Genomic DNA, 111,707 nt, shown 5'->3' on the forward strand with positions numbered 1-111,707 from the left:
CGCTGCGCCCGGCCGACGTCACGACGCTTGACGGGCCGGCGCTCTTCAAGGTCTGACGCTCCGACCACCAAGGACCCCCGCCGTCAGCGCAGACGGCGGGGGTCCTTGGCGTACGCGGAACAGGTCTACTGTCTCGGCTGAACCCTCAACCACCTCTCCGCCGCGAGGCGGTGCCCCCGGAGGTAACCCCCGTGAACCTGGTGCTCGGGATCATCCAGATCCTGCTCGCTGTCGTCTTCCTCGGCGCCGGCCTGGCCAAGCTGACCCAGCCCAAAGAGAAGCTGCGCGACCGGATGGGCTGGGTGGACCCGGTGCCGCCGACCCAGGTGAAGGCGCTGGGCGCGGTCGAGGTGCTGGCGGCCCTCGGGCTGGTGCTGCCCCCGCTCACCGGCATCGCCACCGTGCTCACCCCGCTGGCCGCCGTCGGGCTGGTCATCGTCATGGCCGGCGGCATCCTGGTGCACCTGCGCGACCGGAAGACGTACGACACGGCGGCCGAGCGTCGCAGGGAGGTTCAGGGCGCGATCGTGTGCGCCGTGCTGCTCATCCTCGCCGCGGTGGTCGCCTGGGGACGGTTCGGCCCGTACTCCCTCTGAACCGCAGCGCCGGCGACCGTCGTACTCCGGCGGTCGCCGGCGGCGTGCTCAGCGCTCGTCGCCCCCGCGGTCGCGGCGCACCGTGGCCTTGCGGCCCTTGATCGTGCTCTGCCGCAGCCCGGAGATCACCTCGTCGGCCACCCCCTGCGGCACCTCCACCAACGAGAACCGGTCGGCGATCTCGATCGAGCCGATGTCCCGGCCACGGATCCCGGTCTCCCCGGTGATTGCGCCCACCAGATCCTGCGGGCGCACCCCGGCCCGCCGGCCCAGGCCGACGAAGACCTGGACGGTGTTGCCGCCGCCCGAGCGCGGCCGGCCCCCGCCCCGCCGGTCGCCGCCCCGGCCGCCGCTCTCCGGTCGACCCTCGCGCGGACCGCGCACCGGCACCTGCGGGATCTCCACCTCGTCGTCGGAGCCCGGCGACGTCACCTCGTGGGCCAGCTTCACGGCGGCGAGGGCGACCTCCATCAGGTCGAACTCGTCGGTGAGCGTCTCCACGATCACCCGGTACCCGTCGAGGTCGTCCTCCAGCAGACTCTCCCGCAGCGCCGCCTGGGTCATCTCCAACCGCCGGGTCCGCATGTCGGCCACGGTGGGGATCTTGTCGATGGTGATCCGCTGACCGGTCACCCGCTCGATGGTCTTGAGCATCCGGTGCTCACGCGGCTCGGCGAGAGTGATCGCCACGCCCTCGCGGCCGGCCCGGCCCACCCGACCGATCCGGTGCACGTACGACTCGGGGGCGGACGGCACGTCGTAGTTGACCACGTGGGTGAGCTGCTCGACGTCCAGCCCACGGGCCGCCACGTCGGTGGCCACCAGCAGGTCGGCGGTGCCCGCCCGCAGGCGGCCCATCACCCGGTCGCGCTGCTCCTGGCTCATCCCGCCGTGCAGCGCCTCGGAGCGGTAACCCCGACCGTTCATCGTCTCGGTCAGCCGGTCGACCTCCTCGCGGCTGCGGCAGAACACGATCGCCGCGGTGGGGGACTCCACGTCCAGCACCCGGCCCAGCGCGGCCGGCTTGTGTGCCCGCGTCACGATGTAGGCGCTCTGTCGCACCCGGGGCGCCTCACCGGCGACCGTCTGCTCCCGGCCGATCTCGATCCGGACCGGCTCGCGCAGGTGCTGGCGGGCCATCCCGTCGATGCGCGACGGCATGGTGGCCGAGAAGAGCACCGTCTGACGCTGCGCCGGAGCGTGCTCCAGGATCGCCTCGATGTCCTCGGCGAAGCCCATGTCGAGCATCTCGTCGGCCTCGTCGAGCACCACCGTGGCGAGCCCGCCCAGGCGCAGGGTGCCCCGGGCGATGTGGTCGAGGGCCCGACCCGGGGTGGCCACGACCACGTCGACGCCGCTGTCCAGGGCCCGCAACTGCCGCCCGATCGGCTGCCCACCGTAGATCGGCAGCACCCGCGCACCCAGGTCCTTGCCGTATCGGTGGAACGCCTCGGAGACCTGCACCGCCAGCTCCCGGGTCGGCACCAGCACCAGCGCCACCGGGTCGCCGTCGCGGCGGTGGGGCGTCATGAGGTTCAGCAGCGGCAGCGCGAACGCCGCCGTCTTGCCGGTGCCGGTGGCCGCCTGACCCAGCAGGTCCCGGCCTTCCAGCAGTGGCGGGATCGCCTCCCGCTGGATGGGGGTCGGCTCCTCGTACCCGAGGGCGGCGAGCGCGCCCAGCAGTTCGGCGCGTAGCCCGAGGTCGGTGAAGGCGCTCACCTCGTCGGTGCCGTCGGGGGTGGCGTCAATCGGTGCGTCGATCGGTGCGTCGTGCTGTGCAGGTGCGGAACTCATGGGCCAAGCCTTTCATTACGCCGTCCAGGCCGCTGCGCCGACCGCCACAAGAGCGCGATCGGCGACCAGCGGCACCCCCACAGGGTCGCCCCCGTCAGACGGCGCCGGTCAGGATTGCCACGATCATGATGCCTCCCAGCGTGACGTCGAGCACGCCGCACCACTCGGCGTACCCGCGTGGCACCACCCGGCCGGTGCGGTGGTGGACCAGGTCCCACCCGGCGTGCACCAGCCAGCCCAACGCCACCAGCCACGCGGCCACCTGATCCCCGACGGTGACCGCGGTCAGCGTCAGCCCCACCCAGACGACCAGGCCGACCAGTTGGGTGGCGAGCACGCCCGGCCCGTGCAGGGTGCGTCGGACCAGGCCGATCAGCAGGTACCCGCCGGGCAGCACCAGCATCGTCCACGGGCTGAGCATCCTCGGGTCGACCCACAGTTCCACGGTCAGCAACAGCGCCAGACCGGCCGGCCAGCGGTGGGCCAGCGCCGTCACGGCCGGATGCCGGCGTACCGCCACCGGCGTCTCGTGTCGATGACGCACCGCCACCAGCACCATCGCCGGCACCATCAGCAGGTGACCGCCGAGCATCAGGGCGTCGCCATCCAGCCGGCCGGTCCAGAACGGTACGAGCACCAACAGGAACGGCACGTACATCGCCGCGGCCATCTCGACGACCCCACGCCAGTGGTGCGCCCGGTAGCGCATCCACACCGTCATCCCGACCGTCATGTTCGTGGCCATCACCAGCGCGGCGACGTCTGGCCGGCCCAGCGTCCCGGTCAGCCCGAGCAGGATGCCGGCAGCGTCCCACAGGGGCCCGAGCAGCAGCATCCCGCCGACCATCGCCAGCGCCATCTCGACCAGATGCCACCACAGCCGCCGCGTGCCGGCGCCGGGCGCTGCCGGCGTCGGCGCGGGAGACGGTACGACCATGCTGTCCGCGTACACCCGTGTGTTTTCCATGCCGTTGACCCTGCCGGTGTCCCGGCGCGGTCGGCAGGCTCGTTGAGCACGGAAATCCCGTGCGGTTCGCACGGTTCAACCGTGACGTCTCGCATGGGTGGACCGGGTGCCGGGCGGTCCTAGGATCGGTGCGTGGCGAGCGAGGCGGTGACCCCCCGGGCGGACCGACGGCTGCACCGGGCTCGGCAGGCGACGCTGCTGTCGCTGGCCACCGGCGTGTGGGCGGCCGTCCTGCTGCCCGCGGTCGGCCTGACCCGGGAGCCGTCCGCCGTCCGCGTCGTGCTCGGCGCGGTCGGGATCCTCGTCTTCGCGGCCACCCAGACCGCTGTGCTGTACGCGGCGGTCACCCCCTGGCTCGCGCACCGGTGGCGACGTCGCGCCCAGTTCGGGCTGGTCGTCGTGGCGGCGCTGACCGTGCCGTCGGTGGCCCCGGTCGCGGCCGGGGCCTGGCCGACCTGGGCGTGGATCGGGGCCTCCCTGGTGGGGATAGCCCCGCTGCTGGTCCGCCTCCCGGGCGCGCTGGCGGTCATCGCCGGCACCCTGCTCGTGTCGGCGGCGGTGGCCTGGTGGACCGGCGGGTCCCTGGGGCGGTCCGTGGCCGTGACCGGCGGCGTCGGGGTGGGCGTGGCCGCGGTCAACTGGTTCCAGGTCTGGTTCTGGGGTCTGCTGGTGGAGGCTCGGCAGGGTCAGACCGCCCAGGCCCGGCTGGCCGCCGCCGAGGAGCGGCTGCGCTTCGCCCGGGACGTGCACGACCTGCTGGGGCACAGTCTCACCGTGATCGCGCTGAAGGCCGAACTCGCCGCGCGGCTCGCACCCGTCGACGCGGAGCGGGCTGGGCGGGAGGCCGCCGAGGTGCAACGGCTTGCCGCCTCCGCGCTCACCGAGGTCCGCGAGAGCGTGCACGGCTACCGGGCCGTCGACCTCGGCGAGCAACTGGCCGCCGTGGCGGACGTGCTGCGCTCCTGCGGGGTGCGCTGCACGGTGCCGCCAGACGTCGACCTACCGCAGCCGGCCGCCACCGAACTGGCGGCGGTGCTGCGCGAGGCGGGCACCAACGTGCTCCGGCACAGCCGGGCCGAGTGGTGCCGGATCCACATCGACCGGGACGAGAACGGGGCCAGGATGACAATCGCCAACGACGGTGCCGACGACAACGGTCCGGACGAGCACAGCCACGGCCTGCGCGGCCTGGCCGACCGGCTGGCCGCGGCCGGGGGAGAGCTGCGGGTCCGCCGGGAGGACCGGGTGTTCACCCTTGAGGCGACCGTGCCGGTGCCGTCGTGATCCGGGTCCTGCTCGCCGACGACGAGGACCTGATCCGGGTCGCGGTCGCCGCGCTGCTCGGCCTCGAACCGGACATCGACGTGGTGGCCCAGGCCGCCGACGGAGCCGCTGCGGTGACCGCGACGCTCGCGCACCGCCCGGACGTGGCGGTGGTGGACCTGGAGATGCCCGGCCTGGACGGCATCGCGGTGGCCGCCGAGCTGACCCGGGTCCGCCCGGAGTGCGCGGTGGTCGTGCTGACCGGGCACGGTCGTCCCGGGCACCTGCGGCAGGCGCTGACCGCCGGGGCGCGCGGTTTCGTGCCCAAGGGCTCGCCGGGCGGCGCGCTCGCCGACGTGATCCGCCGGGTGCACGCCGGCGGCCGGTACGTCGACCCGTCGCTGGCCGCCGACGCGTTGACCCTGCCCGCGTGCCCGCTGACGCCCCGGGAACTGGAGACGTTGCGGCTGGCCGAGTTCGGCGCCCCGGTCGCGGTGATCGCCCGCCGGGTGCACCTGTCCATCGGCACCGTCCGCAACCACCTGTCCGCCGCGGTGCAGAAGCTCGGCGCGGCCGACCGGGCCGAGGCGGTCCGCGCCGCCCGGGACAACGGCTGGCTCTGACCGCTTGCGTGGCGACCCGCCACCGCCGTGTCCTGGTGCGGGCGTGCCGCGGTGACGACCACGCCGTCAACCAACACCCCGCCGAGCGTTGCGACGTCATCACGCTGCGTCGCACTATGGTCAGTGGGTGTTCGGGATATCCCGGGAGGACAGAGGATGAATCACGCCGTCGTGGAAGCCATGACCCAACGTGGTGAGACCGCCGACTCTCTCGCCGCTCAGACCGGTGTCGATCCGAAGACGGCGGCCCGTTGGGCAAACCCGGGACGGATTCCGCAGACACGACACCGTGCCCAGGTCGCGGCGATCCTCGGCCGGGAGGTGATCGACCTGTGGCCGGACGTCCTGAAGCGGCGCGATCCGATCTGGCTGCGGGCGTGGGTCGACTGGGAACGGGAAGCGGTGGCGCTGCGGTGGTTCGAGCTGGCCTGGGTGCCTGGTCTCCTGCAGACCGAGGCGTACGCGCGGGCGACGCTGGCGGGGGAGTCGCTGTCCGGTGAGGACGTCGATCGTCTCGTGCAGGCACGCATCGGCCGGCAGGCCGTCCTCCACCGTGACCAGCCCCCGCTCCTGATCGCCGTGCTGGACGAGGCCGTGGTGCGGCGTTCGGCGTACGGCGATCGCGATCTCATGCGCGACCAGTGCGAGCATCTCGTCGCGTGTGCGCAACTGCCGTCGGTGCAGGTCTACGTCGTGCCGACCGCAGTCGGCATGTACCCGGGCCTGGGTGGGCCGTTCATCGTCGCCGAGTTGGAGGGCGGCGGGCGCGTCGCCCACATCGATGGCCAGGCGCAGGCGCAGATAACCGAGCAGCAGGCAGAAATTGCTACCCTGGACCGACGATGGGAACGCATTCGCGGGGAAACCCTCTCTCGCGGACAGTCCCTAGACCTGCTCAGGGAAGCGGCATCCTCATGGACGTGACCGGTGCGCGCTGGCGCAAGAGCACCAAGAGCGGCAACAACGGGGGCTCGTGCGTGGAGGTCGCCGACAACCTTCCGGGCGTCGTCCTGGTTCGGGACACGAAGGACCGTGACGGCGCGGCGTTGGCCTTCGCGCCGGAGGCGTGGCGAGGCTTCGTCGCTTTCACGCGAGCCCAGCGCTAGGTGTGCGTCGTGGCGTGGGATCGCGCCACCCCTGGCCCTGATCACTGGCGGCCTTCGCCCCGTCGGGCGTCGTCCGATGGCGTGCCGGTTTAGGGGTGGCCGGTGACCGGGCAATCAGGAGCGACATCCGAGGTGTCCTGGGAGTCCTGAATCGGAGGCCGAGATGCGCTGGCTGCTCCTCCTTCTCATTGTCCTGCTGGTTGTCGGCGGGCTCTGGCTGCCCCGCCGCGCGAGGCGGGCGGGCAGGTCCCTGCGGCGACAACTGGACGACTGACGAGACGGCGAGGGGCGCGCGGTGAACGCCGCGGACTGGCGGCGGCAGTTCGGCGGGCCCCGGATCGTCCATGGTGATCTGCCCCTGCGGATCGAGGGAGTGGTCAAGCCGTGGTCGATGGACGTCGGTCACAGCAAGCTGCACCTGCGGGGCATCATCGGCGACCAGGAGGGCGACGACGACCTCCGGGTGCTGGACCTGGTGTTCCACGACGTCTCGCGGATCTGCGTTCCGGACGTGTGCCGCCGGTTCGAGCTCCGGGTTGCGTCCGCCGAGCAGAAGGCCGCCGAAGAGGAACGGGTCGGGATGCGCTGGCCCTACGGGACGATGTTCCTCCTCGACCGCGACCGGGCCACGGACTATGTCGTGGCCGGCCGGGTCTACTGGGCCGAGGTCGGTATCTCGCCGGCTGACCCGTCCCCGCTGCTGGGGGAGCGTGCAGACGCCGTGGGTCCCGACGAGATCTTCTTTGCCTGAGCGAACAATCCGGCGGCGCTCACGAACCGGGACGCCGATCCGTCCGGATGACGGGGACGGTCGGGCTAGCGTGGGCGCGTGCGTACGGTGGAACTGGTCTGCTCGCCTGGCCTGGAGGTCGCGGTCCGGGCAGTCTGGCAGCGGTTGGCGGCCGCCGGGTTGCCCAGCCTGGCGCGCAACATCCATCCGACCAACCGGCCGCACCTGACCCTCGCCGCCGTCGACGAGTTTCCGCCCGGGGTCGAGTACCACCTGGCCGAGGTGTTCGACGCCGCGCTGCCGGTGCCGGTCGCGCTCGACCGCGTCGTCGTCCTCGACGGCAGCGCCCCGCTGGTCTGGCTCGTCCGGCCGACGCCGGCGCTGACCCGGCTGCACGCCGCCGTGTGGGACGTCCTCGCCGAGGCCGACGGGCACCGCCCGTGGCACGCCCCCGGGGCGTGGGTGCCGCACCTGAGCCTGGCCCTGCGGTTCCGCGACGCGGACCTGCGGGTGGCCCGGGGCGTCGCGGGCGGGCAGCGCCCGACGGGGGACTTCGACGTCGCCCGCAGCTACGACGGGTCGGACCGGACGGTGACGCCGCTGACCCGGCTGGGCTAGGGTCAGCGCCCAGTCGTCGGAGCGGGGGTTCCGGGTGCGGGATATCGGTTCCCACGACGTTCAGGTGCGCGACGCGGGTGTCCCTGAGCAGTGCTGCTTCTGCGGCCGGCTGTCGCTGGGCCTGGCGGGTCAGGACTTCTACCTGGCGCCGTACTTCCTCGGTCCGGATCGGTCCGGCACCGACGACCGGTACGGCCAGTGCCACCTCAGGTGCCTGCGGGAGTCGGGTCTGGCTTGCCGCTGGGCGAGTGGTGTCGGTGACTACTTCTGCCGGCGGTGGCCGGACTGGACGGGTGTGCGCGGCGACGCGTGGCGGGTGCACGTCAGCCCGCCCGCCAGGACGCTCATCCTCTGGTCGGCGCACGGGTGGTTCGCCATGCTTCCGTTCCACGCCCTGCGGGCCGGCGAGGTGCCACCGGCGGTCGGTCCGCCGGCCGAGGGTCGGGTGCTGCTGGGCGTCTCGTCCACGGTGGGGTACGAGGGCGGCCCGTACGAGAGGATCTTCGCGGGGCTCGGCGGCGCTCCACCGGACCGGATCGACCTGCCGACGCTCCTTGCCGACCTGGACAGCGCGGACCGGGTGCTCACGCCGCACGTGCTCCGGGGCGGCTGGGTCGAGCGGGTCGCGTCCGAGGACCGCAAGGTGTCGCTGCCGGCCGAGTACCAGGCTCGGCACGCCGTCGAACTCGACGCGGATCTGGTCGACGCCTGCCGGCTGGCCGTACGCGCCTCGGTGGGCTGGCGGCAGCGGCGACGACGGGGGTGACCGGTCGCCACGTACCGTGGGTCGGTGATTGTCGATTGGGGTTCGTTGCGCGCGGCATCGGGCTGGGCAACGACGTTGCCCGCTGCCATCAGCCGGCTTGACCTCGACGCGGGCAGCTCCGCCGGCGCGGACGCCTTCCGCCACCTCGCCTGCGAGGTGGCACCACAAGGAATCCTCTACGAGGCGGCGCCCTGGGTCGCCGCTGAGATCGTCCGCGCCCTGCCCGGCTGGAGCGCCGCCGGCCAGGTGTGCGGCCTCCGGGTGCTCGCGGAGATCTGCGCGGCAGGTGCGCCGTCGGAATCCACGGTCCGCTACCAGGGTGAGACCGTGACGTTGGAAAGCGCGAGCCATCGGGCTGTGCAGGACGCGGTGCCGGTCTTCGCCGCGCTGCTCAACGCGGCGGAACCCGAGGTCCGTCGTGCCGCGAGAGACCTCCTGAGCCTGTTCTCCATCCGGGCGGCAGCGGCGGAGGCCGCCCTCGCACAGGCAGCGGAACGGGCCGCCGACCCGCAAGAACGCGAAGGGCTGCGAGCGGCGATCACGGACCTGGGCGAGTGGAACGAGGCGGAGGAGCCCGCCTGGGTCGATCCGGCCCTGCTGGAACTCGCCGCTCGGCGGAAACTGACCTGGAATGACCTGCCCGACCAGACCCGCCTCCGCAAGCCGAGCCTCGTGCAGCGGGTCCGCGCCCGACTCGTTGCCCGCCTGATCCGCCACCTGCGCCGGCACTACCCGCGGATCGCACTTCCGGAGCCCGACGACAGCAGGGATCATGGTCGCCATGAACGTTCCGGACACTGAGTGGGTCACCGTCGCGGCCTATCCGAACACCCGGGGTTGCCCGCAGCCGATGGCCGCCGTCCGCGCTTGACTACGTGATCGGGGCATCGACTGGATGCCCCTCGAGGCCGACGCGATCCGCGTCGACCTGGCCTGTGGCGTTGGCGCTGACGGTCGCTGGCACGGCTGGGTCGGCATCCGTGTCCAGGCTGCCGCGCTGCGCGGACTCGGCCTGCACCCGGACCAGCCGACCGCTACGGCCACCAACCCCAGCCCACCCGCCTGGTGGCACGCGGACGCGGAGCGCCGCGCCCACTAGGCCCGCGGCGCGGACCGTCCCGGGTGCGTCGGCGCAGGCCCTTGGGGCGAGCGGGCTCGGCGGATGGCCGGGGTCAGTTGCTGCCCCCGCCGTCGCCGCCCCCGCCGCTCCCGCCGTCGAAGTCACCGCCACCCACGCCGCCGGAACCGCCGGCGTAGCCGTGGCGGCCGTCGAGGAAGGGCAGATCGCCGCGGATGCCGCGTGGCTTGGGTCGCTTGCCGAGCCCGCCGAGGTGTTGCAGGCAGACCCGTTCGGCAACCGGGAAGCATTCACCTCGGCCTCCGCAGTCGGCCAGGTAGCGACTGCCGCCCGGGATCCGAAGCTCGTGGTCGACCCGGAACAGCAGGGGAAGGCTGGCCGGGTCACCTCCCTCGTCGCGGCGTGCGTGGTTCAGCGTGGCGAGCAGCAGGGTGCGGTGACCGGCGTCGGTCGGGTCACCGCTCGCCGCGAACCTCGGCTCGTGCTTCAGAGGTCGCCCGAACGCCGCCTCGCAGAAGGTGGCGTAGTCCTGCGTGTGCAGCGTCAACGCCTGCCACAGCTCGCCCGCGGCCACCGATGGCATCGCCAGCTGCGCACCGCTCTGGCGGACGGCGAGCCGGAACCACTGCCGGGTCGCGGATTCGACGACGGCGATGTCGTCGTCGCTGAGATGGGGGTACCGGTTCCGGAGATGCTCGCGCGCGCTGGCCGGAAAACGCAGGTCGGCCACGGCGCGGAGTCGGCGAGGGGTGCGGGCGCTTCTGAACGTCGTCCAGTTCATGCGGCTGCTTCCATCCGCCCGGGCTGCGGGCGCTAGGGCCCCGACTTGCCGAAGTGGCGTCGTGGCTCCTTCAGAGTAGGGCGGCAGGCAAGCGCGTCGGTTCGTCCGACCACCCCGGGCGGACCGCGTCGGACCCGGGTGGTCGGTGCGGCGCTCGTCGGGGCGATGATGGCGGCATGAGTGGTGGCACCGAGGGCCGCGGCATGGCCGAGTTGGCGGCCCTGCTGGCCGACGGCACCCGGGCCGGCATCTGTGTGGCGTTGCTCGACGGTCGGGCCTGGACGGCCGGCGAGCTGGCCCGGCGAGCCGGTGTCGCGCCGTCGACAGCCAGCGACCACCTCACCCGGCTGGTTCACGGCGGCCTGCTGGTCGAGGAGCGGCAGGGCCGGCATCGCTACCTGCGGCTGGCCGGGCCGTCGGTGGCCCAGCTGATCGAGGATCTGGCCGGGCACGCTCCGGCACCACCGGCGCCCGCCGGGTCGTTGCGCGCGGCCACCACCAGCGCCGCCCTGGCGTACGCCCGGACCTGCTACGACCACCTGGCCGGACGGGTGGGCGTGCTGATGTACGACGCGTTGGTGGCCGACGGACGACTGGACCGCTCCAGCGGCCTGACGGTGACCGCCGAGGGCTGGGCGTGGGCGGCCGGGTTGGGCGTACCGGTGGATGTCCTGCGCACCGCTCGACGCCCGGTGGTCCGCGACTGTCTGGACTGGACCGAGCGTCGCCCGCACCTGGCCGGAGCGCTCGGCGCGGCGCTGCGCGGCCGTTTCAGCGACCTGGGCTGGATCACCGCGGGCGCCGGTCGCGCGGTCCGACTCACCCCGACCGGCCGCACCGCGCTCGCCGAGACCCTTGCCGTCCCAGCGTCGACCCTCGTGCCCACCCCGCCCCCGGCGCCCGGCAGCGGCCGCGCCTGACCCGCCCGCCCTGGTACGCGGGCCGGGCGGGATCGTTCGGCGAGGGCCGAAGGGTTCGGGTTCTACCGTCGGACGGTGACCGACACCTGGCCCGACATCGCACCCGCCGCCGGAACGCCGGCGTGCGGCCCGCCCTCGTTCGCGCCGGAGCGCGGCTGGTGGGTGACGCGGCACGCCGACGTACGGGCGGCGCTGACCGACCCGGCCTTCCGGGTTCCGGCGGTCGAGAGTGGCCCGCCCGGCACGCTCGCCTGGCTGCGTGCCTCGGTGAGCAGGTTCAGCTCACCGCGACGGCACGCCGAGCGCCGCTCGATCGTGGTCACCGCGCTGGACGCGCTCGACCCGGACGAGCTGCGGCAGGAGGCGGCCCGGCTGACCGGCGCCGTCCTGGACCGCGCCGGTGACCGCCTCGACGTCATGCGCGAACTGGCCCGGGCGGTGCCGTTGCGGGTGCTGGCCGCGCGCCTCGGTCTCGCCGATCCGGCAGCCGCCGGGACGGCGGTCGCGGTCGTCGCTGCGGCGTACCACCCGGGGGTTGACGTGGCACTGGCCCGGCGGGCCGACCGGGCGGTGGCGACGCTGCTGGCGGAGGTGCCGCCGGCGGCGCCGGAGGTACGCGCGAACGTGATCGGCCTGCTGGTCCAGGCGTGCGACGCGACCGCCGGTCTGATCGGCGCCGCCGCCCACCACCTGCTGCCTCTGCCGGGCGGCGACGGTGCGGGCGCGGTGCGGACGGCGGAGTTGCTGGCCGAGGTGCTGCGGCTCGACCCGCCGGTACGGGCCACGCGACGGGTCACCGCGAGCGCGGTGCGACTGGGCGGGCGGGAACTGCCGGCGGACAGCCCGGTGCTGCTCCGCTTCGACGCGGCGAACCGGGACCCGGCGGTGTTCGCCGAGCCGGCGGCGTTCCGACCGGGCCGGCCCGGCGCCGGTCTGCTGACCTTCGGGGCGGGGGAGCGCGGCTGCCCCGGCGACCGGCACGCCCTGGCCCTCGCCACCGGGGTGCTCGACGTGCTGCGCGAACGCTGCCAGCGCACCCGGGTCCCGCTGTGCCACGAGCCGCACCCGACCCTGGCGGTGGCGACGACCCTGGAGGTGAGCGTCCGATGACCGATCGGCGTGCGGAGTTCCGCGCCCTGCATCACGGCGGCCGGCCCCTGCTGCTGCCGAACGCCTGGGACCACGCGTCGGCGGCGGCCCTCGCGGCGCGCGGGCACCTGGCGATCGGCACCACCAGCCTCGGGGTCGCCGCGGCCGCCGGGCGACCCGACGGCGCCGCGGCCACCGCGGGGGAGACCCTGGCCCTGGCCCGCCGGCTGGCCCGCCTGCCGGTGCTGCTCAGCGTCGACGTCGAGGCCGGGTTCGACGACGACCCGGCGGCGGTCGCCGGGTACGTGGCGGAGCTGGCCGGGCTGGGCGTGGTCGGGATCAACCTGGAGGACGGGTGCGCCGACGGCACCCTTGCCGATCCGGCGGGCGTCGCCGAGAAGGTCGCGGCCGTGAAGGCGGCGGTGCCGGACCTGTTCGTCAACGCCCGCGTCGACACGTGGTGGCTCGGGGTGCCGGACCCGTTGCCGCGGACCCTGGCCCGCGCCCGTGCCTACCGGGCCGCCGGGGCGGACGGGATCTTCGTGCCCGGCACCGTCGACCTGGGGACGCTGCGTGTGCTCGGCGAGCGGATCGACGCTCCGCTGAACGCGCTGTACCAGCCGGGCGGGCCGTCCCTGGACGAGCTGGGCGGGGCCGGCGTCGCCCGGGTCAGCACCGGCTCCCTGCTGTTTCGGGCCGCGCTCGCCGCGGCCGTCGCCGCCGCCGACGCGGCCCGCGCGGGCGCGCCGGTCAACCTGTCGGGGCTGCCGTCGTACGCCGAGGTGCAGGGCCTGGCACCCGGTCGGCCGGACCGGGGCTAGGCCGGTGCGGGACGCCACAGGCCGACCTCGAAGGCCTCGCACAGCCCTCGGTCGCGGCCGGCCACCTGTGCCCACCACCGACTCTTGACCCGCAGGTACTCCTCGGTCATGTAGTCCCGATCGAGGATCTGCCGGTACGCGGCGAGCGCCTTCATCTTGGCGCACCAGACGTTCGTGACGTCCACGAAGAAAGTCGGGCGGAAGTCGGTCGTGGCGAAGGTCGGGTGGCCGAGCAGGAGCATCGTCGGGTGACGGCTGCGGCTGACGGTGATCCGCACGGCGTGGCAGATCGCGTTGTGGTCCTGGTTCTGCCCGGCGCCCGGACCGTGGGTGATCACCACGTCCGGGCGGCGGGCATCGATCAACGCGTCCGTGATGGTGACCAGGTCCCCGCCGGTACGCAGGTCGTTGGAGGCCAGGTCGCCCACCTCGCCGGTTGCCCCGAGGATCTCGCAGCAGGCGTCGAACGCCTTGTCCCGGCCCTGACTCCCGCGCGACAGGGAGGCGACGTGGACGTCCATCCCGGCCTGGGTCATCCGGGCGATGGTGCCGCCGCACAGCAGTGCCTCGTCGTCCGGGTGCGCGACGATCACCAGAGCGGTCCGCAGTGCGGTCGTCGCGAAGGGATTCACCTCGCCAACCGGGTCGTTCGCCGTCATCGAGGTGGAAGCCTCCCCCGCCCATCGTGCCGGTGCGATGTCGTCAGCCATTGACGAAGTATGGCGGCATTCCGTCAACGTCTGATCACTCGCTGGTATGCCAGGTGCCGCCGTTCGGCGTAGCGGCCAGCGCGAGGTCCAGCTCCGTTAGGGGTGAATCGGAGGATTGTTCGATCCATCCCGGTCCGGCTGATTACGGTGGTTTCAGGGCGATCCACCCAGTGCCGCGAGCGGAGAAGGGACCCCCGTCATGCGAGTGCCCAGCCGTAGTCCGGGACAGCAACCTGGTTCGCCCGTCTCACCCACCGCGCCGCCCCGCCGCCGGCCCTCCGGCATCACCCCGCGCCGCCGGTCCGCCGCCGAGCCCGACCTGGCCGCCTACCGGGCCGCCGTCGCCGAGCTGCTGATCGAGGTGGGCGCCCTGGCCGACGCGGCGAGCACCCGGGCCCGCCAGGTGCTCGTCGACGAACGGTTGCGGGAGCCGGCGCTCGCCGCCGTCCTCGACGCCACCCCCCAGGGGCTGCTCGGGGCGCGCGAGACGCTGCTGCTGGAGATGGCCCGCTACCAGCCCAACGAGCGCACCTCGGCGCGCGACCTCAGCGCGCTGGTGCGGATCTACCTGCTCTCCCGCATCGACGTGCTGTGGTGGCAGGACGCCCCGACGTTCGTCACCGACGACCAGGTCAACGGCAGCGCGGAGCTGGTCGACCTGGAGTGGCTGCGCCGCCGCGACCTGCTGCGGTTCCGCTACCAGGAGCAACCCGCGACCCTGCTGGGCCGCGCCGCCCGCGGGCTGCGACGTCGACTGCGCCCGGACGCCGCCCCGCAGACCGCCGGGCTGCTGTTCCGGCGCGCCCGCCGGGAGGTGGTGGCGCTGCTCAACGACCTCGCGCGGGAGTTCGCCGCCGCCGCACCGCCGAACACCCCGCCGCTGTGGGTGACCAGCCTGGTCCGCAGCGCCGAACACCAGTACCGGCTGCGCCGGCTGGGTTACGCCGCCATGCTGCCCAGCGGGCACTGCCTCGGCTACTCCGTCGACGTCGAGCTGAGCTGGTTCGAACGGTTCGGCGCGCGCCAGGCGCTGGCGGACCTGCTGCTGGCCCGGCAGGAGGCCGGTGAGCTCAACGTGATCGACGAGGGGCAGGCGTGGCACCTGTGCCTCGCGCCCGCCGCCCGGCGTCGCCTCCGCCGCGCGTACGAGGCCGAGATGGGGGTCTGAGCCGGTGTGCGGCATCGCCCTGAGCATCGGCCCCGAGGCCGACCCGGCCACCTTCCGGCGGATGCTCGCCGTCCTCGCCCCGCGCGGCGAGGTCACCGAAACCCGCTCCGAGCGCGGGCTGCTCGCCGGCACCCGCCGCCTGCGCGTCGTCGACCGGGACCGGGCGGTGCAACCGTGGACCTCGACCGACGAGCGCTGGCTGCTCTGCTTCAACGGCGAGATCTTCAACTACCGGGAGCTGCGCGCGCAACTGACCCGCCTGGGTCAGGCGTTCCGCACCGAGGGTGACACCGAGGTGCTGCTCGCCGCGTTCCAGCAGTGGGGCGAGGCGGCGGTGACCCGACTGCGCGGCGAGTACGCGTTCGCGGCCGTGGAGCGCAGCACCGGCCGGGCCTACCTGGCCCGCGACCCACTCGGGGTCAAACCGCTGTACTGGTCCCGTCGGCCCGGCTGCCTGCACCTCGCCTCCGAGGTCAAGGCGCTCGTCGGACACGGCGCGCCGATCGTCGAGGTGCCGCCCGGGCACCACGGGTGGGTGGAGGCGGACGGGCACGTCCGCCTCAGCCCGTACGTCGACCTGCTCACCATCGGCGCGGGCCTGCCGGTCATCGACGACCCGGAGGAGGCCGCCCTGCTCGTCCGTGCCGCGCTCAGCGACGCCATCCGGATGCGGGTGGAGACCGACCTGACCGTCGGGGTGGTGCTCTCCGGTGGGCTGGACAGCTCGCTGATGCTGCGGCAGGTGCGCGACATCCACCCGGACTGCGTCGCGGTGACGGTCGGCGTCGCGGACAGCCCCGACGTCGCGTACGCCCGGCGGCTCGCCGCCGACCTCGACGTGCCGCACGTCGTGGTCGAGCTGCGCCCGCGCGACATCCGGCTCGCCGACGTGCGCGAGGCGATCCGGATCTCCGAGTTGACCGAGTACGGCGACATCATCAACGCCGTCGTGTCGGTCCCCATCTTCCGGCGCCTGCGGGACCTCGGCATCAAGGTGGTGCTGACCGGCGACGGCTCCGACGAGTTGTTCGGTGGGTACCCGATGTACCACCAGGTCGGCCCGGCCGCGGCGCGCCGGCTGTTCCTGCACCGGATCCGCAACCTGTGCCGCACCGAGTTGCAGCGGGTCGACCGGGCCGCCATGGCGTACGGGGTGGAGGCCCGGGTGCCCTTCCTCGACCTGAGCGTGGTGGAGCTGGCCATGCGGCTGCCGCTGCACCTGAAACTGCGCGACGGGCAGGAGAAGTGGATCGTCCGGCGGGCGTTCGCCGACGTGCTGCCCGACTACATCCTGCGGCGGCCGAAGAACCCGATGTCGTACTCGTCGGGGTTGCACGAGCGGGTCCGGCTCTACAAGCCGCTCTTCGCCCGGCTGCACCGCTCCTTCGGCTACGACCTTCAGGAGCCGGTGCGCCGCGACTTCGACACCGTGCTGAGCCGGTGTGGCAACGACCTCGACCGGGCCATCGCCGACGGGCTGGACCGGCCCGACTACACGGTCCTGGAGCACGCCCGTGACCTGGTCGGCGCCGCCACGTGGAACGCCGCGCCGATGGTGCGCCGGTTGGTCGGCCCGCGCCCGGCCCGGCGCTCGTCGGTCGGTTGACCCCCCGCTTGACTCTGACACCGTGTCAGGGACGAGCGTGAGGGGACCATGTTCACCATCGGAGACTTCGCCCGACTGGGCCGGGTGTCGGTGCGGATGCTGCGCCACTACGACAGCATCGGGCTGCTGCGTCCGGCCGCCGTCGACGCCCACACCGGATACCGGTTCTACCGCGCGGACCAGCTGCGCCGGCTCAACCGTGTGATCGCCCTGAAGGAGCTGGGCCTCACCCTCGAGCAGGTGCGGGTCATCGTCGACGACGCCGTCGACGTGGTGGAGCTGCGCGGCATGCTGCGGCTGCGGCGTACCCAGTTGGAAGAGCAACTGGCCGCGGACGCCGCCCGGCTGGCGGCGGTCGAGGCGAGGCTCCGGATGATCGAGTCGGAGGGCACCATGAGTACGCAGGACGTCGTCCTGAAGGAGGTCGCACCGGTGCGTGTCGCGGAGCTGACCGCGCTCGCGCCGAGTTACCAGAGCCAGGACATCGGCCCGGTGATCGGGCCGCTCTACCCGGAGTTGTTCCGCCGACTGGCCGACGCCGGGATCACGCCGACCGGACCGACGATCGCCTGGTACGAGCCGGCCGCGCCCGGCGACGGCGACGCCGTGCTGGTGCACGCCGGGGTGACCGTCGCCATCGGCGCGTCGAGTGTTCCCGACGTCGAGGTACGTGACCTTCCCGCGCTGGGCGCCGCCGCGACGATCGTCCATCATGGCGCGATGGACGACGTCGAGCAGAGCATGCAGGTGCTCGCCCGCTGGATCGACGACAACGGCTACCGCGCCGACGGCTTCGCCCGCGAGGTGTACCTGGACTACTGCCCGGAGCAGCCGGAGAAAGGCGTCACCGAGCTTCAGCTCGCGGTGCGCCGGGACTGATGGCGGCCCTGCCGTCGCGTCCGCCGCAAAAGGACGCCTCGGCAGTCGGAATTCGGACAGCCTTCGCCCATGGCTGGACACTTTCCCCGCCCGAAAATGGCCTGACCTGGGAAAACTGGTAGGAGTGGATAGAGATCCGTCACTCAACACGTGAAAGCCATTCCGTGCGTGACGGTCGAATTTCCGCCAGTCGCCCTGCGGCCGGGGGGATCAGGCGCGTGGCCGCCACGCACGATCAGCCGGTCGCCTGTCTCCTCCCCCCGCCCGCGGTGGCCCTCATCCCCGGGAGAGGGAGAAAACATCCATGTCCCCAGTGCTCCGTGCCCGTCCACGGGCCGTCACGGCCTGCGCCGCAATCCTGGCGCTGCTCGTCAGCCTGCTCGTCGCACCCACGGCGGCCTCGGCCCGCGCCCCGAGTCGCACCCCCACACCCGTGTCCGCGCCGGTGGCGGCGCCGGCCGTCACCATGGAGCGAATCGCCGAGCTGGCCGCCCCGGCGCAGCCACCGGCCGCCCCGGCCCGGCCCACCGCGTCCTGGCGTGCCGGGACGGCCACGGTGAACTGGAAGGCGCCGGCTGACCGCGGCTCGGCCCTCACCGGCTACCTGGTCACCGCGTACCGCAACGGCAAGAAGGCGAAGACCGTCACCTTCGACGCGTCGACGACCACCCAGAAGATCGAGGGTCTGACCGCCAAGGCCACCTACACCTTCACTGTCGCCGCGAAGAACGCCGAGGGCGTCGGCCCGGCCAGCAAGCGCTCCGCCGGTGCCAAGATCATGGCGTTGCCCGGCGCGCCGACCATCATCGCGGTCACCGCCGACACCGCCACGGCCCTGCTGAGCTGGACGCCTGGCCCGAACGGCGGCTCACCCATCACTGGCTACATCGTCACCCCCTGGGTCAACGGCGTGCGCCAGCCCGCCCAGACCTTCGGGGCGGCCACCACCAACACGGTCACCGGTCTGTTCCCCACCACCGCCTACCGGTTCACGGTGGCGGCCCGCACCTCCCAGGGCACCGGCCCCGAGTCCGCCCCGTCGGACGAGGTGATCGCCAACGTCTCGCCGACGCTGCTGTTCAACCACCCGAACGACGCGACTGTCGGCATCGCGTACACCGCCACCCTGAACATCACGCACGGGGTCCCGCCCTACACCTGGAGCGTCGACTCGGGCACCCTGCCGCCCGGCATCTCACTGAATCCCGTCACCAACGGCATCTCGGGCGTCCCGACCGTCGCGGGGTCCTACCCGGTGGTGATCCGGGTCATCGACGCGGACGGCGAGACCGGCACCCGGCTGATCACCCTGGTGGTCAACAAGGCGCCCCTCCTGAACTTCCCGGCGCCGCCGCTGGGTGAGGTCGACGCCCCCTACTCCGAGCAGCTCAACGTGATCGGCGGCACCGGGCCGTTCACCTGGTCGCTGCCGGCCGGTTCGCTTCCGCCCGGCCTCACCCTCGACCCGACGACCGGCCTGCTGTCCGGCCGGCCGACAACTGTCGGCGCGTTCCCGTCGACGGTCCGGGTGACCGACGCCAACGGCTTCGCCGCCAACCGGCCGATCCGGATCCTGATCCAGCCCAAGAGCGTGGCCACGCTGAGCGTGTCCACAAATGCCATCAACTTCGGCAGCTCGGTGCAGTTCCAGGTCATCGTCGGTCCCGGCGTCGCCGAGGGCAGCGTGACACTCATCGACGAGTTGCCCAACGGGGTGGAGACCCCACTGGGCACCTTCCCGCTGTCGCTCAACGTGGCGACCTTCCAGGTCTACGTGCCGGCGTTCGGGCACAACCAGTTCCGGGCGCAGTACGACGGGACCGGCCCGCTCGGCGAGGCGGTGTCCAACGAGGTCGCCATCGAGGTCTCGGCGGCACCCCGCCAGGTGGTCATCGACCAGTTCGCGCAGTCCGGCATCAGCGGCCTCGCCGACCAGTTCGTCTCCATCGTCAACGGCACGGCGATCAACCTGCCGATCGCCGGGTTCAAGGTGGAGGCCCCCGGCGGACTGTCCATCACCATCCCGGGCAGCGCGCGGCCGCTGCCGCCCAAGCGGGGCTATCTGATCGCGGCCACCAACTACTCCCTGTTCAACATCCAACCCGACCTCGTCGTCCCCAGCCTCGGCCAGGGCGGCTTCCGGCTCGTCGCACCGGACGCGGCGCACACGGTCACCGACCGGGCTGGATCGACGGCGGGCTTCTCCGAGGGCCCGCCCCTGCCCGCCTTCAACTCGCCGCCGTTCGTCCCCTACGCCTGGAACCGACTCCGCATCGGGGGCAACCTGAAGGACACCGCCAACAACGTGGCCGACTTCCGGCTGGTCGCCACCGTGATCGGGCCGATCAACGGGGTGCCGTCCACACTCGGCAGCCCCTCACCACAGAACACGCTGGGCACCTACCAGCAGAACGCCGCCGTGCAGTCGACGCTGTTCGACCCGAACGTGGCGGCGTCGGCCGCGCCGAACCGGGTCCGCACGCCGAACAGCCTGGTGATCCGGCGGACGCTCACCAACCGGTCGTCCGCGCCGATCACCCAGGCGCGGATCCGGATCACGTCGCTGAGCGCGGAGAACGGCGCACCGTATCCCGGTGGGTCGTCGCCGCAGGTGCACTCCAACCTGCGGTTGGTCAACCCGGCCAACGCGACCACGTCGATCACCATCAGTGACGGGCGGACGCTGTTCGTGCGCAACCTGTCCATGGACACGCCGGCCACCAGCCCGCCGGGTGGCGGGTTGGGCACCACCCTGACGATCCCCATCGACCTGGGTGGGCTCGCACCGGGCGCGTCGATCCACGTCGCGTTGAGCTTCGCGGTGGACACCCCCGGATCGTTCTGGGTGGCGTACGACGTGGACGCGCTCGGCGGGGGCGTCGTCCCCACGATCGCGACGTCGGCGAAGGGCGCCAAGGCGACAAAGCAGCGCGCGGCGGACGCCAAGCGGCTGAAGGAGTCGCAGAAGGTGAGCGTCGACAGGGGCACCCTGCGCTGACACTCACCGCATCGGGGTGCGGGTGGCGCGTCTCCACGAGCGCCACCCGCATCGCGTCGCCGTCCAGGACCGTTGAGCAGACGATGAGCGGGGAGATCATGCCGACACCCGGCCGCGGTGTCTACGGGCTGCTGGTGCACGGCCTGGACGGGGTGTCCGAGCTGCCCCCGGCCGAGGGCGCCGCCCTCGACTGGCCCACCGTCCGGGTCGGTCAAGTGCACGAACCGCCACCACCATCGGTGCCCCTGGACGACCGGCGGGGCACGCGGATCCTCGCCGACGGGCGAACCCTCGCCGTCGACCGGGTGCGCGGCACCGCCACCTTCTACGGGCCGCCGCTCGCCCCGGACGTGCTGGCCCACCCGTACCTCGCCCCGGTGGCGACCACAGTCAACAGGTGGGCCGGTCGGGAGACGTTCCACAGTGGCGCGTTCGTGCTCGGCGGCCGGTCCTGGGCGGTGCTCGGCCCGCGTACCGCCGGCAAGAGCAGCTTGCTCGCGGCCCTCGCCGCCGGGGGTGTGCCGATCCTGACCGACGACATCCTCGTCGTCGACGGCGGCGACGCCTTCGCCGGCCCGCGCTGTGTCGACCTGCGGCAGCCGGTGCCCGGGGTGGGCCTGCCCACCCGGCCGGTCCGGGCCGGCACCCTGCTGCGGGTGGGGTTGCCGCCGATCGCGCCCCGCGTACCGCTGGGCGGTTGGTTGTTCCTGCGCTGGGGGGCCACGGTCACCCTGACCCGGCTGCCCGGCGCCACCCTGCTGGCCCGGCTCGCCGGCCGGCGGTCGTTCGGGCAGTTGCCCTCCGACCCGGCCGCGCTGCTGGCGCTCGCCGCCCTGCCGGCGTGGGAGCTGACCCGGCCGCGCGACTGGGCCGCCCTCGCCGACACCCACCGGCTGCTGGCCGACGCCGTCACCGCCACCTCGGCCGTGGGAGCGACCCGGTGAGCGCCCGGCCGGAGGCGGTCCGCTGCCTGAGCCTCGACCGGGCCGCGGTCGGCGTCACCGCCGCACTCGCCGACCGGGGGGTGGAGGCCGTCCTGCTCAAGGGGGCCGGGCTGGCGCGCCGGCTGGGCCAGGAGGGGCACCGGGTCTACACCGACATCGACCTGCTGGTCGCCCCCGCCTCGTTCGACGCCGCGCAGCGGGCGCTCGCCGACCTCGGCTGTTCCAGCGCGCTCCCCGAGGGGCGGCCCGACCACCGGACGCACTGGTACGAGCGCCCCTGGCGGATGCCCGGCCCGCTGGCGCTCACCGTCGACCTGCACCGCGGTTTCCACGGGGTCGCCGACGCGGAGGCGTTGTGGACCGGGCTGTGGGGCTCGGCGGAACGGATCAGATTGGCCGGCGGCCTGGTTACCGTGCCGGACGAGGCGGGCACTGCCCTGCTGGTCGCCCTGCACGCCGCCGCACCGGGTCGCTCCGACCGGCCGCGTGCCGACCTGCTGCGGGCGCTTGCGGTCTTTCCCGTCGACACCTGGCGAGCGGCGGCCGACCTCGCCGCGCGGACCGGCGCGCTGCCGTCGTTCGCGCTCGGCCTGCGCCTGACGCCGGCCGGCGCGACCCTGGCCGGCACACTGGCCCTGCCCCGGCAGGGCACGCCGGCGCTGTGGCTGCGCGCCCACCGCGCCTCACCCGCTGCCCTGACGCTCGCGCAACTCGCCGAACTGCCCACTGTGGTCGACCGCCTGCGGCACCTCGGCCCGCGGTTGTTCCCGACACCGGCGTCGATGCGGCACGCCAGCCCGCTGGCCCGACGTGGCCCGGTCGGGCTGCTGCTGGCGCACCTGGGCCGGCTGGCCCGCAACGCCGGACGACTTCCGGCCGCGCTGGGCGAGGTCCGCGCGGCCCGGCGCGGCCATCGCGGCTGACCCCTGGCGGGTGCGCCGTCAACCCGCCCGGCGTCGCCTGTCGTCCCCGTCCGGCCGACGGCGTCGGTCAGGGACGCTCGACCAGCAGCCCGTGCCCGCGCAGGTCCGCCAGGAACGCGGCCACGTCGGCGCGGGCCCGCTCCCGGTCCACCGGGGCGGTCTCCACGAGTGCCGTGACCAGCTCGGCACTTGTGGCGCCGGTCGCCAGTCGTCGCCACAGCAACGCGCCGGTGGCGTCCAGCCCGAAGTAGACCGAGTTGCGGGTGTCCAGCACGACCACCTCGTCACCGGCGACCCGCCAGGCCACCCGGTCCGGGTCGACCCGGTGCACGATCTCCTGCTCTGTCACGGTGTGACCTCCACGTCGATGTCGGAACGCTCCGGCCGGCGGGCGGAGTCGGGCGGGTTGGCGGCCAGCCAGAGCTGTTGGACCAGGCTGGCGGTGCCGCCGGGGATCGGCCAGCGCGACCAGAGCGCCCGGAGCGCCTCCGTGTCCACCAACTCCTCGTCGGCGCCGGCGCCGTCCCAGGAGCTGACGAACTCCCGGGTCGGCGTCCGGAAGAACACCTCGAGGAAGCGGGCCTTGCGGCGCGGCGCGGTGACCTCGGCCGGTAGGGCGCCCTGGACGATCTCCGTCAGCAGCCGGTCCCGGCCGATGTTCCGGTGGCCGCCGTACCGCATCGTCAGCGCGGCCAGAAATCCCTCGTCGAGCAGCGGCTGGATCGCGGTCGCCCGGTGCTCGGCGACCAGCGCGGCCAGGGCCGAGCAGGTCGTTCGGAGGTCCCGCCGCCGGGTGTGCCAGGCGATCCGCTGTCCCAGGCGACGCGGTTCGGCACGCTGCTCCGCGCGCTGTGCGCGGTGCGCCTCCCGGGCGACGGTCGCCCGCAGCCACGGAAACGTCTCCGCCGGCCCCTGCCGGGTACGCGCGGCGTGCCGCAGCCACCACAGCCGGCCGCGCAGCGAGGTCGCCGGTGGGCGACGCCACCCGGCCAGGATCTGGTCGCCGCCCGCACCGGTGAGCAGCGAGCCGCCGGTGGCCAACTCGGCGATGGGCAGGTGCAGGTGCAGGTTGACCGGATGGACCACCCCGTGGCGGTGCAGCAGCCGGCGGGCCACCGGCCCGACCAGGTCCAGGTCGTCGTCGGCCCGCAGGATCTGCCAGGACCTCCCGATCCCCAGCGCCCCGATCACCCGCTGCTGCCAGTCCGACTCGTCCGCCCGGGGAGCCCCGCCGAATCGCCAGGTCACCGGGACCGGGTCCGGCAGCCCCTCCCGGCGGGCCGCCCGGACGGCCACCGCCAGGATCAGCGACGAGTCCAGCCCACCGGAGAAGCTCACCACACACGGTGGGCGGGTCAGACCGGCCAGCACGGCGGCGTCGAGCGCACCCAACGGGTCCGGTACGCCCACCGGCACGGGCCGACGCGGCCGTGGCGGGCCGACACCGAGCAGCGTTCCGGTGGCGAGGTCGAACGGTGTGGGACGGAGCATGTCGTACCTCAATCGCGTTTCAGGGCGCCGCGGCCGGCGGCGACCCGCAGCGCCCCCGCGAAGGCCCAGCTCGACAGCGGCAGCAGGAGCGCGGTGGCACCGAGCAGCGCGCCTGCCGACCAGGCCCAGTCGCCGCCGGCCAGCGCGGAGCGCAGGCCGTCCAGGGCGATCCGGCTGGGCAGCACCACGGCGAGCTCCGGCAGTGGGCCGGGAAGTTCGGAGACCGGGAAGTACGTGCCGGACACGAAGGTGAGCCCGACGACGAACAGCCGGGCGGCGGCGTCGCCGTGCCCGACGGCGACGGTGAACGCCGCGAGCGCGATGCCGATGCCGAGCACCGACGCGGTACCGGCGATCAGCAGCACCGCGACTCCCCACCAGTCGGCCCGGTCGGTGTGCAGGCCGAGCACGGTGCCGAGGATGGCCAGGTAGACGCAGGAGCGCAGCAGGGCGAACAGGAACGGGTAGCCGGCCGTCCCGATGGCCAGCGCGGTGACCGGCACGGGTTGGGCGGCCAGCACCTCCAGCGTCCCGCTGCGCTGTTCCCGGATGACCCGGCCGGTCAGCTGCGTGGTGGCGGCCTGGAGGACGAGCAGGAAGGTGATGCCGACCGCCACGAAGTCGAAGTAGCTGGGCGAGCGGGCGAGGTCGGTGCCCGCCGACGGGGTGAGCACCCGGGAGATGAACAGGAAGACGACCAGGTTCACCACCCCGAAGGCGAGGTCCAGCAGCAGCGGCAGCCGGAACTGCCGGGGGTCGCCGAGATCACGGCGGACCAGCGCGAGGACCATCGCGACCGGACCGGGGCCGGCGGCCCGGCGGCCGACCGGTCGGCTGGTGGTCGCGGCCGAGACGGCCGGCGTGGTCGGCGTCGTCATCGGAGGGCCGGGAGGGTCAGGGCGGACTGGCACCGGTCGCGGTCGTCGGCGAGGTGCGACGCGATCACGCAGGTCAGCTCGGGCCGCCGGTCGAGCGCCTGCCACAACAGCAGCCGTGACGTCTCGTCGAGGGAGCGGCCCGGCTCGTCGAGCAGCAGCAGCGCGGGCTCGGCGACGAGAGCCCGCGCGATGCTGACCCGGGCCCGCATCCCCGCCGAGCACCGTTGCACGGGCACGGTCGCGTAGCCGGCCACGTCCAGTTCGGCTTCGACCCGGGCGACGGCCGCGCGGACGGCTCGCCGGGGCAGCCGGAGTCGGGCCACGAGGGTCACGTTCTCCCGTGCCGACAGTTGCTCGTAGAGGCCCTGTTCCGGGGCGAGGCAGACAGCGGTCAGGCGCCGGGCAGGCAGTGACCCGACCTGGTGGCCGCCGACGGTGGCCTGTCCGGCGCTGAGGGTCAGCGTGCCGGACAGGCACCGCAGCAGCGTGGTCTTGCCGGAGCCGTTGTTGCCGCCCAGGAACAGCCGGGCACCGACCGGGACGTCGAGGTCCAGGTCGGTGAAGATCACCCGACGACCGAACCGGCGCTGTGCCCGGCGGATCGTGAGCAGCGGCGGTCCTCCCACGATGGCGGGCGGTGACGGGTCAGAGCGAACCGTCGCCGCCGCCGCCCAGGCCGTCGTCCGGGCCGACGGTGCCGCCCTTGGTCAACTCGGCGAGGGTGCCCAGGCGCTGGATCGTCGGCGGGCGGTAGTCCGAAGGGGTCGTCTGGGCTGTGTCCAGTTCGTGCTGCGCTGTCATCGGTTCTCCTACTCGGATCGGTGTCGAACCAGCATAAACGGTCATCTCGCGCTTCCGGTCGATAACACGTCTCGGTGGGTCAAACACCGCAACAGAGTGAGAACCATTCAATAGTGGCTCAACTAGCCAGCAGGAGCGCGCCGACCGCCGCGACCGTGCCGGTCACCGCGAGCAGCGCGCTGGTCAGCACGAACCGCCGCATCGGCACCGTCACCCCGGCCGCCCGGCACCGCTCGAACCACAGCAGGGTGGCCAGCGACGCCCAGGGGACGGCCAGCGGGCCGACGTTGGTGCCGATCAGCAGCGCCAGTAGGCGGGTGTGCTCGCCGGGCGGCAGCACCGACTCGCCGGCCAGGTAGGCCGGCAGGTTGTTGACCAGGTTGGCCAGCAACGCGCCCGTACCGCCGGCGCGCAGTTCGCCGAGCGTTCCACCGTGGCTGCCGAGCAGGTCGTCGACCAGGTCGTCCAACCCGTGCTGCCCGAGGGTCTGCACCACCAGGAACAGACCGACGACGAAGAGCAGCAGCCGCACCGGCACCAGCTTCGGGCGCAGCGTGGCGGGGGAGCGGACGACGAATCCGACGAGCACCAGCGCGAGCGCGACCGTGGAGGCCAGACCGATCTCCACCCCGGCGAGGATGCCGGCGACGAAGAGCAGACAGCCGGCGAGCGCGACGCGGTGCAGCACCGGATCCGGCGGCACGTGCCGGGCCGGCGGTACGAAACGCCCGCCGACCGGTTGGTCCCGCCACCACCACGCGTACCACAGCAGCGCCATGGTGACCGCCACGGCGGCGAGTTGCGGCAGCGCCATCCGCTCGGCGTAGGCCAACGGGGACAACCCGACCCGGTCGGCGGCCAGCAGGTTTGTCAGGTTCGACACCGGCAGCAGCAAACTCGCGGTGTTCGCCAGCCAGACCGTGGTCACCGCGAGCGGGCCGGCCGGGACGCCCAGGTTGCGGGCCAACGCGAGCAGCACCGGGGTGAGCAGCACGGCGGTGGTGTCGAGGTTGAGCACGAGGGTGGTCAGCGTGGCCAGGCCACCACAGAGCAGGAACAGCGCCGCCCACCTGCCCCGGGAGGCGATGGCCAGCCGGCTGGCCAGCACGTCGAAGACGCCGGCCACGGCGGTCAACTCGGCGAGCATGATCACGGTGCCGAGGAAGAGCAGCAGCGGCAGGATCCGGTGCAGGGTGGCGGTGGTCTCCGCCCGTGGCAGCAGCCCGCTCAGCGCGCAGGTGAGGCCGAGGACGGCGAGGACGACCGCCACCGCGTCCAGCGGGTGGGGCCGCCAGCGCGTGGTCGGCTCGGGCGGGGCTGCGGTCGTCACGTCTGACCACGTTCGCACAGCGTCCGGCCGGCGGCGTCGCCGCCCCCACTGGGGTGACGAGCCGCACCGTTGGCGGCCCGTCGCCCTGCTGATTCGCCCGTTGAAGCAGAGCAAAGGTGAACTCGGGGGCGGCCGGGGTGGGCGATGCGCCGGGGTGAAACAGCGCGGTGGACAACCGTCTACCGCTGCCATAGCGTCCAACGGGTATGCGGAGGACCCTGCCGGCCGTTGCGACGGCCCTGTTGCTCGCCCTGACGTCCTGTGCCACATCCGGGCCGGCGGGCCCGTCGCGCGTCGGGTCGCCGGCCGCCGCCCCGGCCGCTTCCCGCCAGGACGCCGCCCAGGCCGAGCAGACTATGGCCAGCCTGCGCCGGGTCGACGACCTGCCGCTGTACGAGATGACGTACGTCGGGGCATACGACCCGACGGTGGGGACCGACGCGGCCCCGCCCAGTCCGTTCGGCTGCTCGCTGTTCGTCGCCGCCGGTGACCCGGCGCGGCCGTTGTTCGCCCGCAACTTCGACTGGGACGCCAACCCGGCGCTGGTGCTGCGGACCGACCCGCCGGACGGCTACGCGGCCGTGTCGCTCGTCGACATCTCCTACCTCGGGGTCGGCGCGGACCCGGCCGGTGACCGTCGGCTGCTCGACGCGCCGCTGCTGCCCTTCGACGGCATGAACGAGCGGGGCCTCGCCGTGGGGTTGGCGGCGGACGACGCGGCGACCGCCCGCCCGGTCGCGGGCAGACCCACTGTCGGTTCGGTGCGGATCCTGCGGTTGGTGCTGGACCGGGCCGCGACGGTCGACGAGGCCGTTGCCGTGTTCACCCGGCACAACCTCGACTTCGACGGAGGGCCGCCGCTGCACTACCTGCTGGGCGACGCGTCCGGCGCATCCGCCGTGGTCGAGTTCGTGGACGGGGAGATGCGGGTGGAGCGGGGCACGGGCGGCTGGCAGGCGCTCACGAACGTGCCGGTCGCAGGGGTGCCCGAGCAGCGCCGCCGGGAGGACCGCCGGTACGGGCAGATCGCCGCCGTGCTCACCGACGCGGGCGCGGTGGTGGACGCCGACGCGGCGCACCGCATCCTCGCCGCCGTTCGGCAGGGGCATACCCGTTGGTCGGTGACGTACGGCCTGCGCAGCGGTGAGGTTCGACTGATCACCGCGGGCGGTGGCGAGCGCCGTTACCAGTTGGCCGTGCGCTGACGCGCGTACCCCCTGGGAACGTGGACGGGCCCGGCCCTGCGGATTCGAGGGCCGGGCCCGGTGTCGTGCTTGGTGCCTACCAGCCGAGGAAGCTGGGCTGGGTCTGCACGTTGAGCTCGTTGTAACGGGTCAGCTTGGCCGTCCAGGTCCGCCAGTCGTTCAGCTCCAGGACGTCCAGGCCCTTCACCATGTCGTTGGAGTAGATGTGGCCGTTGTAGTAGTACGCCGACCAGGTGCCACCACCGACGGGCAGGGTTGCCGAGAGCGGGCCACGCTCCCAGAAGGCGATCTCCTTCGGGTTGGCCGAGTCGGTGAAGTCCCAGACCGAGATGCCGCCCTGGTACCACGCCTGGACCATGATGTCGCGACCGAGCACCGGCACCAACGAGCCGTTGTGTGCCACGCAGTTCTCGGTGGCCGCGTTGACCCGCGGGATCTTGTAGTAGCTGCGGAAGGTCATCGTCCGGGCGTCGCCGCGGCCGGCGATGTCGTAGATGGCGTCCGCGCCCCGGTTCGGTCCGATGGCCTCGTTGCAGGTCGCCGCCCCGCCGCCACCCAGCTCGTCGGTGAAGATCACCTTGGTGCCGGAGTTGTTGAACGTGGCGGAGTGCCAGAACGCGAAGTTGACGGTGTCCCGGACCCGGTTGATGACCCGGGGCGCCTCCCGGTTCTTGATGTCGAGCAGGATGCCGTCACCCATGCAGGCGCCGGCGGCCAGGTCCTTCGACGGGTAGGCGGTGATGTCGTGGCAACCGGTCGTCGCCGAGCCGGTCCCGCTGCCGGGGAAGCCGCCGTCCGGGAAGAGGTTCGGCGTCGCCACCACGGCGGCGTCGGTGGGCTTCTTCAGCGGCACCTTGATGATCGAGATGGAGTCGTGCGGCGGTTGGCAGTCCGGGAACTCGGCCCGCGGGCTGTACGACGAGACGTACAGGTAGATGGCCTTGCGGTCCTTGCCCGGCACCAGGGTGTGGGTGTGCGAGCCGCAGGCCGTCTCGACGGACTTGATGTAGCGGGGGTTGGCCTTGTCCCTGATGTCGAAGACCTTGATGCCCTCCCAGGACCCCTTCACGTCCGCCCCCTGCGTGGTGCTGTTGCAGGAGTCGTCGCTGCGCGACGAGTCGGTGGAGAGGAAGAGCAGGTCACCGTGCACGGAGATGTCGTTCTGCGACCCCGGGCAGAGCACCCGGGCCGTGACCGTCGGGGCGCTGGGCCGCGAGATGTCGTAGATGACGAAGCCGTTGTAGTTGCCGGCGAACGCGTACTTGCCCTGGAAGGCGATGTCGCTGTTCGTCGCGTCCAGTGGGGCGACCTTGGGCACGTTGGCGATCTGCCGCAGGTTGGGGCTGCTGACGATCTCGTCGACGCCGGGGATCGCGTTGGTGGTGGGGGCCGACGGCGGTGCCACCTGGGCGTTGCCGGGCGGGGCGACGAGCGCGCTGGCGACGAGGAGCCCGGTTGTGGCGAGCGCCACGATGCGCAGGTGTCGTGGCCGTGGCATGTGGAGTCTGATCATCGGCGAGGCCCTTCGCAAGGGGGAGATGATTGTCGACACCTTACCGTCCGACGAAGAACGTCGATGTGATGCGGGTCACATCAAAGTGCCTGCGTCAATGGATAGCATCGCGATGACCTCGACTCCAGGGAGTGGCCCATGACCGATCGGCGCGCACGAACCCTGGCGATCGTCACACTGGCGTTCCTGCTCGCGCTTGTGACAGTCGTCGTGAGCCGCGCCGGCGGCGACGCCCCGACCGGCGCTGCCCAGTCCGCATCCGCGCCCGCCACCTCCGCCTCGCCGACGGTCAGCCCGGTCCCCACCGACCTGACCGTCATCGCGCCCGGCCGCCCGGGTGAGGCCGCGGCCACCCGCGCGGCCCACGAGGTCCGCGACGCGGGTCCCGCACCGCACAACTCGCTGGACGTGTTGTTCGTCCGGATGATGATCCCGCACCACGCGCAGGCCCTCGCGATGGCGGAACTCGCCCCGGACCGCGCGGCCGACCCCGACATCCGCGCCCTCGCCGAGCGCATCAGGGCCAGCCAGGGACCGGAGATGGGCATGATGCGGGGCTGGTTGCAGACCCGCGGCCTCCCGGCGGAGGTCGAGGGGCACGACCACGGCGCCATGCGCGGCATGCAGTCACCCGAGGCGATGCGGCAGCTCACCGCCAGCCGTGGCCCCGACTTCGACCGGCTCTTCGTCCAGATGATGACCGCGCACCACGAGGGTGCCATCGAGATGGCCACCAACCTGCTGACCGTCGGTTCCGACCTCACGCTCAACGAGTTCGCCACCTCGGTCGCCACCGAGCAGACCGTCGAGATCGACCGCATGCGCGAGGTCCTCGGCCGCTGACCCGCGCCGGACCGCGCGCGAACCGGTCCGGCCAAGGCGCGAGGACCCGTCGACCGGCACGTACGCTGGGTGACCGTGGAACGCACGATGTTCGGTCGCCCGCTGCGCGGCGTCGCCTTCGACGTGTCCGTTTCCGTCGTGGTGGCCCTCATCGGCCTGGCCGGCGCGGCGAACCTGGCGGGCGGTTGGGCGGCCGCGCTGGTCTGTCTGGGGATGGCCGTGGCGCTGCTGTTCCGCCGCGCGCACCCGGGCGCGGTGACCGTGGTGATCGCCGCGCTCGGCCTGGTGCAGGTGATCGCCCGGTGGGGTCCGCTGCCGTTCGACGTCGCCGTCCTGATCGCGCTCTACAGCGTGGTGAAGTACGGCGAGCGGCTGCGAGCGGCGGTGCTCGCCGGTGCGGTCGCCGCCGTGGGAGTGGTGCTCGCCGCCGTGCAGACGCCGGGCGTGATCAGCTGGTGGGTGACCGCGCTGTGGTACGCGCTGGTCACCGGCGCGGTGTGGCTGGTCGCGCTGAACGTGCGGACCCGCCGGCTCTACGTGCTCAGCCTGGAGGAACGAGCCACCACCCTGGAACGCGAACGGGAGGCCGAGTCCCGGGCGGCGGTCGCCGAGGAGCGCACCCGGATCGCTCGTGAGCTGCACGACGTCGTCGCCCACAGCCTGGCGGTGATGATCGTCCAGGCCGACGGCGCCCGGTTCATGCTCGACCGTGACCCCGCGCAGGCCCGCACCGCCGTGAAGGTGGTCGCGGACACCGGGCGGTCGGCGCTGGAGGAGATGCGCCGGTTGGTCGGCGTCCTGCGCGACGCTGGCCCGTCCGGCGGCGACGGGCTCGTGGCGGCCGCCGACCCGGAGCACCGGCGCCTGGCGCTGGCCGAGCTGCCCGACCTGCTGGCCCGCTTCGGTGACGCCGGGCTGCACATCCGCAGCACCGTCACCGGCGAACAGCCGGCCCTGCCTCAGGGGTTGGAGCTGACCGTCTACCGGGTGGTGCAGGAGGCGCTGACGAACGCGCTCAAGCACGCCGGCGTCGGCGCCGTCGTCGAGGTCGCCCTGACCCACACCGCCGAGGCCGTCGTGGTCCGGGTGCGCGACGACGGTCGGGGTCGCCCGTTGGTCAGCCCGGCGCCGTCCGGCGGTCACGGTCTGCTCGGCATGCGGGAGCGGGTGACGGTGTACGACGGCAGCCTCACCGCCGGCCCCCGGCCGGCCGGGGGCTGGCAGCTCGAGGTCCGGCTACCGCTACCGTCGGAGCCGGCAACGGAGGTGATCGCGGCATGACGGTCCGGGTGGTGATCGTGGACGACCAGGCGCTGGTGCGCGCCGGGTTCCGGATGGTGCTGGGCTCCCAGCCCGACCTGGAGGTGGTCGGGGAGGCGATCGACGGCGCGGACGCCCTGCGGGTGCTCGCCCGCACCGAGGCCGACGTGGTCGTGATGGACATCCGGATGCCCACCATGGACGGCGTGGAGGCGACCCGGCAGCTCTGCGCCGGCCGGCCCGCGGGCCCGCCCCGGGTGTTGGTGCTGACCACCTTCGACACCGAGGCGGACGCGTTCGCCGCCCTCCAGGCCGGGGCGAGCGGGTTCCTGCTCAAGAACGTCCCGCCGGAGGAGCTGCTGGCCGCGATCCGGGTGGTGGCCCAGGGCGACTCGGTGGTGGCCCCGTCGATCACCCGGCGGTTGCTGGACCGGTTCGCCGGGCAGCTCGGCGCCGCCCCGAGCGCGGACCCGCGCCTCACGCAGCTCACCGAGCGGGAGCGGGAGGTGCTGCTGCTTGTCGCACAGGGCCTGTCCAACGCGGAGATCGCCGCCCGGGTGCACGTGGCCGAGGCGACGGTGAAGACCCACGTCGGTCGGATCCTGGCGAAGCTCCAGCTGCGCGACCGGGTCCAGGCGGTGGTCCTGGCGTACGAGAGCGGGCTGGTGACACCCGGCGGATGACGCCGCGTACGACCTGGGGCGTAGGGGGCGGTGGGCGCACCGCGACCCGGGACGCACGCAGGTCGAGAGTGCAGGTGGAGATCCACCGACCGGCGGCGACCATAGCGTCGGAGGGGTCCGATCCGCCACCTGCACCGGGAGCCCCGCATGATCCGCCTGACCCTGCGCTCGTTGCGTGCCGAGGCGCTGCGCATGCTGCTCTCCGCGCTGGCCGTCGTGCTCGGTGTCGCGTTCGTCGCCGGCACGATGATCTTCGTAGACGGGATGCGGACCGGGGCGTACGAGCGGGCCGGCACCTTCGACCGGCACACCGACCTGGGGGTCTACGCGACAGGCGCGGAGTTGCTGCCGCCGGCCCTCGTCGATGAGGTGCGGGCGGTCGACGGGGTGGCCGCCGCGGCCGGTGAGCTGACCAACACCGCCGGGATCGTCGGCTCCGACGGCCGTCCGGTGCTCGGCTTCACCATGCTCGTGGCCATCCCCACCGAGCAGGCTCTGCGCTCGTACGACGTGGTCGCCGGCCGGCTGCCCGACCGGGCCGGGGAGGTGGTGCTCGACGCGCCGACGGCGACCGAGGAGGGCTTCGCCCTCGGCGACGAGGTTCGCGTCGGCGGCAGTGGCGGCGCGGCCCGCCCGTACACCCTGGTGGGCACCGTCGACGTGGCCGGCACCGTGCGCGATGTGGGAGGCCCGTTCGTCGGCCTGGTCGGGCCGGACGCGTTGGCCCTCACCGGCCAGCGGGGGTACGGCCGCATCATGGTGGCGGCCCGACCGGGCGCCTCCGTCGCGGCGGTGACCGAGCGGGTCCGTGCCGTGGCCGGCGGCGACACCACCGTGAAGAGTCGCCAGCGGATCCTCGACGAGGCCGTCGAGGAGTCGGTCCGCAATGTGGACCAGTTCCGGATGCTGCTGTTGATCTTTGTGGGGGTCGCGGTGGTGGTGGCCGGCTTCGTGATCGCCAACACCTTCGCGATCGTGCTGGCACAGCGCACCCGGCGCACCGCCCTGTTGCGCCTGATCGGCGCCACCCGGGGGCAGGTGTTCCGGGCCGCCCTGCTGGAGTCGGCGGTGCTCGGGCTGGCCGCCTCCGCACTCGGGGTGCTGCTCGGGGTGGCCCTCGCCGCCGGACTGCGGCTGCTGATGTCCCATCTGGACGTGCCGGGCACCGGTGGTCTGACCGTGACCGGTTCGACGGTGCTGACCGGCCTGCTGTTGGGCACCGCGCTCACCGTGTGCGCCGCCCTGTTCCCGGCCTGGCGGGGCACCCGGATCGCGCCGGTGGCCGCGCTCACCGACGCCGCGGTGCAGCCGAGCCGGGGCGCCGGCCGGGTTCGGTTGGCCTTCGGCGCGGTGCTGCTGGCCGTCGGTGTCGCCGCGCTGGCCGGTGCCGCCAGCGCCGGCCAGTTGGTGCTGGTGGCGGCCGGCGGGGTGCTGACCTTCTTCGGGATCGTGCTGTTCGGGCCGGTGCTCGTCCCGGCGCTGGCCCGGGTGTTCGGCTGGCCGGCCCGTCGCGTCCTGGGGGCGACCGGCGCGCTGGCGGTGGCCAACACGGTCCGCAATCCGCGGCGGGTCGCCGCGACCGCCACCGCCCTGGTGATCGGGATCGGACTGGTGTCGGCCTTCGTGGTCGGCGCGCGTAGCACCAAGGACGGCATCGAGCGCAGCGTGGACGCCCAGATCGGGACGGACTTCGTGGTCAGCGGAATCGGCCAGGAACTCCCGGCCGCGCTCACCGGCGAGCTTGCCGCCCGACCCGAGTTGGGGGTGGTGCACGAGCAGCGCCACACCGTCGTCGCCGGCGTCGAGATCCGGGCGGCCCACCCGGCGCTGGTCAGCCGGACGCTGGGCGGGGTGCTGACCGGCGACGCCACCCGGGTGGGTCCCGGGCAGGTGCTTGTCCACCGGGAGTTGGCGCAGGCACGCGGCCTGGAGGTCGGCTCCCCGGTGACCGTCGCGGACCGGTCGTTCCGGGTGGCGGCGGTGGTCACCGACGACACACCCGCCGACGGCGCGCCCGCGGGTCACGTCATCGACATGGCCGACGCGGACTTCGCCGCGCTCTTCCCCGGTCAGCGCGGCTTCCTGGCCGAGATCGACCCCGCCGCCGGGGTGAGCGCCGAGCGGGCCCGGGACGTGGTCGAGGCGGTGCTGGCCAGCTACCCGACGGTGAACCTGATGGACCAGGGCGCGTACAAGAAGATGCTCACCGGCACGGTGGACATGGTGCTCGGCTTCGTCACCGCGCTGCTCGGCCTGGCCGTGGTGATCGCCCTGGTCGGCGTGGCGAACACGCTGAGCCTGTCGGTGGTCGAGCGGACCAGGGAGAACGCCGTGCTGCGGGCGGTCGGGCTCACCCGAGGACGGATGCGGGCGGTGCTCGCCGTCGAGGCGGTGCTGATGGCACTGGTCGGTGCGGTGCTCGGCGTCGGGCTGGGCACCGGCGTCAGCGCCTCCGCGATGGCCCTGTTGACCCGCCTCGGCGGGGACTTCCACCTGGTGCTGCCGTTCGGCCAGCTCGGGCTGATCCTCGGCGTCGCGGTGCTGGCCGCCCTGCTCGCCTCGGTCCTGCCGGCCCGCCGGGCGCTGTCCCGCCCGGTCGTCGAGGCGCTCGCCGACCAGTGACCGACGCTGGACCCGCCGGCGGTGCCGCCGTCCGCTGCGTCCAGCGGTTGCCGCCGCCCGCTGCGGCCGGCCGGCTCCGTCGACGGGGCCGGCCGTCCGGGGGCGGGAACGGACATCCGCCGGCCGGTCCCGCCGTCTTCCCCGGCGGCGGGACCGGCCAGCGGTGCCGGGTCTACAGGCGCTCGACCATCGGGCCGACGCACCGGTTGCGGGTGTCGAAGACGTAGCGCGCGTGCCGGACCACCAGGTCGTAGTCGAAGCTGTCGTGGTCGGTGACCACCACCACCGCGTCGGCGGCACGGATCTCCTGCTCGGTGAGCCCGACCACGGTCACCCCGGCCGGGATCTGGTGCGCCTCGGCGTAGGGCTCGACCGCGTGCACCTCGGCGCCCAGCGACCGGAGCCGGAGGGCCACGTCGACCGCGGGGGAGTCGCGCATGTCGCCGGTGTTCTTCTTGTACGCCAGACCGAGCAGCAGCAGCCGGGCGCCGCTGACGGCCCGGCTGTCCCGGTTCAGTCCCGCCATGATCCGCTGCGCGACGTGCTCGGGCATCTCGTGGTTGATGTCGTTGGCCAGCTCGATGAACCGGAACTGCCGGCCGAGGCGCCGCTTGACCTGCCAGGACAGGTAACACGGGTCGATCGGCAGGCAGTGTCCGCCGACTCCGGGACCGGGCCGGAACGGCAGGAATCCGAACGGTTTGGTCTCGGCGGCGTCGATCGCCTGCCAGACGTCGATGTCGAGGTGGTGCGAGAGCATGGTCAGCTCGTTGATCAGCGCGATGTTGACCTGGCGGAAGGTGTTCTCGATCAGCTTGGTCAGCTCGGCCACCTGGGTCGAGCCCACCGGCACGGTGCGTTCCACGAGGCGCTGGTAGAACTCGTCCACCCTGGCCAGCGACGCCGCGTCCACACCGGAGACCACCTTCGGCGTGTTCTCCAACCGCCACGTCGGGTTGCCCGGGTCGATCCGCTCCGGGCTGTAGCCGAGATGGAAGTCCCCGGGGCTGCGCAGCTCACTGGCCGACTCCAACAGGGGGCGCAGCAACTCCTCGGTGGTGCCCGGGTACGTGGTCGACTCCAGGATCACCGTGCACCCCGGGCGGACGTACGGGCCGATGCCGACACCGGCCTGCTCGACGAAGCTCAGGTCGGGGGTGCCGTCGCGCAGCGGGGTCGGCACGGTGATGACACAGATGTCGAAGCCTTCGGCATCCGTGTATTCCGTGCTGGGGTGGTACCGGCCGCTCCCCAACGCGCGGCCCAGCCGGTCGGTCGGGATGTCCTCGATGAACGACTCGCCCGAGGCGAGACGCTTCACCCGGTCGGCGTCGACGTCGAGGCCGACGACGTCCAGCCCCGCCTCCACCGCGCGCATCGCCAGCGGCAGCCCGACGTACCCCTGACCGATCACGACCAGCTTTTCAGCCTTCACCCAGGCTCCCGCAGCAGATGGTGGATATGACCTGCTGAGGAGCCTAGAGGGGTGTTCGGCGGTTCAAGTCCGTTTTGGGGATATCGGTGCTGGTGGGACTGTCGGCGCCCGGCGAAGCCGGCGCGTTCAGTTGACCTCCGGTCCCTCCGGAACGGCCGGCGGGCTGTCCGTGGCCGTCGGAGTGGGCACGGAAGACGGGGTCGGCGGGGTGCTCGGCGCGGTGGTGGTCGGCGGGGTGGTCATCGTCGGCGTCACCGAAGGTGTCGGCGGGTTGACCGTCTGACTGGGGCGCGTGCTCGGCGTGACGGAGATCGACGCCGACGGGGAGTTGCCGGGCACCACCGACCGGTCGGGCCGGGTCGGGCCACCGGTAGCGATCTGCTCGTTGCCCGCTGGCAGATCCAACGGGCCGCTCGGCGCCGCCGTCGGCGAGCTGGACGGCAGGTTGACCGCCGGGTCGTTGGGCTTGCGCGCCGTGGCCAGTGCCACCCCGAGCCCGACCACCGCGACGAGCACGGCCACCGCCGCGCCGACCAGCGGACCCCGGCGTCGCTGACGCGCGTCCCGAGCCCCACCCGCCACCGCCGCGCCAACCGGCCCGTCGCCGCGGGCGCCCGGCCCGGCGTCGCGCAGCGGAGCGGCTGCCACCATCGCGGTGGGCGGCTCGCCGCCGGTCACCGCGGTCCGGGCGGCCTCGGACATCGCCGCGCCGCTGGTGAAACGGTCCAGCGGGTCCTTGGCCAGGGCCCGGGACACCAGGGCGCGGACCGCCTCCGGAATCTCGTGCGGCAGCTCCGGCGGCTCGTCGTCGAGGTGTCGCACGGCAACCTGGAGGGGGTTGTCGCCGGTGAACGGCGGACTTCCGGTGAGGCAGCAGTAGGTGACCGCGCCCAGCGCGTAGATGTCTGTCGCGCCGGTGACCGGTCGCCCGGCGGCCTGCTCGGGGGCCATGTAGAGGGCGGTGCCGGGCACCGCGTTGGTGCTGGTGATGCTGGTGATGTCGAGCGAACGCGCCACGCCGAAGTCCACCAGGACGACCGAGCCGTCCTCGAGCACGAGCAGATTGCTGGGCTTGACGTCGCGGTGCACGATGCCGCCGCGGTGCGCCGCGTTCAGCGCCGCGGCGGCCTGGGCCACGATCGACATCGTCTCGCCCACGTCGAGGCGGCCGGCCGTCTCGATCCGCTTGGACAACGGCTCGCCGGCGACGAACTCCATGACCAGGTAGTCCGCCCGACCGGCGCCGTCGGGCAGGTCGTCGGCGCCGCAGTCGAAGACCTGCACGATGCCGGGGTGCCGCAGCGCCGCCATGATCCGGGCCTCGGCTCGGAACCGGGCGATGAAGTCGGGGTCGGAGACCAGCGTCGGCAGCAACACCTTGACCGCGACCTGCCGGCCGAGGATCAGGTCCGCGGCAAGCCAGACGTCGCCCATGCCGCCCGTGGCGACACGTTCGTCCAGGCGGTACCGACCGCTGAGCACGACCCCCGATGACAACACCGCAATACCGTACCCAGAGTGGCGCACGGCGGCGCGACACGGGCTGTCCGCCGAACGAGTGACAACCGCGGCGTATCCGTTCTGACCTGGATGGACACCGCCGCCCCGTGACGGTGCGGCAACGTGTTGTGACGAAAGGTGACATATCTCGGCACGTCGGTGTGATCGACGCTGGCCGAAAGGGTGGGAAGCGGCCAGGTTTGCGCGCTCTGCTCACGGGCAGTGATGACGACACGCCGGCTCGCCGGGTTGATTATTGTCACTCTTCCGTGACAACGTCCCGGCTTGTCGCGTCGTTGGCCCCGTCCTAGCGTTAGCCCGGCTCGAGCCGCCCCCGGTCACCTCGGCCGTCGGCGCGCCGAGCTGACGACCCTGGCATCGGCCCACAGACACCCCGGGCCGACGACCTCGGTCACGGGTGGGACCAGATCGGCGGAGGGCGGCGGGGCGGGTGGTGAGCGGTCGGACGATGCGTACCGCGTGGTCTGCTCCGTCGCGGCGGAGCAGGGCGGCCCGAGCCGGACACGCCACGGGGCGCGGATGACCGGCGAACTGTCCGAGGCGGTCAGCGCGGCGCAGGCGGGGGACGAGGACGCGTTCCGCCTGCTCTACCGCAGTCTCCAACCGGGCCTGCTGCGCTACCTGACCGCCCTGGTCGGCCCGGACGCGGAGGACGTCGCCTCCGAGACCTGGTTGCAGATCTCCCGCGACCTGCCCACCTTCACCGGTGGCGAGTTCCGCGCCTGGGCCGTCACGATCGCCCGCAACCGGGCGATGGACCACCTGCGCCGGCTGCGCCGTCGACCGTCCCTGCCGGTCCCGGTGCACGCGCTCGTCGACCTGGCCAGCACGGCGGACACCGCCGAGGGCGCCAGCGAGACGATCGGCACCGAGACGGCCCTGGCGCTGATCGCCACCCTGCCTCCCCGGGAAGCCGAAGCGGTCCTGCTGCGGGCCGTGATCGGGCTGGACGCGGGATCCGCCGGTCGGGTCCTGGGCCGCCGGGCCGGTGCCGTCCGCACGGCCGCCCACCGCGGTCTGCGGCGGCTCGCGGCCGTGCTGGAGACGCAGCGCGCGGCCGAGCCGTCCGTCGAGGTCGACGGGGTGCCACCACCCCGCACGGGCGGCAGCGCATCCCTGCGGGCACCGCACGCCGAGCCGGCGGACGGCTGACGTGAGGGGATTCTGGATGAACCCGTTCCGGCGCGTCGACCACGCCGAGACCGAACGGCTGCTCGACTCGGCCCGCGCCGACGTGGACGCGTCGTCGGACCAGGCACGACGGGCCACGTCGCCCGGAGGGGAGCCGGCCCGCGTACCCCCGGCGGACCCGGTGGCCGGCGTGCTCGCCGCGGCCTCCGGCCCGGCCCGGCCCGAAGAGTTGGCCGGCGAGGAGGCCGCGCTGGCCGCGTTCCGGGCCGCCCGGGCCGCGCCGGCGCCGTCCGTGCCCCACCGACCCGGCCGTCGCCGCCTGACCACCGGCGCGTTGATCTGGATCGGCGCGGTCGCGGCCACCGCCACGGCGGGCGCCGCCTTCGCCGCGGTCAACCTCGACCGGACACCGGAGCCGGTCGTACCGACGCCGTCGCGGACGTCGGCGAGCCCCGACCGGAGCGCACCCACGTCCGGCGAGCCCGGTCGATCGACCCCGCCCGCCCCACCGGCGTCGGGCCAACCGTCTCCCAGCGCGCCGGTGTCGGACCGGCCGCCGGTGCCCGGCCCGCCGTCACCGGGCACGCCGTCGACCCCTGGCGCGCCGGCCGGCCAGTTGCACGGCCTGTGCCGTGCCTGGCAGGCCAAGAAGCCCGAACAACGGGAGCAGGCACTACGGACGCCGGCTTTCGAGCGGTTGGTCGCCGCCGCCGGCGGCGTGGCCGAGGTCGAGGCGTACTGCCAGCGGTTGGTGCCCGAGTCCCGACCGTCCGAGCCGGCGAAGCCCAAGGCGCCACCGTCACCGACGGGCCACCCCGCCCGTCCGTGAACGGCCGGTGGCAGCCGCGTTTCCGTTCCGCCCTGCGTGGGAAAATCGTCTGTTAGACAGGGGTGGGTGGCGCTCGTACGTCCCCGACGGTGTCGGTGGGTGGGTTTACGGTGGCACCCGTGTCCCGGAGTCGGCACACGGAGAGGGGTCCCTACCGTTGGTGACGTCACCCGAGTTGGATCGCAGCGCCATCCTGCGCGAGTCCGGAGCCGCAGGCCACCACCTCGCCCGGATCTGCTTCAAGACCGGCCCACCGACACTCACCGGCGTCGAACTGGAATGGACCGTGCACGACGCCGCCGATCCCGCCCGCCCCGTCGACCCGACGCGGCTACGGGCGGCGCTGGGGCGGCACAGCCCCGCCACGCTGGATGCCACCAGCCCGGCCGAGCCGCTGCGACACGGCGGCCTGGTGACCCTCGAGCCGGGTGGCCAGTTGGAAATATCCACCCCGCCCCGCCCCTCGGTCACCGCATTGATCCAGGCCACCGAGGCCGACATCGCCCAGGTCACCGACCTGCTGGCCGCCGCCGGGCTGATCCTCGGCCGCAGCGGCATCGACCCCCACCGACGGCCCCGCCCGGTGGTGGAAACTCCCCGCTACCGCGCGATGCGCGACGCCTTCGACAGGCACGGCGCAGCCGGCCGCACGATGATGTACAGCACCGCCGGCCTGCAAATCTGCCTCGACGCCGGTGAGCCGGACCAGGTCGCGGCTCGCTGGGCGGCCGCCCACGCGGTCGGGCCGCCGCTGCTCGCGGTGTTCGCGTCGGCCAACCGGCACGCCGGGCGGCGCACCGGCTGGGCTTCCGCGCGGATGGCCGCCTGGCTGGCCATCGACCCGGCCCGCACCCGCCCGGTCTGGACGCCCGGCCACGCCGACGACGACCCGACCGCCAGCTGGATCCGGTACGTGCTGGCCGCGCCCCTGCTCTGTCTGCGCCGGCAGGGCACGAACTGGACCGCGCCGCCCGGCGTGACCTTCGCCGACTGGCTCGACGGCGCGTTGCCCCGACCGCCCACCACCGACGACCTCGACTACCACGTCAGCACCCTCTTTCCGCCGGTGCGCCCGCGCGGCTATCTGGAGCTGCGCTACCTGGACGCCCAGTCCGACCGGGACTGGCGACTACCGCTGGCGGTGCTGGCCGCCCTCTTCAGCGATCTGGGCACGGTGCGCGCGGCACACGAGGTCGCCGCGCCGGTGGCGCACCGCTGGTCGGCCGCCGCCCGACACGGCCTGGCCGACCCCGCGCTCGCCGCCGCGGCGGCGGCGCTGCTCGACCTGGCCCTGCGCACACTGCCCCGGCTGGACCTGGCGGCGGGCATCCACGACGAGATCCAGCACGGACTACGACGGCGGCTGTCCGCCGCGACGGGAGGGCGGCACAGGTGACCACGAGGAGTGCGCCGGGGACGCGAGCGAAGGGCGGCGTGGTGAGCGCGAGCACGACGGGACACACCGACGGGGAGCGGTTGCGCGACCGGATCGCGGGAGAGTTGGCGCGGGCCCGCGCCCGCACGACGCTGCTGACCGAGGTGGTCGACGAGGCGGATCTGCTGCGCCAACACTCACCGCTGATGTCGCCGCTGGTCTGGGATCTCGCCCACGTGGGCAATCAGGAGGAGCTGTGGCTGGTCCGTGACGTCGGGGGCCGCGAGCCGGTCCGGTGCGACATCGACGACCTGTACGACGCGTTCAAGCAGCCGCGACGGGACCGTCCCACGCTGCCGCTGCTACCGCCCGCCGAGGCGCGCGCCTACCTGGCCACCGTCCGGGACAAGGTGCACGACCTGCTCGACCGGGTGTCGTTCACCGAGCGGCCGTTGGTCGCCGACGGGTTCGCCTTCGGCATGATCGTGCAGCACGAGCAGCAGCACGACGAGACCATGCTCGCCACCCACCAACTGCGATCGGGGTCGGCGGTGCTGCACGCCCCGCCGCCCCCCGAGCCCACCGTCGGGGTTGGTGGCGAGGTGCTGGTGCCGGCCGGCGAGTTCACCATGGGCACCGACAGCGACCCGTGGGCGCTGGACAACGAGCGCCCGGCCCACCGCGTCGACCTGCCCGCGTACGTCATCGACGCCGCCCCGGTCACCAACGGGCAGTACGCGGCGTTCATCGCCGACGGCGGTTACACCGATCCGCGGTGGTGGAGCGCGGCGGGCTGGTCGCACCGGGTTCGGGAGCAGCTCGGCGCGCCGCTGCACTGGCGCCGCGACGGTGACGACTGGTCGTACCGGCGCTTCGGCCGGTGGAGCCGGGTCCGCGCCGACGAGCCGGTGGTGCACGTGTGCTGGTACGAGGCGCAGGCGTACGCGGCGTGGGCCGGCAAGCGGCTGCCGACCGAGGCGGAGTGGGAGAAGGCGGCCCGGTGGGACCCGGCGACCGGGCGGTCGCGCCGTTATCCCTGGGGGGATTGCGACCCGACCGAGGCCCACGCCAACCTCGACCAACGTCATCTGCGGCCGGCGCCGGTGGGCGCGTACCCGGGTGGCGCCTCGCCGTTGGGTGTGCACCAGCTCATCGGTGACGTCTGGGAGTGGACCTCGACCGCGTTCGACGGGCATCCCGGCTTCACCGCGTTTCCCTACCGCGAATACTCGGAGGTCTTCTTCGGCGGCGACTACCGGGTGCTGCGCGGCGGCTCGTTCGGCACCGACCGCTCGGCCTGTCGGGGCACCTTCCGCAACTGGGACTATCCGATCCGCCGGCAGATCTTCAGTGGTTTCCGCTGCGCCCGCGACGTCCGACCGGAGGAGTCGTACCGGTGATCCACCGTGCGGTCGGCGGCCCGGCGCGGGCGGGGCGCTGATGTGTCGTCACCTGGCCTACCTGGGGCCGCCGGTCACCCTGGCCGAGGTGCTCTTCGACCCGGCGCACTCGCTGGTGCGGCAGTCCTGGGCGCCGCGTGACATGCGTGGCGGCGGCACCATCAACGCCGACGGCTTCGGGGTCGGCTGGTATCCGGGCGACGGCGAGCCGGTGCGCTACCGGCGGGCGCAGCCGATCTGGAGCGACCCGACGATCGCCCAGCTCGCCGCGGTCACCTCCTCCGGCGCGTTGCTCGCGGCGGTGCGCTCGGCCACCGTCGGGATGGCGGTGGTCGACGGCGCGGCCGCGCCGTTCGCCGAGGGGCGGTGGTTGTTCAGCCACAACGGCGTGGTCCGCGGCTGGCCGGACGCGGTGGTGCCGCTCGCCGCCGGGCTGCCGGTGCGTGACCTGCTCACGCTGGACGCCGCCACCGACTCGGCGTTGCTCTGGGCGCTGGTGCGGCATCGGCTGCGCGCCGGCGAGGACCCGTCCGAGGCGGTCGGGCGGACGGTGACGGACGTGGCCGCGGCGGCTCCCGGGTCGCGGCTCAACCTGCTGCTCACCGACGGCCGCCGGGCGGTCGCCAGTGTGTACGGGCACGCGTTGTCCGTCCGTGCGACGCCGGGCTCGGTGCTGCTCGCCTCCGAGCCGCACGACGACGACCCGGGGTGGCGGGCGGTGCCGGAGGGGCACCTGGTCCTGGCCACGGCGGGCGAGGTGCGGGTACGCCCGTTGGCGATCCGGTGAACCGCACCGATCGAGGCACCACCTGTTGGTCCAAGAGAGAGGCGAACCGATGACCGCGGATCCGCTGGAGATCTACCTCGAAGAGGGCGACCTGGAGCGCGGCCTGCGCGACGACGTCCGGGCCGGGCTGAGCGCCGGGCAGAAATGGCTGCCGCCGAAGTGGTTCTACGACGCCCGGGGCAGTGAGTTGTTCGAGGAGATCACCCGGCTACCCGAGTACTACCCGACCCGGGCCGAGCGGGCGGTGCTCGCCGAGCGCGCTCCCGCGATCGCGGCGTTGACCGGGGCCAAGACCCTGATCGAGTTGGGCTCCGGCTCGTCGGAGAAGACCCGGCTGCTGTTGGACGCCTTCAGCCGGCGCGGCGGGCTGGGCACGTTCGTCCCGCTCGACGTGTCGGTGAGCGCGTTGACGAGTTCCACGGCCCAGATCGCCGCGGACTTTCCCCGCCTGCGGGTCCGGGGCATCGTGGGCGACTTCACCCGGCAATTGGACCGGCTGCCCACCGGCGGCCGTCGGTTGGTGGCGTTCCTGGGCGGCACCATCGGCAATCTGCTGCCCGCCGAGCGGGCCGAGTTCCTGACGGCGATGCGCGGCGCGCTGGAGGTCGGCGACTGGCTGCTGCTCGGCACCGACCTGGTGAAGGACCCGTCGGTGGTCGTGCCCGCGTACGACGACGCCGCCGGGGTCACCGCCGAGTTCAACCGCAACGTGTTGCGGGTGATCAACCGGGAGTTGGGCGCCGACTTCGATCCGGAGGCGTTCGCGCACGTGGCCCACTGGGACCCGACAAACGAGTGGATCGAGATGCGGTTGCGGGCAACCCGGCCGATGCGGGTACGGGTGCTTGACCTGATCGTGGACTTCGCCGCCGGGGAGGAGCTGCGTACCGAGGTCTCGGCGAAGTTCCGCCCGGAGGGGATCGCCGGGGAGTTGGCCACGGCGGGCTTCGCCACGACGGAGTTCTGGACCGACCCGGACGGGCTCTTCGGGGTCACGCTGGCGCGGGCACGGTGAGCCGGTTCACCCACCCCGGCCCGGCCCGGTGGTGATCGGCTAGGCTGATCCCGCGAAGGGGAGTAGCCCCCAATGTCGTGGTCGACATACTGGTGCGTTCCGCATCCGGCCACGCGGCCCCGGTCCTTTCCGGGGCGGGCGAGACCTTCGACTCAGGCTGTTGCAGCCGGGTCGAGGGCGCCCCTGTACCTCCTCCCGGCGTGAACGGGAAGGATGTCATGGAGGGATTTTTCGCCGCGCTGGTGATCAGCTTCGGCGTCATCTTCGTCGCCGAGCTGGGGGACAAGTCCCAGTTGATGGCACTGACCTTCGCCACGCGGTTCAAGCCGATCCCGGTGCTGATCGGCATCACGGTCGCCACGGCGGTGGTGCACCTGGCGTCGGTGGCCATCGGCGTGGGTCTCGGGGCGGTGTTGCCGACCGAGTGGATCTCCCTGGTGGCCGGTGTGGCGTTCCTCGGCTTCGGCGCGTGGACGTTACGCGGTGACAAGCTCACCGAGGAGGAGAAGCGCAAGGCGGAGAAGACGAGCAAGACCGCGATCGTGGCGGTGTCGGTGGCGTTCTTCCTGGCCGAGTTGGGCGACAAGACGATGCTCGCCACGATCACGCTCGCCACCAAGTACGGCTGGTTCGGCACCTGGCTCGGCTCCACCATCGGCATGGTGGCTGCGGACGCGCTGGCCATCCTGGTCGGCCGGATGCTCGGTCGGCGGTTGCCGGAGAAGACCATCAAGTACGGTGCCGCGATCCTGTTCGCCATCTCCGGTCTCTGGCTGATCCTGGAGGCGGTCAACGAGCTGACCTGAGTGTCGACTAGCTGGCCCGAGGGCGGGTAACGGCCTCCGGTGGATGCGGCCGAGCTGTTGCGCCAGGGCGACCAGGTGCTGGTTGCCGTCGTGGAGGTCGCCGGCGCGCTCGTCATCTTCGTCGGGGCGGTTTGGGCGGCGGTGCGGTTCGTGGTCGAAGGGCTACGACACCGCAGCGCCGCCCGCTTCACGCCGATCCGGCTCTCCCTGGGTCGCTTCCTGACCCTCGGCCTCGAATTCCAGTTGGCGGCCGACGTCCTGCGGACGGCGGTGTCCCCGTCGTTCGACCAGATCGGCCAACTGGCCGCGATCGCGACGATCCGAACGGCGCTCAACTACTTCCTGGGTCGGGAGATTCGTCAGGAGCAGCGGCAGGTGGCCGAGGGTGAGCGACGCACGGAACGGGCGTGCTGATCACGGCGGTCACCGCCCTGGCACTGGTCGCCGGGGTGCTCACCACGCTCTTCACCGGGGCGTTGCGCAGCGGCGTCCGGGTACTGCTGGATCTGCTGACCGCGGCCGGCCTGCTGCGGCTCGCCGGTGATCCGGGGTGGAAGGGTCTGGCCGGCGCGGTGGCGATCATCGCCCTGCGCCAACTGCTCGGGGCGGCGCTGAGCACCCCACCGCCCTGGTCCCGACAATCCGCGGCGCCCTGCGCCGAGGACGATCACCGCCTACCGTTGGCGGTGAGAGGTGAAACCGGGGAAAGCGGGAGGAAAACCACATGAGCCGGCACGACGAACCGAACGAGTACGGCTTCGCCGGCGAGGGCACCGCTCCCGAGCCGCCGCCCGGTGGCAAGGCCGACGAGCAGGATCGTGTCGAGGCGGTCGCGGTGCCGGGCGACGACCTCACCGCACCGGCCACGGAGGCGCTGGCCGAGGAGACCGAGGACCTGCCGCCCGCCGAGCGTCACCGCTGACCGCCGGGTGACCCGGCCGGGCGTCGCTCAACGGTCGGTGGGCCGCTGGTAGACGTCGGGAACGCCGTCGGCGTCGAGCCGCTCCCGCTGCGCCACCCGGCGGTACGCGGCGTTGCGGCGGGTCAGCACCGCGGCGGCCAGCCCCGCGGAGAGCACCGATCCGAGCAGTACGGCCACCTTGACCCGGTCGTCGGCCGTGCTACCTGCGCCGAAGGCCAGGTCGCCGATGAGCAGCGACACGGTGAACCCGACGCCGGCCAGCAGGGCGATTCCGCCCAGGTCCGCCCAGGTGATGTCCTCGTCGAGCTCGGCCCGGGTGAACCGGGCCAGCAGGTACGTCGAGCCGAAGATGCCGATGCTCTTGCCGAGCACGAGTCCGGCGACGATGGCGAGCACCACCGGGTCGGTCAGCAGGGCGCCCAGGTCGGTGCCGCGCAGGGTGACCCCGGCGGCGAACAGGGCGAAGATCGGCACCGCGATGCCTGCCGACACCGGCCGCCACCGGTGCTCCAGGCGCGCCGCGAGCCCGCCGTCGTCCGTCTCCGTGCCGGCGGTGCCCGCCGTCCGGTGACGGGCGAGCACCGGGACGGTGAAGCCGAGCAGGACACCGGCCACTGTGGCGTGCACGCCGGAGGCGTGCACGAGTGCCCAGGCCGCCGTCGCGAGGGGGATCAGCGCCCACCACCACGTGTGGCCGCGTCGCACCAGCACCGCGAACACCCCGATCGGCGCCAGCGCCGCGAGCAGCGGGACGGGATGGAAGTCGGCGGTGTAGAAGACCGCGATGATGGTGATGGCGAACAGGTCGTCGACCACGGCGAGGGTGAGCAGAAAGGCGCGGAGGCCCTGGGGCAGGTGTGAGCTGACCAGTGCGAGCACGGCGAGCGCGAAGGCGATGTCGGTGGCGGTCGGAATCGCCCAGCCGCGCAGCCCCGGCCCACCCCCGGCCACGACGACAGCCACGTAGATCAGCGCCGGCAGCAGCATCCCGCCGAGGGCGGCCACCACGGGCAGCGCGGCCCGGCGCGGGTCGCGGACTTCCCCGGCGACGAACTCCCGCTTGAGTTCCAGGCCCACCACGAAGAAGAAGACGGCCAGCAGGCCGTCCGCCGCCCAGGTGGCCACGTCCAGGTCGAGGTGCCAGGGCGCGCCGTCGGGCCAGGGCACCCAACCGCCGAGCCGGGTGTACGAGTCGGACCAGGGCGAGTTGGCCCAGAGCAGCGCTGTCACGGCGCCGAGCAGCAGCAGCGCGCCACCGACCGTCCTTATCCGGGCTCGGGTGCGGTGGCGACCGCAGGGGTCGTTCGGTCGGTATCCGATCGGCGGCCGACTTTTTCCCCGGGTCTCGCCGCAGCCGAATGCCCCTTTGCCCGGTTGGTTATGCGGGCGCACGTGTCGAAGTCAGAACCACCTAACTCCGGACATAAGCCGTAAGAGCCGCTTTAATGGTTTCACGAGTTGACAGACGACCTTGGGGGTTTTCGTGAAGTTTTTTGGCGTAACCGGACCGACGCGGAGGCGCACCTGATGGACCTGCTCCGCCAATTGCGCCACGTGCGTCGGCACTGGTGGGTCGTGCTGGTCACGGTCATGGTGGCCCTGGGCGCCTCGGCGTTCCTGACCGTACGGGCACAACCCCGGTACGTCGCCTCGGTGACCTTCTTCGTCACCACCCCCAACTCCGGCGTCAGCGATGCCTACCAGGGTGGGCTCTTCCTCCAACAGCGCGTCAAGTCGTACGCCGACCTGCTCACCAGCGACCGGCTGGCGCAGAGCGTGGTGGCCGAGACCCCGGTGGGCCTCACCGCGGACGAGGTGCGGAGCCGGGTCAGCACCTCCACCGAGACCGGCACCGTCCTGCTGCGCGCCTCGGTCACCGACACCGACCAGGCTCGGGCGCTGCGGGTGACGGAGTCGCTCGCGGCGAAGTTCGTCGACCTGGTGCAGAAGGTCGAGACGACATCCGAGGGCAAGGCGCCGATCAAGATCGAGGTGGTCAGCGGCCCACGGGTCACCGCCAACCCGGTCTCACCGCAGCCCACCCGCAACCTCACCCTCGGCGGACTGATCGGCCTGGTGCTCGGCGTCGGCCTGGCGATCCTGCGCGGCGTCGCCGACGTCCGACTGCGGGACTCCGCCGGCCTGCAACGCGCCACCGGCAGTCCGCTGCTCGGCGAGATCCCCTACGAGAGCAGCGCCCGCACCGAGCCGCTGATCATCGGCGACGCCGCGACCTCGGCCCGCGCCGAGGCGGTGCGCAAGCTGCGGACGAACCTGCGCTTCGTGGATGTCCACGAGCCGGCCCGGGTCATCGCCGTGACCAGCGCGCTGCAGGGCGAGGGCAAGACCACGCTCTCCTGCAACCTGGCCATCGCGCTGGCCGAGGCGGGCTGGCGGGTGCTGCTCGTCGACGCGGACCTGCGCCGGCCGAAGGTCGACGAGTACCTGGGGCTGGACGCCGGTGTCGGCCTCACCGACGTGCTCGTCGGCGATGTGAAGGTCGGCGACGTGGTGCAGCGCTGGGGCGACAAGTCGATGCTCGTGCTACCCAGCGGTTCCGCCCCACCGAACCCGAGCGAGCTGCTCGGCTCCAAGGCGATGTCGGACCTACTGCTGGCGCTGCGGGAATCGGCGGACATCGTGATCATCGACACCGCTCCGCTGCTCGCGGTGACCGACGGCGTGGTCGTGGCCGTGCAGGCCGACGGCGCGCTGCTGGTGAGCCAGCAGGGCCGTACCTCCCGGACCCAGGTCGCCGCGGCGTCCCGCGCGCTGCACTCGGTCTCGGTCCGCCTGCTCGGCTGCGTGCTGAACATGGCCAAGGTGGCCAAGGCCGAGGCGTACCAGTACGAGGCCTACCGGGTGGTCGCCTCGACACCTCCGGCGGCGGTGCCGGCGGACCGGACGATGGCCGGCCGGCACAGCGACACCACCACCGGGGTCAACGGCGTCGCCGACCACACCCAGGAACTCACCCGGCTGCCCCGATGAGCGCGGCGAGGGGTCGCAGCGACCGTTCGATCTCCTCGGCGCAGCGTCGGAAGTCGGCGGACGTACCGCCGATCGGGTCCCGAAGGTCGTCCGCGTCCGGGGCGGCGGGTTGCAGCCGTCCCCGGGCCTGGGCGACGGCGGCGATCGCCGCCCGCAACGGGTCGTCCGCCGGCTCGGCGGGCGGCTCGGCTGCCGCGGCCAGCCGACCGAACTGGCGCAGGGTGAACGTCCGGTGCAGCGCGCTGGGCGCCAGCGCGGTGCAGATCGAGCGCTGGCGTCGGGTGGCGGTCAGCACCAGCGTCGCGTCGATGAGGTATTCGGGCCGCAAACCGCGGGTCCGGAACGCCGACGGGTCCGCGCCGCTCTCGGTCGCGACCTCCAGGGCGTACGGATGCATGGACAGCCCGTCGATCGCGTCGGTGCCGGCGCTGGCCACCGTGACATGTTCGGCCAGCAGCCGGCGGGCCAGGTGCTCGGCCATCGGTGATCGGCACAGGTTGGCGTGGCAGACGAACAACACGCGATCAGCCATCGGTGCCCCTCTCGTCGGTGCGGACGCGGGCGGGCGCACCGTGCGAACGGTGCGTCGGTGCCGGCGGCCGCGCGGGGAGGGGTTGTCGGAATCGTACGCGGGCCGTCCACCCGTCGGTCCGGGTGCCGCGCCGATCGCCGCCGATTCGCGGCCGACGGGGGCACGGCGATGAAGATCGGAATTCTGTCCTACCACTTTCCGCCCGAGCCCGCGTTCATCCCCGGCAGCCTCGCCGAGGAGTTGGCCGCGCGGGGGCACGAGGTCCGCGTGCTCACCGGGTTTCCGGACTACCCGGGCGGGCACGTCTATCCCGGCTGGAGACAGCGGTGGCACCACGAGACGCACAGTGAACGGCTGACCGTGCGGAGGGTGCCCCGCTACCCCGGAGGTGCCACGTCCACCGGCGCCCGGATGGCCAGCTACCTGTCCTTCGCCGGCAGCGCGACGTTGACCGCCCGCCGGTACTTCAGCGACCTCGACGCGCTGTACGTCTTTCAACTCCCGGCCACGACGTTCGCCGCCGCCGGGGTGCTCCGGCTGCTCGGGAGGGTGCCGACGGTGCTGCACGTGCAGGACGTCTGGACCCGCGACGGCGCCGACGAGGCGGGCGAGGGGCGTTGGGTGGCGCGGATGGGCAGCGCGATGACCCGGATCTACCGGTCCGCCGCGCGGATCGCGGTCGCGGCGCCGTCGATGCGGGATCTGGTCGTCGCCGCCGGTGCCGAGCCGGATCGGGTCCGGCTGGTGCTCAACTGGACCGACGAGCGGATCTTCTATCCGGCGACGCCCGGTGCGGCGGCCCGCCAGTTGGTCCGCCGGGACGGTCGGTGCGTGGTCATGCACGCGGGCACGATCGGCCCACGGCAGGGGCTGGAGACCGCCGTCCGGGCGGCCGCGGCGCTGGACCGGACGATGGACCTGGTGCTTGTCGGTTCGGGCTCGGCCGAGCGGCGGGTCCGGGGGCTCGCCGCCGAGTTGGGCGCGGACAACGTCCGCTTCGTGGAGCGTCGGTCGCCTGTCGACATGCCCGAGCTGTACGCCGCCGCCGACTATCAGTTGGTCATGCTGCGCGACCTGCCGGAACTGCGGGGCACGGTGCCCGGCAAGGTGCAGGCGGCGCTCTCCTGCGCCGCACCGGTGGTCGCGTCGGCCGGCGGCGACACTGCCGACCTGGTCGAACGAGTCAGGGCGGGGCTGTCCTGCCCACCGGAGGACTGGGCTGCGCTGGCCGACCGGTTCTGGTTGGCCGCCACCATCCCGCCGCCGGCGCGTACCGAGATGGGTCGCCGGGGGCGGGCGGCGTACCTGCGGGAGATGTCGCTGCCCGCTGGTGTGGACCGGATCGAGCGGCTGCTGCACGAGGCGGCGGGACGAGTCACGGAGCCCGCCGGTGATCTGCGAAGGAAATTCGCTTAAAGGGCGAAGAAGTCGATAAGGGTACGAAGTTCCCCGACACGTGCTAAGAACGTCAGGGAACCGACCTTCTGTCCGGTTCCGCGAACGGGAGTGTGGTGTGACGGAGAGCGAACGGCCGACCCGACGGCGGAGCCGGTCCCGACGTCGTCGGCGTGCCCGACTGCGACGTGCCCTCCTCGGCGCCCTGGTCGTCGGCTCGTTGCTACTGGCGACCGGCGGCTGGATCGGCTTCCGTGGCTGGCAGGCGCGTACCCATCTACTCAACGCCGCCGGGCTGGCCCGCGAGTTGAGCGCCCAGGTGGTGGGTGGGGACGCCGACCGTGCCCAGCGGACGCTCGCCGCCCTGCAGGAACAGTCCGGTGCCGCTCGGGCGGCGACGGCTGATCCGAGTTGGCGACTCGGTCGGCGAACACCGCTCGCGGGTGACGATCTCGACGCCGTCCGCCGGATCGCCGTCGCCATCGACCAACTGGCCCGGGAGGCGTTTCCGACGCTGCTGCGCACGGACCTGACCCGACTGGTGCCGAGCGGCGGACGGCTGGACCTCGCTCAGCTCACCGCGGTGTCCACCGAGCTGACCCGGGTCAACGAGTCGGTGCAGCGGACCCGCCGAGACCTGGGTGCGGTGCCGGCCGACCGCCTGGTCACCCAGGTCCGGCAGGCGTTGACGGACCTGCGCGACGAGATCGACCGTCTGGCCAGCCTCACCACGGCCGCCGACCAGGGAGCCCGCCTGCTGCCGCCGCTGCTCGGCGCGAACGGGCCGCGACGATACCTGCTGGTCTCACAGAACCTCGCCGAGCTGCGCGCCACCGGCGGCATGTTCGGCGCGTACGCCATGATCGAGGCCCAGAACGGCGCGGTGAAGATGGGCAAGCAGGGCAGCAGTGCCTCGCTCGGCCGGTTCACCCCGCCGCTGAAGGTGCCCGCCGAGATCCGGGCGATCTGGACCGACCTGCCCGGCATCTATCCCGCCGACGTCAACCTGTCACCGCACTTCCCGAGCGCCGCCGCGCTGTACCGCGAGATGTTCCGGCGCTCGACGAACATCACCGTCGACGGGGTGCTCGCCGTCGACCCGGTGGTGCTGTCGTACCTGCTCAAGGCGACCGGACCGGTGCTGGTGCCCGGAGGTGTCCCGCTGGCCAGCGAGAAGGTCGTGCAGACCCTGCTCAATGACAGCTACCAGCGGCTGGACCTACGGCAGCAGGACGAGTTCTTCGCGGCCTCCGCCGCGTCGGTGTTCGACGCCTTTTTCAAGAAGAATGTCAACCCGCGTGTGTTGTTGTCCGCATTTGACCGTGCTATCACTGAACGACGGATATTGTTCTGGAGTGCCCGACCTGAGGAACAGCGGACATTCGGCGCGAGTCGGATGGCCGGGACGCTTCCGGAACAGGACACCGTGCCAACGGTCGGCGTGTTCTTCAACGACGGCAGCGGCGCGAAGCTCGGCTACTACCTGCGGCCGACGGCAAACCTGACGGTCGGCGAGTGCCGGCCCGACGGTCGCCGCGAGCTACGGCTGCGGGTGACCCTGCGCTCGACGGCGCCGAAGTCCGGACTTAGCGAATCCGTCCTCGGCCTCGGTCTGGCTGGCGACCCGTACACCGTTCGCACCCTGGTGTCGATCTTCAGCCCGACTGGTGGCGCGGTGGTCGAGGCCCGGCTCAACGGGGCCGAGGCGGCGCTTGGCAGCGGCACCGAACGCCGCCGTCACGTGGCGACCGCCAGTGTCGACGTCGGCCCCGGCGCCGAGAAGGTGCTGGAGGCCACCGTGCTGACGGCCAAGACCGGAGTCGGGCAGGCCGAGTTGTGGCTGACCCCCACCGCCAACCCCTGGATCACCCAAGTTCATTCCGCACCAAGCTGTGACCAGTAGGAGGGAACCAATCATGCGGCTTTCCCGCATCATCATGGCGCTCACGGTCGGCCTGGCCGTGGTGGCCGTGCCGACGGCAGCGGGGGCGGCACAGCCGCAGCCGACGCCCAGCGCCACCACCGACCCGACCCAGCCGCCGCCGTACCCGCCGTACCCGCCGGCCAACCCATCGCTGACCGTCAACCGGACGACGATCTTCATCGGTGAGACGGTCATCCTGACCGGCACCGGGTTCGGTCCGAACGAGACTGTCGACATCGCGGTGACGGTGGCCCCGCTGGCCGCTCCGGCCGGCGGCCAGGCTCCGGCCCGCCGCAGCGACGGCACCACCGTGGCGATGGCACCGGTGGCCTACCAGGCGAGCGCGCCGCTGAACTTCACGGCGTACACCGACGCCCAGGGACGGTTCACCAAGAGCTACAAGCCGTCGGTGACGGGTCTGCTGACCTTCACCGCCACGGGTCGGGAGTCCGGCCGTACCGCCAGCGCCGAGTTGCGGGTGCTGCACAAGAAGCAGCCGCTGCCGGTCACCGGTGACAGCATCGGCACGCCCATGAAGCTCGGCGGCGGCCTGGTCGGCGCCGGAGCGGTCATGCTGCTGCTGACCCTGGCCTGGCGTCGCCGCCAGCGCCTCGGTGGGGCCGCGCACTAGTCCGCACACCACCGGGCACTGCCCGGACCGCACCTGAAGCTGGCGCCCGTCGGAGTGATCCGACGGGCGCCAGCGTCTGTTGGCCGTCTGGTGAGCCCGTCCGTGTGCCGTTCGAGGCGGCCTCGCCGGCACCCCCGCACCCGTCCGTCGCCGTTCTTGATCGACTCGGGCTTCCTGGTGTCGGGGTGTCGGACCGTCACGAATACCGCGATATCCGTGAAGTCAAGTGGGTCATGCCCGGGGCCGCTGTCTGAGCGTGTCTGAGCCTGGTGTGGGGCCGGCAGGTCGCCGACGGTGGGCCGCGTTGGGCGGTTTGTCCGGCCCCGGGCTCTGACGACCGGTGACCGGCGGCACCCGTGGGCCGGAATGATGGCGGGGTCGGGGTCGTTACACACCCTGACGATCGCAGGACCACCGCCCCGCCGCCCGGCCCGCCGGGGGTGGGAATGCGGGACCCGGTCGGGTCGTTGTAGTCCCCACGAACGACCGCGGGCATCGCCTTCACGTGGGTGCCGATGGATGGGCCGCCCCCCGGAATGACCCTGGCCCCCCGGTCGTTACATCTGGACCCCGGCGCCCCGAGCCCTCCGCTCGGTAGGTCGCCGACTCCGACGCCCGACAGGGTGTCACCCCTTCAGACTTCCCCCTTGTGAACGTGCAGCGCCGGACGAGGTGCTCACACCCTGCCGCTGTTCCCCCTTTTGGCGGTTGGGTGTTCTACCCCCGAAGGAGCTACCCCCATGAACACGATCATGCGTAAGAGTGTCCTGTCTGTTGCTGGTCTCGCGTTCGCCGGTGGTGTGTTCGCCGGCCCGATCGCCGCCCACGCCAACCCGGTTGAGGGCAAGCCCGTCGCGGCGGCCGTGCAGACCACCGCGCCGAAGCCGCAGGGCGAGCAGTCGCACATCGACCTCAACGATGAGAAGACCGCCAACGTCAAGGCGATCATCGCCGCCACGAAGAAGGCCGGCCTCCCGGAGCGGGCCGCGGTGATCTCGATCGCGACGAGCCTGCAGGAGTCGAAGCTGGACAACCTGGGCCACCTGGGCGACATGAACGACCACGACTCGCTGGGCCTGTTCCAGCAGCGCCCGTCCAGCGGTTGGGGTACCCCGGAGCAGATCACCGACCCCGCCTACTCCACCACCGCGTTCCTCAAGGGCCTCAAGCAGGTCGACGGGTGGCAGGACATGCCGCTGACCGAGGCCGCGCAGACCGTGCAGGTGTCCGCCTACCCCGACGCCTACGCCCAGTGGGAGCAGCAGGCCACCGACCTCGTCGCCCAGCACTGGAACAGCTGACACCAGCCCCACCGCACCACGACACCGACCGCTGGCCGGCACCCCGCAACCCGGGTGCCGGCCAGCGGCGTTTCCGGGTCTGCCCGGCAGCGCGGGTTACGACGCGACGCGCTGCCCGCCGCGCGACTACCCCCGACAGAGGGCGAATTCTCGGAGATCTTGGACAGTTTCCGTTACGCGAGAACGGAAACTGTCCAAGATCTCGCCGCCGGCGGGGCGACCGCCACCCGAACACGACACCGACCGCCGGCCGGAACCCGCAAGCCGGGGCGGCGGCCGGCGGCGTACCCCGCCTGGCCGGCACCCCGCAACCCGGGTGCCGGCCAGCGGCGTACCCCTGGTGTTGTCAGGTCTTTTGGCGGCGGGTGCGGAGGATGTCGATAAGCGCGCAGACCAGGGCGAGTGCGATGATGCCGGTGGCCAGCATGAGCGACCGTTCGAAGGACGTGGTCCAGTTGCCGCGGCTGTCGGCCAGCGACGAGAAGAACACCGAGCCGACGGCGGCGATGCCGGCGGCGGCGCCGATCCGCTGACCGGTCTGGAGCATGCCCGCGCCACTGCCCGCCTGCGCTACCGGGACGTCGGCGAGGGTGATCGTCTGGTTGGGTGCGATTACCAACCCGCTGCCGATGCCGGCGACGAGCAGCGGACCGGCGGTGACCCAGGGGGCGGGGTCGTCCGGGGCGAGGCGCAACGCGACAACCGTCGCGGCCAGACCGACCACGATGGTGAGCAGACCGATGGCGACCAGAGGTCGGCCGATGCGGTTGACGATGCGGCCACCCAGCACGGCGGCGGCGGCCGAACCCAGGGCGAACGGGGTGATCGCCAGGCCCGCGACGAGCGCGCTGTAGCCGAGACCCATCTGCAGGAACAGCGTGAAGATGAAGAAGATCGCGGTGAAGCCGCCGAAGTAGACCAGCGCGATGAGCGACCCCAGGGTGTACGACCGGAGGCCGAACAGGCGGAGGTCGAACAGTGGTTGGTGCTGGCGCGCGTATCGCCGTTCCCACAGCCCGAAGGCGCCCAGCACCGCGAGTCCGGCCGGGATGAGCGCCCATTTCCAGGGGGTCCGCCACTGCTGCTCCTGCACGAGCGGAAGCAGGACGAGGACCACGCCGACACCGAGCAGCAGGACGCCGACGGGGTCGAGTTGGCGCCAGCCGGGCTGACCGGCGGGGCGGCCGGGCAGGAGGCGCCAGCCGAGGATCACCGCGAGGACGCCGACCGGCACGTTGACGAAGAAGACCCACCGCCATCCGTGTTCCTCGCCGCCGATGGCGATGAGCAGCCCGCCGAGCAGTGGCCCGACTGCGGTGGAGATACCGATGGTGGCGCCGAGCAGCCCGAACGGACGGGCCCGTTCCGGCCCGCGGAAGAGTTGTTGGATCAGTCCGATGACCTGCGGGTTGACGATGCCGGCGGCGGCACCCTGGAGCAGGCGGGTGATGACCAACCAGGTCGGGGAGGTGGCGAGACCGGCGAGCGCACTGGTCAGGGTGAACAGTGCGATGCCGAAGACGAACGCGTTGCGCCGGCCGCGGGCGTCACCGAAGCGACCGGCGGGCACCAGCGCCAGGCCGAAGGTGAGCGCGTATCCGGAGAGGATCCACTGGAGGTCACTGGGCGAGGCGTGCAGCGCCCGGTCGATGGAGGGCACCGCGACGTTGACGATGCTGACGTCGAGCAACGTCATGAACGCGGCGACCAGCCCGACGCCGACGGCCTGCCAGCGTCGTCGGTTCGCGGCCGCGTCCACCGGCTGCGGCGGTTGCGCCGCACTCATCGTGCCCCCCGTTGACCGTTGATCAGGCATTGTTGACCCCTACCCGGGTCACCGGGGGGCGAATCGTCCCGGCTTGTTCTGCCGGTCACGCCATCTGGCGGGCGCAGAACCGGGGACCGAAGTCGAGACCCGCCATCGGTGAGTCCTCGCGGTGCAGCAGGCCCTTTTCGGTGAGCAGGTGCAGGGGGCTGCCGACCTGTTCCTCGGTCAGCCCGGACTCCTCGGCGATCAGGTCCGGATAGGGCACCTGTCCGCGTGCCTCAAGAGTGGTGACCGCCTGGTACACGCGTTGCTCGGCCTCCGACAGTTGCACCTGCTGCATGGGTTCCTCCTTCACTCGTCCGCCATCGTGCGGCGGTTGCCGTGCGCCGGTTACCCCCTGGCTGACCGAAGATGCACACCCGATCGGGCGGTGCGGGATCAGGCGCGGCCGCCGGGCGACGGCAGCGGGCGGCTCAGAGCCGCCACACCACGGTCACCGCTCGGGTGACGGCCGCGCGGGCGGAGCGACCAAGACGTCCACGGGTCCGGCGCGTCGCGGACGCGGTGAGGAACGCGGTCAGCACGACAAGGGACACGACAGCCTGAATGACCACGGGCGGTGCCGCCGAAGCCGTCGGCGGTGATGGCGGCCAGGGCCGGCAGGGTGCCGATCAGCGCCACGTCGAGCATCGCCACCACGGCGCGGCGGAACCCCGCGTCCCGCTCGTCCACCGGGGATCCGGCCACCGTCAGGTTCCCGCGCCCGGTGTGTGCAGACCAGCCACGCACCGCAGCAGGGTGGACTTTCCCGCGCCGTTGGGGCCGCGCAGGGCCACCGCCTCCCGCGGGTGGACGTCGAGCCCGAAGCTGGCCACCACGACGTGGTCGCCGTACCCCAGGGTGAGCCCGTCGATGCTGATGACCACGTACGACTCCCGGTCCGGATGGCGGTCGGTCCGGCGAAGGGATGCGGGCGCGGACCGACCGAGGATAGCCGTGCGGGAACACGTCGACGGTGCGCGGTCGCGCGGCTCGGCGGGACCCTCGCCATCCCCTAGGCTGCTTTCGTGATCATGTGGGATCTCGTTGTCGTCGGCGCCGGCCCCGCCGGGTTGTCCGCGGCCTACGTCGCTGCCCGCGCGGGTGTGTCCACCCTGGTTGTCGAGCGGGCCGCGCACCCGCGGTACAAGACCTGCGGTGGTGGCCTGATCGGCACCTCGCTGGCGGCGGTCCAGGGTCGGATCGAGGTGCCGGCGCACGACCGGGTGGACCGGGTCACGTTCACCCGCGACGGCCGTCGGGAGTTCACCCGCCGCAACGACAGCCCGGTGGTGACCATGGTGCGCCGCGAGGAGTTCGACGACCGGCTGCGCACGGCGGCGGTGGACGCCGGCGCGCAGGTGCGCGAGCGGGTCGCGGTCCGCGCGATCGAGCAGGACCCCGAGGGGGTACGCCTGCGGTTGGCCGACGGTACGACGATCGCGGCCCGTGCGGTGATCGGGGCGGATGGTTCCTCGGGGGTGACCGCCCGGCACGTGGGAGTGCGCTACCGGCAGGTGGACCTGGGTCTGGAGCTGGAGATCCCGGTGCCGCCCGCGGAGCAGGAGCGGTGGCGGGGGCGGCTGCTGCTGGACTGGGGTGCGATGCCGGGCTCGTACGCCTGGGTCTTTCCCAAGAACGACACGTTGACCGTGGGTGTGATCGCCGCTCGGGGAGCGGGGGAGGGGACCCGGGACTACCTGCGGCGGTTCGTCGACCGGTTGGGGCTGACCGGGTTGCCGGCGGAGCACGACTCCGGTCACCTGACCCGGTGCCGCGAGGAGGATTCGCCGTTGCGCAACGGTCGGGTGCTCGTCGTGGGGGACGCGGCCGGGTTGCTGGAGCCGTGGAGCCGGGAGGGCATCAGCTTCGCGTTGCGCTCGGGTGAGTTGGCCGGTGCGGCGGTGGCCGGTGGTGACCTGGCCGGGTACGAGTGGGCGGTCGCCGAGCGCCTGCTGCCGGAGATGCGGGCGGGATTCCGGCTGCTCGACGTGTTCACCAGGCGTCCGGAGGTGTTCCACGCGCTGTTGGCGACCCCGCCGGGGTGGCGGATGTTCGTCCAGTTCTGCCAGGGCCGGGCGAGCTTCGCCGAGATGCTGCGACGGCGGCCGATCCGGGCGGCTCTCGCGGTGCTCGACCGGCTGCCGGATCGGCGCCCACAGCCCACCATCGCTCACCCAGGATCCTAGGATGCTCTACGCGGTGTGACACCGTCCTGGCGCCGAACCCGCGTACGCCGGACAATGACGGGGGAGCAACAGGAGGTGCCGATGGCCGAGCAGCCGTTCACCGATGACGAGTACGCGTTCCTGCGGCACGCGCGCTTCGGGGAGTTGCCGCCCGCGGTCCGTCCCGACGAGCGGGTCGCCCTGACCGAGACCGACCCCGGACGGGACCAGCCGGAGCCCGAGGACCCGGTCCGCTGGAACGTGCAGGGCTGACGAACGCGCGACGGGCCGCGGGTGTCGCCACCCACGGCCCGCCGACGATCGGGGATCAGAAGACCGGCACGCCCTCGCGGACCAGTCGCCAGTTGGGCTGGAAGAAGTCGGCCGGGTCGATCGTCCCCCTGGCCTGCGCCCAGTCGATGAGCAGCTGCCGGATCTCCTGCTGCGCGTTGTAGACCTGGGTCTTCACGATGCCGGGGAAGTTGCCGCCGCCGCTGCGCCGGTAGTTGTTCACCGCCACCACGAACTGCGCGTTGTCGGCCACCGGGATGTCGGTGCCGGTCAGCACCAGTCGGGTGATCCGCTGCCCGACCGGCTTGGAGATGTCGATGTCGTAGTCCAGGCCGGAGAAGACGTCGTAGTTGTAGTCCGGCACGGCCGGGTCACTGATCTGCTCCGGGTCGACCGGGGCGCCCGGCGCGACGGTCCGGAAGTACTTCGCCGAGTACTCCAGGTACGCGCGCACCTCGGCCCCGCTGAGCACGACGGCTTCGAGGGTGTTGTCGTAGACGTACAGGCCGGCCACGTCGCGGATCTTCACGTCGCCGGCGGGGAAGACGGCGGTACGGCTGAACGGTGCCGCGATCGACAGCACCGGCAGGTCCGCGTACGTGGTGCCGGCCAGCGCCGCGCCGACCACCTCGGTCTGCACGTGGTTGATGAAGTCCAGGATCGGCGTGTCCTTGTAGCGCGACTCCGCCGCCGACAACTCGACGGTGGACTGCGCGACCACCTGGTTGACGTACGCGATGGTCTTCTGGTGTTGGGCCCGCACGGCGGCGAGCACCTTCGGGTCCTCGACCACCGTGTTGGTGTTCAGCATGCTGGCGGCCTTCTTGGTGATCGTCCACCGGCCGTGCTCGCGGGTGAGGGTGAAGTCCATCCGGGTGAGCCGCTGGCCCCACTTCGACGGCTCGGACAGCAACACCTGCGTACCGGTGCGCTCGTTGGTGACGAACCGCTCGACGACCTCGTTGTGCGCGTGACCGAAGAGGATCGCGTCGATCCCCGGCACCTGCTGGGCGATCAGCGCGACCGGGTTCTCGTTCGGCAGCTCCGGGCCGTAGCTGGAGGTGCCGCTGTCCCCGCCGTGCGCGGAGATCAGCACGAGGTCCGCGCCACGCGCCCGCATGATCGGCACCCACTTCGCGGCGGTCGCGACCATGTCGTCGAAGCGCAGCTTGCCCTCGACGTTGCCCTTGTCCCAGATGGCCACACCGGGGTTCGTCAGCCCCAGGATGCCGACCCGCAGGGTCGGCGCGGCGAGACCGAGGGAGACCTTCTTGATGACGTACGGCAGGAAGGCCGGCTTGCCGGTCTTCGCGTTGACGGCGTTCGCGGCGAGGGCCGGGAACCCGAGCTGGCGGATCCACAGGTCCAGCAACGGCAGACCGTAGTTGAACTCGTGGTTGCCCAGCGTCACCGCGTCGTAGTCGATGACGTTCATCGCGCGGGCCATCGGGTGCTTCTCCCCGGTGGCGGTGATCGGCTCCTGCTTGGCGTAGTACGTGGCCAGCGGCGTGCCCTGGATCGTGTCACCGGCGTCGAGCACGAGCGTCGCCTTGCCGCGCCGCTCCCGGCGGATCTGGTTGATCAGGGTCGCCAGCTTCGCGACGCCGATGTCGTTCTGCTTGCTGTCGTCGTACTCGGCGTCGCGGTAGTAATCCCAGTTGTAGACGTTGCCGTGCGTGTCCGACGTGCCCAGGAGGGTGAGGTCCCAGGTGCGCGGCCGGGGCCTGCCGGCCGCCTGCGCGGGCGCGGCGGCGATCAGCGGGGCGGCCGTCGCCGCCGCCGCGGCGACGAGCACCTGACGACGCGACGGGCCGGAGGGAGAGGTCATGACGTGCCTTTCCATGGGGGTGGACGCGCCTCGTGAGCGCCTTGCGCACCATAACCAGCAGCCGTCACTCCCGCCACGCCAGCCCCGACGGCGGTCACGGTTTCCGTAGACCGACGCGGGGTAGGGCGGTCAGGGACGAAATCGCGGGACAGCCCCCGCTTCCCGCGCGGCGCGAGGAGACATCGGTGAGTGAGGACCAGCACACCCAGCAGGACCCGACCAGCCAGTACGGCCAGCAGTCCGGTCAGCCCGCCCAACAGCAGTCGGCGCCCGGCTCGACCGCGGAGATGAACCCGAAGCCGGACCACGGGGAGGAGTCGTACCGGGGCAGCGGCAAACTCGACGGCAAGCGGGCGCTGATCACCGGCGGTGACTCGGGGATCGGCCGGGCCATCGCGATCGCCTACGCGCGTGAGGGCGCCGACGTACTCATCTCCTACCTGAGCGAGGAGGAGGACGCCGACGCGCGCGAGACCATCCGGTTGGTCGAGGCCGCCGGCCGGCGAGGCATCGCGGTCCGCGGCGACATCACCGACGAGGCGCACTGCCAGGAGTTGGTCGATCGGGCGGTTCGCGACCTGGGCGGGATCGACATCCTGGTCAACAACGCGGCGTACCAGATGTCGCAGGACAAGGGGATCCTCGGGATCAGCACCGAGCAGTTCGACCGGGTGTTCAAGACCAACCTGTACGCGATGTTCTGGCTCTGCAAGGCCGCCATCCCGCACCTGGCCGAGGGGTCGGCGATCATCAACACGGCGTCGATCCAGGCGTTCGACCCGTCGCCGCAGCTGCTCGACTACGCCACCACGAAGGCGGGGATCGCCAACTTCACCAAGGCCCTCGCCGCCGACCTGGCCGAGCAGGGCATCCGGGTCAACGCGGTCGCCCCCGGCCCGGTCTGGACGCCGCTGATCCCGGCCACGATGCCGGAGGAGAAGGTGAAGCAGTTCGGCACCGACACCCCGGAGGGTCGTCCCGGTCAGCCGGCCGAGCTCGCCCCGGCGTACGTCTTCTTCGCGTCGCAGGAGTCCAGCTACGTCACCGGCGAAATCCTGGGGGTCACGGGCGGTCGACCGACCAAGTGATCCGCCGCCGGGTGGGTGTCCGCCGGGACGCCCACCCGCCGGTCCGGCCTGGTCGTGCGGTTTGTTCGGGTGGACCGCTGGTCAGCGCGGCCACGCGGCGAAGCGCCGGCGGACCTGGGCGATGTCGGCTGCGCTGAGGCCGTAACGGCCGAAGCGCTGCTCGGAAAGCCGGTCGAGGTACCGGCCGGCGGCCCGCACGTCCGCCGGATCCAGCGCGGGATCGACCTGCCGGGCCAGCACCAACAGCTCGGTCACGTCGTAGTGTTCCAGCGCCGCCGCCACGTCGATGAAGTCCCGGACCTCCCGCCGGTTGACCAGTGCCGCGATCTTGTTGGCCACCAGGTCACGGACGTCCATGACCGGACCGAGGTCCATCACCACCGGACTCTGCTGACGGTCCAACCGGGCGAGGCTGAGCCGGATCTGTCGGCCGTCGCGGCTCACCACGAAGTCCTTCATGTCCTGGCCGTACCCGTCGAACAGCTCGGCCAGCTCACTGTCCGGGTCGGCGTCGGTGACGCTGAAGCCGGCGCGTTCCAGTGCCACCCGCACCCCGGCGGACGCCGCCGCGGCAGCGCCCTCCACGTCGGCGAAGAGGTCGACGTCCTCCGTCGGGCGGGCGACCAATCCGTGCGCCGCCCAGGCCACCCCACCGCCCAACACGAACCGGTACGGCCCGGCGGCGGTCAGCGCCACCCGGGCCACCTCCCGGTAGAACTCGTGCAGGTGCGGCTGGATCACGCCGCGCGCAGGCCGCGGTGCCGGCTCTCCCACGCCTGTCGTACGCCGCGGGGCAGGTTGAGCAGGCGCCAGACCCGGCGCAGCGTGCGCCCGTTGATCAGCGCTCGCAGATCCTCGGCCCGGGTGGTCTCCCGGAGGACGTTCTCGTACATCCAGAGCAGTTGGTCAGGGTCGCCGAGGTCGAAGGTGCGGTCGGCGTTCCACATCAACCGCACGGGCAGTTCGACGACACCCCGGGTTGGACCGGCCAGCTCGGCGAGCGTTCTCGCCACCACGGCAGGGCGACCCGGGCGGGCCAGGAAGGCCACGCCGGTCGGGGTGGGGGACACGGCCTGCATGGTGTCAGGGTAACGCCCGGCAGACCAGGTGTCGCTCAGGTCGATCCGAGCGCTCTGCTCCCGGCGCGCCGGCCTGGCCGTCAGCACTCCGAGGTTTGTCCGTTCTGCGCCGCGCTGGCGGGCGTGGCCCGTCGCGATCGACTCGGGTTTCCTGAAGTCGGGGCGTCCGGGAGTCCGGGATGCCTCGACTTCCGGAAACCCGAGTGGATCACGCGAGTGACAGTGGTTTGGGGTCGTACGAGCCGTGCCGTCTGGGTGGTTTGTTCGGTTGCGGGCGTTTGTGGGGTGTGGCCGGTCGCACCCGGGGGCCGGAATCATGGCGGGGCCGGGGTCGTTACACACCCTGACGATCGCAGCACCACCGCCCCACCCCCCCGCCCCCGGGGGGGTGGGAATGCGGGACCCGGCCGGGTCGTTGCAGTCCCCACGAACGACCGCGGGCATCGCCTTCACGTGGGTGCCGATGGATGGGCCGCCCCCCGGAATGACCCTGGCCCCCCGGTCGTTACATCTGGACCCCGGCGCCCCGAGCCCTCCGCTCGGTAGGTCGCCGACTCCGACGCCCGACAGGGTGTCACCCCTTCAGACTTTTCCCCGTTTTGTGCAGCGCCGGACGAGGTGCTCACACCCTGCCGCTGTTCCCCCTTTTGGCGGTCGGGGTGTTTCCTACCCCCGAAGGAGCTACCCCCATGAACACGATCATGCGTAAGAGCGTGCTGTCCGTTGCTGGTCTCGCGTTCGCCGGTGGTGTGTTCGCCGGTCCGATCGCCGCCCACGCCAACCCGGTTGAGGGCAAGCCCGTCGCGGCGGCCGTGCAGACCACCGCGCCGAAGCCGCAGGGCGAGCAGTCGCACATCGACCTCAACGATGAGAAGACCGCCAACGTCAAGGCGATCATCGCCGCCACGAAGAAGGCCGGCCTCCCGGAGCGGGCCGCGGTGATCTCGGTCGCGACGAGCCTGCAGGAGTCGAAGCTGGACAACCTCGGCCACCTGGGCGACATGAACGACCACGACTCGCTGGGTCTGTTCCAGCAGCGCCCGTCCAGTGGTTGGGGTACGCCGGAGCAGATCACCGACCCGGCCTACTCCACCACCGCGTTCCTCAAGGGCCTGCGCCAGGTTGATGGTTGGCAGGACATGCCGCTGACCGAGGCCGCGCAGACCGTCCAGGTCTCCGCCTACCCCGACGCCTACGCCCAGTGGGAGCAGCAGGCCACCGACCTCGTCAGCCAGCACTGGAACAGCTGACCCACCGCACTACCGCACTACCGGACTACACGGACCGCTGGCCGGCACCCCGCAAACCGGGTGCCGGCCAGCGGCGTATCCGCCGCCCGGTCGGTGCTCCGCGCTGACCACCGCACTGGCCGCGTCCCGCTCCGCCGAGATCGAACGCGGCTGAGCGGTGAGGTGCCCGACGCACCTCTCGGGCGTGCCGGGGAGCTGATTACCCCGACCTGATCGGTGGTTGTTCGCAGATCTTGGACAGTTTCCGTTCGCGCGAAACGGTAACTGTCCAAGATCTAACCGACCGCCGACCGCCGACCGCCGACCGCCGACCGCCGACCGCCGACCGCCGACCGCCACTGCGCGACCGCCCACCGCGGCCAAGATCGTGCTCGATCCTGGTTGTAGTCCCCTCGATCGGCAACGGTGGCCACTACAACAAGGATCGAGCACGATCTTGCAAGGGCAAGGGCAAGGGCAAGGGCAAGGGCAAGGGCAAGGGCAAGGGCAAGGGCAAGGGCACCAGCACCAGCACCAGCACCAGCACGTCCGCGACTGCCGCCGCGCGACCGCCCGCCGTGACCGCGACTGCCACTGCCACCGCGACCGTCACCCCCACCGCGACCGCACGATCGCCACTGCGACTGCCGCCGCGACCGCACGACCACGGCCGCGCGGACTGCCACCGCGACCGTTATCCCTACCGCGAGCGCGCGACGCTGACCGCGCTGCCGGCCACCGTCGTGTGGCGGCTTGGCGGTAGGGAGGGGCGTGGGAACAACGTGGGGGCCTGGCTGGTTGTGGAGGGTGTCGGTGTGACTCAGTGTCCCCGGGCCTCACCTAATATCGCCTTCGCGGAATACCGTTCGGCTGGAGCCGCGTCGCGCCACTCGCCGCGAGGCGACCTGCACACCGACACCAGCGCCGCCCCGGCCCACAAGGCCGGGGCGGCGCTGTCTGCCTGCCCCCGCTCGCGAACATGTCTCGGCTGGCCTATGTTCATGGGGTCGCTCGCGTGGGAGGGGGTGTCGGGGCATGGGTCTGCGGACCTTCATCGAGGGTTGGCCGGTCTACCGGCAGCTCACCGGCACGGACCCGCTGGGCCGGGGTGCTGCGGCCCAGTCCGCCCGGTCGGCAGCGTTGACCGCCCGCACCGAGGACGCCGACAGCGTCGCCCGTTCGGTCTGCCCGTACTGCGCGGTGGGTTGTGGTCAGCGGGTGTACGTCAAGGACGGCCAGGTCAGCCAGATCGAGGGCGACCCGGACAGCCCGATCTCGCGGGGTCGACTGTGCCCGAAGGGTTCGGCCAGTAAGAGTCTGGTGACCAGTCCGCTGCGGCAGACGACGGTTCGTTACCGCCGTCCGTACTCGACGCAGTGGGAGGATCTGGACCTCGACACCGCGCTGGACATGATTGCCGACCGGATGCTCGCGGCCCGTGAGCAGACCTGGGAGGACGTCGACGTCGAGGGTCGGCCGCTGAACCGGACGCTGGGTTTTTCCAGCCTGGGTGGGGCGACGCTGGACAACGAGGAGAACTACCTCATCAAGAAGTTGTTCACCGCGATGGGGGCTCTCCAAATCGAGAACCAGGCCCGTATTTGACACTCCGCCACCGTCCCCGGTCTGGGGGCCAGCTTCGGTCGTGGCGGTGCGACGGATTTCCAGCAGGACATCGCCAACGCTGACGTCATCATCATCCAGGGGTCGAACATGGCTGAGGCGCACCCGGTGGGTTTCCAGTGGGTGATGGAGGCCAAGCGCAACGGCGCGAAGGTGTTCCACGTCGATCCCCGGTTCACCCGCACCAGCGCGGTCGCGGACGCGTACCTGCCGATCCGGGCGGGCACGGACATCGCCCTGCTCGGCGGGGTGGTGCGCTACATCCTGGACAACGAGTTGGACTTCCGCGAGTACGTGCTGTCGTACACCAACGCGGCGACGATCGTCAGCGAGGAGTTCGTCGACACCGAGGACGGCGACGGGTTCTTCTCCGGGTTCGACCCGGAGACCGGCAGCTACGTGCAGGACAGCTGGCAGTACGCGGGGCACGAGGGTTCGTCCGGCAGTGGGCACACCGACCAGGAGCGGGACAGCGCCGCGGGGCTGACGCACGAGTCGCACGGCGCGCGGGTGAGCGGGCAGACCGAACGCGACGAGACGTTGCAGCATCCGCGCTGCGTCTACCAGATCCTCAAGCGGCACTTCGCCCGCTACACCCCGGAGATGGTGGAGCGGGTCTGCGGGATCCCGCGGGAGCAGTTCCTGGAGTTGGCGCAGGCGTGGACGCGCAACTCCGGTCGGGACCGCACCGGCATGCTGATCTATTCGGTGGGGTGGACGCAGCACAGCGTGGGTGTGCAGTACATCCGCACCGGCGCGATCATCCAGCTGCTGCTCGGCAACATGGGTCGCCCCGGTGGCGGGGTGATGGCGCTGCGGGGGCACGCCAGCATTCAGGGCTCGACGGACATTCCGACGCTGTTCAACCTGCTGCCCGGGTACCTGCCGATGCCGCACCACGCCGAGCACCCGAGCTTCGACGAGTGGGTGGACAGCATCCGCCACCCCGGCCAGAAGGGGTTCTGGGGCAACGCGCGGTCGTTCGCGGCCAGCCTGCTCAAGGCGTACTGGGGTGACGCGGCGACGCCGGAGAACGACTTCTGTTACGGGTACCTGCCCCGGTTGACCGGTGATCACGGCACCTACCAGCAGGTGCTCAACATGATCGACGGGAAGATCAAGGGATACTTCCTGCTGGGTCAGAACCCGGCGGTCGGCTCCGCGCACGGCCGGGCGCAGCGCCTCGGCATGGCCAACCTCGACTGGTTGGTCGTCCGGGACCTGTTCATGATCGAGAGCGCCACGTTCTGGCAGAACGGCCCGGAGGTCGCCACCGGGGAGATCGTGCCCGAGGAGTGCCGGACCGAGGTGTTCTTCCTGCCCGCCGCCTCGCATGTGGAGAAGGAGGGCACGTTCACCCAGACGCAGCGGCTGTTGCAGTGGCGGGAGAAGGCCGTCGAGCCGCCGGGCGACGCCCGCTCCGAGCTGTGGTTCTTCTACCACCTGGGTCGCAAGCTGCGGGAGAAGCTGGCCGACTCGGAGCTGCCGCGCGACCGGGCACTGCTCGACCTCACCTGGGACTACCCCACCCACGGCCCGCACGCGGAGCCGAGCGCCGAGTCGGTGCTGCGCGAGATCAACGGGTACGACGTGGCGAGCGGCCGCCCACTGTCCAGCTTCGCCGAGGCCCGCGCGGACGGTTCCACCGCGATCGGCTGTTGGATCTACACCGGGGTGTACGCCGACGGCGTGAACCAGGCGGCGCGGCGCAAGTCCCGACACGAGCAGGACTGGGTGGCCGCCGAGTGGGGGTGGGCGTGGCCGGCGAACCGACGCATCCTCTACAACCGTGCCTCCGCCGACCCGGACGGCAACCCGTGGAGTGAGCGCAAACGTTACGTGTGGTGGGACGCGGAGAAGGGCGAGTGGACCGGTTACGACGTGCCGGACTTCGAGAAGACCAAACCGCCGTCGTACCGGCCGCCACCCGGCGCGTCCGGCACGGAGGGCATCGCCGGTGACGACCCGTTCGTGATGCAGGGTGACGGCAAGGGTTGGCTGTACGCGCCCAGCGGTGTCCTGGACGGGCCGCTGCCCACGCACTACGAGCCGGTGGAGTCGCCGGTGCGTAACCCGTTCTACCGGCAGCAGGCCAACCCGACCCGCAAGATGTACGCGCATCCGGTGAACTCGGTGAACCCGAGCCCACCGCAGGAGCACAGTCAGGTGTTCCCGTACGTGTTCACGGTCAGCCGGCTCACCGAGCACCATACCGCCGGTGGGATGAGTCGGACCGTCCGGACGCTTGCCGAGCTGCAACCGGAGATGTTCGTGGAGGTGTCACCGGAGTTGGCCAGCGAGGCGGGGCTGACCCATCTGGGGTGGGCGCACCTGGTCAGTGGTCGTGCGGTGATCGAGGCGAAGGTGTTGGTGACCGATCGGCTCACTCCGCTGCGGGTGGACGGTCGGATCATCCACCAGGTGTGGTTGCCGTACCACTTCGGGTTCGAGGGTCTGGTGACCGGCGACTCGGCGAACGACCTGTTCGGCATCAGCCTGGATCCGAACGTCCTGATCCAGGAGAGCAAGGTTGGCACCTGCGATGTCCGGCCGGGCCGGCGGCCCACCGGGCCGGCGTTGCTCGACCTGGTGGCCGACTACCAGCGGCGCGCCGGGATCACCCCCGGCCAGCACGCCCCGACCGTCACCACCGACAGCCCGGGGGAGGAGCGCGGTGATTCCTGACCCGAACAGCCTGTACGGCCCGTTGGATCCGGCACCCGAGGCGGGTTACGAGAACGCGCCGCCGCGGATGGGGTTCTTCACCGACACCAGCGTCTGCATCGGTTGCAAGGCCTGCGAGGTGGCCTGCAAGGAGTGGAACGGCGTCCCGGGAAGTGGCCTGGACCTGCTCGGCATGTCGTACGACAACACCGGCGCGCTGACCGCGAACTCGTGGCGACACGTGGCGTTCATCGAGCAACCCCGGCCGGCCGGGCACCGCGCCCCGCCGTTCGCGGGCATGCCGACCGGCGGTTCGGTCAGCGCGGCGTGGGCGGCCGTGGCGGCTGGCACCAGTCAGGGCACCGGCACGGACCCGGGGGTGCCGACCGGCTCGCCGTCCGCCGCCGCGCGGATGGCCGGAGGCGCGCCGGCGGACGTGCTCGGCGCCCCGCTCGCCGCCGGTCCGACCGCCGCGGGCCAGGGTGGCGCGGGCCAGGGTGGCGCGGGTCCGCAGTTCCTGGGGATGCCGGGGGCGCAGCCGCCGGGCCGGGGGACGGGCGTCGAGGAGCGTACCGATTTCCGGTGGTTGATGATGTCGGATGTCTGTAAGCACTGCACGCATGCGGCTTGTTTGGATGTGTGTCCGACGGGTTCGTTGTTCCGGACGGAGTTCGGGACGGTGGTGGTGCAGGAGGACATCTGCAACGGGTGTGGGTACTGCATTTCGGCGTGTCCGTATGGGGTGATCGATCAGCGTAAGGATGACGGTCGGGCGTGGAAGTGCACGCTGTGTTATGACCGGTTGGGTGCGGGGATGACGCCGGCGTGTGCGCAGGCGTGTCCGACGGAGTCGATCCAGTACGGGCCCCTCGACGAGTTGCGGGAGCGGGCGGCCGCGCGGGTCGAGACGCTGCACGAGCGGGGCGTCCCCGAGGCGCGTCTGTACGGGCACGACCCGCATGACGGTGTGGGTGGTGACGGGGCGTTCTTCCTGCTCCTCGACGAGCCCGAGGTGTACGGGTTGCCGCCGGACCCGGTCGTGACCACCCGTGACCTGCCGAAGATGTGGAAGCGCGCCGGGCTCGCCGCCCTCACCATGGCGGCGGCGACCGTCGCCGCGTTCGTCGGACGTTCCTCGTGAGTCCGCACCGCCCCGAGGTGGGCGAGATCTTCCGCCGCTTCCGCGACCGGTTGGCCACCACTGGTCACGACCGACCGTCGACCAGCACCGACCGGCCGACCGCGAGCGGCGCGGACACCGGCGTCAGTTCGGCGCTCCGACAGCAGCGGCGCACCGCAGAACCCCCCGGCCGGCGGGGCGGGCGTCGCGGAGGCGGGCGTCGCGGCGGTGGCGAGGAACTGCGGGTGCCGGAGGCCGAGTTCACCTCGTACTACGGTCGGCCGATCCTCAAGGCGCCGGTCTGGAAGTGGGACATCGCGGCGTACCTGTTCACCGGTGGGCTGGCGGCCGGCTCGTCGCTGCTCGCCGCGGGTGGGCAGTTCACCGGGCGGCTGGCGCTGCGTCGCGCCGGTCGGGTGACCGCGCTGGCGGCCGTCAGCGCCAGCGCCGTCTTCCTGATCCGGGACCTGGGCCGGCCGGCGCGGTTCCACCACATGCTGCGGGTGGCCAAGCCGACCTCGCCGATGTCGATGGGCACCTGGATCCTCACCGCGTACGGGCCGGCCGCGGGCGTCGCCGCGATCGCCGAGGTCGCTGGCCGGCTGCCTCGGCACGGCCCGCTCGGGCTGGCCGGCCGGGCGTTGCCGCCGCTCGGGCACGCCGCCGGGCTGCTCGCCGCCGGGACCGCGCCCGCGCTGGCCACGTACACCGGGGTCCTGCTCGCCGACACGGCGGTGCCGTCGTGGCACGAGGCGTACCCCGAGTTGCCGGTGATCTTCGCGGGCAGCGCCCTGGCCAGCGGCGCCGGCGTGGGTCTGCTCGCCGCGCCGTCGGCGCAGGCGGGTCCGGCCCGCCGGATGGCGGTGGCCGGCGCGGCCCTGGAGTTGTACGGAACGCACCGGGTGGAGACCCGCCTCGGCCTGCTCAGTGAGCCCTACCGGCAGGGCCGGCCCGGTCGGCTGCTGCGTGCCAGCCGGATGCTGACCGTCGGTGGGGTCGCCGGTGCGCTGCTCGGTCGGCGCAGCCGGGCGGTCAGCGCGCTGTCCGGTGCCGCGCTGCTGGCCGCGTCGGTGGCGACCCGGTTCGGCATCTTCTACGGTGGCGTCGCCTCCGCCCGTGACCCTCGCTACACGGTGGTGCCGCAGCGTGCGCGGGCCGACGCCCGACGAACCGGCATGGATCTTCCAGCTGATCGGGCGGCCCCGCCCGCGGTGTGATCGAATGTCCGATGGAGGCGTTCAGGCGGCTGGTGCCCCTCCCGGTCTTCAAAACCGGAGTGGTCCGGGACCCGGGCCAGGCGGGTTCGATTCCCGTCCGTCTCCGCCAAACCGCAGCAGGAGATGACGCGATGGGCGACGGGCTGGTGGACCCGCGACGCCGGGTGCCCCGCACCGACACGCTGCTCGCCGACCCGCTGCTGGCCGCGGCCAGCGCGACGCTGGGCCGGGACCAGGTCAAGGCGGTCGTCGTCCGCGCCCAGGAGCAGGCCCGCCGCGGCGAGATCAACCCCGATGAGGTACGCGACGCCGCGGTCGCCGCGTTGCCCGCACCCGGCCCCCGGGCGGTGCTCAACGCGACAGGTGTCGTGCTGCACACCAACCTGGGCCGGGCGCCCCTGTCGCCTACCGCGGTCGCCGCGGTGGTGGCCGCCGCCGGGCACACCGACGTGGAGTTGGACCTGAGCACCGGCCGACGGGCCCGCCGTGGCCGCGACGCGCTCGACGCCCTGGCCGCCGCCGTGCCCGACGCGGGCGCCGTGCACGTGGTCAACAACGGCGCCGCCGCGCTGGTGCTGGCCGCGACCGCGTTGGCCAACGACCGGGAGATCGTGGTCAGCCGCGGCGAACTCGTCGAGATCGGCGACGGTTTCCGCCTACCCGACCTGTTGGAGAGCACCGGCGCTCGCCTGCGGGAGGTGGGCACCACCAACCGCACCACCCTCGCGGACTACGCCGCCGCGCTCGGCCCGCAGACCGGCTTCGTGCTCAAGGTGCACCCGTCGAACTTCCAGGTCACCGGCTTCACCTCGGCCACCCCGGTACGCCAACTGGCCACCCTCGGCGTGCCCGTCGTCGCCGACATCGGCTCCGGTCTGCTCAGCGCGGATCCGTTGCTGCCCGACGAACCGGACGCGGCCAGCACGCTGCGCGCGGGTGCCGCGCTTGTCACCGCCAGCGGTGACAAGCTGCTCGGCGGCCCGCAGGCGGGCTTGCTGCTCGGCGACGTCGCGCTGATCGACCGGCTGCGCCGCCACCCGCTGGCCCGGGCGTTGCGGGTGGACAAGCTCACCCTGGCCGCGCTGGCCGCCACCCTGCACCGACCGGACACCCCCACCCGCACCGCCCTGCACGCCGACCCGGCCGCCCTGCGGGATCGGGTGGAGCGGCTGCGGGACCGGCTCGGCGCGGACGGCCGTAAGGCGGAGGTGGTGCCGGCCGTCGCGGTGGTCGGCGGCGGCGGCGCCCCCGGCGTGGAGTTGGACTCGTGGGCGCTGAGCCTGCCCGAGCGCTACGCCGGGCCGCTGCGCACCGGGGACCAGCCGGTGCTCGGCCGGGTGGTGCGGGGCCGACTCCTGCTCGACCTGCGGTGTGTGCCCGTCGAGGCCGACGACGCCGTCCGCGCGGCCGTGCTGCGCGTACCCGGGGACGACTGAGCGTGTTCGTCGTCGCCACCGCCGGACACGTCGACCACGGCAAGTCGACACTGGTCCGGGCGCTGACCGGGATGGAACCCGACCGGTGGGCCGAGGAACGTCGCCGGGGCATGACCATCGACCTGGGCTTCGCCTGGACGACGCTGCCCTCCGGCGCCACCATCGCCTTCGTCGACGTGCCCGGTCACGAACGGTTCGTGCCGAACATGCTCGCCGGTGTCGGCCCGGTGCCGGCGGCGCTGATCGTGGTCGCCGCCGACGAGGGGTGGATGCCGCAGTCCGCCGAGCACCTGGCCGCGCTGGACGCGCTCGGCGTCGGGTACGGCCTGCTGGCGGTGACCCGCGCGGACCTGGCCGATCCGGGGCCGGCGACGGCCCGCGCCCGCGCCGAGATCGGCGCGACGAGCCTCGGTGCGGTGGAGGCGGTGGCGGTCAGCGGCCGTACCGGCGCCGGTCTGCCGGAGCTGCGGGCCGCCCTGGACCGGCTCACCGCCCGACTGCCGGCGCCCGCCCTCGACGACCCGGTCCGGCTCTGGGTCGACCGCAGCTTCACGGTGCGGGGCAGCGGCACCGTCGTCACCGGCACCCTCGGCGCCGGACGGCTGCGGGTGGGCGACGAGTTGGAGCTGGCCGGTGCCGACGAGCCGGTGCGGGTCCGTGGCCTGCACTCGCTCGGCGAGGCCCGACCGGAGGCCGCCGCGGTGGCCCGGGTGGCGGTCAACCTGCGCGGTACGCCCCGCGACCGGCTCGGCCGCGGCGACGCGCTGCTCACCCCGGGCCGGTTCCAGCACACCGACCTCGTGGACGTCCGGCTCACCGGCGACCCGGCCGCCGACCTGCCGGCCACCCTCACCCTGCACGTCGGGTCGGCGGCGGTGCCGGTGCGGGTCCGACCGCTCGGCGCGGACACCGTACGGCTGCGCCTGTCCCGTGCGCTGCCGCTGCTGGTGGGCGACCGGGCGCTGCTGCGGGACCCGGGCCGGCACCACGTGACCGGCGGGGTACGGGTGCTGGACGTGGTGCCGCCGCCGCTGGCCCGCCGGGGTGCCGCGGCCGCCCGCGCGCAGGTCCTGGCCGCGCTTGACGGTCGACCCGAGCTGGCCGGTGAGCTGCGCCGCCGGCGGCTGGTCCGAGCCGGCGCGTTGCTCCGGATGGGCGTACCGGTGCAGGCCGCGCCGGTGGCCGGTGACTGGTTGGCCGACCCCGAGCACTGGCGGTGGCTCGGCGACCGGGTGAGCGAGGAGGTCACCCGCCACGCGCGGGAACACCCGTTGGAGCCCGGGATGCCGGTGGACGCGCTGCGCCAGCGCCTCGGCCTGCCGGACCGGGTACTGGTCGAGGCGCTGGTCCGGCCGCCGCTGCGGATCCACGCCGGGCGGGTCGGCGCGGCGGACGCCGACGCGTTGCCCGAACCGGTGGCCCGAGCCGTGCGGCGGGTCCGCGACGAGTACGGCGAGCGGCCGTTCCGTGCTCCCGAGGCGGACCGTCTCGTCGACCTGGGACTGGGTCCCCGGGAGATCGGCGCGGCGGTGCGGGCCGGTGCCCTGCTGCGGTTGGCCGACAACGTGGTGCTGCTGCCCGATGTGCTCGACGACGCGGTCCGGGTGCTGGCGGGGCTGCCGCAGCCGTTCACGCTCTCCGCGGCCCGGCAGGCGTTGGACACCACCCGCCGGGTGGCGGTGCCGCTGCTGGAGTTGCTGGACCGTCGCGGTGCGACCCGACGACTGCCCGACGACGCCCGGATCGTCGTCACCTGAGCCCGTGACACGCAGCGTTGGTCAGGAGTCCAGGTCGGACATGTCGAGGACGAAGCGGTAGCGGACGTCGTTCTGCCGGAGGCGGCCGAGGGCCGTGGCCACCTGCGCCGACGGGAGCACCTCGATGTCGGCCGCGATGCCGTTGTCGGCGCAGAACTGGAGCATCTCGGCTGTCGCCGGCCGGCCTCCGCTGCCGGCGGAGCCGAGCCGCTTGCGGCCGACGAGTAGGGCGGTGGTCTCGACGGTGACCGGGCCCAGGTAGCCGAGGAGGCTGAGGGTGCCGTCCATCGCCACCAGCTTCAGGTACGGGCCGAGGTCGTGCGGTGCGGAGATGGTGTCGATGACGACGTCGAAGGTGTCGCGTGCCGTGGCCATCTGTTCCGGGTCGGTGGAGTCGAGGAGGTCGTGTGCGCCGAGCCGGAGGGCGTCGGCGTGCTTGTCCCGGCTGCGGCTGATCACGGTCGTGGTGGCGCCGAGGGCCACGGCCAGCCGGACCGCGAGGTGACCCAGGCCGCCGAGCCCGGCCACGGCGACGCGACTGCCGGGGCCGACCGCGAGGGCGCGCAGGGGTTCCCAGACGGTGATGCCGGCGCACAGCAGCGGGGCGGCCGCGGCCGGGTCGAGGCCGGCGGGGAGCGGATAGGCGAAGGCCTCGCGGACGACGTACTCGCGGGAGAAGCCGCCCAGGGTGGTCGATCCGTCCTGCCGGTCGGTGCCGCCGTAGGTCAGGGTCGGGAAGGAGTGGCAGAAGTTCTCCTGCCCGGCGCCGCACATGGCGCACACGCCGCAGGAGTCGACGATGTTGCCGACGGCGACGTGGTCGCCGATCGAGAAGGTGGTCACCCCGGGGCCGGTCCCGGTCACCACGCCGGTGAACTCGTGGCCCGGCACCAGCGGCGCGCCGCTGTGCGTGTCGTAGTCGCGCAGGGCGTGCAGGTCGCTGTGGCAGACGCCGCAGTAGTCGACTCGTACCGCGACGTCGTCGGTGCGCAGGTCCCGGCGCTGCAGGAGGGTGCGGCGCAGCGTCGACGAGTCGGTGGCCTGCCATCCGGTGGTGCTTCGCATACTCGACCCCTTAAACAGACTGTTCGGTCTGTTGGAGCCTAGGTCGGGCCGCGAGGTAAAGCAAACCAACTGTTCTGTTTTGCTAGGGTGGGGGTATGCCGGAGCAGCCCCTGACCTCGCGAGGCGCCGCGACCTACCAGCGCATCCTGGACGCGGCCACCGAGGAGTTCGCCCAGCACGGCATCGCCGGTGCACGAGTCGACCGGATCGTGACGGCGGCGCGGACCAACAAGGCGCAGCTCTACTCGTACTTCGGTGACAAGGAACGGCTCTTCGACGCGATCTTCCTCAGCTCGCTGGAGCGCATCACCAACGTCGTGCCCATCGACGCCGACGACCTCGCGGACTGGGCCGTTCGCCTCTACGACGAGTACCTGCGCCGTCCCGACCTGATCCGGCTGGCGACGTGGACGCGGCTGGAGCGCCGGCCCGCCGGGCACCTCGTCGAGACCCACGAGCACTACGACGACCGCAAACTCACCGCCATCGCCGACGCCCAGGCCGCCGGGCGGATCCGCACCGGCGACCCGTTCGACATCATGGCCCTGGTCATCGCCATGTCGATGGCCTGGTCACCGGTCAGCAACGTCTACGCGGCAAGTCGCCAGGAACCCGACGACGTCCATGACCACCGCCGTGCTCTGCTGCGCGACTGCGTCCGACGCGCCATGGTGCCGAGCGACCAGGGCCACCCGGACCGCTGACCGCTCCCTTTCCCCGCGCTGTCCCGGGCCCATCCGGGGCTGACAGGACCGTCCCGGGGTGCGACGGTAGAGCGATGGTCGAGCTGATCCCGACCCGGTCGCGGCCCGCCGACGGTCGATGGCGTGCGGCCCTCCCGGTGGCACTGCGCTGGGGGTTGCCGGTGCTGTGGGTGCTGTGGGCATCCCTGGCCTGGTGGGTGGAGCCCCGCGAGTCGACGCAGGCCCAGCTCGACCGGGATCTCGCGGCCGGCCGGGTGGTGACCTTCCAACGGGCGTACGGCTGGGCCGACGACGACGCGTACTGGGGCAGCCGTCCCCGGCTACAGTACGCGACGAACGGCGGAATGCTCGCCTGGAGCATGCCCAACGGCCAGACCCGGTACGCGTACGTCGACCCGCCCGCCTCGGACTCGTCAGGCGTCGAGCCGGACCTGTCGGCGACCGCGGGGTGGGACGAAAGGCTCGCCGCCGTGGCCGATCCGTGGCAGGGCGCGGCCGCCACCGCGCAGCGGATCGCGCACGCCGCCGCCGTGCTCGCCGGCGTGGTGACCGTGCTGTGGCTGGCCAGGCTGATCGGGGGTGCGCCGCCGCTGGCCGGCACCCGGTGGTTCTGGTTCTGGATCGGGCTGCTGCCCTTCGGGCTGGGAGTGCTGGCCTGGTCGTACCGGGAGGCGTGGAGACCGCGGGCAGCGCCGGCCGCCGACCGTGGCTCGGGCTGGCGTGGCCTCGGCTGGTTGATCCTCGCCGGGATCGGCATCGCCATGCTGGTGTCCGTCGCCCAACGGCTGCTCGGCACGACGGTGGTCCCGGGCTAACCGCCCCCCGGCTGGTTGGCGGTCACCTACGGTGACGCCATGGACCCTTCGGCGGTCTGGCGGGACCGGCAGCACCGGTGGCGGATCGAGGCGTACCGCGCGCCCGATCTGCGGTTCGCCATCTACGCCACCAGCGGCCCCACCGAATCGGTGCCGCTGTGGCTGTTCGGTATGTCGGCGTTGGCCCGCTGGTTGATGACCCACGCCATCTCGCTTGACGACCTGGAGGTCGACTGAGCGGTGGCGCGGGCGCAAACCGGACCCGGGACCGGCTCCGCTGCGGTTGAGTGACCTGAGGCGGCGGACGGGGGTGCGCGATGGGTGGTCAGCTCCTGCAGGTGGCGCTGGTGGCCGTACTGGTGCTGGTCAACGCCGCGCTCTCCGGCAGCGAGATGGCGTTGGTGACGCTGCGCGAGGGGCAGTTGCGGCGGCTGGGGCGCCGGTCGCGCGCCGGAGACCGGTTGGTGCAGTTGTCCCGCGACCCGAACCGCTACCTGGCCACCATCCAGCTCGGCATCACCCTCGCCGGTTTCCTCGCCTCGGCGGCGGCCGCGGTGTCGCTGGCCGAGCCGTTCGTCGGTCCGCTGGGCTTCCTCGGCGGTGCGGCCCGCCCCGCCGCGGTGCTGCTGGTGACCGTGCTGCTGACGTTCGTCACGCTGGTGCTCGGCGAGTTGGCGCCCAAACGACTGGCGATGCAGCGGGCGGAGCGTTGGGCGTTGCTCAGCGCCGGCCCGCTGGACCTGCTCGCCCGGGCGTCGCGGCCGGCGGTGTGGCTGCTCAGCCGGGCCACCGACACCGTGGTACGGCTGGCCGGCGGTGACCCGCGGGCCAACCGCGCGGAGATGACCGAGGAGGAGTTGCGCGAGATGCTGGCCAGCCAGCGCGGCCTGTCGGCCCAGCAGCGGGAGATCCTGACCGGCGCGTTCGACATCGCCGGCCGGACGTTGCGGGAGATCCTGGTGGCCCGCCGGGAGGTGATGACGCTGCCGGGCAACCTGACCGCCGACGAGGGGGTACGCCGGCTCGCCGCCGCCGGCCGGTCCCGCGCCCCGGTCACCGGTCCCGGCGGTCTGGACGAGCTGCTCGGGGTGGTGCACATCCGCGACCTGGTGCGGGCTGGCACCGCGCCGGTGGGGGACCGGGTGCGCACGCCGGTGCTGCTGCCGGTGACCCTGCCGGTCGCCGACGCGTTGCGCCAACTCCGTCAGGAGCATCAGCAGCTGGCCCTGGCGGTCGACGAGCACGGCGGCATCGACGGCCTGGTCACCATGGAGGATCTGCTGGCCGAGGTGGTCGGCGAGCTGTACGACGAGACCGACCGGGACGTGCACGGGGTGATCAGGGAGGAGGACGGCGCCCTGCTGGTGCCTGGTGACTTCCCGCTGCACGACCTGCCCGACCTGGGGGTGCGGCTGCGCTTCCCGTTGTCCCGGGACTACACCACGGTGGCCGGGTTGGTGCTGGCCCGACTGCGGCACCTGCCCGACCAGCCGGGGGAGACGGTACGGCTACCCGGGCTGACGCTGGAGGTGGTGGAGGTCGCCGACCGGGCGGTGCGGCGGGTGCGGTTGCGCGGGTTCACGGCCGAGGGGTGACCGGGTCGCCCGGACGGGGGACAGCAGTGCCAAAAAAGCCCGCCGGGAAGGCGGCCCGCCTACGGTGCGATTCGTGAAGGACCGAGGTTTGCGTACGTTCGTCACCGTGCTGGCCGGCCTCGCGGTGATCTACTTCGGCAGCGCCGGGCGCAGCCCCGAGGAGGGCCGTGGGATCTCCGGCGGGGTGGTGGTCCTGGCGTTGCTCGCCGCGTTGCTGGTGTGGCACCTGACCCGGCCGGGGGACAAGACGGTGAAGTGAGCGGTCTCAGCGGGCGGCGACCCGGGTGACCTCGCCGGCGGACTCCTCGCCGAGCGCCACCCGCACCAGCGCCGAGGCGAGCCGACCGAAGTCTGGTTCGTCGACCAGGCCGGCCAGTCCGTCCGGGGAGCCCGGCAGACCCAGCCGCTTCGCCCCGGCCAGTGCCCGACGGTCGGCGTACGGGCGCAGGTCCGACCAGACCGTCTGCGCCTCGCGCAGGTAGATGTCCGCGCCGGTGGGGCCGATGCCGGGGAACTCGGTGAGGCGTCGTCGCAGCCCGGCCGGGTCACCCTGGGCCTCGCGGTGTAGTCGGCGTAGGTCACCGTGCCAGCGGTCCAGGCACAACCGGGCGCCGGTGCCGAGCATGGTGGCGGTCCGCTCGTCGTAGCGGCGGTAGTGTCCCCGGCCCAGCGCGTCGACGCGGTCCTGCCAGCTGGCCGCCTCCATCGCCTGGGGTGTGCGGTAGCCCGCGGCGAACAGCTCCCGCGCGGCGTCCACGGCCACGCACGCCCGGATCCGGGTGCTCAGCAGGGTGGTCAGCACCAGCAGTTGGTAGAGCGGCCGGGGGCGGTCGGCGAGCTGGATGCCGGCTTCCTCCGCGTAGGTGCGGCCACGCCGGTCCAGCAGGACCCGCGCCACTGTTCGATCGTTGCCCACACCGCACGGTTACCCACTGCGTGGCCCGCTAGCCGTCGCGCCGGCGAGCGCTGTCGGAATGCCACCGGAGTGGACGGGTATGCCGGCGGTGGAGGCGGTCGATGCCGTCCGCCGTATCCGGAGGGAGACACCTGTGGTCAACCCGCAGCAGGAGGAGTTCCGGCGCAACGCCAAGGGCGCCACCAGCCAGGACAGCAAGGGACCGACGCCGACCGGGCACCCGCTCAACCGTGGCTCGTCGCGCGGTGACGAGGGTCGGCCGGTGCCCAAGGGGCAGGTGTCGCCGTACGGCCCGGCCGGTGAACCGGTGGCCGAGGACGACAGCGACACCCGCTAACGGCCCCTAGCGTGACGGCCGTCGCAACCTGTTCCAGGTCGCGGCGGCCGTCAGCCCGTACGCGAGGTGCGGGATGATGTCGGAGATCCAGTCGGAGCGCCGCCAGGTACGCGGGTCGCTGATGCCGAGCACGGTGATCGACCCGTCGGTCATCGTCATCACGCCGGCGCCGAGCAGGCCGGTGGCCACCGGCAGCGGTTGGCGCCGACCACCGGCGTAGAGCGCGAACGCGACGCCCGCGGCGATGCCGAGCCCGTAGCCGATCAGGGGTCCCAGGCCCGAGCGGCGGTTCGCCGCCCGACCGTCGGACCCCAGGCTGACGTGCGCGATCCCGGCCAGCCGGTCGACGGTCTCCTGGGGAACGTCGCTCTCCGGCCGTCCCCGCAGGGCCATGTCGAGGAAGCTGACCACGTTCAGCGCGGCGCTGCCGACGGCGCCAGCGATGGCACCGTCGGCAAGGTCGACCTTCCTCACTTCGGGTCGCCCGGTTCGCGCTCGCTCTTGGGGCCGTACGCGCGGTCGCCGCGAACCACGCCCCGCTGGCCACGGTCCTCCTGGAGGATCCGGTTCGCGACCTGGTTGGCCTTGCCGTCGGGCACCCGACGTCCGGAGTCGTCGATCGCGTTGCGCAACCGCGCCCGCTGCTTGTCGTAGGCGTTACTGCCCGGCCGTGGTCCTGGCATGTGGTGCCTCCTTCGTCGGTCTGGGCATCTGCTGTCGCCCTCGTCGCCGTCGGCGTACCGCGGCCGTCTACCCGTCTGGCGGCCGGTGAACCCCTCGCGGTCCTAGCGGGGGGCGTGCACCACGGCGACCGGGCACCGCGCGTGGTGCAGCATCGACTGGCTCACCGACCCCAGCAGCAACCCGGTCACCTCGCCGCGCCCCTGCCCGCCCACCACCGCCAGTTGCGCGGAGCGGGACGCCTCGGCCAGCACGGCGCCGGTGCGGCCGTGCACCGCCCGGCAGGTCAACCGCAGCCCTCGGTGGTGCTCGGTCAGGCCGGTCAGCCACTCGGCGAGCATCCGTTCCTGCTCGCCGTGCAGCGTCGCGTCGTCGTACACCAGGGGTTGCATGTCGCCGGGGCCGCTGCTGCCGGGGTGCTGGTAGGCGTGCACCGCCAGCAGCGGCACGCCGCGCGACACGGCGGTCTCGGCCGCGAAGTCGGCCGCCAGGCGGGAGGCCGGCGAGCCGTCCACCGCGACCAGCACCGGCTCGTCGGGTCGTTGCGCGCCGCGGGCCACCAGCACCGGACAGTCGGCGTACGCGGAGACCTGCACCGCGACCGAGCCGACCAGCAGCGCCGAGAAACCACCCAGCCCACGGTCACCGAGCACGATGAGCGCGGCGGTGGGGGACTCGCCTACCAGCACCGCGGCGGCCTCACCGTCGATGATCTCGCCGGAGATCGGCAGCCCGGGTACGGTCGCCTCGGCCTCGGCCACCGCGGCCTGGACCAGCTCCTCGGCCCGGTGTCGCAGGCCACCGCCGGGCGGCGCGCCCGGGGCGGGGGCGGCGGGCACGTGCAGCAACGGCCAGATGAACCCGTGCACGATCCGCAGTGGCCGGTGCCGGCGCGCTGCCTCGGTGGCGGCGAGGCGGACAGCGCGCAGGGCCGGCGGTGAGCCGTCCACGCCGACCACGACCGCCGCGCTGTTCGCCGAGTTCACCGCCCACCTCCCGCTCGGGGTCAGTATCGCGGGCAGGACCGCCCCCGCGCCGTGATACCGCTGAGCGCGTCGGGGTCGGTACGCTGGCGACGATCGGTCCGGAGGGAGGATTGTCGATGGGTGAACCGGACCAGCCGAGCACCGGCCGCATGATCGACTCTTGGCTCGGTGGGGAGCACCACTTTCCGGTCGACGTGGCTGCGGCGAGTGCGTTCGAGCAGGCGTACGGCCCGTGCGCGCCGGTGTTCCGGGAGCTGCGGGCGTTCCTGGGCCGGGCGGTGCGGGCCATGGTCGCCCAGGGTGTGGATGGTTTCCTGGTGTTCGGCGCCGGGGTGCCCACGATGGGCAACGTGCACGAGGTCGCCGTCGACGCGACGGTGCTCTACACCGACGTCGACCCGGTGACCATCCGGCTGGGGCAGAGCATCCTCGCCGGCAGTGGCCGGGCCGGCTACGGTTTCGGTGACGCCACCGACATCGGCACGGTCGACCCGGCGCAGATGCACCGCTTCGTGCCGGGCTGGGGCCGCCGGCCGGTCGGGGTGGTCTTCCTCGGGCTCGCGGCGTTCCTCGACGACGCCACGCTGACCCACACGCTCGACGAGTTGTACGCCGCCGCGGCGCCGGGCAGCCTGCTCGTGGTGGACTTCGACACCGAGGAGCTGGCGGGTCACCCGCAGGCGCTGGCGATGATGGGGCCACAGTTCCGGATGCGCCCACCGAGGGCGTTCGCGCCGCTGCTGGGCCGCTGGGTGCCGACGGCGGACGGGATCGTGCCGGTCGCGCGGTGGCGGCCGGAGGGTCCGCCCGCGCAGGTGCCCGACGCGTTCCACGGCGTGCTCGCGTCCCGTGGTCACGACTGACCGCAGCGGTTCGCCGTCCGGGGGTGTCCGTATGATGCTTGCCCTGTAGCAAGCTTCTGGAGAGGACGACAATGGTGGAGCCGCCGGACGTGGTGTCGCGCGCGCTGCGCGAGGCCCCGCCCGACCAGTTGGCCGAGGCGGCGGACCAGGCGATCCGCTCGACGCTGGGTGCGCTGCGCACCGACGTCTTCGTCGCCGACTATCGGATCAGCGGGCTCTGGCCGGTGCTGGACCCGGACCTGGCGGCGGCCGGCTCCCTCTCCCGCCACACCGTGGCGCAGCGGTGCTTCAGCAGCCAGCAACCGGTACGCGACGCCGCCGGCGAGGGCCCCTGTCGGCTCTACCTGCCGTTGACCCTGTGGGGGGAGCGGCTGGGCGTGCTGTTGATCGAGCTGCCGGCCGTACCGAATCCGACAGTCACCGGCCACGCGACCGACATCGCCGCTGCCCTCGCGGTGGCGATGCGCGCGGCGGACCGGGGGACCGACAGGTACCGACGAGCCCGTCGCCGTGAGCGACTCACGATGGCCGCCGAGATGCAGTGGGACCTGCTGCCCGGTCGCAGCGTGGCGCACCACGCGTTCGCGCTGGCCGGGCAACTGGAGCCGGCGTACACCGTTGGTGGGGACCACTTCGACTGGTCGCTGGACGGCGACCGTCTCACCGTGACGGTGCTCAACGGTGAGGGCAGTGGGCTGGCCGCGTCGATGCTGACCGCCGTCACGGTCAACGCGATGCGCAACGCCCGGCGCTCCGGCGGCGGCCTGGTGGAGCAGGCCGAGCTCGCCTCGGACACGGTTTTCTATCAGCACCGGGGCCGCCGGTACGTGGCGACCCTGCTGCTCGACGTCGACACCCGCACCGGCCGGGTCGGTGCGGTCGACGCGGGTTCCCCGCACCTGCTGCGGATGCGGGGGGCCACGGTGGAGCCGATGAAGCTGGATCAGCAGTTGCCGCTGGGGATGTTCGGCGAGACCCGCTACGAGATGCAGGAGTTGTACCTCGAGCCGGGGGACCGGCTCTTCGTGGTCAGCGACGGGGTGTGGGCCGCCGAGCCGCCGGGTGAGGAGCCGTACGGCGATCGGGCAATGGCTCGCTCGCTGCGCGCCACGCGGTTGCAGCCGGCGGCCGAGGCGGTTGGTACGGTGATGCGCGAACTGCACGCCTACCACGCGGACTCCGATCTGCGCGACGACGCCGTCGTGGTGTGTCTGGACTGGCACGGTCCGCGTGAGCGGGGCAGCGGGTGAGGGTCGCCGCCGCCTCGTCTGGTGGGCACCAGCGCGACGACGGCAGGGGACATCGGGTGGAGCGACCTGAAGATCTCGCCGCGGCGATCGCCGCGGCTGCCGGGACGCTGATCGCCGTGCTCGACTCGTCGGCGTCGGGGCATCAGGTGCCGCCCACGCAGTTGCGGGTGTTGACGTTGATCAGCAGCCGAGCGGAAACCAATGTCAACGGGTTGGCGGAGCTGCTCGACGTGGTGCCGTCGTCGGCGAGCCGCCTCTGTGACCGGCTGGAGGCGACCGGGCTGTTGCGGCGGGTGGCCGATCCCCGCGACCGGCGTGAGGTGCGGTTGGTGCCCACGCCCGCGGCGTTGGCGCTGCTGGGGGACCTGGCCGAGCGGCGCCGCCGTGCGGTGCAGTCGGTGCTGGATCGGATGCCGGGCAGGACGCAGCACGATCTGTGGCTGGCGTTGGTCGCGTTCGGCCGGGCGGCGACCCAGTCGGTGCCCGAGCAGCAGACCGACCCGGCGGCACAGACGGCCTGAACCCTCGCTTCCACTAGTATCCTAGGACGCTCTACGCGTGGTGATCCACGCCACAGTGCGACACAGTCGCGCCAAACGCACGGTGACGGCGCCGGGCGAGCGGAGGCAGGCCCGATATAGTGACAGCGCACTTACCCGGCCCGTGATCTTCGAGATCGCGGGCCGGATCAGGGAACAGGCCCCACCCCGGGGCCGCAGGGGGAGCCGGCGCGGGCCGGCCCGACAGCGCGTACGACCCTCCGCCGCGCCCGACGTCGGCCGAGGGTCCTTGCCGTGGAGGAGGATCGGTGTCGCGTCCGGCTCGGGCAGAGCAACCGCGGGACACCGGTGACGAGGCCCCCGGCAACCAGGTGCTCACCCTGCCCAACCTGATCAGCTTCGTACGGCTGCTGGGCGTACCCCTCTTCCTCTACCTGTTCCTGGTCGAGCGCGCCGACGTGGCGGCGATCGTCGTCCTGGCCATCGGTGGCACCACGGACTGGGTCGACGGCTGGATCGCCCGCCGCCTGTACCAGGTGAGTCGCCTCGGGGAGTTGCTCGACCCGTTCGCCGACCGGCTCTACATCCTCGCCACCCTTGTCGCCTTCACCGTGCGGGAGGTGGTGCCGTGGCAGTTCACCGCGGCGTTGCTGGCCCGCGAGTTGCTGCTGCTCGGCTCGCTGGCGGTGCTGCGCCGCTACGGGTACGGGCCGCCGCCGGTGCACTACGTGGGTAAGACCGCCACGTTCCTGCTGCTGGCGGCGTTCCCGGTGCTGCTGTTGGCCAGCGAGTGGAGCGCGGCGGCGACGGCGACGGCCGCGATCGGTTGGGCGTTGGCGTGGTGGGGGTTGGTGCTCTACTGGGTGGCCGGCGGGATGTACGTGGTGCAGGCGGCGCGGCTGGTGCGCGCGGCGCGTGGCCCGGGAGCGGCGGCATGAGCGCGCCGCAGCCGGGCAAACCCCGCCCGGACCGGGTGTACGCGCCGGATTTCCTCACCGAGTTGTTCCGCAACCCGCTCGATCCGGGCTACGCGGATGCGGCGGCTGCCCGTCGGCGCTCGGAATCCACCGGGTCGGCGCGGGGGTGGCGGGCGTGGCCGGCACGGTCGGTCAGTCTGGTCGTGGTGGTGCTGCTCGGTTTCCTGTTCGCGGTCGCGTACCGGCAGACGATGGCGGACGAGCCGGGGCGGGCCCAGGCTCGTTCCGGTCTGGTGGCGCAGATCAAGGAGCGCGAGGGCACGACCGACCGGTTGTCCACGCGCGCGGACCAGTTGCGCGAGGAGGTCAGTCGGCAGCGGGACGCGGCGTTGAGCGGGTCGGCGGCGGCTCGGCTGCGGGACCTGGAGGCGAGCACCGGCCTGGGTCGGGTGCGCGGCGACGGCGTGGTGGTGCGGTTGGCGGACGGGCCGGGTAACGCGGACGCGGTGACGGGGGCTGGTGCGGGGCCGTCGCGGGTGTTGTACAGCGATCTGCAGGGTGTGGCGAACGCGTTGTGGAGTGCCGGTGCGGAGGCGGTCGCCATCAACGGGCAGCGGTTGACCTCGACGTCGACGATCCGTACGGCGGGTGATGCGATCCTTGTGGATTTCCGGCCGGTGATGGGGCCGTACGAGGTGTCGGCGGTCGGGCCGGGTTCGATGCGGCGCAGGTTCGAGGACAGCCGCAACGCGGATGTGATGCGTGAGGTCGCGCAGAAGACCGGGTTGTCGTTCGGTGTGCGGGAGGCCGATGACCTCACCCTGCCGGCGGCTCCGGAGCCGCAGCTACGCTACGCGAAGCCGTCGGCCAGTCCGAGCCCTTCCGCGTCGGGTGTCCGGTCCGGCAGTCCTGGGTCGTCCGGTCCGACGACGACCGTTAGCCCCTCCGGAGGTGGCCGATGATCGCGGTGCTGGCGTTGCTTGCCGGTGTGGTGCTGGGTGTGTGGCTTGATCCCACGGTGCCGGCGGCGTTGCAGCCGTACCTGCCGATCGCGGTGGTGGCCGCGTTGGACGCGGTGTTCGGTGGGGTGCGGGCCCGGTTGGACCGCATCTTCGACGACAAGCAGTTCGTGGTGTCGTTCATTTCGAACGTGCTGGTTGCGGGTCTGATCGTGTATCTGGGTGACCAGCTCGGGGTCGGCGGGCAGTTGTCCACCGGCGTGGTCGTCGTGTTGGGTGTCCGCATCTTCGGCAACGTGGCGGCGATCCGTCGGCACCTGTTCCGGGCGTAGGTTTGACAGCGATGAGTGATGAGCAGAGCGACACGGGGACCGGGTGGCCGCAGCCGGGTGGACCGGCACGGCCGGGTGGGCCGGCGGGTGAGCCGGATCCTCGTCCGGACGCACCGGATCCGGACGAGCTGAGCCCGTTGGCCCCGCAGGAGCCGGTGCGGCCGCAGGAGCGGCCGGACGAGGAGCCCGCGGTGGAGCGGGTCGACGACGGCGCGACGGTGGACCTGAGCGCGGTGTCGCGGTCGGAGGAGCCGGTGGCGGCGTCGGACGGGTTGGGTGAGCCGGCCGGGGAGTCGGTGGCGGCGCCTCCGGTGGCGGCGGGTCGGTTCCGGTGGAGTACGGCCGGTGTGATGATCGTGGCGTTGTTGGTGTTGCTGGGGTTCACGTTGGTCGTGCAGTTGAAGACGACGTCGACGGATCCGACGTTGGGGGCGACGCGCCAGGAGGACCTGGTGCGGATTCTGTCGGATCTGGATGCGCGGGAGAGTCGGCTTCAGCAGGATATTCGTGCCCTGGAGGACAGTCAGCGGCAGTTGCGATCGGGTGAGCAGGGTCGTCAGGCGGCGTTGGACGAGGCGACGCGGCGGGCGAACGAGTTGGGCATTCTGGCGGGTACGTTGCCGGCGGTGGGGCCGGGGTTGACGGTGCAGTTCGATGCGGGTGTCAAGCCGATCACGGCGACCCGGGTGTTGGACGCGGTGCAGGAGTTGCGGGGTGCGGGCGCGGAGGCGATGCAGATCGCCGGTGGTGACCGTGCGACGGTGCGGATCATCGCGTCGACGTACTTCCTCGATGGGGACAACGGGTCGTTGGTGGTGGAGGGGCGTCGGTTGACGGGGCCGTACACGATCACGGTGATCGGTGATCCGGCGACGATGCGTACGGCGTTGAACATTCCTGGTGGGGTGGTGGCGTCGGTCCGGGGTGTCGGCGGTAACGTGACGTTTGGGGAGCGTGAGGTTGCCGAGGTTTCGGCGCTGCACGCGCCGATCAAGTTGGAACACGCCCGTCCGGTCTCCTGACCGGCGCGGCCGCGCCGGGCCCGGGTGGTCCGGGGCACCGATGGATGAAGGACGCGTCTGGTGATTCCTGAGGATCTGCGATACACCGCCGAGCATGAGTGGGTGGCGGGTGACGGCACGGGTTCGATCCGGGTCGGTATCACGCACTTCGCGCAGGACGCGCTGGGTGACATCGTGTACGTGCAGTTGCCCGAGGCGGGCGCGGTGGTAGCGGCCGGTGATTCGTTGGGCGAGATCGAGTCGACCAAGAGTGTGTCGGAGATCTACGCGCCGGTCGCCGGTACGGTGGTGGCGCCCAACGAGGCGTTGGGTGACACACCGGAGCTGATCAACACTGATCCGTACGGTGCGGGTTGGTTGGTGGAGATCACGCCGAACGATCCGACGGCGACGGATGGGTTGCTGACGGCGGCGGCTTATCAGAAGATCACCGAAGGCTGAGTGTGCGTGATCCGGTGCGTGGGTTGTGTGCGCGCGTCCGGTTGCCCTGCATTTCGGCGCTGGCTAGGCTCGCCCAGTCGACCGAGAACCCAAATAGTTGAGCGTTGTGGAATTGCCTTCCCGGGCACGGGGAGCCAGCCGCCGGGTGTTCACGTGCCCGGCGGCCAGACCCGCCATTACCCGACGCCGACCGAACAGATCCGTGAGGTGGTCCCATGACGCGGCCAGACGACGAGTTCCCCCCGCTCGACGTCACTTCGACGCTCAATCTCGGTTCGCTTGACGAAGTGCTGGAAGGGCCGGACACCGATGTGGTGCCGAGCCGGATGTCCGGCTCGTTGCCGCCGGGTATGGCGCTGCTGGTGGTTCGTCGAGGTCCGAATGCGGGTGCCCGGTTCCTGTTGGACCACGATGTGACGACCAGTGGCCGGCATCCGGACAGTGACATCTTCCTCGATGACGTGACGGTGTCGCGTCGGCACGCGGAGTTCCACCGTGATGGTGGGACGTTCACGGTGCGGGACGTGGGTAGCCTGAATGGCACGTACGTGAATCGTGAGCGGGTTGAGGCGGCCACGTTGAGCAATGGTGACGAGGTTCAGATCGGTAAGTTCCGGGTGGTGTTCATCGCCGGTCCGCGCCCGGAGGAGGAGGCCGGCCGGGGGTGAACGAGCCTGCGGCCTCCATGTCACCCGGGGCGGCTCGGTCTGAGCCGTTGATGAGCATCGGTGAGGTGCTTGGGCAGTTGCGGGTGGATTTCCCGGACACCACGATTTCGAAGCTGCGGTTTCTTGAGGCTGAGGGTTTGGTCGAGCCGCAGCGGACGGCGGCGGGTTACCGGAAGTACAGCTGGGACGATGTGGCGCGGTTGCGGTTCGTGTTGACCGCGCAGCGGGACAAGTACCTGCCGTTGCGGGTAATCCGTGAGCAGTTGGCCCAGTGGGATTCGTCTGGTGAGCAGCCGGGGCGGTCGCGGCCGGCGTTGGTGGCGGTTGGTCCTGATGGTGCGGTGCCGGGTCGTGAGTCGGTGGAGCCGGCCGAGTCGTCGCAGGTGCGGCTCGGCCGGGCGGAGCTGGTGACCCGGAGTGGGATCGACGAGTCGACGCTTGGGGAGTTGGAGCGGCTCGGTGTGCTGGTGTCGGATCCGCCGGGGTGGTATGACGGGGATGCGTTGATCATCGCTTCGGCGGTGGCGGGGTTGGCGTCGTACGGGTTGGAGCCGCGGCATCTGCGGGGTTACCGGACGGCGGCGGATCGCGAGGTTGGTTTGTTCGCTCAGTTGGTGGCGCCGTTGGCGCGGCAGAGCGATCCGGCGGCGCGGGCTCGGGCGGCGGAGACGGCGCGTGAGTTGGTCGCGTTGTCGGAGCAGTTGCACGCGGCGTTGGTGCGGGTGGGTTTGCGGTCGACGTTGGGTCGGTGAGGGGTCCCGGTGGGTGGTGGCTGAGCGGAAAGATCTCTTCCGGGAAGCGTGCCGTAGGCTTGCCGGGGTAACCCCTTTCCGGCGCGGGCGTGGTGCGGTAGCGCACGGGACGACCGTGTCGCGGTCCGTGTACCGTGCAGGGAAGGGCGCGGTGCGGCGTAGGTGACAACGACACGGAGGCGGCGGTGCGCGAGCTGAGCGTGGTCGGAGTTCGGGTGGAGCTGCCTAGCAACCAGCCGATCGTCCTGCTCAGGGAGGTCGAGGGTGACCGCTATCTGCCGATCTGGATCGGCGCGGTCGAGGCCACGGCTATCGCTTATGAGCAGCAGGGGGTCAAGCCGGCCCGACCGTTGACGCATGATCTTCTGCGGGATGTGTTGGCGGCGTTGAAGGCGCCCTTGCAGGCGGTGGAGATCACCGAGCTCAAGGAGAACGTGTTCTACGCGGATCTGTTGATCGGTGATGGGGTGCGGGTGTCGGCGCGTCCGAGCGATTCGATCGCGTTGGCGTTGCGGGTCGGTGCGCCGATTCGTTGTGCTGAGCAGGTCCTCAGCGAGGCGGGGATCGTCATTCCTGATGAGCAGGAGGACGAGGTGGAGAAGTTCCGGGAGTTCCTGGAGCAGGTGCGTCCGGAGGACTTCGCGGGCTGAGGTGGGCCGTGTGCTCGCTCCCGGGTGGGTGGTCCCCGGTGCGGTTGGTGATCTTTCTCGGTGGCGGCGCGGCGTGTCGTGTCGGTTCCTCCGTGGTAACCCCTGAGGGTGGCGATAGGGTTGCCGTGTCGAGGGGTGCGCGTCCCGGAAACGACGCGTCGCCACACTGACGGGGGAGGTTGTCCGGATGCACGAGCCGCGGGATCCCGATCCAGGCACGGAGTTCGACGAGTCGGGTGCCTCGTCGCCAGGTGTGGCGGCTGAGGGTGACGGTTCGGTCGGCTACCGGGGTGTGACGGCCTGCCACGCGGTGGGCATCAGTTACCGGCAGTTGGATTACTGGGCGCGGACAGCGCTGGTGGTGCCGAGTGTGCGGGACGCCTCGGGTTCGGGTACGCAGCGGTTGTATTCGTTCCGGGACCTGGTGGTGTTGAAGGTCGTGAAGCGGTTGTTGGATGCGGGGGTGTCCCTGCAGAACATCCGCAAGGCGATTGAGGCGTTGCGGTCGCGTGGTGTGGAGGATCTGGCCGGGATCACGTTGATCTCCGATGGGACGACGGTGTACGAGTGTCGGTCTCCGGAGGAGGTGGTCGACCTGTTGCAGGGTGGCCAGGGTGTCTTCGGGATCGCGATCGGTGGTGCGTTCAAGGAGATCCAGGGGTCGTTGTCGCATCTGCCGGCGGAGCCGGCGACGAGCGCTCCGGTGGAGCCTGCGGTGGCGTCGGGTTCGGATCCGGTGGGTGACGAGTTGGCGGCGCGGCGGGCGCGGCGGCGGGCTGGCTGAGCGCGGTTTTTTCGGTTGGTTTTTTCGCGACGGTCGGTGACGGTCGGTGGCGGCGGTGGGTGAGTTCGCTCCACTGTGGACACCCTGGGTGGTGTTGTCGTTGCCGACTGTCGAGATACCCGCCGGTAGTGGTGACGCTGCGTTTCCGGCAATTGTCGGGAACGCGATAGGGGGGCAATGACCCCAGACGATTGACACGCTATGGTCCGTCACGGTTATCGACCCTTCCCCCCGGAGGAACGACCGTGACGGTTACCGAAGAGGCTGCCCCCAAGTCGCACTACGACCGTATTGGCGGTGCCAGCTCGGTCAAGGCGGCTGTGGAGCTGTTCTACGACAAGGTGTTGGCCGACCCGACCACGGCGAGCTATTTCGTCGACGTGGACATGGTGGGTCAGCGGCGGCACCTGACGTTGATGTTGACCACTGTGTTGGGTGGTCCGGACGAGTACACCGGTCGTGGGTTGGCCGAGGCGCACCAGCCGTTGAACATTCCGGTGGAGCACTACGCGAAGGTGGGCGAGTACCTCCTGGCGACGCTGGCCGAGTTGGATGTGCCGGCGGACACCCTGGACCACGTGCGGGCGGTGCTGGGCCAGGTGCAGGACCAGGTGGTGGCCTCCGGAGACCGGTCGGGCGCCTGAGCGTGGACGCTGCCCAACTCAAGCAGAGCTGGTCGGTGGTCGCCGAGCACGGTGACCAGGTGCCGCTCTATTTCTATTCGACGTTGTTCCTCGCTCATCCTGAGACGCGGCAGATGTTCCCCACGAACATGGCCGGTCAGCGGGACCGCCTGGTGACCGCGTTGGGGCACATCGTGTCCAACGTGGATCAGGTGGACCGGTTGGTGGGTTTCCTGCAGGACCTGGGTGCGGACCACCGCAAGTTCGCGGTCCGCGCGGAGCACTACCCGGCCGTCGGTGAGGCGCTGTTGGCGACGTTGCAGCATTTTCTCGCCGAGCAGTGGACCGACGAGTTGGCTGCGGACTGGGCTGCCGCGTACGGGTTGGTGGCGCAGGTGATGATGGAGTCCGCTCAGGCCGCCGAGGCGGTGAATCCGCCGTGGTGGGTGGCGGAGATCGTGGCCCATGAGCGGCGGGCGTTCGATGTGGCCGTGTTGACGGTGCGTCCGCAGTATCTGCTGCCGTTCACTCCGGGTCAGTCGATCGGGGTGTCGCATCCGTCGGTGCGTTCGTGGCGGTACTACTCGCCGGCGAACGCGCCGCGGGCGGATGGCACCCTGGAGTTGCATGTGCGGGCCGCGCCGGGTGGCGCGGTGTCGTCGCGGCTGGTCTACGGGTCGGCGGTGGGGGATCGGATCCACCTGGCGGCGCCGGTCGGGGAGCGGCTGGGGTTGTGGTCGGCGGGCTCCAGTGATCTGTTGCTGCTGGTCGCGGGGACCGGTTGGGCGCCGGTGAAGGCGCTTGTGGAGCAGGTGGCGGCGGAGGGTTCGCGTCGGCGGGTGGATCTGTACGTGGGGGCCCGTTCCCGCAGTGAGTTGTACGACAGTGAGGCGATCGACAAGTTGGCGTCGTCGTATCCGTGGTTGACGGTGACCTATGTGGTGGGTGCCGACGTGAGCCGGCCCGGGGAGTTCGCGCACGCGGTGGATCGGGCGTTGGCCGACGGTGACTGGCGTTCCCGGCACGTGTTCGTGTGTGGGTCGGACGAGATGGTGTCGTACGCGGTGCGGGCGTTGCTGCAGGCGGGTTTCCACGCGGGTCAGGTGCACCACGAGGGCCTGGGTGAGCAGTGGTACGGCCCGGCGTGGCGTACGGCGGTGCAGCAGTCGCCGGTCGGTGACGTTTCGGGAGGTGGGCACAGGTGAGCGCGACCCCGATCAGCCGGTACGACGGGATGCAGGTGTCCGGCGCGGTGCAGGTGCGGATGACCGCCGATCGGGTGCGGCGGTGGCAGTTCGGGGCGGCGTCGTTCGCGCGGCGTGGTTACGACAACGCCGACGTGGACCGGTTCCGGATGCAGATCGCCGACGAGTTGGACGTGTTGGCGACGCAGATCGCGACGTTGCGGGCGGAGAACGAGCGGCTGACCGACCGGGTGGAGCTGCACCGGCACGGGGTGATCCCGAGCACGGGGGCGGCGGGGAAGGCCCCGGCGGCGCGGGAGGTGAATCTGCTGTCCGCGGCGCAGCGGGAGGCGGAGCAGATCATCGCGCAGGCGCACGACTACGCGCGGCGGGTCGCCGAGTACGCCCGGGTGCAGTACGAGAGTTACCTGCACGCGGCGGAGGCGGAGGCGAAGCAGGAGGCGGAGCGGGCGGTGGCGGAGTATCGCAGCGCGGCGGGGTCGAGCTTCGACGACACGGTGGCGACCCGGGAGGCGTTGCGGATCTTCGGGGAGATGATGGTGTCGCACATGCAGGCGGCGGCGCGGCATCTCGATGATGGCAGTGAGCAGTTGGCGCGGACGATGGATCGGATCGCGGCGGAGACGCCGGGGGCGCCGTTCGTCGGCGGTGTGGTGGGTCAGTCGGCGTTGCCGCGTCACCACCAGCGGTGAGCGCACCGGGTGGGGTGCGCCCCCACCCGGTGCTCAGCTGAGGCGTTGTGCGAGGTGGAAGGTCACCTCGGTGCCGGCGTCGCTCTTGCCGATGGCCTTGCAGAGGGCGGCGCGGATGGGCAGCCAGTGCGGGCCGGTGCCGGAGGGCATGAGGGTGGCGCTGAACGGGTGGCCGTCGATGGTGCCGGTGACCTTGACGGCGCGGCGGGTGCCGAGCAGTTGCGCGGAGTCGGGGACGGTCACGTAGGTGGCGAACGCGCCGTCTTTCTCGATGGGCGCGGTGAAGCGGTGATCGAGTGGTTGCGGGTCCATTGCTGTCCTCCGGGGGTGGCGCGGCGGGCGTTCAGGTGGTGGCGGCGCGGATGGCGTCGGCGATCGGGGTGGGTCCGCTGACGAGTTCGAGGGTCGCGCCGGCGGTGGCTGGTGCGTCGAGCAGGGCGACGAGGACGTGGGCGACGTCGGCGCGGCTGATCGCGCCCCGCCCGGCGTGTGGGGTGAGGGTGACCCGTCCGGTGGGGTCGTCGTCGGTGAGCCGGCCGGGCCGCAGCACCGTCCAGGCCAGGTCGCGGCCCCGCAGGTCGTCCTCGGCGGCGCGTTTGGCGCGCAGGTACGCCGCCCACACGTCGTCGGTGTCGGCGGCGGGTGGGTCGTCGACACCCATGGAGGAGACGAGCAGGTAGCGGCGGACACCGGCGCGGGTGGCGGCGTCGGCGAGCAGCGCTGCGGCGGCCCGGTCGACGGTGTCCTTACGGGCGGCGCCGCTGCCGGGTCCGGCGCCCGCGGCGAAGATCACCGCGTCGGCGGTGTGCAGGTGCGCGGCGACCTCGGTGACGTCGGCGTGTTCCAGGTCGCAGACGACGGGGGTGGCGCCGGCGGCGCGTAGCGTCGCGGCCTGCTGGGGGTTGCGGATCAGGCCGACGGCGGTGTCGCCGCGCCCGGTGAGGTGACGCTGGACGAGGAGGGCGATCCTGCCGTGGCCTCCGGCGATGACGACGCGCATGGGTCCAACCTACCGGCGGTGGTGGTGGCGGCACCGGGAGCCGACGGGGTGGTGTCCTGGCCGGCGGAGGTTGACCTTGACCTTTGGGTAACCCCCAGGGTGGTGCGTGCCGGTCGCGGTGACCGGTACGAGGAGGATGCCGTCGTGGAGTTGTTGACCATCGGGGCGTTCGCGCGGGCGGCGAGGCTGACGCCGAAGGCGCTGCGCCTGTACGACCAGGTGGGGCTGTTGGTGCCGGCCGCGGTCGATCCCGAGTCCGGGTACCGGCTCTACGACCCGGAGCAGGTGCCGTTGGCGCGCCTGATCGCGCAGTTGCGCCGCATCGGGATGCCGTTGGCGCAGATCCACGCCGTGTCTGGTTTGGCGCCGGCGGCGGCGGCTGAGGCGGTCGCCGCGTACTGGCAGCAGGTCAGCGCCGACACGGCGGCGCGGGCGCGGCTGGCCTCCGTCCTCGTGGACCACCTGTCTGAGGGGGACACCACCATGTCTGAGGCGACACCCACCCTTGCTGTCCGTCATGCCGCTGGTTGTGTGGCCGGGGCCGTGCGCGACAGCAACGAGGACGCCGCGTACGCCGGCGGGCGGTTGCTGGCCGTCGCCGACGGGATGCGAGGACCGGGCGGCGCCGCCGCCAGCGCTGCCGCCATCGACGCGCTGCGACCGTTGGGGCTGGCCGATGTCGCGGCGGGCGATCTGCTGACGGTGCTCGCTGGTGCGGTCACCGACGCCGAGCGCACGGTGCGCGCGTTGGCGACCGACGAGTACCAGCCGGTCACCACGCTGACCGCGGTGCTGTTCGGTGGCTCCCACCTGGCCGTGGTGCACGTGGGGGACACCCGGGCGTATCTCCTGCGCGGCGGTGAGTTGTCGCTGCTCACCCAGGATCACACCTGGGTGCGGGCTCAGGTGGAGCAGGGCCGCCTGGACCGGGAGCAGGCCGCCGCGCATCCGCAGCGGGCCGTGCTGGTGCGTGCCCTCGGTGGCGGCCAGCAGGTCGAGGCGGATCTCGCGTTGCGTACCGCGCTGCCCGGTGATCGTTACCTGTTGTGCTCCGACGGTCTGTCCGCCGTCGTCGATCGTGCCGACCTGTGCGCGACGCTGGGCGCGGCGACCGGTCCCGGGCCGGCGGTGCGGGCTCTGATCGGTCTGGCTGAGGCGGCGGGGGCGCCGGACAACGTCGCCTGCGTCGTCGCCGACGTCGTCGCCGGGTAGGAACGCGACAGCCGCTGACGGTCGGCGCCGCGCCCAGCCGCCAGCGCCCCGCGCGAGGGCCGAACCCCCGACCGCCCGGTGCGGTGCGGGTGGCCGGGGTTCGGCGTCGGCGGGTGGGGTGAGGCAGCATGGAGGGGTGACGGAGAGCTTCGAGGCGGTGCGCGCGCTGGTGGCCGGTGGTGGGGTGGTGGTGCTCAGCGGCGCGGGCCTGTCCACCGAGTCGGGCATCCCGGATTACCGGGGGCCCAGCGGGGTGGCGCGGCGGCACACCCCGATGACGTTCCAGGCGTTCACCCGGGATCCGCTGGCCCGGCGGCGCTACTGGGCGCGTAGCCACCTGGGGTGGCGGTTGATCGCGGGTGCGGCGCCGAACGCCGGGCACCGGGCGGTCGCCGGGTTGCAACGGGCCGGGCTGGTCGACACGGTGATCACCCAGAACGTCGACGGTCTGCACGGTGCGGCCGGCAGCACGTCGGTGATCGAGTTGCATGGGCGCCTCGACGAGGTGATCTGCCTGGACTGCGGCAACCTGACCTCCCGGGAGGAGTTGGACCGGCGGTTGCGCGAGGCCAACCCGGACTTCGTGGCGCAGGTCGCCGCGGTGAACCCGGACGGTGACGTTGATCTCCCCGACGAGCAGGTGGCGGCGTTCCGGACGGTGGACTGTGCGATCTGCGGCACCGGGATGCTGAAACCGGACGTGGTGTTCTTCGGGGAGACGGTGCCGCCGCAGCGGGTGGCGCGCTGCTTCGCGGCCGTGGAGCGGGCCCGGTCGGTGCTGGTGCTGGGGTCGTCGTTGACGGTGATGTCCGGGCGACGTTTCGTGATTCGGGCGGCGAAACGGGGCATCCCGGTGGCGATCGTGAACCAGGGTCCGACCCGGGGCGACGGGCACGCCAGCGTGTGTGTCGACGCCCCGTTGGGCGCGTTGCTGCCGGAGTTGGCCGCCCGGGTCGCCGGCGACGCGGCGACGGTCGGGGTCTGAGCACCGCCGGGGGAGGACATCTGCCGGAAACACCGGCGCTGGTAGCGTTGTCCGTGCCGGTAACACCCACGTGGGAGAGACCGCCCGACAGCACGCAGGGCGGCGCCGAAGGGGCAAATCCTCCCCGGAACCTCTCAGGCAAAAGGACCTCGTGGGCAGGCACTGTGGAGCGCCCCCCGGGTGCGACAGAGGGGGAGGCCGACACGTCGACCTCGCCCCGGGAGTGCCCCTATGACCGTAGAGCAGTTCGCCACCCGTCACATCGGTCCCGGCCCCGACGATGAGCGTCGGATGTTGGAGGTCGTCGGCCACGGCTCGATCGACGAGCTGATGGACGCCGCGATCCCCGAGGTGATCCGCTGGCACGGCACCCTGGACCTGCCCGACCCGGCCACCGAGGCCGAGGCGATCGGCGAGCTGCGGGCCCTCGCGGCCCGTAACACCGTCGCCGTGTCCATGATCGGGTTGGGGTACCACGGCACGCACACCCCGGCGGTGATCCGCCGTAACGTGTTGGAGGACCCGGCCTGGTACACGGCGTACACGCCGTACCAGCCGGAGATCAGCCAGGGCCGCCTGGAGGCGCTGCTGAACTTCCAGACCATGGTCACCGACCTGACCGGCCTGACCACCGCGAACGCCTCCATGCTCGACGAGGGCACCGCCGCCGCGGAGGCGATGACCCTCGCCCGGCGGGCGTCCAAGAGCAAGAGCCCGGTGTACGTCGTGGACGCCGACGCGTTGCCGCAGACCATCGCGGTCATCACCAGCCGGGCCGAGCCACTCGGCATCGAGGTGCGGGTCGTCGACGTGGAGCGCGACGAGGTGCCGGCGGAGTTCTTCGGCCTGCACCTGCAGTACCCGGGGGCGTCCGGGGCGGTCCGTGACCACGCGGCGCTGGTCGAGGCCGCGCACGGTGTCGGCGCGCTCGTCACGGTGGCGGCGGACCTGTTGGCGTTGACGCTGCTGCGGGCACCGGGGGAGATCGGCGCGGACATCGCCGCCGGCACCACCCAGCGTTTCGGCGTACCGATGGGCTTCGGGGGGCCGCACGCCGGTTACCTGGCGGTGCGCGCGGGCCTGGAGCGGATGCTGCCCGGGCGCCTGGTCGGGGTGTCCCGCGACGCGGACGGCAACCCGGCGTACCGGTTGGCGTTGCAGACCCGCGAGCAGCACATCCGGCGGGAGAAGGCGACGAGCAACATCTGCACCGCGCAGGTGCTGCTCGCGGTGATGGCCGGCATGTACGCCGTCTACCACGGTCCGGACGGGCTGCGGGACATCGCGACGCGTACCCATGCCATGGCGGCGCGGCTCGCGGCCGGGTTGCGCGCCGGTGGCGTGGACGTCGCGGACGTCGCGTTCTTCGACACCGTCACCGCGACCGTGCCGGGCGGCGCGGCGCGGGTCGTCGCGGCGGCCGCGCAGCGGGGTGTGAACCTGCGGCTGGTCGACGCCGACCGGGTGGGGGTGTCGTGCGACGAGACGACCACCAACGCGCACCTGGCGCAGGTGTGGGAGGCGTTCGGGGTGCCCCACTTCGACGGAGCTGGCGTGGCGGACCTGCCGGTCGAGTTTCGTCGCACGACTGACTTCCTCACCCACCCGGTGTTCCGCAGCCACCACTCGGAGACGGCGATGCTGCGCTACCTGCGGCGGCTGTCGGACTTCGACTACGCCCTGGACCGGGGCATGATCCCGCTCGGGTCGTGCACGATGAAGCTGAACGCGACCACCGAGATGGAGCCGGTCAGCTGGGCCGAGTTCGCGAACATCCACCCGTTCGCGCCGGACGCGCAGACCGTCGGGTACCGGGAGATGATCGGTCAGCTGGAGTCGTGGCTGGCCGAGGTGACCGGCTACGACGCGGTGAGCGTGCAACCCAACGCCGGGTCGCAGGGTGAGCTGGCCGGGTTGCTGGCGATCCGCTCCTACCACGCCTCGCGCGGTGAGTCGCACCGCGACGTGTGTCTGATCCCGTCGTCGGCGCACGGCACGAACGCGGCGTCGGCGGTGATGGCCGGCATGCGGGTCGTCGTGGTGGCCTGCGACGACGACGGCAACGTCGACCTCGTCGACCTGGACGCGAAGATCGACAAGCACCGCGACGCGCTCGCCGGGATCATGGTGACGTACCCGTCGACGCACGGGGTGTACGAGACGGGCATCGCGTCGCTGTGCGCGAAGGTCCACGACGCCGGCGGTCAGGTGTACGTCGACGGGGCGAACCTCAATGCCCTGGTCGGGTTCGCGAGGCCCGGTAAGTTCGGCGCGGACGTGTCGCACCTGAACCTGCACAAGACGTTCTGCATCCCGCACGGCGGCGGCGGCCCCGGTGTCGGTCCGGTGGCGGTGCGCGCGCACCTGGCGCCGTTCCTGCCCGGCGACCCGCTGGGCGCGCACGCGGACTCCACGCCGGCGATCTCGGCGGCGAAGTACGGGTCGGCGGGCATCCTGCCGATCCCGTGGGCGTACCTGCGGATGATGGGCGCGCAGGGCCTGACCCGGGCCACCGGTGTGGCGGTCCTCGCCGCGAACTACGTGGCGGCGAGGCTGCGGGGGCACTTCCCGGTGCTGTACGCCGGCAACAAGGGCCTGGTGGCCCACGAGTGCATCCTCGACCTGCGACCGTTGACGAAGGCGACCGGCGTGACGGTGGACGACGTCGCGAAGCGGCTGATCGACTACGGCTTCCACGCGCCCACCATGTCGTTCCCGGTGGCGGGGACGCTGATGGTGGAGCCGACCGAGAGTGAGGACCTGGCCGAGCTGGACCGGTTCTGCGACGCGATGATCGCGATCCGGGCGGAGATCGAGCAGGTCGCGTCGGGGCAGTGGCCGGCGGGGGACAACCCCCTGGCCAACGCGCCGCACACCGCGGCGATGGTCAGCGGCGACGACTGGGCGCACGCGTACCCGCGGTCGGTGGGCGCGTACCCGGCCGGGGTGGACCGGGCCGGGAAGTACTGGCCGCCGGTGCGGCGCATCGACGGCGCGTACGGCGACCGGAACCTGGTCTGCTCGTGCCCGTCGCCGGAGGCGTTCGAGGACTGACAACGCCGCAGCCGGTCGAGACTGACGGCGGCGCGCCGGGGCGGGCGGTTACGGCCTGCCCCGGCAGCCGCTGCGACCTGGGCGGAGACGTCCCGTACCGGGGGACTAGCCTGGCCGACGGCGGCTAAACGGTAACGCTGGGTGGTCGATCAGGCCGCGAGGGCGTGGCGGGCGGGACCGCGGTGCGGCGCGATGCTGCTGCCGTCGGGAAGCAACTCGCCGGTGTCCTCGAAGACGATCACACCGTTGCAGAGCAGGCTCCAGCCCTGCTCACGGAAGCAGGCGAGGACCCGTGCGGCTTCCCGGTCGGTGGCTTCAGCGGAGGGGCAGGTCGGTTGGTGCTGGCACATCAGGGTCTCCGGACTGTGGGGGCACTGTGTCATGGTTCACATGACCAGTGACGCACAGTACCAAGCGAAAGTGTCCAGCATCGAGCAGGTGCCGGCCCGGCGCACACGAAATCCACTGAACGGATGAGGAAGGTCGGACCATACGGCGTGGAAACGCTCCCACAGGTGTACGCCGCGTCCAGCGGCCCGGCTGGGTTGGTCGATGTCCCCGCGGCACCCACCGCCTGCCGCCACACGCTCACCGAACGCGCCCGCCTGCAATGGCACCGCCGCGACGGCGGCGACCCGGCCGCCCTCGCCGAGGAATTCCTCGCCGCACACGGCCTGCCCCTGCACGACCTGACCCGACCCACCCCCACCCACCACCACACCGGCCCCTGCGGCGCCGCGCTCTACCTGTCCGCCGCCGCCGGCGCGCGCCTGGCCGGCGCACCCACCACCGCCCCCGAGCCCGCGCCCACCCTGCCCGACCTCACCGTCGTCGTCTACGACCACGGCCCCACCCGAACCACCCCACCAACCGCACCCACCCCCTGGTGGCTCGGCCCATGGACCGACAGCTGGACCCCCCACCAACACGCCGACGCCGTCACGTGCGTCCGCGCCGCCATCGGCCGCGGCGACGTCTACCAGACCAACCTCGTCGGACACGCCGCCGCCCCCTACACCGGCGACCCCCTACCCGCCCTGAAACGCCTCGGCGCACTCCCCGGCGCCCGCTACGGCGGCGTCCTCACCGGCGACGGCTGGGCCATCGGCTGCGCCTCCCCGGAAACCCTCATCGAGGTCACCGACGGACACCTGATCACCCGACCCATCAAAGGCACCCGCCCAGCCACCCCCGCCGGCCGCGCCGAACTGCTCGCCAGCGCCAAGGAACGCGCCGAACACATCATGATCGTCGACCTGGAACGCAACGACCTCGCCCGCATCGCCCGCACCGGCACCGTCACCGTCGACGACCTGTTCGCCGTACGCCGCTGGTGCGACCTGTGGCAGGCCGAATCGACAGTCCGCGCCGCCGCCGCCGACGGCCTCGGCCTCGCCGACCTGCTGCGCGCCACCTGCCCGGGCGGCTCCGTCACCGGCGCACCCAAACACGCCGCCCTCACCCAGATCAACACCCTCGAACCCGTCGGCCGCGGCGCCAGCATGGGCGCACTGGGCTGGGTCGCCCCCGGCCGCGTCGACCTCGGCCTGACCATCCGCACCGCCGTCGCCGACACCGAGTTGCTGCACACCTGGGCCGGCGGCGGCATCACCTGGGACAGCGACCCGGACGCCGAGGTCGCCGAAGCCGCCGCGAAGACCGCCCCGATCCGCGCCACCCTGGCCGGACGCCCCACCCGCCAGGACCGGCGATAAACTGCCCCCCATGACCATGCGGCCCATCCGGATCATCGGCGACCCCGTCCTGCGCACCGGATGCGAACCGGTCACCACCTTCGACGCCGAGCTGCGGGCCCTCGTCACCGACCTGATGGACACCCTCCTCGGCGCCCCCGGCCGCGCCGGCGTCGCCGCACCACAGATCGGCGTCAGCGCCCAGGTGTTCGTCTACGACGCCGACGGGCACCGCGGCCACCTCATCAACCCCACCCTGGAACTCTCCGACGACCTCCAGGACGACGACGAAGGCTGCCTGTCCATCCCCGGCCTGTACTTCCCGACCGTCCGGGCCCTGCACGCCACCGCCCACGGCGTCGACCAACACGGCGAACCACTGACCATCGCCGGCAGCGGCTTCCTCGCCCGCGCCCTGCAACACGAAACCGACCACCTGCGCGGCACCCTCTACGTCGACACCCTGGCCGGCGACACCCGCCGCCGCGCCCTGCGCGAGATCCGCGCCGGCCGCTTCGACTCACCCAGCCGCCGCGGCTGAAACGCTCACCGCCCAGCCGCCCGAGCCGTCAACATCCACTCGTCGTAGTCCGCGACCCGGGCGAAACCCACCCGCTCATACAGACGCACCGCCGCCACATTGTCGGCCTTCACGTTGAGCGTCACGTGCGCGACGGTCTCCCGCAGACGCGCACACAACGCCGCCACCACCGACGCGCCCAACCCCCGCCCCCGCCACCGCGGATGCGTCGTCACGTTACCCAACGCCGCCACCCGATACGTCGGCGAGAACACGTGCACCCCGGCCACCGCCACCAGCGCCCCGCCGTCGTAGATCCCCAGGTACTGCCCGGTCCGCAGCATCCGCTCGTCAAACCAGTTGCCGGGATACGCCAGCGCGTACAACTCCCGCACCTGCGGCAGGTCAGCCTCGCCGAGCACCACCCCCGCCGCCACCACCGCGTCCAACCGCGCCTCGTCGGTCAACGCCATCCGGTGATGCCGGCCACCGGACTCCCACCGAAACGACCCGGCCAGCGCACCGACCAGCCCGGGGGACAGGTGCGCGTACAGCCGGGCCGGCAGCACCGGCGCCAACTCCGCCAGCAACACCGCAAGCGCCTCCACGTCCCCCGGCGCGGCGAACGCCAACAACGTCGGCACATCGACGCCGTGATACAGCAACGCGACCTGCTCACCCCGACGGAACCACGACGTGTACGGCCAGAAGAAATCGTCCAGATCACCCAACTGGTAGGCGTGCAACACCGGGTCACGCCCCAACAACCGCGCCAACACCGCACGGTCGTGCTCTGCCCGCACCACCATCAGCGCGCCACCCACTGGTCGTGACCCAACTTCGCGACCAACGCCACCACCACCACCAACAACACCACCCGCACGAACCCCGAACCACGACGCAACGCCATCCGCGCCCCCAGCACCGCCCCGGCGATGTTGCACACCGCCATCGCCGCCCCCAGCAACCACCACACGTGCCCGGTCACCCCGAACACCACCAACGCACCCAGATTCGTCCCCGCGTTGACGACCTTCGCCATCGCCGAACCGTGCACGAAATCCGCGCCGACCAGCGCGGTGAACGCCAACACCAGGAACGTCCCCGTACCCGGACCGATCAACCCGTCGTACAGCGCGATACCCACCCCGGCCACCGCGATCACCGCCACCACCCGCACCGGAGTCCGCCGCTGCGGCAACGCCACCACCCCCAACCGGGGACGCACCAGCACGAACACCGCCACCGCCACCAGGACAACCAACACCACCGGCCGGTACGCCGACGCCGGCACCGCCCCGGCCAACGCCGCGCCCACGCCCGCACTCACCACCGCCAGCCCCGCCGCCGGCGCCACCACCCGCCAGTCCACCGCGGTCCGCCGCGCGTACGTCGCCGCCGCCGTGGCCGTACCGAAGATCGCCGCCAACTTGTTCGTCCCCAACGCGGTGGCCAGCGGCAACCCCGGCGCGGCGACCAGCAACGCCGGCAGCAGCAACAACCCACCACCACCGACCACGGCGTCGACCCACCCGGCCATCGCGGCGGCGGCCAGCAAAGTACTCAAAGACACGGCGTCCACGGGCGGCAATTCTCCCCACCACCCCCGCCCCGAACGCCACCCGAGTGGCAAGCCTCACCTGGTCAGCGACCCCGGGAACGCCGCAACCACACCCCCAACGCGCCAACCGCCACGAACACCAGCACAGAACACACCAACAGCTTCAGCACCCGGCCACCATGCCACGGCCACGTATGGTGCAGAAGTGCGCCTGGCCACCTTCAACCTGCTGCACGGACGATCCCTGACCGACGGGCTCGTCAACTCCGACCGCCTCACCGCCGCCATCGGCGCCCTCGACGCCGACGTGCTCGCCCTGCAGGAGGTCGACCGCGACCAACACCGCAGCGGCAAACTCGACCTCACCACCATCGCCGCCCACGCCCTCGACGCACCCCACCACCGCTTCGCCGCCGCCGTCGTCGGCACCCCCGGCGAACACTTCCGCCCCCTGCGCCACGAGGACGACGGACACGGCGAACCTTGCTACGGCATCGGCCTGATCAGCCGCCACCCCGTCCGCAGCTGGCACATCACCCGCCTCACACCAGCCCCCGTACGCTCCCCGATCTACGTGCCCGGCCCCGGCGGCGGCCTCATCCTCCTCCACGACGAACCCCGCGTCGTGCTCGCCGCCGTCCTGGACACCCCCCACGGCCCCCTCACCGTCGCCGCGACCCACCTGTCCTTCGTGCCCGGCTGGAACGCCCGCCAACTGCGCCAGACCGTGCGCGCCCTGCGCGCACTACCCGGCCCCCGCGTCCTGCTCGGCGACCTCAACCTGCCCGCCGGCGCGGCCCGGCTCATCTCCGGCTGGCACCCCCTGGGCCGCCGCCCCACCTACCCCGCCGGGCAGCCCCGCGTCCAACTCGACCACGTCCTCGCCGACCGGCACGCCCTCGACCAACTCCCACCGGTACGCGCCGTCACCACACCGGCGTCCACCATCTCCGACCACCGACCCCTGCTCATCGACCTCGGCTGAACCCGCCGGCCACCCGCCCGACAGTGCGTAGGTTGGAAACCACCGCCGCCACGGAGCTGACCATGAGCGACACACCCGACACCATCGTGCTCATCCACGGTTTCTGGGTCACCCCCCGCAGCTGGGAACACTGGGTCACCCACTACCAGGACAAGGGCCTACGGGTCCTCACCCCCACCTACCCCGGGTTGGAAGCCGAGGTCGAGGCGATCAACGCCGACCCGAGCCCCCTGGAGACACTCACCGCGCCGCAGATCATCGCCCACCTGTGCGCGGTGCTCGACGCACTGCCCACGCCACCGATCATCATCGGCCACTCCGCCGGCGGAGCGTTCACCCAGGTGCTCCTCGACCGCGGCTACGGCGCCTCGGCGGTCGTGCTCAACTCCGCACCCACCGAAGGCGTCACGGTGACCCCCTTCTCGCAGCTGCGCTCCACCTTCCCGGTGCTCCGCAACCCCGCCAACCGGCACCGGGCCGTCGGCTTCACCTTCGACCAGTGGAACTACGCGTTCACCAACACCTTCGACGAGCGCACCGCCCGCGCCCTCTACGAGCGCTACGCCATCCCCGCCGCCGGCGGCATCCTCTGGGACGGCGTCCTGGCCAACCTGCTGCCCGGCCCGCAGGACATCGCCGTCGACTACCACAACCAGCGGCGCGCCCCGCTGCTGTTCATCTCCGGCTCCGAAGACCACATCATGCCGCCCAGCGTGCAACACGCCAACGCCGCGCACTACCAGGGCGACACCATCACCGAGGTCGAACTCTTCGAGGGATACGCCCACCTGCTGCCCGCCCAGCACGGCTGGGAGCAGATCGCCGACCACGCCCTCGACTGGGCGCTACGACACGCCCGCTGACCGGCGCGCTCAACCCCGGTCCACCGCCACCAACGACGCCAACACCCGGTTGGTGCGGTTGGCCCGCACCGCGTCGCGCTGCTGCCCGGCCGTCACCTCGATGTACGTCTGCGACGACGCCAACGACGCGTGCCCCAACAACCGCATGATCTCCGCGGCGCTCGCCCCGTCCTCGGCCAGCCGGGTCGCGAACGTGTGCCGCAACGCGTGCAACCGCGCCCCCCGCGGCACCCGGTCCCCGATACCCGCCCGCCGATAACACGACTCCACCAGATACTGCAGCCCACCACGACGCAGCGGCTCACCGTGACGATCCACCAGCAACGCCGAGTCGGGGCGCACCGACCGCCCCCCGAAACGCCGCCTCCGACTGTCCAGATAGTCGGCCACCACCCGGTCCAGATCGGCCTCGATCGGCACCACCCGCGGTCGCCCGCCCTTGCCCGCCACCTCGATACGCCGCTCGCCCGGCCGACCCGCCAGCGACCCGACCCGCAGCGCCAGCAACTCCGACAGGCGCAGCCCGGCGCACAACGCCACCGCCAGCACCGCCACGTCGCGCTCCGGCCACGGGTCGCGCTGCCGACCGTCGTCGCGGGCGACCGACGCGAGCAGCACCTCGGGGGTGTCCGTGCCCCGCAGCGGCTTGGGCTGGGGGAGTAGCGCCCGAGGTCGTCCGACCGCCGGCATCGGGTTGCCCGCCAGCAGCCCCTCGGCCACCAGGAACGTGAAGAAACTGTTCCAGGTGGACCAGGCGCGGTGCACCGACGCGGCCGCCCGGGGAGCGGCGAACCGCGCGAAGGCCGCCCGCATCACCCGGGGGGAGAGGTCGGTGATCGACAGGTCGTCCAGGGGGAGGGGAGTGGCGGCGTCCTCAGCGATCAGCTCGCCCACCGTGTGCAGGTCCCGCCGGTACGCCGCCAGGGTGTGGGGGGAGGGCTTGCGGGTGGCTCGGGCGGTCAGGAACTCCTCGATCAGCACCCCGAGCGATTCGTCCTTTTTGTCATGCATAAGGGATATTATGCAGCATTTTCGTGTTACCGGGAAGAGGGGAGGAGGGGGAGCGATGCCCGAACCCAGGCGCTACGTCCTGACCGGAGCACCCGGCGCCGGCAAGAAAACCCTGCTGGAAGCACTGCGCCACCGGGGGCACGTCACCGTGCGGGAGGCGGCCACCGACGTCATCGCCGAGCGCCAGGCGCAGGGCCACGCCGAGCCGTGGAACGAGCCCGGATTCCTCGACGCGGTCGCCGCCCTCCAGCACCGCCGCCAGGCCGACGTCGACAGGCATGGGCCGGTGCAACTGCACGACCGGTCACCACTGTGCACCCTGGCGCTGGCCCGCTACCAGCGCAGACCGGCAGGCCCCGCGCTGCGAACCGAACTCGACCGGATCACGCGGCTGCGGACCTACCAGCGGCTGGTGTTCATGATCAGCCCGCTGGGCTTCATCCGACACACACCCGCACGCCAGATCAGCTACGCCGAATCGCTGACCTTCGCGCGCGTGCACAGACAGGTGTACGAAGAGTACGGACACCATCTGGTGGACGTCCCGGCCGGACCGCTGTGGAAGCGGGTCGCGGTGATCGAGAGGCACGTATCGTGGCCGACGTGACGTCGCCAGGCGCGAACTGCCCCACCTGCGGTCAGCCCCGCCTGCCGATCACCTACACCGAGCGCGACGACCACACCGGGCGGGCCTGCCCGCAGCGGCACCAGTGGCGGGCCGACGGGGATCCAGCAGCGGTGCCAGGCGCCGTCTCCGACGGTCACGACGATCGCGGCCCGGCGACAAGCGTGGAGTCCGTACGCACCAGCGACGGGCGGACCTGGCGGATCGGCACGGCCAGCGACGTCGGCTGGATCGCCGGCCACACCACACCAGGGCTCTCGGTGACCGCGGCGATCCCGCCGGTCTTCGCCGCGTACGCCACGTTCCATCCGCACGGCGGCGTCAGCCTCCAGACCCACGAACACGCCGTGGTCCGTGAACTGGCCGCGGCCACCCCGGACCAGCCTTGGTGGCTGGGCTACCTCGACACCGGCGCCCACGACGTCGTCTTCCCGTACGCGGCGAAGGTCTCCCTCTATGGAGGCTGGTCCTACGTGCTTGTCGAAGCCGGACCCGAGCAGGCGCTCACCTGGCGGACCGGTCACCTGCGCGGCGCCGGAGCGCTGCCCGACCTCTTCTTCCCGGCGGATCGGTCCTGGCTCGTCTCCGCCCTCTGGGACGACACCTGGACCGACGTCGGCGGTAGCGCGCCCGTGCTCGCGGCCCTGCGCCGCAGTCCGCTGGTCAACGCGCGCCTCGTCCGACCCGACGAGGACGCCTGCCCGCCGGGCCTGACCCGCGACTAGAGACGGCACCACAGCCGGCGCAGCGGACTCGGTTCCACCTCGTGGCGGTGCCTTGAGGCGCCAGTCGTGGTGCGGCATCTCGCTACCATGACCGGGTGGCCGCTACCTCTCGCCGGAAGCTGGTGTGGGCCGGATTTCTCCTCCTCGTCCTGACCTACGTCGTGTCGCTGATCACCACGAGTCTCGGCGCGGTATGGGCGGCCTGGTGGTCGGGCGAGTCCACCATGGACATGCGCCTGTGGTGGTGGCCGATGCTGTGCTGGAGTCGTGTGGGCAAGGGCATCCAGCTTGTGGCTGGACTCGTCGTGATACTCGACCTGATCGATCTGAAGCGGCTGGGGCGATCTGCGGCCCAACTCGACCGCAGAGGGCGCGATCTCAATCGCCGGGCGCCAATAGAAAGGCACCGTGCCAAGGTGTTCGGCGTTCGTGAAGAGCTCGCCAGGTGCGTCGTGGACCAGAAATACCTGGCGGCTCGAGGGGGCAAGACTCTGGACACCTCGTCGCTACGAGCCACGCCTAGCCTCACCGTTTCCGAGGAGACGGCAAACCTGGTCGGCGACGTCGACGTGGCCGACCTTCTGAGCAGGGTGCATGCCGAGGCTGCCGAGGAAGGTTGGCGCGGCGCGAACCTCCAGTGGCACGTCCGCGATCGCATCGACAGCTTCCTTGGCGAGCAGCTCGGTCCAGGTGAGCGGGGATGGTCGGGCGAGGTTGCCCACCAGTTTCAGGCGCGCAGCACCACCGTCGGACTGATCGGGTTGGTGGCAGCGATAGCTGTCAACGCAGCCGTGGTCACGGCCCTGCTCTCCACGACGCTCAGTGGATGGATATCCGTACCCGTCATGCTCGTCGTCTTGCTCGTGAGCGTTCCCCTCGGCGTGTCGCCGATGGACGATTGGCGTCTCAGCGGGTCCTTGCTGGCGGCTTGGCGCTCCGGCTGCGCCCGGATCTTGCGCCTCTTCGCCTGGGTGATCGGCATTGCCCGGCCGGGTCACGTGTTCCGTTGGGCGGCACTCTTCCTCTTCCTCGCGGGCATGCACTTCGACCTGTTGGCCTCCTGATGCCCGGAGGTGGCTAGCCGAGCACCCCAGGGGACCCTCAACCTGGTTCACTTTACATAATGTGCATTATCGAATGGACTGCTGGCGCAGCCACTCCTGGATGTGTGACCGCAGCGAGGCCGAATCCTCGCGCCGAGCGGGCTTCCAGCGCGTCCCGACCTTCACCCGCTAAGTGGTGGTCCTCGGCCCGAAGTTCACGATCGGGGCCGTCACCAAGCTTTGCGAGAACATCGCGTGCGCCGTCGGCTGCTCGCCCGATCCACGGCTATCGGGGTGGAGATCCGGAACAGCGACCGAGAGATCGTCGCCGTCGCGGATGTGCTGCGCTCCCCCAAGGTGCGGCGGGAGCGGCAGCCGCTCATCGTGGCCCCCGGCCGGGACATCTAGGGCGGCTACCTGGCGGCCAACCGCTTATGTGCCCCTGGGCGAGGGTGGGGGTAACTCCCAACCCGACTGGGAGGTAGCAGGATCGAGCAAGGTCCAGGAACCGTGAAAGCTCATCTCCATGACCACGCAGAAGATTTCCCGGTTCCATCGGGCTGCCCTGGCCCTCGTCGTTCCCGTCGCCGTGATAGCGGCAGTCGCCGGGTGTGGTGACTCGGCGGCGCCGAACGCCGCGCCCACGGCCAGTTCGGTAGCCACGGTTCCCTCGACCCCGACAAGCGCGGCCGGCCCGGCAGGTGCGGCCCCCGCAGCGGGCTTGCACATGATCGCCAACAACGGGCATCAGCTTGCTTTCCACGTCACGCCCGGAGGTTCTCCCACCATCGTGCTGGACGCCGGCGGTGGCGAGGACTCCTCGTACTGGGATGCCCTGGTGCCGCAGCTGTCGCAGGCCACCGGATCGCAGATCATCACCTACGACCGGGCCGGTCTGGGCGCCAGCGAGGAGGTGAAGGGCCCATGGGACCCCAAGGCCGCCGCCTCCGACCTGCAGGCCGGTCTGCGTGAACTCGGCGTCACCCAGAACGTGGTCCTCGCGGGCCACTCGCAGGCAGGAGAGGTGGCCCACTACTTCGTCCTCGCGAACCCCGGCGTTGTGTCCGGGGCGGTGCTCATCGATGCCAACGTGCCGCAATTCTTCACCGACACCCAGACCCAACGCCTCGTCGCGCTAACCACGCCGCAGATCGAAGAGCTCAAGAAGGCGCCGTCGACGAAGGCGAACCGCCAGCTCATCGCCACGGCCGACAACTTCGGTCCCACGCACCAGGCGTACCACAAGGTCTCCTGGCCCGACGGAGTTCCCGTCATCTATATCGTGTCGGACAAGACGCCCTTCGACGGATCTCCGCAGGATGTTCGGGCCTGGCGCGACGCGGCAGCGGCGTTCACCAAGGCGGGGCCCCACCGCACACTCGTCATCGCCGAGGGAAGCTCGCACGACGTTCCCCAGGACAAGCCCGCCCTGGTGCTCAAGGAAATCGAACAGATGACCGCCACCGTCAAGTAGAGGCCATCGGGTCGACGGCTGTCAGGACTGCGAGCCTCTGCCGATGAGCGGGGCAGCGCCGTAGGCGAGCGCGACAGGCCACACGGCCCGGATCCCGATGACGGTCGGGTGGTGGTCGAGATTCGGGGAGCGGGCCGGAACTGCGTACACGATGGGTAGCGTGTGTGCGGATGTCGATCGATCGCGCCGTCGATCGGTGCTGCGAGCCTCCGTGGACCACGGACGGACACCATGGTCGCTGGATCCCACGCGACGTGGGGGGACACCGACCGTGGGGATGTGCGGATCGCCGGCCAACATGAATCACCAGCCGGCGGTTCGGCACGATGCGCGATGAGGGAGTGAGATGACCGATAACAGCGGAACCGCCCTGTCCGGCGACTCCTCGCCCTCGCGGGAGGGCTCCGGGTCGGGTCGCGTCCCTCGCAGCGGTCCGGTTCCGCGCTCCGCGCTGGCCCAGCGGATGAGCCTGCTGGGTTGGTCGTTGGTGTTGCTGTTGGGCGCGGTCCTAGGTGCCGTGCTGGCCACACTCTGGATCACCTCGATATCGATCGTCGCGCTTGGCGTCGGAATCCCACTGACCCTGCTCGCGACCGTACTGGTGCGCTGGTTTGCCGACCTGCATCGCCAGTGGGCCGCCGACCGGCTCGGCGAACCGGTGCCCGCCCGGCCCTATCAGCCGACGCCGGACGCTGGGTGGCCGGTGCGGCTCTGGACGATCCTGCGCGACCCGGCGACGTGGCGGGACTGGATCTGGTTGGTGGTCAACTCGATCACCATTTGGTTGAGTTGCGGACTGTCGCTGCTGTTCTTCGTCTGCGGGGTCGTGTACCTGGCCTATCCGCTCATCTATCAGCTGACGCCTTCTCAGGTGTTCCGCACTCCGTTGGGCGAGGGCTTCCGGCTGCGCAGCGTCGCGCAGTCGTTCGGGCTGGTACCGCTCGGTCTGGTTTTCCTTCTGCTCTGGTACGTCACCGCGGTGCGCCTCGCGAACCTCAACGCTCGGGTGATCCGCGCTCTGCTCGGCCCCACCGAACAGGCGCGCCTGCGGGTCCGCGTCCAACAGTTGGCGACCTCGCGCGCTGAGACCGTCGACACCCAGGCCGGTGAGCTGCGCCGAATCGAACGCGACCTGCACGACGGCGCGCAGGCCCGGCTGGTGTCGCTGGGTATGAGCCTGGGCTTGGCCGAACAGTTATTGCCCAACGATCCGAAGGCCGTCCAGCAGTTGCTGGCCGAGGCCCGAGAGTCGACCTCCAGCGCCCTCACCGAGCTGCGCGAGTTGGTACGAGGCATCCATCCGCCGGTACTGGCCGACCGTGGCCTGGACGGCGCCCTCAAGGCCTTGGCCCTGGTCAATCCGATTCCGACCACGGTGGTGACCCGCCTACCCGGACGGCTGCCGGCCCCGATCGAGTCCGCGGCCTACTTCGCCGTCGCCGAGGCCTTGTCGAACGCCATCAAGCACGCCCAGGCCCGGCGGATCCGGATCACCGTGGAGTTCGCACCCGACCGGGGCGGCGCTGGCGGGGAACTGACGATGCTGGTGTCCGACGACGGCCGTGGGGGTGCTTCGATCGATTCCGGCACGGGCCTGCGTGGCATCGTCCGTCGCCTGGCGGCCTTCGACGGCACGCTGACCGTTGACAGCCCGCCGGGCGGACCTACCGAGGTGAGGATGTCGCTGCCGTGCGTATTGTGATAGCCGAGGACCTCGCCCTGCTCCGCGAGGGCCTGATCAGGATCCTGCGGGCCAATGCATTCGAGGTCGTGGAAGCCGTTGACAACGGCCCCGCGCTGATCCGGTCGCTGACGACGCACCGCCCCGACGTCGCCATCGTCGACGTGCGGTTGCCGCCGACCTTCACCGACGAGGGGCTGCGTTCCGCG

At 72.1% G+C, this 111,707-nt stretch carries 116 protein-coding genes, 1 tRNA gene, 1 pseudogene and 1 riboswitch (2 of these 119 cut by a window edge); of the genes and pseudogenes, 85 read left to right on the plus strand and 33 right to left on the minus strand.

Annotation, left to right across the window (positions count from 1 at the left end):
- Positions 1 to 56 carry the 3' portion of an endopeptidase La gene (gene lon, locus AB0A90_RS18545; RefSeq protein WP_357248943.1) on the plus strand. The gene continues 2,275 nt to the left of window position 1, outside the view, so only the last 56 of its 2,331 coding nucleotides appear in the window; its start codon lies beyond the left edge, outside the window; the stop codon is at positions 54 to 56.
- A gap of 135 nt (positions 57 to 191) precedes the next feature.
- Positions 192 to 596, plus strand: a complete 405-nt coding sequence (locus AB0A90_RS18550; protein ID WP_357248946.1) for a DoxX family protein — start codon at positions 192 to 194, stop codon at positions 594 to 596.
- A 48-nt stretch (positions 597 to 644) separates the two neighbouring features.
- Here the strand turns inward: AB0A90_RS18550 and AB0A90_RS18555 are convergent, their stop codons facing one another.
- Entirely contained in the window at positions 645 to 2,390 is a 1,746-nt protein-coding gene (locus AB0A90_RS18555; RefSeq protein WP_357248948.1) for a DEAD/DEAH box helicase, read from the minus strand.
- A 94-nt stretch (positions 2,391 to 2,484) separates the two neighbouring features.
- Positions 2,485 to 3,357 carry a hypothetical protein gene (locus AB0A90_RS18560; RefSeq protein WP_357248951.1) on the minus strand — a complete coding sequence of 291 codons (873 nt, stop codon included), beginning with the start codon at positions 3,355 to 3,357 and terminating at the stop codon, positions 2,485 to 2,487.
- 132 nt (positions 3,358 to 3,489) lie between these two features.
- On the opposite strand from AB0A90_RS18560, the gene AB0A90_RS18565 reads away from it, so the two are divergent.
- From AB0A90_RS18565 to AB0A90_RS18605, 9 genes are all read left to right on the plus strand, one after another.
- A complete protein-coding gene (locus tag AB0A90_RS18565; RefSeq protein ID WP_357248952.1) occupies positions 3,490 to 4,641 on the plus strand; it encodes a histidine kinase in 1,152 nt (383 codons plus the stop codon).
- A complete protein-coding gene (locus AB0A90_RS18570) occupies positions 4,638 to 5,243 on the plus strand; it encodes a response regulator transcription factor (protein WP_357248955.1) in 606 nt (201 codons plus the stop codon). The genes AB0A90_RS18565 and AB0A90_RS18570 overlap by 4 nt, the downstream gene beginning before the upstream one ends.
- Before the next feature lie 156 nt (positions 5,244 to 5,399).
- Positions 5,400 to 6,167: a DUF5753 domain-containing protein gene (locus tag AB0A90_RS18575; protein WP_357248957.1), complete on the plus strand. Its 768-nt coding sequence runs from the start codon at positions 5,400 to 5,402 to the stop codon at positions 6,165 to 6,167.
- Positions 6,158 to 6,349 carry a DUF397 domain-containing protein gene (locus tag AB0A90_RS18580; protein ID WP_357248960.1) on the plus strand — a complete coding sequence of 64 codons (192 nt, stop codon included), beginning with the start codon at positions 6,158 to 6,160 and terminating at the stop codon, positions 6,347 to 6,349. The genes AB0A90_RS18575 and AB0A90_RS18580 overlap by 10 nt, the downstream gene beginning before the upstream one ends.
- A 295-nt stretch (positions 6,350 to 6,644) precedes the next feature.
- The gene (locus AB0A90_RS18585) at positions 6,645 to 7,100 is read left to right on the plus strand and encodes a hypothetical protein (protein ID WP_357248962.1); all 456 of its coding nucleotides are present in this window, start codon (positions 6,645 to 6,647) and stop codon (positions 7,098 to 7,100) included.
- A 78-nt stretch (positions 7,101 to 7,178) separates the two neighbouring features.
- Positions 7,179 to 7,697 carry a 2'-5' RNA ligase family protein gene (locus tag AB0A90_RS18590; RefSeq protein WP_357248965.1) on the plus strand — a complete coding sequence of 173 codons (519 nt, stop codon included), beginning with the start codon at positions 7,179 to 7,181 and terminating at the stop codon, positions 7,695 to 7,697.
- Positions 7,698 to 7,761: 64 nt separating this feature from the next.
- The gene (locus tag AB0A90_RS18595) at positions 7,762 to 8,463 is read left to right on the plus strand and encodes a hypothetical protein (RefSeq protein WP_357248968.1); all 702 of its coding nucleotides are present in this window, start codon (positions 7,762 to 7,764) and stop codon (positions 8,461 to 8,463) included.
- A 24-nt stretch (positions 8,464 to 8,487) separates the two neighbouring features.
- Positions 8,488 to 9,264 carry a hypothetical protein gene (locus tag AB0A90_RS18600; RefSeq protein WP_357248971.1) on the plus strand — a complete coding sequence of 259 codons (777 nt, stop codon included), beginning with the start codon at positions 8,488 to 8,490 and terminating at the stop codon, positions 9,262 to 9,264.
- Positions 9,265 to 9,358: 94 nt separating this feature from the next.
- Positions 9,359 to 9,562 carry a hypothetical protein gene (locus tag AB0A90_RS18605; RefSeq protein ID WP_357248974.1) on the plus strand — a complete coding sequence of 68 codons (204 nt, stop codon included), beginning with the start codon at positions 9,359 to 9,361 and terminating at the stop codon, positions 9,560 to 9,562.
- 73 nt (positions 9,563 to 9,635) lie between these two features.
- Here AB0A90_RS18605 and AB0A90_RS18610 read toward each other — a convergent pair whose 3' ends face one another.
- Positions 9,636 to 10,322: a hypothetical protein gene (locus tag AB0A90_RS18610; RefSeq protein WP_357248977.1), complete on the minus strand. Its 687-nt coding sequence runs from the start codon at positions 10,320 to 10,322 to the stop codon at positions 9,636 to 9,638.
- Between the two features lie 176 nt (positions 10,323 to 10,498).
- Between AB0A90_RS18610 and AB0A90_RS18615 the strand changes: the two genes are divergently transcribed.
- The 3 genes from AB0A90_RS18615 (at position 10,499) to AB0A90_RS18625 (ending at position 13,152) form a co-directional block, all read left to right on the plus strand.
- Entirely contained in the window at positions 10,499 to 11,242 is a 744-nt protein-coding gene (locus AB0A90_RS18615) for a winged helix-turn-helix domain-containing protein (RefSeq protein WP_357248980.1), read from the plus strand.
- Positions 11,243 to 11,317: 75 nt separating this feature from the next.
- Entirely contained in the window at positions 11,318 to 12,352 is a 1,035-nt protein-coding gene (locus tag AB0A90_RS18620) for a cytochrome P450 (RefSeq protein ID WP_357248983.1), read from the plus strand.
- Positions 12,349 to 13,152 carry an isocitrate lyase/phosphoenolpyruvate mutase family protein gene (locus AB0A90_RS18625; protein WP_357248986.1) on the plus strand — a complete coding sequence of 268 codons (804 nt, stop codon included), beginning with the start codon at positions 12,349 to 12,351 and terminating at the stop codon, positions 13,150 to 13,152. The genes AB0A90_RS18620 and AB0A90_RS18625 overlap by 4 nt, the downstream gene beginning before the upstream one ends.
- Here AB0A90_RS18625 and AB0A90_RS18630 read toward each other — a convergent pair.
- The gene (locus AB0A90_RS18630; protein WP_357248989.1) at positions 13,149 to 13,862 is read right to left on the minus strand and encodes a PIG-L family deacetylase; all 714 of its coding nucleotides are present in this window, start codon (positions 13,860 to 13,862) and stop codon (positions 13,149 to 13,151) included. The two genes, AB0A90_RS18625 and AB0A90_RS18630, sit on opposite strands and share 4 nt — an antisense overlap.
- A gap of 199 nt (positions 13,863 to 14,061) precedes the next feature.
- On the opposite strand from AB0A90_RS18630, the gene AB0A90_RS18635 reads away from it, so the two are divergent.
- The 6 genes from AB0A90_RS18635 to AB0A90_RS18660 all read left to right on the plus strand — a co-directional run bounded on the left by AB0A90_RS18635 (position 14,062) and on the right by AB0A90_RS18660 (position 22,380).
- The gene (locus AB0A90_RS18635) at positions 14,062 to 15,030 is read left to right on the plus strand and encodes a DUF5715 family protein (protein WP_357248992.1); all 969 of its coding nucleotides are present in this window, start codon (positions 14,062 to 14,064) and stop codon (positions 15,028 to 15,030) included.
- A 4-nt stretch (positions 15,031 to 15,034) separates the two neighbouring features.
- A complete protein-coding gene (locus tag AB0A90_RS18640; protein ID WP_357248995.1) occupies positions 15,035 to 16,636 on the plus strand; it encodes an asparagine synthase-related protein in 1,602 nt (533 codons plus the stop codon).
- Between the two features lie 48 nt (positions 16,637 to 16,684).
- The gene (locus tag AB0A90_RS18645; protein WP_357248998.1) at positions 16,685 to 17,515 is read left to right on the plus strand and encodes a MerR family transcriptional regulator; all 831 of its coding nucleotides are present in this window, start codon (positions 16,685 to 16,687) and stop codon (positions 17,513 to 17,515) included.
- Positions 17,516 to 17,819: 304 nt separating this feature from the next.
- Complete coding sequence (locus AB0A90_RS18650; protein ID WP_357249001.1) at positions 17,820 to 20,513, plus strand: fibronectin type III domain-containing protein; 2,694 nt, start codon at positions 17,820 to 17,822, stop codon at positions 20,511 to 20,513.
- An 83-nt stretch (positions 20,514 to 20,596) separates the two neighbouring features.
- Positions 20,597 to 21,457, plus strand: a complete 861-nt coding sequence (locus tag AB0A90_RS18655; RefSeq protein ID WP_357249004.1) for a hypothetical protein — start codon at positions 20,597 to 20,599, stop codon at positions 21,455 to 21,457.
- Complete coding sequence (locus AB0A90_RS18660) at positions 21,454 to 22,380, plus strand: nucleotidyltransferase family protein (protein ID WP_357249007.1); 927 nt, start codon at positions 21,454 to 21,456, stop codon at positions 22,378 to 22,380. The genes AB0A90_RS18655 and AB0A90_RS18660 overlap by 4 nt, the downstream gene beginning before the upstream one ends.
- A 67-nt stretch (positions 22,381 to 22,447) precedes the next feature.
- Here the strand turns inward: AB0A90_RS18660 and AB0A90_RS18665 are convergent, their stop codons facing one another.
- The 6 genes from AB0A90_RS18665 to AB0A90_RS18690 form a co-directional block, all read right to left on the minus strand.
- A complete protein-coding gene (locus AB0A90_RS18665; protein WP_357249010.1) occupies positions 22,448 to 22,729 on the minus strand; it encodes a PqqD family protein in 282 nt (93 codons plus the stop codon).
- On the minus strand, positions 22,726 to 23,871 hold the full coding sequence (locus AB0A90_RS18670; protein WP_357249013.1) for an asparagine synthase-related protein: 1,146 nt from the start codon (positions 23,869 to 23,871) through the stop codon (positions 22,726 to 22,728). Before AB0A90_RS18670 ends, AB0A90_RS18665 begins: the two co-directional genes overlap by 4 nt.
- A gap of 8 nt (positions 23,872 to 23,879) precedes the next feature.
- On the minus strand, positions 23,880 to 24,749 hold the full coding sequence (locus AB0A90_RS18675; protein ID WP_357249016.1) for an ABC transporter permease: 870 nt from the start codon (positions 24,747 to 24,749) through the stop codon (positions 23,880 to 23,882).
- Positions 24,746 to 25,375 carry an ATP-binding cassette domain-containing protein gene (locus tag AB0A90_RS18680; protein WP_357249019.1) on the minus strand — a complete coding sequence of 210 codons (630 nt, stop codon included), beginning with the start codon at positions 25,373 to 25,375 and terminating at the stop codon, positions 24,746 to 24,748. The genes AB0A90_RS18675 and AB0A90_RS18680 overlap by 4 nt, the downstream gene beginning before the upstream one ends.
- Before the next feature lie 19 nt (positions 25,376 to 25,394).
- On the minus strand, positions 25,395 to 25,550 hold the full coding sequence (locus AB0A90_RS18685) for a lasso RiPP family leader peptide-containing protein (RefSeq protein WP_357249022.1): 156 nt from the start codon (positions 25,548 to 25,550) through the stop codon (positions 25,395 to 25,397).
- Between the two features lie 118 nt (positions 25,551 to 25,668).
- Entirely contained in the window at positions 25,669 to 26,880 is a 1,212-nt protein-coding gene (locus AB0A90_RS18690; protein WP_357249025.1) for an SLC13 family permease, read from the minus strand.
- Positions 26,881 to 27,086: 206 nt separating this feature from the next.
- On the opposite strand from AB0A90_RS18690, the gene AB0A90_RS18695 reads away from it, so the two are divergent.
- A complete protein-coding gene (locus AB0A90_RS18695) occupies positions 27,087 to 28,085 on the plus strand; it encodes a linear amide C-N hydrolase (protein WP_357249028.1) in 999 nt (332 codons plus the stop codon).
- Positions 28,086 to 28,161: 76 nt separating this feature from the next.
- Here AB0A90_RS18695 and AB0A90_RS18700 read toward each other — a convergent pair whose 3' ends face one another.
- Positions 28,162 to 29,598, minus strand: coding sequence for a hypothetical protein (locus AB0A90_RS18700; protein WP_357249030.1), 1,437 nt, complete (start codon positions 29,596 to 29,598; stop codon positions 28,162 to 28,164).
- A 138-nt stretch (positions 29,599 to 29,736) separates the two neighbouring features.
- Here AB0A90_RS18700 and AB0A90_RS18705 point away from each other — a divergent pair, with 138 nt between their 5' ends.
- The 4 genes from AB0A90_RS18705 (at position 29,737) to AB0A90_RS18720 (ending at position 35,006) form a co-directional block, all read left to right on the plus strand.
- Positions 29,737 to 30,441, plus strand: a complete 705-nt coding sequence (locus tag AB0A90_RS18705) for a DUF305 domain-containing protein (protein ID WP_357249033.1) — start codon at positions 29,737 to 29,739, stop codon at positions 30,439 to 30,441.
- A 69-nt stretch (positions 30,442 to 30,510) separates the two neighbouring features.
- Positions 30,511 to 31,722 (plus strand): sensor histidine kinase, encoded by a 1,212-nt coding sequence (locus tag AB0A90_RS18710; RefSeq protein WP_357249036.1) that lies wholly within the window; start codon positions 30,511 to 30,513, stop codon positions 31,720 to 31,722.
- A complete protein-coding gene (locus tag AB0A90_RS18715) occupies positions 31,719 to 32,384 on the plus strand; it encodes a response regulator transcription factor (RefSeq protein WP_357249038.1) in 666 nt (221 codons plus the stop codon). The genes AB0A90_RS18710 and AB0A90_RS18715 overlap by 4 nt, the downstream gene beginning before the upstream one ends.
- A 147-nt stretch (positions 32,385 to 32,531) precedes the next feature.
- Positions 32,532 to 35,006 carry an ABC transporter permease gene (locus tag AB0A90_RS18720; protein WP_357249041.1) on the plus strand — a complete coding sequence of 825 codons (2,475 nt, stop codon included), beginning with the start codon at positions 32,532 to 32,534 and terminating at the stop codon, positions 35,004 to 35,006.
- A 172-nt stretch (positions 35,007 to 35,178) separates the two neighbouring features.
- Here the strand turns inward: AB0A90_RS18720 and AB0A90_RS18725 are convergent, their stop codons facing one another.
- Both AB0A90_RS18725 and AB0A90_RS18730 read right to left on the minus strand, forming a co-directional pair.
- Positions 35,179 to 36,441, minus strand: coding sequence for a nucleotide sugar dehydrogenase (locus AB0A90_RS18725; protein ID WP_357249044.1), 1,263 nt, complete (start codon positions 36,439 to 36,441; stop codon positions 35,179 to 35,181).
- Between the two features lie 126 nt (positions 36,442 to 36,567).
- Complete coding sequence (locus AB0A90_RS18730; RefSeq protein ID WP_357249046.1) at positions 36,568 to 37,941, minus strand: serine/threonine-protein kinase; 1,374 nt, start codon at positions 37,939 to 37,941, stop codon at positions 36,568 to 36,570.
- Between the two features lie 540 nt (positions 37,942 to 38,481).
- Here AB0A90_RS18730 and AB0A90_RS18735 point away from each other — a divergent pair.
- From AB0A90_RS18735 to AB0A90_RS18780, 10 genes are all read left to right on the plus strand, one after another.
- Positions 38,482 to 39,114, plus strand: coding sequence for an RNA polymerase sigma factor (locus AB0A90_RS18735; protein ID WP_357249049.1), 633 nt, complete (start codon positions 38,482 to 38,484; stop codon positions 39,112 to 39,114).
- A gap of 16 nt (positions 39,115 to 39,130) precedes the next feature.
- On the plus strand, positions 39,131 to 39,922 hold the full coding sequence (locus AB0A90_RS18740; protein ID WP_357249052.1) for a hypothetical protein: 792 nt from the start codon (positions 39,131 to 39,133) through the stop codon (positions 39,920 to 39,922).
- 157 nt (positions 39,923 to 40,079) lie between these two features.
- Positions 40,080 to 41,318 carry an ergothioneine biosynthesis glutamate--cysteine ligase EgtA gene (gene egtA, locus AB0A90_RS18745; protein WP_357249055.1) on the plus strand — a complete coding sequence of 413 codons (1,239 nt, stop codon included), beginning with the start codon at positions 40,080 to 40,082 and terminating at the stop codon, positions 41,316 to 41,318.
- A gap of 41 nt (positions 41,319 to 41,359) precedes the next feature.
- Positions 41,360 to 42,697, plus strand: a complete 1,338-nt coding sequence (gene egtB / locus AB0A90_RS18750) for an ergothioneine biosynthesis protein EgtB (RefSeq protein ID WP_357249058.1) — start codon at positions 41,360 to 41,362, stop codon at positions 42,695 to 42,697.
- Positions 42,698 to 42,737: 40 nt separating this feature from the next.
- Positions 42,738 to 43,484, plus strand: a complete 747-nt coding sequence (gene egtC, locus AB0A90_RS18755) for an ergothioneine biosynthesis protein EgtC (RefSeq protein WP_357249061.1) — start codon at positions 42,738 to 42,740, stop codon at positions 43,482 to 43,484.
- A 49-nt stretch (positions 43,485 to 43,533) separates the two neighbouring features.
- Positions 43,534 to 44,499 carry an L-histidine N(alpha)-methyltransferase gene (gene egtD / locus AB0A90_RS18760; RefSeq protein WP_357249064.1) on the plus strand — a complete coding sequence of 322 codons (966 nt, stop codon included), beginning with the start codon at positions 43,534 to 43,536 and terminating at the stop codon, positions 44,497 to 44,499.
- Between the two features lie 218 nt (positions 44,500 to 44,717).
- On the plus strand, positions 44,718 to 45,305 hold the full coding sequence (locus AB0A90_RS18765; RefSeq protein WP_124816196.1) for a TMEM165/GDT1 family protein: 588 nt from the start codon (positions 44,718 to 44,720) through the stop codon (positions 45,303 to 45,305).
- Between the two features lie 39 nt (positions 45,306 to 45,344).
- A complete protein-coding gene (locus AB0A90_RS18770; RefSeq protein ID WP_357249067.1) occupies positions 45,345 to 45,719 on the plus strand; it encodes a DUF1622 domain-containing protein in 375 nt (124 codons plus the stop codon).
- On the plus strand, positions 45,713 to 46,033 hold the full coding sequence (locus AB0A90_RS18775; RefSeq protein ID WP_357249070.1) for a hypothetical protein: 321 nt from the start codon (positions 45,713 to 45,715) through the stop codon (positions 46,031 to 46,033). Before AB0A90_RS18770 ends, AB0A90_RS18775 begins: the two co-directional genes overlap by 7 nt.
- The gene (locus AB0A90_RS18780; RefSeq protein ID WP_357249072.1) at positions 46,030 to 46,227 is read left to right on the plus strand and encodes a hypothetical protein; all 198 of its coding nucleotides are present in this window, start codon (positions 46,030 to 46,032) and stop codon (positions 46,225 to 46,227) included. Before AB0A90_RS18775 ends, AB0A90_RS18780 begins: the two co-directional genes overlap by 4 nt.
- A gap of 27 nt (positions 46,228 to 46,254) precedes the next feature.
- On the opposite strand, the pseudogene nhaA reads toward AB0A90_RS18780, so the two are convergent.
- Positions 46,255 to 47,490, minus strand: a pseudogene (gene nhaA, locus AB0A90_RS18785) (Na+/H+ antiporter NhaA); the annotation flags it as partial.
- A gap of 264 nt (positions 47,491 to 47,754) precedes the next feature.
- Here nhaA and AB0A90_RS18790 point away from each other — a divergent pair.
- Positions 47,755 to 49,218 (plus strand): polysaccharide biosynthesis tyrosine autokinase, encoded by a 1,464-nt coding sequence (locus tag AB0A90_RS18790; RefSeq protein ID WP_357249075.1) that lies wholly within the window; start codon positions 47,755 to 47,757, stop codon positions 49,216 to 49,218.
- On the opposite strand, the gene AB0A90_RS18795 is transcribed toward AB0A90_RS18790, so the two are convergent.
- Entirely contained in the window at positions 49,199 to 49,750 is a 552-nt protein-coding gene (locus AB0A90_RS18795; protein WP_357249078.1) for a low molecular weight phosphatase family protein, read from the minus strand. The genes AB0A90_RS18790 and AB0A90_RS18795 overlap by 20 nt on opposite strands.
- Positions 49,751 to 49,918: 168 nt before the next feature.
- On the opposite strand from AB0A90_RS18795, the gene AB0A90_RS18800 reads away from it, so the two are divergent.
- The 4 genes from AB0A90_RS18800 to AB0A90_RS18815 all read left to right on the plus strand — a co-directional run bounded on the left by AB0A90_RS18800 (position 49,919) and on the right by AB0A90_RS18815 (position 55,001).
- Complete coding sequence (locus tag AB0A90_RS18800) at positions 49,919 to 51,166, plus strand: glycosyltransferase family 4 protein (protein WP_357249081.1); 1,248 nt, start codon at positions 49,919 to 49,921, stop codon at positions 51,164 to 51,166.
- Positions 51,167 to 51,263: 97 nt separating this feature from the next.
- Positions 51,264 to 53,048 (plus strand): DUF4012 domain-containing protein, encoded by a 1,785-nt coding sequence (locus tag AB0A90_RS18805; RefSeq protein WP_357249084.1) that lies wholly within the window; start codon positions 51,264 to 51,266, stop codon positions 53,046 to 53,048.
- A gap of 13 nt (positions 53,049 to 53,061) precedes the next feature.
- Complete coding sequence (locus AB0A90_RS18810; protein WP_357249087.1) at positions 53,062 to 53,700, plus strand: hypothetical protein; 639 nt, start codon at positions 53,062 to 53,064, stop codon at positions 53,698 to 53,700.
- 740 nt (positions 53,701 to 54,440) lie between these two features.
- The gene (locus AB0A90_RS18815) at positions 54,441 to 55,001 is read left to right on the plus strand and encodes a hypothetical protein (RefSeq protein ID WP_357249090.1); all 561 of its coding nucleotides are present in this window, start codon (positions 54,441 to 54,443) and stop codon (positions 54,999 to 55,001) included.
- A gap of 346 nt (positions 55,002 to 55,347) precedes the next feature.
- Here the strand turns inward: AB0A90_RS18815 and AB0A90_RS18820 are convergent, their stop codons facing one another.
- From AB0A90_RS18820 to AB0A90_RS18835, 4 genes are all read right to left on the minus strand, one after another.
- Positions 55,348 to 56,817 (minus strand): MFS transporter, encoded by a 1,470-nt coding sequence (locus tag AB0A90_RS18820; protein ID WP_357249095.1) that lies wholly within the window; start codon positions 56,815 to 56,817, stop codon positions 55,348 to 55,350.
- A 55-nt stretch (positions 56,818 to 56,872) separates the two neighbouring features.
- On the minus strand, positions 56,873 to 57,109 hold the full coding sequence (locus tag AB0A90_RS18825) for a hypothetical protein (RefSeq protein WP_030491902.1): 237 nt from the start codon (positions 57,107 to 57,109) through the stop codon (positions 56,873 to 56,875).
- Positions 57,110 to 57,207: 98 nt separating this feature from the next.
- Entirely contained in the window at positions 57,208 to 57,501 is a 294-nt protein-coding gene (locus AB0A90_RS18830) for a hypothetical protein (protein WP_357249098.1), read from the minus strand.
- Positions 57,502 to 57,518: 17 nt separating this feature from the next.
- A complete protein-coding gene (locus AB0A90_RS18835) occupies positions 57,519 to 57,695 on the minus strand; it encodes an ATP-binding cassette domain-containing protein (protein ID WP_357249101.1) in 177 nt (58 codons plus the stop codon).
- Between the two features lie 141 nt (positions 57,696 to 57,836).
- Here AB0A90_RS18835 and AB0A90_RS18840 point away from each other — a divergent pair, with 141 nt between their 5' ends.
- Both AB0A90_RS18840 and AB0A90_RS18845 read left to right on the plus strand, forming a co-directional pair.
- Positions 57,837 to 58,997, plus strand: coding sequence for a geranylgeranyl reductase family protein (locus AB0A90_RS18840; RefSeq protein WP_357249104.1), 1,161 nt, complete (start codon positions 57,837 to 57,839; stop codon positions 58,995 to 58,997).
- 81 nt (positions 58,998 to 59,078) lie between these two features.
- Positions 59,079 to 59,249, plus strand: coding sequence for a hypothetical protein (locus AB0A90_RS18845; RefSeq protein ID WP_357249107.1), 171 nt, complete (start codon positions 59,079 to 59,081; stop codon positions 59,247 to 59,249).
- A 55-nt stretch (positions 59,250 to 59,304) separates the two neighbouring features.
- Here the strand turns inward: AB0A90_RS18845 and AB0A90_RS18850 are convergent, their stop codons facing one another.
- Positions 59,305 to 61,095, minus strand: coding sequence for a 5'-nucleotidase C-terminal domain-containing protein (locus AB0A90_RS18850; RefSeq protein ID WP_357249110.1), 1,791 nt, complete (start codon positions 61,093 to 61,095; stop codon positions 59,305 to 59,307).
- Between the two features lie 185 nt (positions 61,096 to 61,280).
- On the opposite strand from AB0A90_RS18850, the gene AB0A90_RS18855 reads away from it, so the two are divergent.
- Complete coding sequence (locus AB0A90_RS18855) at positions 61,281 to 62,183, plus strand: SDR family oxidoreductase (RefSeq protein WP_357249113.1); 903 nt, start codon at positions 61,281 to 61,283, stop codon at positions 62,181 to 62,183.
- An 81-nt stretch (positions 62,184 to 62,264) separates the two neighbouring features.
- Here the strand turns inward: AB0A90_RS18855 and AB0A90_RS18860 are convergent, their stop codons facing one another.
- Positions 62,265 to 62,924 (minus strand): nucleotidyl transferase AbiEii/AbiGii toxin family protein, encoded by a 660-nt coding sequence (locus tag AB0A90_RS18860; RefSeq protein WP_357249116.1) that lies wholly within the window; start codon positions 62,922 to 62,924, stop codon positions 62,265 to 62,267.
- Positions 62,921 to 63,262 carry a hypothetical protein gene (locus AB0A90_RS18865; RefSeq protein WP_357249119.1) on the minus strand — a complete coding sequence of 114 codons (342 nt, stop codon included), beginning with the start codon at positions 63,260 to 63,262 and terminating at the stop codon, positions 62,921 to 62,923. Before AB0A90_RS18865 ends, AB0A90_RS18860 begins: the two co-directional genes overlap by 4 nt.
- Positions 63,263 to 63,951: 689 nt before the next feature.
- On the opposite strand from AB0A90_RS18865, the gene AB0A90_RS18870 reads away from it, so the two are divergent.
- From AB0A90_RS18870 to selB, 7 genes are all read left to right on the plus strand, one after another.
- A complete protein-coding gene (locus AB0A90_RS18870; RefSeq protein ID WP_357249122.1) occupies positions 63,952 to 64,512 on the plus strand; it encodes a hypothetical protein in 561 nt (186 codons plus the stop codon).
- Positions 64,513 to 65,526: 1,014 nt separating this feature from the next.
- On the plus strand, positions 65,527 to 68,799 hold the full coding sequence (gene fdh / locus AB0A90_RS18875; RefSeq protein ID WP_357249125.1) for a formate dehydrogenase: 3,273 nt from the start codon (positions 65,527 to 65,529) through the stop codon (positions 68,797 to 68,799).
- The gene (locus AB0A90_RS18880) at positions 68,792 to 69,919 is read left to right on the plus strand and encodes a 4Fe-4S dicluster domain-containing protein (RefSeq protein WP_357249657.1); all 1,128 of its coding nucleotides are present in this window, start codon (positions 68,792 to 68,794) and stop codon (positions 69,917 to 69,919) included. Before fdh ends, AB0A90_RS18880 begins: the two co-directional genes overlap by 8 nt.
- The gene (gene nrfD, locus AB0A90_RS18885; RefSeq protein ID WP_357249128.1) at positions 69,916 to 71,115 is read left to right on the plus strand and encodes an NrfD/PsrC family molybdoenzyme membrane anchor subunit; all 1,200 of its coding nucleotides are present in this window, start codon (positions 69,916 to 69,918) and stop codon (positions 71,113 to 71,115) included. The genes AB0A90_RS18880 and nrfD overlap by 4 nt, the downstream gene beginning before the upstream one ends.
- 13 nt (positions 71,116 to 71,128) lie before the next feature.
- Positions 71,129 to 71,224 (plus strand) — tRNA-Sec (locus AB0A90_RS18890).
- Positions 71,225 to 71,246: 22 nt separating this feature from the next.
- Entirely contained in the window at positions 71,247 to 72,551 is a 1,305-nt protein-coding gene (gene selA, locus AB0A90_RS18895) for an L-seryl-tRNA(Sec) selenium transferase (RefSeq protein ID WP_357249131.1), read from the plus strand.
- 2 nt (positions 72,552 to 72,553) lie between these two features.
- Complete coding sequence (gene selB, locus AB0A90_RS18900; protein ID WP_357249134.1) at positions 72,554 to 74,308, plus strand: selenocysteine-specific translation elongation factor; 1,755 nt, start codon at positions 72,554 to 72,556, stop codon at positions 74,306 to 74,308.
- A gap of 21 nt (positions 74,309 to 74,329) precedes the next feature.
- On the opposite strand, the gene AB0A90_RS18905 is transcribed toward selB, so the two are convergent.
- Complete coding sequence (locus tag AB0A90_RS18905) at positions 74,330 to 75,373, minus strand: NAD(P)-dependent alcohol dehydrogenase (protein WP_357249137.1); 1,044 nt, start codon at positions 75,371 to 75,373, stop codon at positions 74,330 to 74,332.
- Between the two features lie 95 nt (positions 75,374 to 75,468).
- On the opposite strand from AB0A90_RS18905, the gene AB0A90_RS18910 reads away from it, so the two are divergent.
- The 5 genes from AB0A90_RS18910 to AB0A90_RS18930 all read left to right on the plus strand — a co-directional run bounded on the left by AB0A90_RS18910 (position 75,469) and on the right by AB0A90_RS18930 (position 78,746).
- A complete protein-coding gene (locus tag AB0A90_RS18910) occupies positions 75,469 to 76,077 on the plus strand; it encodes a TetR family transcriptional regulator (RefSeq protein WP_357249140.1) in 609 nt (202 codons plus the stop codon).
- A 74-nt stretch (positions 76,078 to 76,151) separates the two neighbouring features.
- Positions 76,152 to 76,892, plus strand: coding sequence for a hypothetical protein (locus AB0A90_RS18915; protein WP_357249143.1), 741 nt, complete (start codon positions 76,152 to 76,154; stop codon positions 76,890 to 76,892).
- Positions 76,893 to 76,931: 39 nt separating this feature from the next.
- Positions 76,932 to 77,129, plus strand: a complete 198-nt coding sequence (locus AB0A90_RS18920; RefSeq protein ID WP_110566850.1) for a hypothetical protein — start codon at positions 76,932 to 76,934, stop codon at positions 77,127 to 77,129.
- Between the two features lie 80 nt (positions 77,130 to 77,209).
- A complete protein-coding gene (locus AB0A90_RS18925; protein WP_357249146.1) occupies positions 77,210 to 78,487 on the plus strand; it encodes a hemolysin family protein in 1,278 nt (425 codons plus the stop codon).
- Between the two features lie 73 nt (positions 78,488 to 78,560).
- The gene (locus tag AB0A90_RS18930; protein ID WP_036410487.1) at positions 78,561 to 78,746 is read left to right on the plus strand and encodes a hypothetical protein; all 186 of its coding nucleotides are present in this window, start codon (positions 78,561 to 78,563) and stop codon (positions 78,744 to 78,746) included.
- Positions 78,747 to 78,752: 6 nt separating this feature from the next.
- Here the strand turns inward: AB0A90_RS18930 and AB0A90_RS18935 are convergent, their stop codons facing one another.
- Positions 78,753 to 79,403 (minus strand): hypothetical protein, encoded by a 651-nt coding sequence (locus AB0A90_RS18935; RefSeq protein WP_357249149.1) that lies wholly within the window; start codon positions 79,401 to 79,403, stop codon positions 78,753 to 78,755.
- A 133-nt stretch (positions 79,404 to 79,536) separates the two neighbouring features.
- Here AB0A90_RS18935 and AB0A90_RS18940 point away from each other — a divergent pair, with 133 nt between their 5' ends.
- On the plus strand, positions 79,537 to 79,740 hold the full coding sequence (locus tag AB0A90_RS18940; protein WP_088948252.1) for a hypothetical protein: 204 nt from the start codon (positions 79,537 to 79,539) through the stop codon (positions 79,738 to 79,740).
- A gap of 6 nt (positions 79,741 to 79,746) precedes the next feature.
- Here AB0A90_RS18940 and AB0A90_RS18945 read toward each other — a convergent pair whose 3' ends face one another.
- The 3 genes from AB0A90_RS18945 to AB0A90_RS18955 all read right to left on the minus strand — a co-directional run bounded on the left by AB0A90_RS18945 (position 79,747) and on the right by AB0A90_RS18955 (position 81,407).
- Entirely contained in the window at positions 79,747 to 80,214 is a 468-nt protein-coding gene (locus AB0A90_RS18945; RefSeq protein ID WP_357249152.1) for a hypothetical protein, read from the minus strand.
- Positions 80,211 to 80,423 (minus strand): hypothetical protein, encoded by a 213-nt coding sequence (locus AB0A90_RS18950; protein WP_030327717.1) that lies wholly within the window; start codon positions 80,421 to 80,423, stop codon positions 80,211 to 80,213. The genes AB0A90_RS18945 and AB0A90_RS18950 overlap by 4 nt, the downstream gene beginning before the upstream one ends.
- Positions 80,424 to 80,525: 102 nt before the next feature.
- Positions 80,526 to 81,407, minus strand: a complete 882-nt coding sequence (locus AB0A90_RS18955; RefSeq protein WP_357249156.1) for a universal stress protein — start codon at positions 81,405 to 81,407, stop codon at positions 80,526 to 80,528.
- Between the two features lie 116 nt (positions 81,408 to 81,523).
- Between AB0A90_RS18955 and AB0A90_RS18960 the strand changes: the two genes are divergently transcribed.
- From AB0A90_RS18960 to AB0A90_RS19030, 15 genes are all read left to right on the plus strand, one after another.
- A complete protein-coding gene (locus AB0A90_RS18960) occupies positions 81,524 to 82,270 on the plus strand; it encodes an SAM-dependent methyltransferase (protein ID WP_357249160.1) in 747 nt (248 codons plus the stop codon).
- A gap of 71 nt (positions 82,271 to 82,341) precedes the next feature.
- Positions 82,342 to 83,520 carry a PP2C family protein-serine/threonine phosphatase gene (locus tag AB0A90_RS18965; protein ID WP_357249163.1) on the plus strand — a complete coding sequence of 393 codons (1,179 nt, stop codon included), beginning with the start codon at positions 82,342 to 82,344 and terminating at the stop codon, positions 83,518 to 83,520.
- 56 nt (positions 83,521 to 83,576) lie between these two features.
- Positions 83,577 to 84,041: a MarR family transcriptional regulator gene (locus AB0A90_RS18970; protein WP_357249166.1), complete on the plus strand. Its 465-nt coding sequence runs from the start codon at positions 83,577 to 83,579 to the stop codon at positions 84,039 to 84,041.
- A 287-nt stretch (positions 84,042 to 84,328) separates the two neighbouring features.
- Positions 84,329 to 84,958, plus strand: a complete 630-nt coding sequence (locus AB0A90_RS18975) for a CDP-alcohol phosphatidyltransferase family protein (RefSeq protein ID WP_357249169.1) — start codon at positions 84,329 to 84,331, stop codon at positions 84,956 to 84,958.
- Entirely contained in the window at positions 84,955 to 85,899 is a 945-nt protein-coding gene (locus AB0A90_RS18980) for a DUF881 domain-containing protein (RefSeq protein ID WP_357249172.1), read from the plus strand. Before AB0A90_RS18975 ends, AB0A90_RS18980 begins: the two co-directional genes overlap by 4 nt.
- The gene (locus tag AB0A90_RS18985) at positions 85,896 to 86,228 is read left to right on the plus strand and encodes a small basic family protein (protein ID WP_030327710.1); all 333 of its coding nucleotides are present in this window, start codon (positions 85,896 to 85,898) and stop codon (positions 86,226 to 86,228) included. The genes AB0A90_RS18980 and AB0A90_RS18985 overlap by 4 nt, the downstream gene beginning before the upstream one ends.
- A gap of 11 nt (positions 86,229 to 86,239) precedes the next feature.
- Positions 86,240 to 87,250 (plus strand): DUF881 domain-containing protein, encoded by a 1,011-nt coding sequence (locus AB0A90_RS18990; protein ID WP_357249174.1) that lies wholly within the window; start codon positions 86,240 to 86,242, stop codon positions 87,248 to 87,250.
- A 60-nt stretch (positions 87,251 to 87,310) separates the two neighbouring features.
- Positions 87,311 to 87,691 carry a glycine cleavage system protein GcvH gene (gene gcvH, locus AB0A90_RS18995; RefSeq protein WP_355031815.1) on the plus strand — a complete coding sequence of 127 codons (381 nt, stop codon included), beginning with the start codon at positions 87,311 to 87,313 and terminating at the stop codon, positions 87,689 to 87,691.
- A gap of 215 nt (positions 87,692 to 87,906) precedes the next feature.
- Positions 87,907 to 88,359, plus strand: coding sequence for an FHA domain-containing protein (locus AB0A90_RS19000; RefSeq protein ID WP_007071101.1), 453 nt, complete (start codon positions 87,907 to 87,909; stop codon positions 88,357 to 88,359).
- Between the two features lie 50 nt (positions 88,360 to 88,409).
- Positions 88,410 to 89,111, plus strand: coding sequence for a MerR family transcriptional regulator (locus AB0A90_RS19005; protein ID WP_357249179.1), 702 nt, complete (start codon positions 88,410 to 88,412; stop codon positions 89,109 to 89,111).
- 185 nt (positions 89,112 to 89,296) lie between these two features.
- Positions 89,297 to 89,761, plus strand: coding sequence for a bifunctional nuclease family protein (locus AB0A90_RS19010; protein WP_030327706.1), 465 nt, complete (start codon positions 89,297 to 89,299; stop codon positions 89,759 to 89,761).
- Positions 89,762 to 89,948: 187 nt separating this feature from the next.
- The gene (locus tag AB0A90_RS19015) at positions 89,949 to 90,545 is read left to right on the plus strand and encodes a MerR family transcriptional regulator (protein WP_357249182.1); all 597 of its coding nucleotides are present in this window, start codon (positions 89,949 to 89,951) and stop codon (positions 90,543 to 90,545) included.
- A 245-nt stretch (positions 90,546 to 90,790) separates the two neighbouring features.
- Positions 90,791 to 91,189: a group 1 truncated hemoglobin gene (locus tag AB0A90_RS19020; RefSeq protein WP_357249185.1), complete on the plus strand. Its 399-nt coding sequence runs from the start codon at positions 90,791 to 90,793 to the stop codon at positions 91,187 to 91,189.
- Positions 91,190 to 91,191: 2 nt separating this feature from the next.
- Positions 91,192 to 92,373 carry a globin domain-containing protein gene (locus tag AB0A90_RS19025; protein WP_357249188.1) on the plus strand — a complete coding sequence of 394 codons (1,182 nt, stop codon included), beginning with the start codon at positions 91,192 to 91,194 and terminating at the stop codon, positions 92,371 to 92,373.
- A complete protein-coding gene (locus AB0A90_RS19030; protein WP_357249191.1) occupies positions 92,370 to 93,065 on the plus strand; it encodes a cell division protein DivIVA in 696 nt (231 codons plus the stop codon). The genes AB0A90_RS19025 and AB0A90_RS19030 overlap by 4 nt, the downstream gene beginning before the upstream one ends.
- Positions 93,066 to 93,098: 33 nt before the next feature.
- On the opposite strand, the gene AB0A90_RS19035 is transcribed toward AB0A90_RS19030, so the two are convergent.
- Both AB0A90_RS19035 and AB0A90_RS19040 read right to left on the minus strand, forming a co-directional pair.
- Positions 93,099 to 93,377 (minus strand): DUF1905 domain-containing protein, encoded by a 279-nt coding sequence (locus AB0A90_RS19035; RefSeq protein ID WP_357249194.1) that lies wholly within the window; start codon positions 93,375 to 93,377, stop codon positions 93,099 to 93,101.
- Positions 93,378 to 93,408: 31 nt separating this feature from the next.
- On the minus strand, positions 93,409 to 94,065 hold the full coding sequence (locus tag AB0A90_RS19040) for an NAD(P)H-binding protein (RefSeq protein WP_357249197.1): 657 nt from the start codon (positions 94,063 to 94,065) through the stop codon (positions 93,409 to 93,411).
- A gap of 144 nt (positions 94,066 to 94,209) precedes the next feature.
- Between AB0A90_RS19040 and AB0A90_RS19045 the strand changes: the two genes are divergently transcribed.
- The 3 genes from AB0A90_RS19045 (at position 94,210) to gcvP (ending at position 99,316) form a co-directional block, all read left to right on the plus strand.
- Complete coding sequence (locus AB0A90_RS19045; RefSeq protein ID WP_357249659.1) at positions 94,210 to 95,277, plus strand: MerR family transcriptional regulator; 1,068 nt, start codon at positions 94,210 to 94,212, stop codon at positions 95,275 to 95,277.
- A gap of 136 nt (positions 95,278 to 95,413) precedes the next feature.
- Positions 95,414 to 96,262: an NAD-dependent protein deacetylase gene (locus tag AB0A90_RS19050; RefSeq protein WP_357249199.1), complete on the plus strand. Its 849-nt coding sequence runs from the start codon at positions 95,414 to 95,416 to the stop codon at positions 96,260 to 96,262.
- A gap of 61 nt (positions 96,263 to 96,323) precedes the next feature.
- Positions 96,324 to 96,422, plus strand: a riboswitch (glycine riboswitch).
- Positions 96,423 to 96,493: 71 nt separating this feature from the next.
- Positions 96,494 to 99,316, plus strand: coding sequence for an aminomethyl-transferring glycine dehydrogenase (gene gcvP, locus AB0A90_RS19055; protein WP_357249202.1), 2,823 nt, complete (start codon positions 96,494 to 96,496; stop codon positions 99,314 to 99,316).
- A gap of 149 nt (positions 99,317 to 99,465) precedes the next feature.
- Here gcvP and AB0A90_RS19060 read toward each other — a convergent pair whose 3' ends face one another.
- On the minus strand, positions 99,466 to 99,666 hold the full coding sequence (locus AB0A90_RS19060; protein ID WP_137780771.1) for a DUF5999 family protein: 201 nt from the start codon (positions 99,664 to 99,666) through the stop codon (positions 99,466 to 99,468).
- A 123-nt stretch (positions 99,667 to 99,789) separates the two neighbouring features.
- On the opposite strand from AB0A90_RS19060, the gene AB0A90_RS19065 reads away from it, so the two are divergent.
- Both AB0A90_RS19065 and AB0A90_RS19070 read left to right on the plus strand, forming a co-directional pair.
- On the plus strand, positions 99,790 to 101,031 hold the full coding sequence (locus AB0A90_RS19065) for a chorismate-binding protein (RefSeq protein WP_357249205.1): 1,242 nt from the start codon (positions 99,790 to 99,792) through the stop codon (positions 101,029 to 101,031).
- Positions 101,032 to 101,041: 10 nt separating this feature from the next.
- Positions 101,042 to 101,551, plus strand: a complete 510-nt coding sequence (locus AB0A90_RS19070; protein WP_357249208.1) for a peptide deformylase — start codon at positions 101,042 to 101,044, stop codon at positions 101,549 to 101,551.
- Between the two features lie 5 nt (positions 101,552 to 101,556).
- Here the strand turns inward: AB0A90_RS19070 and AB0A90_RS19075 are convergent, their stop codons facing one another.
- On the minus strand, positions 101,557 to 102,339 hold the full coding sequence (locus tag AB0A90_RS19075) for a GNAT family N-acetyltransferase (protein ID WP_357249211.1): 783 nt from the start codon (positions 102,337 to 102,339) through the stop codon (positions 101,557 to 101,559).
- Positions 102,339 to 103,112, minus strand: coding sequence for a TSUP family transporter (locus AB0A90_RS19080; RefSeq protein ID WP_357249214.1), 774 nt, complete (start codon positions 103,110 to 103,112; stop codon positions 102,339 to 102,341). Before AB0A90_RS19080 ends, AB0A90_RS19075 begins: the two co-directional genes overlap by 1 nt.
- A 184-nt stretch (positions 103,113 to 103,296) precedes the next feature.
- Between AB0A90_RS19080 and AB0A90_RS19085 the strand changes: the two genes are divergently transcribed.
- Positions 103,297 to 104,076 (plus strand): endonuclease/exonuclease/phosphatase family protein, encoded by a 780-nt coding sequence (locus AB0A90_RS19085; RefSeq protein WP_357249217.1) that lies wholly within the window; start codon positions 103,297 to 103,299, stop codon positions 104,074 to 104,076.
- A 62-nt stretch (positions 104,077 to 104,138) separates the two neighbouring features.
- Entirely contained in the window at positions 104,139 to 104,939 is an 801-nt protein-coding gene (locus AB0A90_RS19090; RefSeq protein ID WP_357249219.1) for an alpha/beta hydrolase, read from the plus strand.
- Positions 104,940 to 104,948: 9 nt separating this feature from the next.
- Here the strand turns inward: AB0A90_RS19090 and AB0A90_RS19095 are convergent, their stop codons facing one another.
- Positions 104,949 to 105,950 (minus strand): tyrosine-type recombinase/integrase, encoded by a 1,002-nt coding sequence (locus AB0A90_RS19095; RefSeq protein ID WP_357249221.1) that lies wholly within the window; start codon positions 105,948 to 105,950, stop codon positions 104,949 to 104,951.
- Positions 105,951 to 106,005: 55 nt separating this feature from the next.
- On the opposite strand from AB0A90_RS19095, the gene AB0A90_RS19100 reads away from it, so the two are divergent.
- The 7 genes from AB0A90_RS19100 to AB0A90_RS19130 form a co-directional block, all read left to right on the plus strand.
- Positions 106,006 to 106,557, plus strand: coding sequence for an AAA family ATPase (locus AB0A90_RS19100; RefSeq protein ID WP_357249224.1), 552 nt, complete (start codon positions 106,006 to 106,008; stop codon positions 106,555 to 106,557).
- Positions 106,554 to 107,300, plus strand: coding sequence for a hypothetical protein (locus AB0A90_RS19105; RefSeq protein ID WP_357249227.1), 747 nt, complete (start codon positions 106,554 to 106,556; stop codon positions 107,298 to 107,300). The genes AB0A90_RS19100 and AB0A90_RS19105 overlap by 4 nt, the downstream gene beginning before the upstream one ends.
- A 95-nt stretch (positions 107,301 to 107,395) precedes the next feature.
- The gene (locus AB0A90_RS19110) at positions 107,396 to 108,364 is read left to right on the plus strand and encodes a hypothetical protein (protein WP_357249230.1); all 969 of its coding nucleotides are present in this window, start codon (positions 107,396 to 107,398) and stop codon (positions 108,362 to 108,364) included.
- Between the two features lie 234 nt (positions 108,365 to 108,598).
- Positions 108,599 to 108,751: a hypothetical protein gene (locus AB0A90_RS19115; protein WP_357249233.1), complete on the plus strand. Its 153-nt coding sequence runs from the start codon at positions 108,599 to 108,601 to the stop codon at positions 108,749 to 108,751.
- 118 nt (positions 108,752 to 108,869) lie between these two features.
- The gene (locus AB0A90_RS19120) at positions 108,870 to 109,817 is read left to right on the plus strand and encodes an alpha/beta hydrolase (protein WP_357249235.1); all 948 of its coding nucleotides are present in this window, start codon (positions 108,870 to 108,872) and stop codon (positions 109,815 to 109,817) included.
- Positions 109,818 to 110,163: 346 nt separating this feature from the next.
- Positions 110,164 to 111,519, plus strand: a complete 1,356-nt coding sequence (locus tag AB0A90_RS19125) for a sensor histidine kinase (protein ID WP_357249238.1) — start codon at positions 110,164 to 110,166, stop codon at positions 111,517 to 111,519.
- On the plus strand, positions 111,507 to 111,707 hold the 5' portion of the coding sequence (locus AB0A90_RS19130) for a response regulator transcription factor (RefSeq protein WP_357249241.1). It continues 444 nt past the right edge of the window; 201 of the gene's 645 nt are visible here — the first part of the coding sequence; the start codon lies at positions 111,507 to 111,509; the stop codon falls past the right edge of the window. The genes AB0A90_RS19125 and AB0A90_RS19130 overlap by 13 nt, the downstream gene beginning before the upstream one ends.

Source organism: Micromonospora sp. NPDC049204 (assembly GCF_040647935.1).
Lineage (GTDB): Bacteria > Actinomycetota > Actinomycetes > Mycobacteriales > Micromonosporaceae > Micromonospora.

Coding starts and splice junctions, on each gene's coding strand:
- AB0A90_RS18555 (WP_357248948.1), bottom strand. CDS start 2,390: ATGAGTTCCGCACCTGCACAGCACGACGCACCGATCGACGCACCGATT.
- AB0A90_RS18560 (WP_357248951.1), bottom strand. CDS start 3,357: ATGGAAAACACACGGGTGTACGCGGACAGCATGGTCGTACCGTCTCCC.
- AB0A90_RS18575 (WP_357248957.1), top strand. CDS start 5,400: ATGAATCACGCCGTCGTGGAAGCCATGACCCAACGTGGTGAGACCGCC.
- AB0A90_RS18580 (WP_357248960.1), top strand. CDS start 6,158: ATGGACGTGACCGGTGCGCGCTGGCGCAAGAGCACCAAGAGCGGCAAC.
- AB0A90_RS18605 (WP_357248974.1), top strand. CDS start 9,359: ATGCCCCTCGAGGCCGACGCGATCCGCGTCGACCTGGCCTGTGGCGTT.
- AB0A90_RS18610 (WP_357248977.1), bottom strand. CDS start 10,322: ATGAACTGGACGACGTTCAGAAGCGCCCGCACCCCTCGCCGACTCCGC.
- AB0A90_RS18615 (WP_357248980.1), top strand. CDS start 10,499: ATGAGTGGTGGCACCGAGGGCCGCGGCATGGCCGAGTTGGCGGCCCTG.
- AB0A90_RS18625 (WP_357248986.1), top strand. CDS start 12,349: ATGACCGATCGGCGTGCGGAGTTCCGCGCCCTGCATCACGGCGGCCGG.
- AB0A90_RS18630 (WP_357248989.1), bottom strand. CDS start 13,862: ATGGCTGACGACATCGCACCGGCACGATGGGCGGGGGAGGCTTCCACC.
- AB0A90_RS18635 (WP_357248992.1), top strand. CDS start 14,062: ATGCGAGTGCCCAGCCGTAGTCCGGGACAGCAACCTGGTTCGCCCGTC.
- AB0A90_RS18645 (WP_357248998.1), top strand. CDS start 16,685: ATGTTCACCATCGGAGACTTCGCCCGACTGGGCCGGGTGTCGGTGCGG.
- AB0A90_RS18650 (WP_357249001.1), top strand. CDS start 17,820: ATGTCCCCAGTGCTCCGTGCCCGTCCACGGGCCGTCACGGCCTGCGCC.
- AB0A90_RS18655 (WP_357249004.1), top strand. CDS start 20,597: ATGAGCGGGGAGATCATGCCGACACCCGGCCGCGGTGTCTACGGGCTG.
- AB0A90_RS18670 (WP_357249013.1), bottom strand. CDS start 23,871: ATGCTCCGTCCCACACCGTTCGACCTCGCCACCGGAACGCTGCTCGGT.
- AB0A90_RS18675 (WP_357249016.1), bottom strand. CDS start 24,749: ATGACGACGCCGACCACGCCGGCCGTCTCGGCCGCGACCACCAGCCGA.
- AB0A90_RS18685 (WP_357249022.1), bottom strand. CDS start 25,550: ATGACAGCGCAGCACGAACTGGACACAGCCCAGACGACCCCTTCGGAC.
- AB0A90_RS18695 (WP_357249028.1), top strand. CDS start 27,087: ATGCGGAGGACCCTGCCGGCCGTTGCGACGGCCCTGTTGCTCGCCCTG.
- AB0A90_RS18700 (WP_357249030.1), bottom strand. CDS start 29,598: ATGATCAGACTCCACATGCCACGGCCACGACACCTGCGCATCGTGGCG.
- AB0A90_RS18705 (WP_357249033.1), top strand. CDS start 29,737: ATGACCGATCGGCGCGCACGAACCCTGGCGATCGTCACACTGGCGTTC.
- AB0A90_RS18715 (WP_357249038.1), top strand. CDS start 31,719: ATGACGGTCCGGGTGGTGATCGTGGACGACCAGGCGCTGGTGCGCGCC.
- AB0A90_RS18720 (WP_357249041.1), top strand. CDS start 32,532: ATGATCCGCCTGACCCTGCGCTCGTTGCGTGCCGAGGCGCTGCGCATG.
- AB0A90_RS18735 (WP_357249049.1), top strand. CDS start 38,482: ATGACCGGCGAACTGTCCGAGGCGGTCAGCGCGGCGCAGGCGGGGGAC.
- AB0A90_RS18740 (WP_357249052.1), top strand. CDS start 39,131: ATGAACCCGTTCCGGCGCGTCGACCACGCCGAGACCGAACGGCTGCTC.
- egtC (WP_357249061.1), top strand. CDS start 42,738: ATGTGTCGTCACCTGGCCTACCTGGGGCCGCCGGTCACCCTGGCCGAG.
- egtD (WP_357249064.1), top strand. CDS start 43,534: ATGACCGCGGATCCGCTGGAGATCTACCTCGAAGAGGGCGACCTGGAG.
- AB0A90_RS18765 (WP_124816196.1), top strand. CDS start 44,718: ATGGAGGGATTTTTCGCCGCGCTGGTGATCAGCTTCGGCGTCATCTTC.
- AB0A90_RS18780 (WP_357249072.1), top strand. CDS start 46,030: ATGAGCCGGCACGACGAACCGAACGAGTACGGCTTCGCCGGCGAGGGC.
- AB0A90_RS18790 (WP_357249075.1), top strand. CDS start 47,755: ATGGACCTGCTCCGCCAATTGCGCCACGTGCGTCGGCACTGGTGGGTC.
- AB0A90_RS18795 (WP_357249078.1), bottom strand. CDS start 49,750: ATGGCTGATCGCGTGTTGTTCGTCTGCCACGCCAACCTGTGCCGATCA.
- AB0A90_RS18800 (WP_357249081.1), top strand. CDS start 49,919: ATGAAGATCGGAATTCTGTCCTACCACTTTCCGCCCGAGCCCGCGTTC.
- AB0A90_RS18810 (WP_357249087.1), top strand. CDS start 53,062: ATGCGGCTTTCCCGCATCATCATGGCGCTCACGGTCGGCCTGGCCGTG.
- AB0A90_RS18815 (WP_357249090.1), top strand. CDS start 54,441: ATGAACACGATCATGCGTAAGAGTGTCCTGTCTGTTGCTGGTCTCGCG.
- AB0A90_RS18820 (WP_357249095.1), bottom strand. CDS start 56,817: ATGCCTGATCAACGGTCAACGGGGGGCACGATGAGTGCGGCGCAACCG.
- AB0A90_RS18825 (WP_030491902.1), bottom strand. CDS start 57,109: ATGCAGCAGGTGCAACTGTCGGAGGCCGAGCAACGCGTGTACCAGGCG.
- AB0A90_RS18845 (WP_357249107.1), top strand. CDS start 59,079: ATGGCCGAGCAGCCGTTCACCGATGACGAGTACGCGTTCCTGCGGCAC.
- AB0A90_RS18850 (WP_357249110.1), bottom strand. CDS start 61,095: ATGACCTCTCCCTCCGGCCCGTCGCGTCGTCAGGTGCTCGTCGCCGCG.
- AB0A90_RS18865 (WP_357249119.1), bottom strand. CDS start 63,262: ATGCAGGCCGTGTCCCCCACCCCGACCGGCGTGGCCTTCCTGGCCCGC.
- AB0A90_RS18870 (WP_357249122.1), top strand. CDS start 63,952: ATGAACACGATCATGCGTAAGAGCGTGCTGTCCGTTGCTGGTCTCGCG.
- selA (WP_357249131.1), top strand. CDS start 71,247: ATGGGCGACGGGCTGGTGGACCCGCGACGCCGGGTGCCCCGCACCGAC.
- AB0A90_RS18905 (WP_357249137.1), bottom strand. CDS start 75,373: ATGCGAAGCACCACCGGATGGCAGGCCACCGACTCGTCGACGCTGCGC.
- AB0A90_RS18910 (WP_357249140.1), top strand. CDS start 75,469: ATGCCGGAGCAGCCCCTGACCTCGCGAGGCGCCGCGACCTACCAGCGC.
- AB0A90_RS18915 (WP_357249143.1), top strand. CDS start 76,152: ATGGTCGAGCTGATCCCGACCCGGTCGCGGCCCGCCGACGGTCGATGG.
- AB0A90_RS18920 (WP_110566850.1), top strand. CDS start 76,932: ATGGACCCTTCGGCGGTCTGGCGGGACCGGCAGCACCGGTGGCGGATC.
- AB0A90_RS18925 (WP_357249146.1), top strand. CDS start 77,210: ATGGGTGGTCAGCTCCTGCAGGTGGCGCTGGTGGCCGTACTGGTGCTG.
- AB0A90_RS18950 (WP_030327717.1), bottom strand. CDS start 80,423: ATGCCAGGACCACGGCCGGGCAGTAACGCCTACGACAAGCAGCGGGCG.
- AB0A90_RS18960 (WP_357249160.1), top strand. CDS start 81,524: ATGGGTGAACCGGACCAGCCGAGCACCGGCCGCATGATCGACTCTTGG.
- AB0A90_RS18965 (WP_357249163.1), top strand. CDS start 82,342: ATGGTGGAGCCGCCGGACGTGGTGTCGCGCGCGCTGCGCGAGGCCCCG.
- AB0A90_RS18980 (WP_357249172.1), top strand. CDS start 84,955: ATGAGCGCGCCGCAGCCGGGCAAACCCCGCCCGGACCGGGTGTACGCG.
- AB0A90_RS18985 (WP_030327710.1), top strand. CDS start 85,896: ATGATCGCGGTGCTGGCGTTGCTTGCCGGTGTGGTGCTGGGTGTGTGG.
- AB0A90_RS18990 (WP_357249174.1), top strand. CDS start 86,240: ATGAGTGATGAGCAGAGCGACACGGGGACCGGGTGGCCGCAGCCGGGT.
- AB0A90_RS19000 (WP_007071101.1), top strand. CDS start 87,907: ATGACGCGGCCAGACGACGAGTTCCCCCCGCTCGACGTCACTTCGACG.
- AB0A90_RS19005 (WP_357249179.1), top strand. CDS start 88,410: ATGAGCATCGGTGAGGTGCTTGGGCAGTTGCGGGTGGATTTCCCGGAC.
- AB0A90_RS19015 (WP_357249182.1), top strand. CDS start 89,949: ATGCACGAGCCGCGGGATCCCGATCCAGGCACGGAGTTCGACGAGTCG.
- AB0A90_RS19035 (WP_357249194.1), bottom strand. CDS start 93,377: ATGGACCCGCAACCACTCGATCACCGCTTCACCGCGCCCATCGAGAAA.
- AB0A90_RS19040 (WP_357249197.1), bottom strand. CDS start 94,065: ATGCGCGTCGTCATCGCCGGAGGCCACGGCAGGATCGCCCTCCTCGTC.
- gcvP (WP_357249202.1), top strand. CDS start 96,494: ATGACCGTAGAGCAGTTCGCCACCCGTCACATCGGTCCCGGCCCCGAC.
- AB0A90_RS19060 (WP_137780771.1), bottom strand. CDS start 99,666: ATGTGCCAGCACCAACCGACCTGCCCCTCCGCTGAAGCCACCGACCGG.
- AB0A90_RS19065 (WP_357249205.1), top strand. CDS start 99,790: ATGAGGAAGGTCGGACCATACGGCGTGGAAACGCTCCCACAGGTGTAC.
- AB0A90_RS19070 (WP_357249208.1), top strand. CDS start 101,042: ATGACCATGCGGCCCATCCGGATCATCGGCGACCCCGTCCTGCGCACC.
- AB0A90_RS19075 (WP_357249211.1), bottom strand. CDS start 102,339: ATGGTGGTGCGGGCAGAGCACGACCGTGCGGTGTTGGCGCGGTTGTTG.
- AB0A90_RS19090 (WP_357249219.1), top strand. CDS start 104,139: ATGAGCGACACACCCGACACCATCGTGCTCATCCACGGTTTCTGGGTC.
- AB0A90_RS19095 (WP_357249221.1), bottom strand. CDS start 105,950: ATGCATGACAAAAAGGACGAATCGCTCGGGGTGCTGATCGAGGAGTTC.
- AB0A90_RS19100 (WP_357249224.1), top strand. CDS start 106,006: ATGCCCGAACCCAGGCGCTACGTCCTGACCGGAGCACCCGGCGCCGGC.
- AB0A90_RS19120 (WP_357249235.1), top strand. CDS start 108,870: ATGACCACGCAGAAGATTTCCCGGTTCCATCGGGCTGCCCTGGCCCTC.
- AB0A90_RS19125 (WP_357249238.1), top strand. CDS start 110,164: ATGACCGATAACAGCGGAACCGCCCTGTCCGGCGACTCCTCGCCCTCG.